The sequence below is a fragment of the Shewanella jiangmenensis genome, assembly GCF_018596335.1.
GTDB classification, from domain to species: Bacteria; Pseudomonadota; Gammaproteobacteria; order Enterobacterales; family Shewanellaceae; genus Shewanella; species Shewanella jiangmenensis.
Genome location: NZ_JAHEPS010000001.1, coordinates 633,234 through 748,576 on the forward strand (window position 1 = coordinate 633,234; position 115,343 = coordinate 748,576).

Below are 115,343 nucleotides of genomic sequence, written 5' to 3' on the forward strand. Positions count from 1 at the left end.
CAGTGCGGCGCCTGCGAGCATCAGGCTCATCACTTCATCGAGCAGCCTTGGCAAATCCACCGGCGCGTTTTGCGCCTTGAGTTCGCCCTTTTCGAGGCGGGAGAAATCGAGAATGTCAGATAGCAGGGTTTGCAGCAGCACGGCGCTGTAGCGGGATAATTCGAGCAACTGATGCTGGGATGGGTTGAGTTCTTTGTCTTTGCCAAGCAGCTCAAGTGTACCCAGTAAGCCATTGAGCGGCGTGCGAATTTCGTGGCTCATGGTGGCAAGGAAGCGACTCTTGGCCTGACTGGCATCTTCGGCAAGCTCACGGGCGCGGGCAAGCTCGGCGGTGCGTTCGGTCACTTTCACTTCAAGCGCGGCCTTGTGGGACGCAAGCTCCCGCGCACTGTCCCTAAGCTCCCGCGACAGCTCCTGATTGCGCATTTCTTTGGCTTTAAAAGCGTCAACGGCGCGGGCCATGGCGGTCAACTCATCATCACCGTGGGGGTCAAGGCTGATGTCAGTATCGCCAAGGGCGAGGCGATGCATGGCTTCAGAGGCTTCAACCAAACGGACCGCAATCCCTCTGTAAATCACACGGTAAGACACAATCAGAATAAGCAGCAGCATCAAAAGCCCTGTGCCCCAAAGGCCAAGTCCGGCCCAGGACAGCTGGCGCAGGTAATCTTTACGGGCATCCCGCGCCAGCGCGCCCTGCTCCTGCAGTGCCTTATCGAGCCGCTGACTTAAACTGAAGAGCTTGTCCTGCAAATGTTGCTGCAGCGAGTTGGCGCCCTGACTTGCCCCCATAAAGGCCTGCCTCAGGGTTAAAAGCTCGCCCACCTTAGACAGCAGCCGCGCCTCCTCAAGCAGATTGTCGCGCCGCACCGGGTCTCGTACCAGCGCAGGCAGGCGTTTAAGCGGCCAAATCGCCTCGGCCACATGCGCCTGCATTTGAACCTCGTCGGCGGTTTCAACTACGGCCGGTGACGCGCTGCCGCTATCAAGGCTGGTGTCACGTTCAAGCATCAAAAGCTGCGCGAGTGACAGCTCAGCACCGACCGCATCGTCCGACAGCTCCGCCACCAGCGCAATGCGGTTAACCAGCGCCAGCGCACGCTGCAGCTGGCTTTGAATATCCAGCTCAGTCTCAATCAGTGCATCGAGCAGCGCCGCACTTCGCCGCGCACCTGCCTCATTGGGATAGGCCTGACTGAGCTTGGCAAGAATGGCGGCATCCACCACTGCAAGTTCGGCCTGCAGCAGTTCGCGGGCGTTGGCGGCGGCCCGCGACAGGGTTGAAGCCTGCGTTGCCAGCCGGCTTTGCAGCTCCAGCTTGCGCCCGACCCTGTTACCCAGTTCAGCCAATGCCGATACGATTTCGCCCGAGTCTTTCCCCAGGGTATTGGGTTCATCCACCCCAAGGCTTCGCAGTTTTTCAGCTGCGCCAAGCAGGCTTGAGGTTTCAATCGCAAGCTTGCGCCCAAGCAGCTCACGCTGGTTTTCTTCACTGACCCGCGCCAGCAGCTGAGTGTTTTCAGTGAGCGCCGAGGCCGACTGCACCAACTGGCGCGCCGCATCCGACGCAGGCAAAGAACGCTCGTACAGCATATGATCCGCCCGCTTCACCCAATGCAGGCTCACCGAGCCTAAACTCACCAGCAACAACAGCAGCGCCGCCAATAAGGCAAAGGCGAGCATCAGTCGTCCCGACAGGCTGGTGAAGGACAAAGAAGGAGGGGTCACAGGTTATCCTATTGCTGTTACACTTCGGCTGTGACCATCTTACGGAACTCTTGCGTTGAACATAAGCCCCAAAATCGCTTTGCTGTTGATAGCCATCGGATTTTCAACTGCCCAGGCCGAAACCTGGCAGCTTGAGCAGCGCTCGCCATTCAACGCACTGGTGCAGGAAGTCGAGCCGTTAAGCCTCACGCCGCTGTCAAAAACCGAGCAAGCCTGGAAGCTGTGCGTATTGGTGCCGCACCTGAAAGATGCCTACTGGATTGGCATCAATTACGGCCTGTCGGTGCAGGCAAAGGCGCTTGGGGTGAGCTTTGATATGTTTGAAGCCGGTGGCTATGACCACAAGGCCCGCCAGCTTGCGCAGCTGGGGGAGTGTTTAAAGGAAGATTATGATGCGGTGCTGCTTGGCGCCGTGAGCCCGGATTTACTGCAAAGCCTGCCCCATGACTTTTCCAAGCCGGTGCTGGCACTGGTGAATAAGCTTGATGATCCCCGCGTCACCACTCACATTGGCGTTAACTGGTTTGAGATGGGCAGCCGTATCGCGGGAGCGATTAAGGCAAGGTTTGGCAGCAATGGCGCAAATGCCGGGCCTAGCGCAACGGTCGCACTGCTGGCTGGCCCCGAATCGGCCGGCGGCACAGAGCTTGTGGAGCAAGGCATCAAAGAGAGCCTGCAGGGCAGCAAACTCAGTATTGGCGCCATTCGCCACGCCGACAACAACCGCCATCTGCAGCGTGAGCAATTGTTGCAGGTGCTTGAATCGGCCATGCCGGATGCTATCATCGGCAGCGCAGTGGCGATTGAAGTCGCGGTGAATCAATTTGGCCAAACGCCACCGTCAAAGCCTGTTGTGCTCGGCTCGAGTTATTTTTCCCCCGCCATTGCCCGCGCCCTGCAGCGCGGCAAAATTGCCGCAGCCAGTGACGATAAGGTCGTGCTTCAGGGCAGACTTGCGGTGGATTTGGCGGTAAGAACCTTACAGGGCGATAAGGACTTTGGCGATATAGGCCCGGCAATCGTTATCCGCACCGCGAATAACAGTGCGGCATCCCAGCTTAATGAATCATTGCCGCCGGCGGAGTTTTACCCCGTGTACAGCCAAAGCTCGGCTGCAGAAAGCAAAAGCTCAGCCGCAGACGGAAAAAACCAGGCGGCTAAGCCTTAAAAAGCCTCTACGCTAATCTTTAACACTTGCGGCAAACAAATAGCCTTCGCCGTGAACTGTGACAAACAGCTCCGGCGCCAGCTTGCTGCGAAGGCGCCGGATAATCACATCTATGGTGCGATCGTTGGCATCTTCACTGCGATGGCTGGTCTGCTGCATCAGCCGCTCCCGCGACAGCACCTGCCGTGGGTGCAGCGCAAAGGCCACCAACAGCTCAAACTCAGCCTTGGTCAACTTGATTACCTCATCGCCGCGGCTGAGCTTACGACTGCCAAGCTCAAGCACATAGTCATCAAACAGGATTTGGTCGTCGGTTTCACTCATGGCGGCGAGGGTTTCGGCGCGGGCCTTGGCCACCAGCGAAATCCGCCACAGCAGGTTTTTTACCCGCACCAACAGTTCCCGCAGCTCAAACGGCTTGGTGACATAATCATCGGCGCCCATCTCGAGCCCCACTATCCGGTCGACGGTTTCATCGCGGCCGCTGACAAGGATAATCCCGACCTCGGAGCGGCTTCGAAGCTCACGCGTCAGCGACAGGCCATCGGTCCCCGGCAGATTGATGTCGAGCATAATCAGGTCAACGGGCTGCGCCGCCAGTTGCTGCCACATGTCATCGCCATTGGCCGCTTCCAGCACCCGATAACCTTCTTTGCTGAAATAGCCTTTCAGCCGGGTACGAATGACCGCTTCATCATCGACAACCAGCACTGTGTAGGCCATGGCATTCCTCCGGGAATTGAGATTGCATCAGTATATTCATAGTTTTTCATATTTCACCCTTTAACGTCAGAACTGAGATCGTTTCGGCAGGGTTTGGGGTGAAACGGCGGATAACATACGGAAAAATCTGTACTGACTTTTACAGCCGCAGCCCTTTGGCATATGCTTATGGGAGCAAAAACCCTGCAATCCACAAGGACGCACTATGGACGAGAGGCGTAAATTCTCGCGAATTCTGTTCGACACCCCGGCAAGCCTCAGTGACGGCGATCATCGCTGGCAAACCCGTATTCTGGATTTAAGCCTGAACGGTGCCCTGCTCGAAGCCCCGGCAGAGTTCAATGCCCCCGCCGAGCCGCTGTCGCTGTCGTTTGTGTTGCCGGAGTCGGATGTTGAAGTCACCCTTCAGGCCCGGGTCGCCCATCAAAAAGCCAATCAAATCGGGCTGCGCTGCGTCCATATTGACGTTGAGAGCATCAGCCACTTAAGGCGCATGGTAGAGCTCAATCTGGGCGACGCCTCGCTGCTTAACCGCGAGCTTGAGCACTTTATCGAATCACACGAAAAAGGGGACTGAGGTCCCCTTTTTGTTGCATCATACTGAATGTCTGTGTCTTTTATCAGCACAGCCGGCGCGCTTAACCGACTTAAAGGCTTAGCGATTTAAAGCCAAGCCAGTTAAAGCGCGGCCAGCGCTTCTGTCAGTTTACCCACCCCGATGATTTCCATGCCTTCGGGCGCCTTTTTCGGCATATTGGCCCGTGGCACTATGGCGCGGCGAAAACCATGTTTGGCGGCTTCCACCAAACGCTCCTGACCGTTGGGCACAGGGCGAATTTCACCGGATAAGCCCACCTCGCCAAACACCACCAAGTCCCGCGCCAGCACTTCGCCGCGAAAACTCGACACCATCGCAAGCAGCAAGGTCAGGTCGGCGCTGGTTTCCGACACTTTAACGCCGCCAACCACGTTCACAAATACGTCCTGATCCGACATCTGCAGCCCGCCATGGCGATGCATTACCGCAAGCAACATAGCAAGCCGGTTGCCATCCATCCCCACCGCGACCCGGCGAGGATTGGACAGCGCCGAGTTATCCACCAGCACCTGCAATTCAACCAGCAGTGGCCGGGTGCCTTCCCACACCACCATCACCAGCGAGCCGCTGGACGCCTCTTCACCGCGGGAGAGGAAAATCGCCGACGGGTTGGCCACTTCTTTGAGGCCGCGCTCGGTCATGGCAAACACGCCAAGCTCGTTGATGGCACCAAAACGGTTTTTGTGGGAGCGCAGCGTGCGATAGCGGCTGTCGGAGTCGCCTTCAAACATGACTGAGCAGTCGATGCAGTGCTCCAGCACCTTGGGGCCGGCGAGACTGCCATCTTTGGTGACATGGCCGACCATGATCACCGCAATGCCGTGCTGCTTGGCAAAACGGGTTAAATAGGAGGCCGATTCCCGCACCTGTGCCACGCTACCCGGCGAGGACTGCACATCGCTCATGTGCATCACCTGAATCGAGTCGACCACCATAATTTTGGGCTGCTCTTTGAGGGCAATCTCACACAGGGTTTCGACGCTGGTTTCTGAGAGCATCTTTAATTTAGAGGTCGGCAGCCCAAGCCGATGGGCCCGCATCGCCACCTGCTGCAGCGACTCTTCGCCTGTTACGTAAAGGGCGGGCATGGTTTCGGCCAGCTGACACAGGGTCTGCAGCAGCAGCGTACTTTTACCCGCGCCGGGATGACCGCCAATCAGGATGGCGCTGCCCGGTACTATGCCGCCGCCAAGCACCCGGTCAAACTCTTTAAAGGTGCTGGCGATACGCGGCAGCTCGTTTAAATCAATCTGATCTAAGGTTTTTACCTCGGCGGTGGTGCTGCCGGCATAACCACTGAATCGACCGGTACGGGCCGGCGTGGCCGCGCCCAGGCGCACCTCGGTAATGGTGTTCCACTCCATGCAGGCGCTGCATTGGCCTTGCCAGCGTGGAAAATCCTGACCACACTCATTACACACAAACGCGGTTTTATTTTTTGCCATAACTCTCTAAATTTCGTATAGAATCGGTTAAAGCAACGCCGGGCGCTGCAAAGACATAGACTAGCAATTCCTTTTCACATTGGCACGGCAAAAAGATACCAGCACATGAGTCTGACGGAACATTCAGCACTGATAGAACAGCTTAAGCCTCTGATGATGGAGCCTAATTTTTCTCAGGTGTTTGAGCAGCTTACCGAGGGGGAATCCAATTCCACCCGCTTTTTGCTGAAAATGGAATTAAGCCGCCTGTGCAGTGATTGCACCCGCCTGATTGACCTGCGTGATAAATCGGAATTGCCCTGCAGTGAGCTGCGCCTAGGCGCCCAGACCCACTTTCTTGACGAGCCGGCAAAGCAGGCGCTGACCCAGTCCATCGCCCTTTATCAGGGCAAGTACACCATGGGCGTGTATGAAGATGTGATGACAGCACACCGCCAGCGGCGACAAAAGGCCCGCGATGTTAACGCCCCAGCTGGCGATATAAGCGAATCCCAGCCATTCAGCGTACCGGGCGTGGTGCTTGGCAATTACTTCAGCCGCACCGAAGAGCGGATGAATTACGCCATGAAAATCATGGTGTCGCAGCCGGGACGAGAAGAAATCGCCGGCATTACCGCCGATTTGTCAGTGAGCGGCGCGCGTATTCGCCTACCGGCCCGCCACCCGTTTTCCCTCGACAAGCCACTGAAAATCAAACTCACGGAGCTGAGTCAGGAATTTTACTACGAAGATTTGCAGCACGGCGTCGACTATCAGATTGTCAACGCCGAAGGCAATGGCGAGTACACCTGGATGCGCCTTAAGCGCCTCGGCGGCTCGGATGGTCTTGCCGAGATGCTCACCAACCTTATTCGCGGCTACAAATTCCGCTACAAGGTCGATATCAACGACGTGCTGGTCACGGCCACCGGGCTTGGCTTTGAGCGTCAGTACCTCGCGCACCTGCCGCACCTGCCGCTTTATCTTGACAATGCCGGTGATAAACCACGCCTGACCCACATGCTGCTGAGCCCCGACAATCAGGACATACTGCATTACTTTCTGGATGAAAATGATGTAAGTCAGCTCGAGGGCATGCTGACGCCAGGCCGCATCGCCATGGCGCTCAAACAGCCGGATGACGCAAGCCACCGCCTGTTTTTCAGCTTCACCCACAATGCCAACGGCAAACTGCATTTCTATTCGGCCTCATTAGCCGAGCTTAAACACCGCAACGAGCGCGAGCTGTTTTTCGGCTTTGCCGCCAGCAAACCTGGATGGCGGGTGTTTCGCCTGACCCTTGATGCAATCGACCATGGCAAACGCTACAAGGCGGCGGTAGTGCCGGGCGACAGCGAAAACTACCCGTCGCTGACCGAGCAGCAGCTTGCCACTTTCAGCCACGTATTGCAGCTGCAGGACCTAACCTCGGAGCAGGGGCGCGCGCAGTACCGCAGCTGGTACGACAACAGCAACGCCAACGCGCTCAAGGTCTACGGTCAGAAAAAGCTGCCCCAAAGCGGCATCAAACCCGTGTCGATGGAGTTCAGCGAGCGGCGCCGCGAAGCCCGTTACGCCTTTAAAACCCTGGTACAACTGCAGCAGGGCGCCGTTAAAGTCGAGGGGCTCAGCCACGATATTTCCAGTCGTGGTCTGCAGCTGATCATCGATGCGCCGGCGGCACTTGAAGAAGGCAAACCTGTGATGCTGGCGCTGCCCAAACTGCAATCTATTGCGGGCAAAAGCCGCCTCGAAGCTCTGCCCTACCGACTGGTGCGCAGTCGCAAAGACGGTATGGTGCTGCACCTTGCCGCCGTGGTTGGTCATGAGGTTCACGCCGGGGTGGAGTTTTTGAATAAGCTCATCATCCATAACCGCGACAAACTGCAGCACTTAAGCGAGAACAACAGCGAAAGCAAAGATTTAGCCGATGGCATGAAAAACCTGCTGATGCGCAGGCTTTATGGAGTGCCATTTTTTATCGAAAAAACTGCGAAGGCGATAATCGTCAGTCACCTTGGCATCAGCGTGCAGGGCAACGACATCAGCGACATGTTTGCCGCCCTGAGTCTTGAGCCGCAGCAATACAATCTGGCGCCGCTGCTTAGCGGTGGCGGTCTTAAACGGGATATTATCGACCCTATCCGCGCCATGCGCCCCAATGACGAAATGGGCTTTACCGAACTCTTTGTACAGGTGGTGCGCCAGTCCCGCGGTGGCGTGCTGGTTAAGTGTGTCCCCATCAGTGCCGTGGGCGATAATCAGGCGCAACAGGCTTTTATTCATCAGAGCAATCAGCTTGGCAAGTTTATGGCGCTGCGGCTTTATCGCGGTATCGCGGGCAAACCGGACAACAGCGTGGTACGTAAAGAGCTTGAATATATTCAGGTTCATGCCCAGCACAAGGCCAAACAGCTTGAAGAGCAGTTAAGGCGCATTGTGGGCGTAGGTGAGCTTTTGGATATTACCGAAGAGATGCTGCTGCGCTTCCCCGCGTTATCACGCTGAGAGTCGCTGAGTCTCGCTGAGCCAAGCTGCTGTGTCATCATCAGCGACAGAGGTTGAGACTAACGCGTTTAATCGCCCAAGCCTTTCCTCATCCTTATCTAAGCCACGCGCAAGCCTTATCTGCCCCAGGCATTAGCCTTAGTCTTTCAGGCCCAGCATATCAAAGCCAAGCAGCCAGTCTGCAACTGCCGGAAAGTGATCCACCGGCGCGTCCATATGGGTCAGCATACCGGCGTGGTCATAGTCGTGTAAAAAGCCATTGGCGCGCGACAGCAAGGTAAAACGGGCGTTTACGGCATGGCACTCGGCCATCATGTCTTTCACATCACTTGGATTGCCAAGCACAGTGTCGCGCTCACCGGCGATAAACCAGGCCGCAGGTAAGCCATGTTTTGCCGCAGCCGCCGCGTAATCGAAACCATCGTCGTGATCAATCCAGTCGCCGCGGACCCAATCAATGCTTTCACTCAAGGAGGCGCGGCTTTCGTTATCCATGCCAAGGCGCAGCGCATCGGCTGGCAAGAAGCCTTTTCCTTTGGCGATGGCCGGCGCCAGCCGGTTCCAGAACAGATCCACCATGGCCCATTTTTTCACCGAGCTCACCTTGATAGTGCGTTTGCTGCCAAACGTCAGCAGCGACTGCACCTCGCGCTGCACATCATTAAAACGCACCAGGCAACTTGCCATCAGCACGCCGCCCCAGGAATGGGCGCACCAATTCAGCTTTTTGCCGGGGTGGCGGTTTGACACAAAGCGGTGCGCCAGCGGCAGCTGCTCGCGGATCACCAGCCCCTGCCCCGGATCAAACCCCTTGGCTAGTTTTGGGGTGCTGAGCCCCCGTCCGGCGCTGTCGAGCACGTACACATCAAAGCCCTGACGGGCCAAAAAGCAGCCAAGCCCACGACCGGACTCACTGTAAAACACCCGCCCATTGGACATGGCGCCATGGAGCATCAGCACGGGCGATAACCCGGAATGCGCCTTAACCGGGGCGATATGACGCAGATGCAGCGCGCCGTCGCCATAGGGGATAAACAGCGATTGCTGGATGATGTCGCCAGGCATACCTGCCTTTTTTGAGGCGGCCGGCTCATTCGGTGAGGCTATGGAAGCGGAAGCTAACTGCAAAGATGTCATAAAATAAGAGGTTCTGTGCCCGGGCCAATATTCAATCACCCTAAACCAGAGCACAGACAAAACTCAAGAGTAATTACTCAAGCTCGCGGCTATAAAAGTCGCAACTGTAAAAGGCTCGACTGCGAAAGCCGCGGGCAAAGGGATCAGGCCCTGAGTAAAAACGGCAATACCCGTAAATCCAGCGTGTTAATGCAGGCCTTGGCGGCCGCCGCCAGCTTGGGCTTGGCATGGAAGGCTATACCGAAATCGGCACGTTGCACCATGGGGATGTCGTTGGCGCCATCGCCAATAGCAAGACACTGCCCATCACCCATGCCATATTCAGCGCCAAGGCGGCTCACCACATCGGCCTTGTACTTCGCATCCACCACTGTGCCTGTCACCTCGCCTGTAAGCTTGCCATCAACTATTACCAGCTCATTGGCAAAGGCAGCGTCCAATCCAAGCTGCGCCTTAAGATGCCCGACAAATGGCGTGAAACCACCGGACGCCAATGCCAGGCGCCAGCCGTGTGATTTAAGCTCGGCAAGCATCTCGGTAAGGCCTTCCATTAGCGGCAGGCGGCTGCAAAGGTCATCGATTATTGCCGCATCGGCGCCGGCAAGTTTGGACACCCTAAGCCTTAAGCTTTGCTCAAAATCAAGCTCGCCCTGCATGGCGCGTTCAGTCACTTCGGCAACGGCCTCACCAACGCCAGCCATGGCGGCAAGCTCATCAATACACTCGATTTTAATGGCGGTGGAATCCATGTCCATGACAAGAAGCCCCGGCACCGACAGCCGCGCCAGCGCCGATGTGAGCACAAAGCACTCGAGCGCAGCTTCATTCGCGGCGGCTACCGCATTGCAAGCAGAAGCCACTGCGTTACCATCATCAGTAAGCACCTCAAGGCCAAACAGGGCATTGTGACGCTGAAGTACGGCCACCGAAACACTGAATTCGGCAAGTTTTGCCAGTACCACAGGGGTAAGCGTCGGCGCATCCCACACCAAACGCACACAAGTGCTTGCAACGACTTCTTGCTCGGTGTGCATCCGGATACGCTGTGGATGGGCGCTGGCAAGCTCTGACAGTGCGATTGCAAGGTGACTCGTGCGGGTGTTTTCCATGGGTTTAAATTCTCCTGCTATCCGCTTTGAGTCATATCCTTTATGATTAGCTCAAAGGGTCAAAATCAAGGGTCAAGGTGTTGTATCTTAAAGGACTAAAGAAAAGCCATAAAATCAGCCGACTGCTGCAGATTGCCATCGCGCTGGCCTTGCTCGCAGGGCTGGTCCAATTGTGGCAGTCAAGCCTACTACAAGGTCAGCAGCTTCTGAAGTCCCAAACCGAAAAGATGGCGCGGTTATTGGTACAGCAGACGGCTTATGGCGCAGCACCGGCGTTGCTGTTACAGAACGATGAACAGTTACAATGGCTGGCCATGGCTTTGGTGGAAGATCCCAAGGTGATGTCGGCGGCCATTTATGGCGAGCAAGGCACCAGGCTGTCGTTTGCCCAGCGGGTGTCGGACGACATGCTTGAGCCGGATTCAGACGAGCTGAAGGCACTGCTGGCGCCCTACCCGCCCTATGTGGAGCCTGTGGTTCAGGACAACAAGAACCTGGGCTATGTGGAAGTCAGGCTCGATCCCAAGTTGTTTTTGGCCGAAATTGAGCAGGCCCATCAGCTCAATATGGATCAGCAACAAATCATGCTACTGGTTGCCGGGCTGATTGGCATGTTGCTCTCCCGCGCCATGTCTTACAAACGGGCCCACTTCGACAGGCGTAAATACCGCGCCAAACGCATTAAGGCCGCGACAAAAGCTGCCGAAAAGGCGGCCGCCAAAGCCGCTGCAGCCGAAGCGAGTGCCGCAGTAAGCGATGCGACAGTTAGCGATGCCGACAGCAGTTGTGACCAAGGCAGCGCCGCTCAAGAAGCTTGCGCTAAGACAGAAACTTGCGCCAAGAAAGATGTCAAAAATGCCAAAGACGCTAAAGACGCCGAATCCGCGGACGACGCGGAAAAATCCGCAGCTAAGCAGGCCGATGAGACTACAAAATAAGGCGGCAATGCAATAACTGCAAACTCGCGCGCTGACATCGAGACGCGCTTACGAGTAGATGCAGTAAAACAAAACAGGCTCCCGAGGGAGCCTGTTTTTATTGGCAGGCAGTGCTGCCGGATGTCATCAAACCCTTATCGGTTGGATACCAGGTTGGATTACAGGTTGATAGCCGCGTCCAGAGTCATCACGATCATGTCGTTGAAGGTGGTCTGACGCTCATCAGAAGTGGTCTTTTCACCGGTACGGATGTGATCAGATACAGTCACCACACACAGGGCGCGGGCGCCAAACTCGTGGGCTACACCGTACAGACCGGCCGCTTCCATTTCTACGCCAAGAACGCCCATGCGCTCCATTACGTCGAACATTTCTGGCTCAGGGGTGTAGAACAGATCGGCAGAGAATACGTTACCTACGCGGGTCTTGATACCGTGTGACTTGGCAGACTCAACCACGGCGCTCAAAAGCTCGTAGTTGGCGATGGCAGCAAAGTCCTGGCCTTTGAAACGCAGGCGGTTAACCTGAGAATCGGTACAGGCGCCCATGCCGATGATCACGTCACGTACTTTAACGTCGGTGCTGATAGCGCCGCAGGTACCTACGCGGATAAGGTTCTTCACGCCGTAGTCTTTGATAAGCTCAGTTGCGTAAATAGAGCAGCTTGGGATACCCATGCCAGAGCCCATCACAGAGATGCGCTTGCCCTTGTAAGTGCCGGTGAAGCCCAGCATGTTACGTACGTCAGTTACCTGCACAACGTCTTCGAGGAAGGTTTCAGCAATGTACTTGGCGCGCAGTGGATCGCCTGGGAAAAGTACAGTTTCTGCAAATGCACCTTCAACGGCATTAATGTGTGGTGTAGCCATCTGTTTAACCCCTGTATTTTTGTTAAGACTTAAGTCTTTGATAATAGGCGACTCAAAGGGAGCCGCCAAAACGAAACATTTTCAGCGTGCGTTTACTTTGCCGCCGCGACAAAAGATTCGCCATACTCCATCGGACTTAATCCGAAGTAATGGGCAATCGACTGCCCTATGTCGGCAAAGGTGCTGCGCTTGCCAAGGGAACCCGCCTTGAGGCCGGCGCCGTATGCAAGTACCGGCACAAACTCACGGGTGTGATCCGTACCCTGCCAGGTCGGGTCGCAGCCATGGTCGGCAGTCAGCAGCAGCAAATCATCTTTCTCAAGCAGCGCCATCAGCTCAGGCAAGCGGGCATCGAAATATTCCAGCGCCTTGGCATAGCCTGACACGTCGCGGCGATGGCCGTAATGAGAGTCGAAATCCACAAAGTTGGTGAAGACTATAGTGTTGTCACCGGCTTGTTTGATTTGCTCAAGTGTGGCATCAAACAAGTCTTCAAGCCCGGAGGCCTTCACCTTTTTGGTGATGCCACAGTGGGCGTAAATATCGGAAATCTTACCTACGCTGACCACATCACCACCGGCTTCTTTAAGCTTGTCGAGCACGGTTTTTGATGGCGGCTCAACGGCATAGTCGCGACGGTTACCGGTACGGGCAAAGTCGCTTGGGCCGGTGCCAACAAATGGACGGGCAATTACGCGGCCGATGTTGTAAGGCTCAAGCTCTTCGCGGGCGATTTCACACAGGCGGTAGAGATTCTCAAGCCCAAAGCTTTCTTCGTGGCAGGCAATCTGGAACACGCTGTCGGCGGAGGTGTAGAAAATCGGCTTGCCGGTTGTCATGTGCTCCACGCCGAGCTCTTCGAGAATCGTGGTACCGGACGCGTGGCAGTTACCCAAAAAGTCAGTCAGACCAGCGCGCTCAAGAATTTTGTCGGTCAGTTCTTTCGGGAACGAATTGGTGTGGTCGCTGAAGTAGCCCCATTCGAACAGCACAGGAACACCGGCCATTTCCCAGTGACCACTGGGCGTGTCTTTACCTGAGCTGAGCTCCTGGCAATGACCGTAAGCGCCAATAATATCCACGTTATCGCCAAAACCCGCGGCAAAGCTGCCGGTGGCTTCTTTGCCCGCATGGCCAAGGCCCAGACGGCTTAAGTTTGGCAGTTTGAGCTCACCAGAGCGGCCCACGTCGGCCTTGCCCTCGGCGCACATTTTGGCGATATGACCAAAGGTGTTGGAACCGACATCGCCAAACTTGTCGGCGTCATCGGCAGCACCAATGCCAAAGGAGTCGAGCATCAGAATAATGGTACGTTTCATAACTTGTTCCCCTTACAGATCGCCGGCACGTACGTACTGGTAGATCTCAGGTGTTTTTTCAGGTTGTTTGTCGGCTATCTGGATAGCGCCGCGCACCGCACGGGCCGCTTCCTCAAAGGCTGCTTCAGATTGAGCATGGATAACCGCCAAGGGTGTGTCGCTATCGATTGCCTGGCCAAGGGCACAAACATTGGACAAACCGACACTGTAATCGAGCGCATCGCCGGGCTTGCGACGACCGCCGCCTAAAGTCACTACGGCCAGACCCAGTTCTCGGGTCACCATACTATAGGCAAAGCCTGAACGTTCTGCGTAAACCGGACGCACGATGGACGCCTTGGGCAGATACTTGTCGTAGCTTTCAACGAAGTCGGCTGGGCCACCGAGCCCTGCGACCATCTTGCCGAAAATCTCGGCGGCGCGGCCATTATCGAGCACGGCATTGAGCTTGCTGCGGGCGTCGGCCTCGCTTGAGGCGAGGCCTCCCAGCTGCAACATCTCGGCGCAAAGACCCATGGTCACTTCATAGAGGCGTGGATTGCGGTATTTGCCGGTCAAAAAGTCCACTGCTTCTTTGACTTCCAGCGCGTTACCGGCGCAGGAGGCAAGCACCTGATTCATGTCGGTGAGCAGCGCTGTGGTCTTGGTACCGGCACCGTTGGCAACAGCAGTGATGGAGCGGGCAAGTTCCAGTGACGCTTCGTAGGTCGGCATAAAGGCGCCGCTGCCCACTTTCACATCCATCGCCAGCGCATCGAGGCCTGCGGCGAGTTTCTTTGACAGAATCGAGGCAGTAATGAGCGAAATGGATTCAACGGTGGCGGTATTGTCACGAATCGAATAGAAGCGCTTGTCGGCAGGCACCAAATCACCTGTCTGACCGATAATCGCCACACCGGCTTCTTTCACGACCTTACGGAACAGCTCACTCGATGGCTCGGTCTGATAGCCGGGAATGGCATCAAACTTGTCCAGGGTGCCACCGGTGTGACCAAGGCCTCGGCCTGAAATCATCGGCACATAACCACCGCAGGCGGCGACCATGGGGCCAAGCATCAGCGAAATCACATCGCCAACACCGCCGGTACTGTGCTTGTCGATAACCGGGCCGTTCAGGCCCAGGCTGTCCCAATTGAGCACAGTGCCTGAGTCGCGCATGGCCGTGGTCAACGCAATGCGCTCATCCATGGTCATGTCATTGAAATACACCGCCATACCCAGCGCGGCAATCTGTCCTTCGGATACGCTGCCATCGGTAATGCCCTTAACGAAGAATTGAATTTCTTGGTTAGTGAGCGCATCACCGTTACGTTTTTTGCGAATAATCTCTTGTGCCAGAAACATACTGCTGTCTCCAAGAATGTCAGTGGCTTTCAGAATTCTACCAAAACCACCGACATTTCATCCTCTGGAACGCCAAAACTGTAAAAATATTACAAAGCCATATTAGCTAAAGATGAAGCTTACCGTTTCGACGCGGATCACAAATCCTGCCGTGGATCAGTAGCCCTGTGCACCTTTGGGTGCATCAGACAGCTCCAGGGTGTGCAGCAGGCTGCCAAGCAGGCTGGAGGCACCGAAACGGAAGGTACGCGGGGTTACCCAGTCTTCACCCAGAATACGGGCAGCAGTGCCAAGGAACTCAGCAGCAGCGGCAGCATCACGTACGCCACCGGCTGGCTTAAAGCCAACGGCACGGTTCTTTTCGGCAATCACGGTCAGCATGATTTCAGCCGCTTCCAGCGTGGCGTTTACAGGCACTTTACCGGTAGAGGTTTTGATAAAGTCAGCGCCGGCATCGATAGAGATTTCAGAGGCTTTACGGATGAGGGCTGGGTCTTTCAGCTCACCGGACTCGATGATGACTTTAAGGAGCACATCGTCACCGCACGCTTCTTTACAGGCCTTTACCAGCTCGAAACCAACGGTTTCATCGCCTTCCATCAGGGCGCGGTATGGGAATACCACGTCAACTTCATCGGCGCCGTAGGCAACGGCTGCGCGGGTTTCCAGCACGGCAATGGCGATATCATCGTTACCATGGGGGAAGTTGGTGACAGTGGCAATCTGGATATCTTCAGCATCCAATTCCATCAGGGTCTTGCGTGCGATAGGAATAAAACGGGGATAAATACAGATGGCGGCAGTGTGGCCGGCCGGGGTCACGGCTTTTTTACACAGTTCAATGACTTTCTCAGCGGTATCGTCATCATTCAGCGTTGTGAGGTCCATCAACTCAATGGCACGCTGGGCTGCTTTTTTAAGATCGCTCATAGTTGTTCTCCGAGACGTAATTCAATTGAAACAGAAATCGTGTCCAGGGCAACGCCTTGCGGTGGCAGGTTGTTCGAATAATTATGGCCGGGCCTTCAGGCGGTGCCTTATGCCTTTTCAGGGCATAGTTACAGGTATTCAGTGTCGATAATGTTTACCACGACTTGAATCCTTGAAGACCGGAAAGGGGAAACTGAGCGTTTCTGCTTTCCGCGAAAAATCCCTTTTAACGCGAGAGCTCACAAACCTTACTTAAACATGCTCTTGGGGATAAAACCATGCTTGAGTAAAGATTAAGACCTAAGCATTAAGTGTGGAGCCGTGCAGCGCACGGCTCCAACAGTACAATTAGAAGTTGTACTTGGCAGTGAAGATTGCTGCGTCGTGGTAAGCAGCAGTACCCAGCTTGTGATCAGCATAGCGATACTGCAGACCGAAGGTCAGCTGTTCAGTGGCAAGCCACCACAGAGACACGGCACCGTTCTGACCGGTAGACTTCAGAGTGTACTGAGTACCGTTGTTACGGAACTGGTCTTCACGAGCGAATTCAGTCTCGTGCCAGTTGGTAACCATGAACTTCTGGCTGCCCAGATCGAAGTTGTAGCCCAGTACCCAACCAGCCATGTAGCCGTTGAAACCTGAACCAGCGAAAGTTTGGTTTTCGTAGTGTACACCGAGGAATGGCTTGATCCAGAAACCTGAATCAGTGAACACGTCGTAGCTCACACCCACAACCAGGTTCTGGTCGAAGAAACCTTCAGCAGCCACAGTCAGGCTGTACAGGTGAGAGTATACGTTCCAGTTGCTGCTACCGATGTTGGCAGCGATAGAACCTTTGGCAGCGATACGGAAAGAGTCAGTAACTGGGTTACCGCTGAAATCGCGCTCGCTCTTGTTGATGTTTTCTGGGTTTTCCAGATCGATGAAGCCGTATACGTCACCCCAAGAGTAACCAGCGCCACCTTCCAGCTCCAGGTATACGAAGTCTTCTTTAGCGCCACCGTAACCGTTGTTAGAACGGTCTTCGGCTTTAGCAGTCCAGTCCAGGTAGTTAACGGACATGTTAGAGAAACCGTACAGCTGTTCAGCTTGTGCAGTACCAGCAGATACGGCGGCGAGAGTAGCGGCGGCAACAGCCATCATTTTAACGTTTTTCATCATCAACCCCATTTATTGGTGTTTGCTGCCTTTTGACAGCGTTTTTGTTTTGCCCGCGTATTTTACCTTGGCCGTGCTAAAGCACAATGGCTTTGGTGCTTATCGCGAACACAAAATTCTTATCTGTGAACAAAGTCGTAAACCGACCCCTAAACCCAGTTAACCAATTTTACAGTTGGCTTACACTGAGCCCCTCCGCAAGTGTAGAACACGGCGGTTAATGATTCAGGCTTTGTTCTATGGAAAATGGTTGAATTAACGAGGGCCCGGCCTGGCTGGCACGGGCCCCGTCAGGCACTTACAGTGCCAGGAACAGACCTGCGAGCGTCGCACTCATCAGGTTGGCCAGAGAACCGGCGATAACGGCACGGATACCCAGCTTGGCCAGATCGTGGCGACGGTTAGGCGCCATGGCACCCAGACCACCGAGCAGAATGGCGATAGAAGACAGGTTCGCGAATCCACACAAAGCGAAGGACACAATAGCCTTGGTACGGTCAGACATAGCAGCACCGGTTTCGGCCACTACCATACCGCCGTCAGCGATGTCTTTCAGGTATGGAGCAAAGTTCAGGTAGGCTACGAACTCGTTCACAACGATCTTCTGACCGATGAAAGAACCGGCAACCAGCGCTTCGTTCCAAGGAACACCGATGAGGAATGCCAGTGGCATGAAGATGTAACCGAGGATCAGTTCCAGAGTCAGACCTTCAACACCGAACCAGCCACCCACGCCACCGATGATGCCGTTGATCATGGCAATCAGACCTACGAAGGCGATCAGCATGGCGCCTACGTTCAGGGCCAGGTGCATACCAGAAGAAGCACCGGCAGCGGCTGCGTCCAGAACGTTGGCTGGCTTGTCAGGATCTTCTGGCAGCTCGTCCATTTCGTTCTTGGTCGAGTCGGTTTCTGGGTGCATCAGTTTAGCCATCAGCAGACCACCTGGAGCGGCCATGAATGACGCAGCAACCAGGTACTCAATTTTAACGCCCATAGAGGCGTAACCGGCCAGTACAGAACCCGCGATAGAAGCCAGACCACCCACCATGATGGCGAACAGTTCAGACTGGGTCATGGTTGGGATAAATGGACGTACAACCAGCGGAGCCTCGGTCTGACCTACGAAGATGTTCGCGGTAGCAGACATAGACTCGGTACGGCTGGTGCCCAGGGCTTTTTGCAGACCGCCACCGATGATACGGATAACCCACTGCATGATGCCCAGGTAGTACAGTACGGCAATCAGAGAAGAGAAGAAAATGATTACTGGCAATACGTTGATGGCGAAAATGAAGCCAACTTTGAACTGTGCCAGATCACCGAACAGGAAGTTGATACCGTTCTGACCGTAACCGATAACAGCAGACACACCGTCAGAAACTGACTTCAGGATGTCTTTGCCCCATGGTACATACAGAACGAAACCGCCGAAGGCAGCCTGGATCGCGAGTGCACCACCAACGGCGCGAACGCTGATTGCCTTTTTGTTATTGGAAAGGAGGAAACCTATTCCAAGTAGGACTGCTACGCCTACCAAGCTCATTAATATACTCATTAACCATCACCCTTTTGTTAACACTTTTTAGTTATGTTGTTAACCAACCTATTTCCGAGCAAAATTATACCTTAGCCTTTGCTGAAAATCGTCGTTTTGATCAAATTTTTGAACTTAAATTTCAACTGCTTAGCTACACAACGTATTGCGACATACACCTGTTTAAGTGAAAAAACCTACAGCTCAAACAGTTGCGTCACATTAGCCAACAGTCGTTCTGATATTAGAACATCGGATTTTTTTTGCAAATCCGCCACTTTGGTGATGATTTGAACAATTATCAGCGGAGAATTACGTCTTGAGTGGGAGGATTTTGGTGCCATGGCGGGCGAATCCGTTTCGCAAATGAAACTGTCTATCGGTAATTCAGCCACCACTTTATGCAGCTTACTTGCATCACCATTCAAAACCAGACCACCAATTCCCAGTTTAAAACCCAGCTCGATATAACGCCTGGCAATCTCCACACTGCCATAAAAGCCGTGGATAACTCCTTTACGCGGTAACTTATAACGGGAAAGCAACGACAGCAGTTCGTTGTGCGCCTTAACGCAGTGCAAAATGAGCGGCAGTTCAAGCTCAGCGGCAAGCTCAAGCTGCGCCTCCAACAGCGGCACTTGCCACTGCCAGTTATCAGCGCGGATTTTATCAAGCCCGCACTCCCCAATCGCGACCAGGCGCCGCTCGCCGCCAAGGCCGTAAAGCTGCGTTCTCAGCTGCGATACCTGCCCCGGCCAGTCTTCAGCAGCCCACCAGGGATGCACCCCCAGCGCAAATGGCCATTGGTAACTGTGTGCAATGTCAAGCTGGCGCGGCCAATGCTCGGGTGACACCCCGGGGATAATACAGGTATCGATATTGGCGCGTTTCATGTCGGCAACGAGCAGGTCCCGATCGGCATCAAACTCGGCAAAATCGAGATGAGCGTGGCTGTCGATAAGGCGGATCGTCGACATATCAGCGCACTTTTTTACAGGAAACAGCAGGCTCATCCGGCTCCAGATTAGCATTGCCGGTGAGAGCAGAATTGCCGGTGAGAGCAGAATTACCATTGCCGGTGAGCGCAGAATTATTCACATTTTCTGATGTTCGTCGCTCCAGCGGCGGGTCTTGCAGCCTCGGCGCGCAGCAGCGGCTATTTTCTGGGGTTAAGCCGAGGTTATCACACCAGTCGCAGTAAGCTTTCCAGCCCCTTTTTATCCAATCAAGCACCAGAGCCTCCTTTAATTGCTGCGCCCTATTCACGAATTTTAGCCAATAAAAAAGGCGGGAATTCCCGCCTTCATCAGCCCCGGATTAATGCTCCCGGGTCTTGGCAAACTGAACGTCCGGATAACGCTCGATGGACAGATTCAGGTTCACCATGGTCGGCGCGATGTAAGTCAGGTTATCACCGCCATCAAGTGCCAGGTTGACCGAGCACTTGCGCTTGAACTCATCCAGTTTACGCCCATCATCACAGTAAACCCAGCGCGCGGTGGCCACGTTAACCGCTTCGTAAATCGCTTCCACGTTGTACTCGGTCTTGAGGCGCGACACCACCACCTCAAACTGCAGCACGCCCACGGCTCCCACGATGAGGTCGTTAGTATCGAGCGGACGGAACACCTGCACCGCGCCCTCTTCCGACAGCTGCACCAGCCCTTTGAGGAGCTGCTTTTGCTTCAGTGGATCTTTAAGGCGAATACGGCGGAACATTTCCGGCGCAAAGTTGGGAATGCCGGTGAATTTCAAATCTTCACCCTGGGTGAAGGTGTCACCAATCTGAATGGTGCCGTGGTTGTGCAGACCGATGATATCGCCGGCAAAGGCTTCTTCGGCGCGCTCACGGTCACCGGCCATGAAAGTCACCGCATCGGAGATATTCACGGTTTTACCGATGCGAACGTGCTTCATCTTCATGCCCTGGGTGTATTTGCCCGACACAATGCGCATAAAGGCGATGCGGTCACGGTGCTTGGGATCCATGTTGGCCTGAATTTTAAACACGAAACCGGCAAACTTCTCTTCGCTGGCTTCGACGCTGCGCTCGCTGGTCTGACGCGGCATAGGCGCGGGGGCCCACTCGGTCAGGCCATCCAGCATATGGTCAACACCGAAGTTACCCAGTGCAGTACCAAAATAAACCGGAGTCAGTTCGCCGCTTAAAAACAGCTCTTTATCAAATTCGTTGGAGGCGCCGCGCACCAGCTCTAGCTCGTCACGCAGCTGCTCAGCAAAGTCACTGCCAACGGCGGTATCGAGCTCAGGGTTGTTCAACCCTTTGATAATACGCACATCCTGAATGGTGTGGCCGTGGCCGGTCTGATACAGAATGGTTTCATCGCGGTGCAGGTGATACACGCCCTTAAACAGCTTACCGCAGCCGATTGGCCAGGTGATGGGAGCACACATGATGTTAAGCTCGGTCTCGACTTCGTCAAGCAGCTCCATCGGATCGCGGATATCGCGGTCAAGCTTGTTCATAAAGGTCACGATCGGCGTGTCACGCAGACGGGTCACTTCCATCAGCTTGCGGGTTCGGTCTTCTACACCCTTGGCGGCGTCGATAACCATCAAACAGGAGTCCACCGCCGTCAGGGTGCGGTAAGTATCTTCCGAGAAGTCTTCGTGGCCAGGAGTATCAAGCAGGTTAACCAGACAGTCATTGTACGGGAACTGCATCACCGAGGTGGTCACCGAGATCCCACGCTCTTTTTCCATTTCCATCCAGTCGGATTTGGCATGCTGACCGCTGCCACGCCCCTTAACGGTACCGGCAGTTTGAATGGCGCGGCCGTGCAGCAGTACTTTTTCAGTAATGGTGGTTTTACCGGCGTCGGGGTGCGAAATGATGGCGAAGGTACGGCGTGAGGCCACTTCGGCAAGCAATGAGTTTGACATGTGCAGGTTTCTTTCAAGTAGCATCGCCGCCCGAAGGCGGCGATGGCGTGGATCTGATTGGCGGGTATTTTCGCCTATATTGGCGTCAAGTACAACGTTGAAGCCGCCTCAGGGGCGTGCAATCTCGGCGCCGGCCTCATTGGCCATACGGCCAAGCTCGACCCTGGCGTACCTGTGCTCGACAAAATCGTAGATGTTGGTGGCAAGCGCCAGACGAAAATAGCTGGCGGCTGACTCTTTACGCCCGGCAGCAACTTCCGCTTTGGCGATATAAAAATAGGCTTCACAAAGCCGCTCTGAATACTCTCTAGGATGATTCAGGCCCTGCTTGGCCTTTTCGAAAATCTGCGGCGCAGTTACTTTACCAAGATAGTAGTCGGCCATCACGGTGGCCCACTCGTCGTTATTGAGCGCCTGACGATGAGTCGCGAGGCGATTCAGCGCCGCTGGGCGGTCGGTTTCGGCGTCAATCAGGAAATACCACAGCGCCCGATAGCCATCTGCAGGATTACGGCGCAGGAACATATCCATGTCCGTCAGCGCAAGGTCGTTACGCTCGCCATAATAAAGCGCAATACCGCGGTTTAAGTAGGCATAGTCGTACTCGGGTTCAAGCTCGAGCACGGCATCAAAGGCCTCATAGGCATTGTCAAAGTCGCCTTCCTGGGTGTAGTAAATACCGAGGAAGTTATAGGCATCGGCGATATTGGGGCGAATTTTCAGCGCCTGGTGAAAGTCGAGCCGCGCCATCAGCCTAAGCCCAAGCGTGTCGTAAATCACGCCGCGCTCGTAGTACACCCGTGCCAATTGATCTTCGGTAAGTTCCATGGTGCCAAGCACTTCGTTAAGGCGTGCAAGGCTCACTTCGTGTTTGTAATCCGGCAGCAGCGGCGCGACCAGCAAGCGCCCGTCAGTACCACCGGCCGTCTTGTCCGCTGAGGTCGAAGCACAGCCCCCTGACAGCATTCCCAGGCCCAATACCACAGACACACACAACGCTTTGAGTTTACGCTCCATCCAACTCTCACCTTAACAACTTAAAACCCGAGCGGGCTGTAATGGCAACCATCATAGCAAGCCGCTCAGGTAGCCGCCATCGACCGTTGATATTTATTACAAAATGACCCATTCGGGCAATTTTGGGCAATAAAAAAGGAGATCCGAAGATCTCCTTTTTCAAATCAGACCAAATTACTCAGCGGCAGCTGGTGCTTTGGCTTCTTTGATAGACAGACGCACACGGCCCTGACGGTCAACTTCCATCACCTTCACGGTGACTTCCTGGTTCAGCTCCAGGTGATCAGACACGTTGGCAACGCGCTCATCACTGATCTGAGAGATGTGAACCAGACCATCTTTGCCAGGCAGGATGTTCACGAAGGCACCGAAATCAACGATACGGATAACCTTACCGGTGTAGATGCGGCCCACTTCCACGTCGGAAGTGATGGCTTCGATACGGCGGATTGCTTCACGGGTGGCTTCGCCACTGGTAGAAGCAATCTTCACGGTACCGTCATCTTCCAGCTCAATGGTAGTGCCGGTTTCTTCGGTCAGTGCACGGATAACCGCGCCGCCTTTACCAATCACTTCACGGATCTTCTCTGGGTTGATCTTGATGGTGGTGATACGTGGGGCGAAGTCAGAGATATCTGGACGGGCGCTGCCGATAGCCTGGTCCATCACGTTCAGGATGTGAACGCGGGCGCCGTAGGCTTGCTGCAGAGCAATTTCCATGATTTCTTTGGTGATACCTTCAATCTTGATGTCCATCTGCAGTGCAGTTACACCATCACGGGTACCGGCTACTTTGAAGTCCATGTCGCCCAGGTGGTCTTCGTCACCCAGGATGTCAGACAGAACTACGAAGTTGTCGCCTTCTTTTACCAGACCCATGGCGATACCGGCCACAGAAGTCTTGATAGGTACACCGGCATCCATCAGCGCCAGTGAAGTACCGCACACAGAGGCCATGGAAGAAGAACCGTTGGACTCGGTGATTTCAGATACCACGCGCACTGCGTATGGGAACTCTTCGGCAGATGGCATTACCGCGTTGATACCGCGCCATGCCAGTTTGCCGTGGCCGATTTCGCGGCGCTTAGGCGAGCCAACCATACCGGTTTCACCCACAGAGAAAGGTGGGAAGTTGTAGTGCAGCATGAAGCGGTTGGTGCGCTCGCCCATGATGGAGTCAATTTTCTGTGCATCACGCTCGGTACCCAGAGTCGCGGTAACCAGCGCCTGAGTTTCACCACGGGTGAACAGCGCAGAGCCGTGAGTACGTGGCAGTACGCCAGCCATCACAGACAGAGCACGGATCATGTCAGGCTCACGACCGTCGATACGTGGCATGCCGGCGATGATACGGCTGCGAACCACGTTCTTCTCGAGGCTACCCAGCAGATCGGCCGCTTCGCGTACGTTCACCTCAGGATTGGCTTCCTGCAGTTTGGCGATGGTGGCTTTTTTCACTTCACCAACGGCTTCGTAACGCTCTTGCTTGGCCATGATCTGGTAAGCGGCGGTCAGGCCTTCTTCGGCCAGCTCTTTGATTTGCGCAACCAGAGCTTCGTTCTTAACAGGTGCAGTCCAGTTCCAACGTGGCTTACCGGCTTCAGCGGCAAACTCTTTGATGGCGTTGATAACAACCTGCTGCTGATCGTGACCGTAAACCACGGCGCCCAGCATCACTTGCTCTGGCAGAGATTTGGCTTCAGATTCCACCATCAGTACAGCGCTCTGGGTACCGGCAACCACCAGATCCAGTTCGCTGCCAGCGAGCTCAGCGGCACCTGGGTTCAGCACGTACTCGCCATTCACATAACCCACGCGGGCAGCGCCCAGTGGACCGTTGAACGGAATACCAGAGATAGCCAGGGCAGCAGAAGTACCGATCATAGATACGATGTCCGGCTCAATCTGCGGGTCTACCGATACTACTGTGATGATGACCTGAACTTCGTTGGTAAAGTCATCAGGGAACAGAGGGCGGATTGGACGGTCGATGAGACGGGCAATCAGAGTTTCATCTTCAGATGGACGGCCTTCACGCTTGAAGAAACCACCGGGGATCTTACCAGCAGCGTAAGTCTTTTCCTGATAGTTCACGGTCAGCGGAAAGAAGTCACGGCCTGGGTCTGCTTCCTTTTTGCCCACAACGGTAACCAGTACTGTTGTGTCGCCCATGCTTGCCATTACGGCACCATCGGCTTGACGAGCGATTACACCTGTTTCCAGGGTGACTGTATGCTGACCATACTCAAAACTTTTTACGATAGGATTCACGTGACCCATTCCTTAATAAATGACCTTGAATTACGCGCGTAAGTATACTGCAATTCAAGCGGATAGTTAAAGAGCGTATTCTGGTGACAAGTCTGCAACTTTTCTCTAAAGTGGAAAGACGGACGAGGCTGGGTGCCTGCATAATAATTTCAGCTTACGCATTAATTTGCCCGGAAACTGATTGATGGCGACACGGTTCAAATCACTGACCTGGAAACAAACCAATCTCGTTGTTTTTACGGCGTTGTTCTTCGCTATTGCCATTTTTGTGGTCGAATTGGCCCTGATGGTTATCTCCACCCGCGATGGTCTCAGCGCCAATCAGCGGGAGCTGCTTGACTCAGTCGAGCAGCCGGCAGCCAACGCCGTATGGGCGCTCGATGATAACCTCGCCCGCCAGACCCTCGAAGGGGTGCTGAAAGTTGAGCATGTCGGCGCCTCGGTGATTGAGCTGGATGACGGCTCACTTTTTGTTTCGGTCAGCAATGACCAGCACAGCTACTCACCGTTTTTTAATGAGCTGAGCACCGAACTTTTCGGCGACTTGCGTGAAATATCCCGCCCGCTTTACCGGCCGCTTTATTTTGAAGGTTCGCGCCAGCAGCAGCTTATCGGTACTCTGACGATTTTTTATGATACCCAGGAGCTTGCCAACACCCTGTTTGGTCAGCTGAAGGTCAGCTTTTTCGCCACTCTGGCGCGGGCACTGCTGCTTACCCTGGTGTTATCCATCGTGTTCCACCGTTTTTTGACCCAGCCAATCGCCAGTATCAGCGAAGCCATTGACCGGATTGAGCCCGAATCGCCGGATGAAAACCTGCTGCCGGTGTCCGAGTCCCACAAAGACGATGAACTGGGTTTGGTGACCACCAAGCTTAATCAAATTTTGCTGCAGTTTGGCCAGACCCAGAGCAAGCTGAGAAAAATGGCAACCCGCGATCCGCTCTCCGGCCTGCCAAACAGAACTCTGCTGCTGGAAACCATTGCCGTGACCATTCAGCGCGCCCGGGTGCATCGCCGCTCCTTTGCACTGCTGTTTATCGACCTTGACCGCTTTAAAAACGTCAACGATTCCCTCGGCCACGCCATTGGCGATCAGTTTCTTGCCCGTATTGCGCGGCTGCTTGAGCGCATCGTTGGCGATAAAGGCACAGTCGCGCGCCTCGGGGGCGATGAGTTTGTGATCCTTGCCGATGAAATCAACAGCGCGGACATGGCGGCGGATTTTGTCGATAAGCTCCTTATCCAGCTAAACAACCCGATTCAACTTGGCGAGCACTCAATTCACCCGGCGGCGTCGGTGGGCATTTCCCTGTATCCGGAAGACGGCCACAGCGCCGAAGATCTTATCCGCCACGCCGATATCGCCATGTATGCCGCCAAGGCATCGGGCTCAAATCAATGGGCGTTTTTCAAACATCAGATGACCGAGCGCGCGGCCGTTCGCCTGCGCACCGAAGCATCACTACATGATGCGCTGAAAAACGATGAGTTTTTACTGCACTTTCAGCCCAAGCTCGATTTGAACACCGGCCGTTTGATGGGATGCGAGGCGCTAATTCGCTGGCAAAAAGATGGCCGCTTAATCAGCCCCATGTCCTTTATTCCGGTGGCGGAAGAGACCGGCATTATCGTGCCTATTGGCCGCTGGGTACTGGAGCAAAGCTGTAAGACCCTGCGCCACTGGCAAAAGCAGTACAACGTGGCGATTCCCATCGCCGTGAACGTGGCGTCACAGCAATTTGCCGACGCAAGCCTGGTGCCCGACATCAAACAGATGGCGCTGCGTTATCAGATTCAGCCTGAGCTTCTGGAAATTGAAATCACCGAAACATCGCTGATGGCCGACGTAGAGGCCGCCATCGTTAAGCTTGAGCAGCTCAAGAACGCCGGTTTCGGGATTGCGGTGGATGACTTTGGCACCGGCTATTCGTCGCTGTCGTACCTGCGCCACCTGCCAATTACCACCATGAAGATTGACCGCTGCTTTGTGTCAGATTTGCCCAACGACAGCGCCATTGCATCCACCATTCTGATGCTCGGTAAGCAACTTGATTTGAAGATTGTCGCCGAAGGCATCGAAAACGATTCGCAGCTTGAATGGCTCAAGAAATCAGGCTGTCCAATTGGTCAGGGCTTCTATTTCAGCCCGCCGCTGTCGCTGGAAGAGTTTGAGCAGAAGTATATTGCCGGTAACACGGCCGCTATCCACGATATTCGCGGTTAAGCAGATTTGGGTGTGAGCGAACCTGAAGATTAATGGCGTGGGCAGATGGCGCGGCATTGCCGTCAACCTCAACTACAGCCGGCAGATCAAACTCTCGCTCAGCTCAAAAAACCGTCAGATCAAACAAGCCTGAACGCTTAATAGCACACAAAAGAACGCGAAAAAAAGACATGAAAAAAGGAGGCAGTTGCCTCCTTTCTTCATTAGACCACGTAGCTGATTAGCGACGCAGACCCAGTTTCTGGATCAGAGCGTTGTAACGCACTGCATCAGAACGGTGCAGGTAAGACAGCAGCTTACGACGTGAGCTAACCATACGCAGCAGACCACGACGTGAGTGGTGATCGTGTACGTGGGCCTTGAAGTGATCCTGCAGGTGGTTGATCTGAGCAGTCAGCAGAGCTACCTGAACTTCGGTAGAGCCGGTGTCGTTTTCGCCACGGCCAAACTCAGCCAGGATTTTTGCTTTAGCTTCAGTACTTAGTGACATGAATATCTCCAAAATATCAGTAGATTGTCCCAGCCGATCACTAACTCAGCCGGGAGGACGCGATATTTTAGCCACATTCCCCCGACCAAGCAACCGATTTAAGCCTCGTCCAGTGTGAATACCACAAGCCGCTTTGGAGCAAGCAGTCCATCCTGATTCAGCTGGCCAATACCGGCAAAGAGTCTCGCCTCACCAAGGGTAATACGCACCAGAGTATCGGCCGGTACATCAGCCACCCGCACCGGGTTACCATTCATCAGATAACCACACATGGCGTCGGGGACATTCACCTCGGGCAAATCACCTACGGCGGTATCCATCGGCAGCAGCAACGGGTCAAGGTAGTGCTGTGGCTCCAGCCCTTCCTGCAACGCTTTGGCGGCCAGCGCCTCGAGCGCTTCGATGGTAATGATGCGCTCAAAAGGGTAGCCAGCAACGCCGGTACGACGCAGCATAATCACGTGGGCGCCACAGCCGAGCATCTCACCCAAATCATCGATGATGGTGCGGATGTAGGTGCCTTTGGAGCAGTGGATGTCCAGCGTGAGCTCATCACCTTCAAGGGAGATAAAGTTAAGTTCAAATACCGTGATAGGCCGCGCTTCGCGGGGCACTTCCTTGCCCTCACGGGCATACTTGTACAATGGCTGGCCCTGATATTTGAGCGCCGAGTACATGGAAGGCACCTGCAGCGTGTCGCCGCGAAAGTGATCAAGCGCTGCATCGAGCGCTTCGCGGGTAAAGTTAAGCGGCCGGGTACTTATCACCTCACCATCGGAATCGCTGGTGTCGGTGCGCTCGCCAAGCTTGGCAGTTACCAGATAACGTTTATCGGCATCCAAAAGATGCGATGAAAACTTGGTGGCCTCACCCAAGCACACTGGCAGCATGCCGGTAGCGAGTGGGTCAAGCGCGCCGGTATGCCCTGCCTTGGATGCGTTAAACAGCCGCTTAACCCGCTGCAGGGCATGGTTTGAACTCATGCCGGTGGGCTTATCGAGCAGCACTATGCCGTCGATATTGCGCCCTTTACTGCGCCGCGCCATCAGTCTTCACCGTGCTCGCCGTCGTCATCGCCGTGAGCCTTTTTGGCCTCATCGTCGCGAATAACCTTGCTGACGAGGTTTGACATACGCATACCTTCAATCAGGGAGGCGTCGTAGATAAAACGCAGTTCAGGCATAACGCGCAGCTTCATGCGGCCAGCCACCAAAGTGCGGGCGAAAGGCGCGGCGGCGTTAAGGGCTGCCAGCTTGTCTTCAATCGCCTTCGGGTCTTCTTCGAAGAAGGTGACGTAGACTTTGGCGTGGCTCAAATCGCGGGAAACATCCACATCGTTGACTGTCACCATGCCGATACGGGGATCTTTCATATCCCGCTGCAGCACAAAGGCCAGCTCCTGTTGCAGTTGCTGACCGATGCGACGGGTACGACTAAATTCTTTTGCCATAATTGCTTACCATAAAATCAACAAGGGCGGCCTAAGCCGCCCTTTCGTTGTTAGAGTGTCCGTGCGACTTCGATAGTTTCGAACACTTCGATTTGGTCGCCAACGCGAACATCGTTGTAGTTCTTAACGCCGATACCACACTCCATGCCGTTGCGGACTTCGTTAACGTCGTCCTTGAAGCGGCGCAGAGACTCAAGTTCACCTTCGTAGATCACCACGTTGTCACGCAGTACGCGGATTGGCGCGCTGCGTTTAACGATACCTTCGGTAACCATACAGCCGGCGATGGCGCCAAGCTTAGGCGACTTGAACACGTCACGCACTTCGGCCAGACCGATGATCTGCTGTTTGAACTCAGGCGACAGCATACCGCTCATGGCAGCGCGCACTTCGTCAATCAGGTCGTAGATCACGCTGTAGTAGCGCAGATCAACGGCTTCAGATTCGATGGTCTTACGGGCCTGAGCGTCGGCACGTACGTTAAAGCCTACCATGATGGCGTTCGAGGCGGCAGCCAGGGTCGCGTCGGTTTCGGTCAGTGCACCAACGCCAGAGGCGATGATGTTAACCTTAACTTCGTCGGTAGACAGCTTACGCAGCGAGTCGGTGATGGCTTCGAGCGAACCCTGCACGTCGGCCTTGAGCACGATGTTGAGTTCCTGCACTTCGCCTTCGGTCATGTTGGCAAACATGTTCTCGAGCTTGGACTTCTGCTGACGCGCCAGTTTCACGTCGCGGAACTTACCCTGACGGTACAGTGCCACTTCACGGGCTTTACGCTCGTCGCGAACTACGGTGGCTTCGTCACCGGCAGAAGGTACGCCAGACAGACCCAGGATCTCTACCGGAATAGATGGACCGGCTTCCTGGATAGAGTGACCGTTCTCATCCTTCATGGCACGAATCTTACCGTACTCAAGACCACACAGAACGATGTCACCGATACGCAGTGTACCTTCCTGAACCAGGATGGTCGCTACCGGACCGCGGCCCTTGTCGAGCTGAGATTCGATAACCACACCGGCGGCCATGCCATCACGTACGGCTTTGAGTTCCAGTACTTCGGCCTGCAGCAGGATAGATTCCAGCAGCTCGTCCACGCCCATACCTGTCTTGGCAGACACGTAACAGAACATGTTTTCACCGCCCCAATCTTCCGACATTACGCCGTGCTGAGACAGTTCACTCTTCACGCGGTCGATATCGGCTTCTGGCTTGTCCATCTTGTTCACAGCGACAATCAAAGGCACGTTACCGGCCTTGGCGTGCTGGATAGCTTCGATGGTCTGTGGCATTACGCCGTCGTCGGCGGCCACTACCAGAATTACGATGTCAGTTGCCTTGGCACCACGGGCACGCATGGCGGTAAACGCCGCGTGACCTGGGGTATCCAGGAAAGTGATCATGCCGTTTTCGGTTTCTACGTGGTAGGCACCGATGTGCTGGGTAATACCACCGGCTTCACCGGCCGCTACCTTGGTGCGGCGGATGTAGTCGAGCAGAGAGGTCTTACCGTGGTCAACGTGACCCATGATGGTCACAACCGGAGCACGGTCTTCTTTCTTGCTGTCTTCATCGCGGTCAGACAGTACCTGATGCTCCAGCTCGTTTTCACGCAGCAGAACAACCTTGTGGCCCATCTCCTCGGCAACCAGCTGAGCAGTTTCCTGATCCAGCACCTGGTTGATGGTTACCATAGAGCCCATCTTCATCATCGCTTTGATGATTTCAGTGGCTTTAACGGCCATCTTCTGGGCCAGCTCAGACACAGTCACAGTCTCGCCAATACGCACGTCACGGGCTACAGCAGCCACAGGCTTGTTAAAGCCGTGGGCCATAGATTCTGGCGTGCTCTTGTACTTCATGTGCTTTTCACGGCCTTCACGGGCGTCTTTGCCACCACGCTTGGACTTGGTCTGAGTCTTGTTGCGGTTACGACGACCACGCTTTTCATCATCCAGATCAGCACTGTCTTCGGCAGCGCGGGCTACCTTGGAAGTGGTGACGTGGTGATCGCTGTAGCGCTCAGCATCGAGACGACGACGCTCTTCTTCGGCCCAGCGGCTTTCGTTTTCTTCAGCCAGCTTACGCGCCTTTTCTTTGGCGGCAGCCGCTTCTTCGTCCGCCTTGCGCTTGGCAGTTTCTTCCTGCTGCGCTTTCAGACGGGCAGCTTCAGCGCGAGACTCTTCAGTCTCAACCACTTTGGCTGGGTCTTTGGCTACGGCCTTGGCGTCAGCTTCAGCTTTGGCCTTGGCTTTGGCCTTGGCTTCTGCATCGGCTTTGGCTTTCGCCTCAGCGTCGGCTTTCGCCTTGGCAGCGGCTTCTGCGTCGGCTTTGGCCTTGGCAGCCGCTTCGGCCTGCGCACGGGCTTCTTCTTCAGCCTTCAGGGCTGCTTCATTGCCATCACGCTTAACAAAAGTACGGGTCTTACGCACTTCAACCTTCACGTCCTTGGACTGGCCACCGCTGGATACACTCAAGGTGGACACAGTCTTGCGCTGCAGGGTCATTTTGGTTGGCTGGGCATCGCCACCGTGTTGCTTCTTGAGATAATCAAGCAGCTGTTGTTTTTCAGATTCAGTAACACTGTCTACCTTGGATTTTTTAATCCCGGCTTCGGCGAACTGTTCTATCAGTCGCTCAACAGTTTTGCCAACTTCGTTGGCCAATTTTTCTACCGTCATGTCCGTCATTGGATACCTCCCCTGTTGATCGACTTAAGACTCTTCGCCAAACCAACAGATGTTACGGGCGGCCATGATCAGCGCACCGGCTTTCTCTTCTGTCAATTCTTCTATTTCGATCAAATCATCAATGCCTTGTTCGGCTAAATCTTCCAGTGTTACCACACCACGGCTGGCAAGAACGAACGCCAGGTGACGCGACATACCATCCAGATTCAGCAGCTCTTCGCTCGGCTCAGCGCCGTCCAGGGCTTCTTCTGAGGCCAACGCACGGGTAGAGATAGCTGCTTTGGCGCGTTCGCGCAGAGCTTCAACGATATCCTCGTCAAAACCATCAATAGACAGCAACTCGGCTACGGGTACGTAAGCCACTTCTTCCAGTGAGGTGAAGCCTTCATCGGCCAGCACCTGAGCAAAATCATCATCGATGTCCAGCGCATTCATGAACAGTGCCTTCACCTTGGCGCTTTCGGCCTGGTGCTTGGCATTCATGTCAGCCACTGTCATCACATTCAACTCCCAACCGGTGAGCTGAGTCGCCAGACGTACGTTCTGGCCACTGCGGCCGATGGCCTGAGCCAGCGATTCCGCTTCCACGGCGATATCCATGGAATGGTTGTCTTCATCAACTATGATGGACGCCACATCGGCAGGTGCCATGGCGTTGATCACAAACTGAGCCGGGTTATCGTCCCACAGCACGATGTCCACACGCTCGCCACCGAGTTCGTTGGAAACGGCCTGCACACGGGCACCACGCATACCAACACAGGCACCGATTGGGTCGATGCGACGGTCGTTGGATTTCACCGCAATTTTAGCGCGGCTGCCTGGGTCACGGGCTGCGCCCATTACCTGGATCATCTCGTCGGCAATTTCCGGTACTTCAACACGGAACAGCTCAATCAGCATCTCAGGCTTGGTACGGGTAAGGTACAGCTGAGCACCACGGGCCTCTGGGCGTACTGCATACAGCAGCGCACGCACACGGTCACCCGGGCGGAATGATTCGCGGGAGATCAGGTCTTCTTTGTACAACACGCCGTCAGCGTTGTTACCAAGGTCAACCACCACGCTGTCGCGGTTGGTTTTCTTCACCACACCTGTGATGATCTCGCCTTCTTTGTCGAAGAACTGTTCAACCACCTGTGCACGTTCGGCTTCGCGCACTTTCTGCACGATAACCTGCTTGGCAGTTTGAGTGGTGATACGGTCAAATACCACTGACTCGATTTCATCTTCAATAAACTCGCCCACCTGAATTTCAGGATCTTCATAACGGGCGGCTTCGAGGGTGATTTCGCGGTATGGGTTTTCCAGCGCCTGGCCGTGGTCTTCAACCACCATCCAGCGACGGAAAGTTTCGTAGTCACCGGTCTTGCGATCGATGGACACACGAACGTCGATATCACCTTCGTACTTTTTCTTGGTAGCCGTGGCCAGTGCGGTTTCCAGCGCCTCAAAAATCTTTTCACGCGGAACGGCTTTCTCGTTGGAAACCGCCTCAGCGACCAGCAGAATCTCTTTATTCATCGTCTTGCCTCGTTCACCTTGAAACCATCAAAACTTCGCAATAATGTTGCCTTTGCGGATATTGTCCAGGGCAACGACCAACATTTTGCCATCGACTTTGATGGTCAACATCTGGCCTTCAACCTTGTCGATAACGCCTTTCAAATTGCGGCTGCCTTCCACCGGCATGGTCAGCTGCACTTTTACGTCTTCACCGACATAACGCGCATATTGCGCAGCGTTGAACAGCGGGCGATCAAGCCCGGGTGAAGACACCTCAAGGGTAAATTCGTGGGAGATAGGATCCTCTACATCGAGGATGGCGCTGATCTGCCGACTGGACTCAGCACAGTCGTCCACGGTAATGCCCTTTTCGCTGTCGATATAAACACGCAGGATAGAATGCTTACCGGCCTGCACATATTCGATGCCCCACACCTCGTAGCCCAGGGCTTCGACAGCGGGTGTCAGCATCTCTGCCAGTCTGGTTTCCAATGTCGCCAAGGTAACCCCCAAAAAAACAAAAAAGGGCTTAAAGCCCCAGTAACTGTGCTGCAAAAACAGCAGCGGATCTGAAAGTCCATATAACAAAAAACCCCGTAATCACGAGGTCATTGCTACTAAGAACCTGTTTTCAGTACCGAATTCTTCCGTAAATTCGAAACCGGGAGCTGGTTGCGGGGGCCGGATTTGAACCGACGACCTTCGGGTTATGAGCCCGACGAGCTACCAGGCTGCTCCACCCCGCGTCAACTGCTGCAAGTATATTGGCTAAGCCTTTCACTTGCAATGACTGATGTCTAAGTTGCGACTATCAATCTATCGAAATTGGTGCCGAGGGCGGGACTTGAACCCGCACGTCCTAAGGACACAGCCACCTCAAGGCTGCGCGTCTACCAATTTCACCACCTCGGCGAATCTTGCTAATCAGTCAGGGATTTTAGTCTCTGACTTTTCGGTTTGCTGAACTTCCTGAGCGGCAGGTTCAGAACCGATGTTGTTCCACTTATCTTCCTGTTTTACATGATGCGCACTCAGGTTGCCGATGATCAGGCTCAGAGTGAAAAACGCAACTGCCAGGATTGCTGTGGAACGGGTCAAAAAGTTACCAGAACCACTTGAACCAAACAGGGTAGCTGATGCACCGGCACCGAAAGATGCTCCCATGTCAGCCCCTTTACCTTGCTGGATGAGGATCAGACCAATCAGTCCGAGTGCCACCAACAAGTAAATAACTATCAGTACTTCGTACATATCATGCGCTCATTGCTATGGAACACAGGGTTAAAAACTCGGTCGAGTTTAAACTGGCTCCGCCAATCAGTCCACCATCAACATCAGGTTGGGCAAACAAATCTGCCGCGTTACTCGGCGTCACACTGCCACCGTAAAGAATCCTGATATTTTCCCCAATGAAGGGGGACACTTCAGAGAGCCTTCTGCGAATAAACGCATGAACTTCCTGGGCCTGCTCTGGTGTAGCGCTTTTACCTGTCCCTACTGCCCACAGGGGCTCGTAAGCGATAATTGCATTATCAAAAGCCATGGTGCCGTTCTTTTCGATCACCACATCCAACTCTTCAGCAATCACTTCAAAAGTGCGTCTTGCTTCTCTCGCTGGACCGGATTCACCCACACACAGTATCGGTGTCATTCCGTGCTTTTGAGCGGCGGCGAACTTTTCTGCGACTATGTCACTGGTTTCACCATACATCCTACGCCGCTCTGAATGTCCGACTATTACATATCGGCATCCGGAATCTTTTAGCATCTGCCCGGATATTTCACCGGTGTAGGCACCAAAGTCATGCTGACTGAGGTTTTGCGCCCCCATTCGAACCAGACAGCCATTTAAGGCTTCCTTGTTCGCTTCAAGCAGTTGCCTGACGCTTTCTAGGTATATCGTTGGCGGACACAGCACAACTTCCGCTGAATCGTTTTGGAGCTTTACGGCAAACTTGGTGAAGAGTTCCTGAGCCAGCTTCGCGCTGCCATTCATCTTCCAGTTACCTGCTACCATTGGACGTCTGAGTGCCATCACCATCTCCCCTGAAAGCGAGGCGAATAATAACGAACAGATTTATAAGTTACAACACCTATTTTCGCTTTTTTGCCAAAAACAGGCTCGAGTGATTACTTTTTATTCCAGCGAGCCTGTTTTTGTTCAAAATACGCGCTAAGTTACTAAAACTTATACATTAACGCTTTTACACTGCGGCTTTTACCGCATCGGCAATCGCGTTGGCAAGACGGGTCACCATGGCCTCATCCTCGCCTTCAACCATCACCCGCAGTAAAGGCTCGGTGCCGGACTTACGCAGCAGCACCCGGCCGCGCTCGCCAAGCTCTCGCTCAACTTCAGCAACCTTGGCCGTTACGCTGTCGGCTTCCAGCGGATTTTTATCCCCTTCAAAGCGCACATTTACCAGCACCTGGGGGAACATCTTCAGCTTTTCAATCATCTGCCCCAGATCTTTGCCAGAGCGGCACATGGCAGCGAGCACCAGAATGCCCGCGACTATGCCGTCGCCTGTGGTGCCATGGTCAAGATTAAGAATGTGGCCTGAGTTTTCACCGCCGATGCGCCAGCCATGCTCTTTGAGCAGCTCCAGCACATAACGGTCACCCACCTTGGAGCGGGCAAAAGGAATACCTTCGTCCTTAAGCGCCAGTTCAAGTCCGAGGTTTGCCATCAGGGTGCCAACCACACCGCCTTTAAGCACACCGCGCTCTTTGGCATCCAGCGCCAGGATATAGAGAATTTGGTCGCCATCGACGATTTGACCATCGCGGGTTACCATCATAATACGGTCGCCATCACCATCAAGGGCGATACCGAGGTCAGCCTTAACCTCAAGCACCTTGTCACGGATAGCCGCCATAGAGGTGGCGCCACACTTATCGTTGATGTTGACGCCATTGGGCTCAATACCAATGGCCACCACCTCAGCGCCGAGTTCACGGAACACCGCTGGCGCTATGTGGTAAGTGGCACCGTGGGCACAGTCGACCACGATTTTAAGGCCACTTAAGGTCAGCTCAGCCGGAAAGTTACCTTTGCAATACTCGATATAACGGCCACGGGCATCATCGATACGGGACACTTTACCCAGATGCTGCGACTCGGCGCACTCGAGCGGCTTTTCAAGCTCAGCCTCAATGGCAAGTTCAATGGCATCATCAAGCTTGCTGCCATCGGTGGAGAAGAACTTGATGCCATTGTCATAATAAGGATTGTGGGAAGCGCTGATGACCACCCCTGCCTCGGCGCGGAAAGTACGGGTAAGATAAGCCACCGCCGGCGTAGGCATAGGCCCCATCAAGAGCACATTAAGACCGGCAGCGGAAAAACCCGCTTCCAGCGCAGACTCAAACATATACCCTGAAATACGGGTATCTTTTCCTATGATCACCTTTTTGGTGCCTGTACGGGCAAGCACCCTGCCAGCGGCCCAACCGAGTTTCAGCGCAAGTTCAGGCGTCATTTGCCCTGAACCCACCTTGCCACGGATGCCGTCGGTTCCAAAAAATTTACGTTCTGACACTCTCTACCCCATTTCTTTACCGACCTCACGGCCGGTGAATCGACTGTGCCGTAACATCCTGTGTTACAGCTGCTTGTAGTTCCGGGTTGCCTCAAGCACCTTGAGGACGTCTGCCGTCTGTGCGACATCATGGACCCGAAGAATGTTGGCACCTGCCTGTGTGGCGAGCATCGCACCGGCAAGACTGCCGGCGAGGCGTGAGGTCGCATCCCGCCCAAGGAGATTGCCAAACATGCTCTTGCGGGATAATCCCGCAAGGAGCGGTAAATCAAAGCGTTCAAACTCGCCGAAACGGGCGAGCAACTCATAGTTATGTGCCAGGGTTTTACCAAAACCAAACCCCGGATCAAGAATAATCTGCGCCCGCGGGATCCCGGCGTCAACACAGGCCGCAATCCTCTGCTCAAAAAACGCGCACACATCCGCAATCAGCTCGCCGTAGCTTGGGTTGTGCTGCATAGTGCGCGGCTGTCCCTGCATATGCATAAGGCATACCGGCAAACCGGATGCGGCCGCAGCCGCAAGGGCGCCTTCTTCCTGCAGCGCACGAACATCATTAATAAGGTGAGCGCCGGATTTGACGGCCTCAGCCATGACCGCCGCTTTACTGGTATCCACCGACACCCACACATCATGGGTTTTGGTGACGTACTCGACCAAAGGGATAACCCGCGCGAGCTCTTCATCAAGCGACACCTCGGCCGCCCCCGGGCGGGTTGACTCGCCGCCAATATCAATGATGGCCGCGCCTTCGGCTATCAGCTTATCGGCATGATCGCAGGCCGCTTCGATGGCATTAAAGCGGCCACCGTCGGAAAAGGAATCCGGGGTCACGTTCAAAATCCCCATAATGACCGGACGACTCAGGTCCAGCACTTTATCCCGTGCGTTAAGGCTAAACACTTCCACTCCTTAAACAAGAAAACCCCGAGAAACGGGGTTTTCCTTTCAACTATAAAGACGCAATGCCATCAGTGTTTGGTCACAGGCTCGTCGTCGGCCTTGATATCGGCAACCGGCTCGGCGTCCGCTTCGACCACAGGCTCAGCATTGTTACCTTTGCCGCCCTTGTCGCCATTGTTGTCGTCGCGCTGCCAATCGGCAGGCAGACGTACTTCACGGCGCTCCATCAAATCTTCAATCTGACGAGAGTCAATGGTTTCGTACTTCATCAGCGCATCTTTCATGGCATGCAGAATGTCCATGTTATCAACCAGCAGCTGATGGGCACGGTCGTAGTTACGGTCGATGATGACTTTCACTTCGGCGTCAATCAGCGCAGCGGTATCGTCTGACATGTGCTTGGCTTTTGCCATGGAGCGACCAAGGAACACTTCACCTTCTTCTTCGGCATACAGAAGCGGGCCGAGTTTGTCGGAGAAGCCCCATTGGGTCACCATGTTACGGGCAATTGAAGTCGCGTACTTGATGTCCTGCGAGGCGCCGGTAGATACCTGATCAGTACCATAGATAAGCTCTTCGGCAAGACGGCCGCCATAGGCTACCGAAATTTTGCTTTCAAGCTTGCGACGGCTCTGGCTCACCGCGTCAGCTTCCGGCAGGAAGAAGGTCACGCCGAGGGCGCGGCCGCGCGGGATAATGGTCACCTTGTGCACCGGATCGTGCTCAGGCACCAGATAACCTACAATCGCATGGCCAGCTTCGTGATAGGCGGTCATTTCTTTTTCAGCTTCTGACATCACCATGGAGCGGCGCTCGGCGCCCATCATGATCTTGTCTTTAGCGCGCTCAAACTCTTCCATGCTCACTACACGGCGATTGCCACGGGCCGCAAACAATGCTGCTTCGTTCACCAGGTTGGCAAGGTCAGCACCGGAGAAGCCTGGAGTACCACGGGCGATAACGCTGGCTTTGACATCTTCTGCCAACGGCACTTTACGCATATGCACTTTCAGGATTTGCTCACGGCCACGCACATCCGGCAGACCGACCACAACCTGACGGTCAAAACGGCCGGGACGCAGCAGCGCCGCATCGAGCACGTCCGGACGGTTGGTCGCGGCAATCACGATAATGCCTTCGTTGCCTTCAAAGCCGTCCATCTCAACCAGCATCTGGTTCAGGGTCTGCTCACGCTCATCGTGACCACCACCGAGACCGGCGCCGCGCTGACGACCTACGGCATCGATTTCGTCGATGAAGATGATACAAGGGGCTGATTTTTTGGCCTGTTCGAACATGTCGCGTACGCGGGATGCACCCACACCGACGAACATTTCCACGAAGTCAGAACCGGAAATAGTGAAAAACGGCACCTTGGCTTCACCGGCAATCGCCTTGGCGAGCAGGGTTTTACCTGTACCCGGTGGGCCAACCATCAGCACGCCGGTAGGAATACGGCCACCCAGTTTCTGGAATTTGGTGGGGTCGCGCAGATAATCCACCATTTCCTTCACTTCTTCTTTGGCTTCATCACAGCCAGCCACATCGGCGAAGGTGGTCTTAATCTGGTCTTCGCTCATCAGCTTGGCTTTGCTCTTGCCAAAGGACATAGCGCCTTTGCCACCGCCGCCCTGCATCTGACGCATGAAGAAAATCCACACGGCAATCAGCAGCAACATCGGGCCAAAGTTAAAGAAAATGCTGAGCAGCGTGCTGGTTTCAGGCGTCTCTTCACCTTTCATGGTCACGCCTTTACGGTCCAGATCGTTAATCAGATCCTGATCGTACATTGGCATTACAGTAGTGAACTTTTCACCGGTACGCTTTTGACCATCGATGGTGCGTTGATCGTTTTTGATTTCGATCGAGGCAATTTGTCCGGCACGGACATCATCCAGGAAAGCGGAATAATCCAGCTTCTGCGACGAGGTAGAAGTGGGGGAGTAACCCTGGAAAACCGACATCAGCACAACGGCGATAACGACCCAGAGAATGAGGTTTTTTGCCATATCACTCAAATTAGTAGACCTCTTTAAAGTCTTTCAAAGCTAAGCGTCAGGTTACTACAACTTGTAACCTGTTGCCACCAGATAGACCTCACGGGAACGCGCCCGTGATGAGTCCGGTTTACGGGTTTTAACGACTTTGAAAGCCTCCCTGACCGCTTTCATATACTCATCAAAGCCCTCCCCCTGAAAGACTTTGACAGCAAAGCTGCCATTGGGCGCCAATACCTGATGACACATGTCGAGTGCCAGTTCCACCAGATACATTGCGCGTGGCTGATCAACGCCGTCCGAACCACTCATGTTCGGTGCCATATCAGACAGCACCACATCCACTTTTTCATCCCCTACCCGGTCAAGGAGGGCGTTAAGCACCGCCTCTTCCCGAAAATCCCCCTGCAGGAAGTCAACGCCTACAATGGGATCCATCGGCAGGATATCACAGGCAATCACCTTGCCCCTATCACCTACAAGTTTGACAGCGACCTGCGACCAGCCCCCAGGTGCGGCACCCAGGTCCACCACGGTCATGCCGGGCTTAATCAAATGATCCTTTTCCTGCAGTTCTTCCAACTTGAAAGCGGCACGGGAACGTAAGCCCCGTTTTTGAGCCAATTTCACATAATGATCATCGAAGTGCTCCTGCATCCAACGGGTGGAGCTGGCAGAACGTTTTTTAGCTGTCATTAAAAATCCGCGACAATGAGAGTTACACAAGGGCTATATAAGGGTAGAATACCCAACTTTCAACAGTAACTCAGCAAAAGTTGGTATAAATGAACCTGACGACCAAACAGAAACAGCATCTCAAAGGACTGGCGCACGATTTAAAGCCGGTGGTGCTGCTCGGGGCCAATGGCCTTACCGAGGGAGTGCTGGCTGAAATCGACGGAGCCCTGAATCACCACGAACTCATCAAGGTGAAAGTGGCTTCCAGCGATCGCGAAATGAAAAACGCCATCGTTGACGCCATTGTACGTGAAACCCAGGCAGCCAAAGTGCAGCTTATTGGGCACGTGCTGGTGCTGTATCGCCAGTCCGAAGAGCAAAAGATTGCCCTGCCAAAGGCGCGTTAATCTTTTGCCGGGTCGATGGTAAAGCCATCGACGCTTAGACAAAAAAGCCGCATCACTGCGGCTTTTTTGTTTTTAAACGGCTGACATTGAAACCAAAAATATCAAGCGCTTAAATATACTGCACTTCAACCACTTCATAAGCGGTTACACCGGCAGGGGTGGTGATATTGACTTCATCGCCCAGATTTTTGCCAACCAGACCACGGGCAATCGGTGAGTTTACCGAAATCAGGTTTTCTTTGATGTTGGCTTCATCGTCACCCACGATACGGTAGGTCACTTCAGCGTCGGTATCCAGATTCAGAATAGTCACGGTCGCGCCAAAAATGATGCGGCCGTTATTGGCCATTTTGGTCACGTCGATGATTTGGGCGTTGGACAACTTGCCTTCAATATCACGAATACGGGCTTCGCAAATCCCCTGCTCTTCACGGGCGGCGTGGTACTCGGCGTTTTCCTTCAGATCACCAAGTTCACGGGCGGCAGCAATGGCTTCGGTGATTTTAGGGCGGCGGTCGAACTTGAGCAGATCCAGTTCTCTGCGCAGCTGCTCAGCACCAACCACAGTCATAGGCACCTTATTCATAGTGTCTTTCGTCTCCTTTAAACAAAAGCAACCTATGCCGGCGAATGACCAGCACAGGAAAACGATGCGTGAAATTGGCGTTAGTTTACCCGAAAACACAGCGAAATTGCACCGAAAAACTCGGCCACAAAAAACGCCCCGAAGGGCGTTTGTCAGGATTGACGCTTACTTGCGGATCCCTTCGATTACCAGCTGCAGTTCAACATGGGTGGATGCCGGACCGAGATCGTAGTTAATGCCATAGTCTTTCAGCGCAAATTGAGTGCTGCCGGTAAAACCTGCACGGTAACCACCCCAAGGATCGCTCCCCTCGCCCACCATCACCGCATCGATTGTCAGCGGCTTGGTAACACCATTCAGGGTGAAATTGCCTTCAACCTTGAGCTTACCATCAGCTGCCGCTGAAATTTTGGTTGACTCAAACACCGCTTCCGGGAATTTGTCTGCATTAATAAAGTCAGCACTCTTTAAGTGTTTGTCACGCTCGGCATGGTTTGAGTCAAGGCTTCGGGTATCAACCAACACCTTTACCTTGGCCGCCTCGGGCGCCTTGGCATCAAAGGCAAACTCACCGGCAAACTCGTTAAAGCGGCCAACCACAAAGCTGTAGCCGAGGTGGTTTACCTTAAAGTGGATAGAAGCGTGGGCGCCTTTGTTATCGATAACGTAATCGGCGGCGAAGGCCGGTGCCCCAAGCAGCATAGAAGCTCCAAGGGCAGCAAGCAGAGTCTTTTTCATCGGGAAATTTCCTTATTGGGTTTGAGCATACGGTTAAGGGTGTCGTCTTTATCAAGCAAATGATGTTTGAGGGCGGCAAGCGCGTGCAGCGCCGCAATGCCAATCAGTCCCCAGGCAAGATAGCTGTGGATTTCACCCGAGATATCTTCCTGCCCCTCCAGAGTAAGGGTGGCTGGCAGCTGAAACAGCCCAAATACTTCAAGTGCGCGGCCATCGGCGGTGGAAATCAGGTAACCACTAAGCCCAAGAAGCAGCGGCAATAGATAAAGCAGCGCGTGAACAAAATGCACAAGCTTTGGCGAACCACCGGTATTCGGCGCAGGCATGCGGCCTGTAAGCTTAAGTACAATCCTCAGTGCCAGCAGCAACATCAGCAGCACGCCGACACTTTTATGCCAGTAGGGCGCGGTTTGATACCAGGCGCTGTAATAGTTAAGGTCAACCATCCACAAGCCCACCGCAAAAAGCCCCAGCAGCACCACCGCCATCAGCCAATGTATCGCTATACCAAGAGCGCTGTAGCCCTGTGTTTGCTTTGCCGCCATCGAAGCCTGTCCATTCGGTTATCGGGAATGGTTTTCATCTTATGACATAGGATTTAAATTAAAATCGCTAAATATCGCCAGTTTGATTCGATTTTTTAGAACGATAGTCGTAGTACGCACTCCTTTAGCCCCCAGGACGCGTGCTCAATAAGGCAATGAGTACCATCGGCCGACAAAACAGACACAGGGCGCATTCAGCAGTTATCCCTGAGCCACCTGCTCGTGGCAGATTGGTTAGCAGATTGATAGACGGGTTGATAGACGGGTTGATAACTCGATTCTTAACCGAGCGGATAGCCGGATCATGCATCGTCGCCCAATCGCCGCCCGTGTATCGCTGACATATATAGCTACCCGGGTCGGACAGGATCTGCTGCCTTCAGGCACAAAGTTAAAAGGGGATATTTGACCATTTAAGTTAAAAGGGCACCGAAGTGGGTCATTTTGCTGATAAAACCGGCGTCAAAGGCGTTAAAAAGCACAATCTGCCGATAAACTGCGCAGACAGTAAAAAGCCTTGGAAAAAGCACTTGCAGGATAAAAAACAGCGCTATATTATACGCGCACTCCAGACGAAACGGGCACAACAACCCGGTCTTGAGTAGACGACTAACACTCAGTTTAGTTGCCCGAATAGCTCAGTTGGTAGAGCAGCGGATTGAAAATCCGCGTGTCCCTGGTTCGATTCCGGGTTCGGGCACCACCTTTCAGGCCGGCATAGCTCAGTTGGTAGAGCAACTGACTTGTAATCAGTAGGTCCCGAGTTCGACTCTTGGTGTCGGCACCATAAATTAGCGAAAGCCACTCAACTGAGTGGCTTTTTCGTTTTAAGCTTTTGTTTTATTTCAGCATTGCTTCCGGCATCAGTACTGTTATAAAAAGCCATAGCTCATTCAAAGCATAGCTAAATAGCCGACTCACCCATACCAATCCCGAAACAGGACGAGCGACTGCCAAGCGCCTGACGTTTTCACCCCCAGTCTCCCGCGCAATGTCGCACGTCCAACGCCGCTTCAGATAAAGCCTTCTCCCCTCCTCTAACGGCTTTGAATCGAATTTAACTCAGGCACTGCTGAGCTCGCGCTTTAAGGTTTCCGCGCATAACAACTGAGAAGATACTGGAGCGCTGCACCGGCAAATACGCAATAAAAAAGGAGGCCTTAGCCTCCTTTTCGAATTCCTGTCAGCTTATTTCCAGCTGCGCATCTTATAGCCTTTCACGGCATAGAACAGGATGAAGAGATAACATGGCAGCATCACCATATAGCCACCTTGCTGGCCAAGTGATGTCGCCTGGCTGGTCAGGCCCCAGAACAGTGGGCCAAACGCGCCGCCGGCAATACCCATCACCAACAGCGCCGAGCCAGTGCTGGTCAGCTTACCCATGCCAGACAGTGCCAAAGGCCATACAGCAGGCCATACAATGGCGTTTGCCAAGCCAAGGAAGGCAATCATCAGCAGGGTGTCAGGCAGCATAGCGCCGCCAAACGGCACCAGCACTGCGTTGGCAATGGCATAAGAATTGTTATCGCCAAACAGGATCCCAAGCGTCAGCAGAATGCCAAGCACGGCAGAGATCATCAGTGCGGTCGGCTGAGAGATAAAGCGTGGGATGGTTAAGATACCCAGGGTATAACCCAGCACCATACACACCATGGTGTACGAGGTCATCACACCGTAATTTTCAACGCCGAGGGAGAGCGCGAAAGTACCGATGGTATCACCGGCAATCACCTCTACCGCCACGTAGAAAAACAGCGCAACCACACCCAGCGCCAGGTTCGGGTGAGACAGAGCCTCACGGATCTGGCCTTTATTGTGCTCTTCGTCCTGCTCTTCGCTTTCAAGCTCTGGTAGCGGTGACTTTTTCACCAAAATCGCGAGGAAACCGATAAACAGCGCCATGCCGAGGTAAGGGATAACCAGACCATTTGCCATTTCATCGATTTGCGCGGCAGTAAGCTCAGTGCCTACGCGGTCTTTAAAAGAATCCAGAATAAGGGCAGTAAACACTAAGGGAGCAATAACACCGGCGCCCTTGTTGAGGATCCCCATCACGCTCACACGCGCCGCCGCCGACTCTTCAGGGCCAATACGCACTACATAAGGGTTTACCGCGGTTTGCAGCAAGGTCTGGCCTGCGCCCATCACCAGCTGAGCAAACAAAAACAAACCGAAAATCTGAGTCTTGGCTGCTGGGATAAACAGCAGACCGGCGATCATCATGATCCCCATGCCCATCGCCATACCGGTTTTGTAACCCACTTTACGGATCACCCACGCCGAAGGCAGCGCGGTAAAGGTCACGGCAATGTAGAAGGAGAACAGGATGAGCGAAGCCTGAAACGGAGTAAGTTGCAGGATTTGCTTCAGGTACGGCATCAATGAGCCGTTCAACCAGGTTGCAAACCCGAGAATGAAAAAGAGTCCAGCGACAATCGCCATCGGGATCGCGCTGCTACGTTTATTTTCACTGTTTAGAGTCATTTCCATAAGCCTGCTTTCTTATAGTAGTAATTAAGGTTCTGACATCAGGCTCGCTGACATCCGCCAACCACTGGGTTATCCCGCTCTAACTAATAGGGTAAGAAGCAAAGATAAACCGATCTTTTCCATCAATGTTTAACTGATGTTAAAACACTAAACCCAAAAAGACAACGCTGTCATTTTAATTAACCGGCACAAATAATCGCCAACATTGCAGCCACCAAAGTCCAGCGCCAGCATAACATGCTCCGATTAAGTCCTACTGAATCAAATGCGGATAAAAATCCCTTTACGATACATCCAGTAAAGCAATCCCCACTGCACCAAGAGAAACGCCACTGCCGCTGCCAGCGCCTGAGCCGCCGGTGGCAAAATAGTGATAACGCCGCCAAACAGGCTCTTGCTGAGGTAGTCCCAGTTCATCACCGCAGACCCCAGATAGATGATGATGGAGTTAACCCCAATCACAATAAAGGGGAACGCGAAACGTTTGGCGCCAAGGATATCCACCAGCGCGAAAAACAGCGCCAGAAACAACAAACTCCAGCCGCTGGTCACCAGCACAAAGCTTGAGGTCCACAGGTCTTTGTTAACCGGCAGCACGGTATCAAGGCTCCAGCCGAGTGCCAGTGATGCCACGCCTGCAGCGGCAAGCACCCCGGCTTTGCCCCAATCGCCCCACACATGGGGTTTAACGATAAAGCGGCCGACAAACACGCCCACCAGTGCGTTGACTATCGCAGGCAGGGTCGAGAGCACGCCTTCCGGATCGTAGGGGCGATGCTGATAGGTGATGCCCGGCAGGAAATGGGTATCCACCCAGGCATTGATGGAGCCTTCAGGGGTCAGCACGCCGGCTGCGCCGCCCGGTACCGGCAGCCACAATTGAATGGCCGCATAACCAAACAAAATGCCAATCGCCACCACTATCTGGGTGCGAAGGCTTGTGTGCCACACCAACAGTGCCGCAAAAAACCAGGCAAAGGCAATACGCCCAAGTACGCTCGCATAACGTACTTCATCGGGATGCAGCGGAATACCTGTGCCCCAGCCGTGGTTGTAAAGCACACCGAGGGCGAGCAGTAAAAACAGGCGCTTAACCGCATGGCGGTAGATAGGATTGCGCTCGGCGGGCGGCAGCTTATCAAGCCGTTTGGGCGACAGGCCAAGGGCGACACCGGAAAGGAAAATAAACAGCGGGAAAATCAAATCGTAAAAGGTAAAGCCATGCCACTGGCTGTGGTGCATTTCAGCATCGGCCAGTTGCCAGAACGACCAGCCGGTCAGGGCAAACAGGGCAATAAACAGCTTTTCACCACCCAAAATCCAGAACATGTCAAAGCCACGCAGGGCATCAAGGGAAGCCAGCCTTGGCTTACTCGCCTTGGTTTCAGTTGCTTGCATTGGTTATCCTTTATTTTTCTTATGTTTTTGTTTGGTCTGATTTTTATAACAAGAGGCCCCGAAGATAACGCTTCGAGGCCCATTTGTTTACAACATTTGCCTTTACTGGCCGAACACCTGCTTGCCATGTATCCAGGTGCTGCGGCACTTACCTGCCTCATCCAGCAACACCAGATCGGCATTTAGACCGGGCTTGATGGTGCCCACCCGATTGGCAATGCCGAGGAACTCGGCCGGATACAGGCCAGCCATTCTGAGCGCTTCGGCCTGGGGCAGCCCCAGCATATCGACTGTGTTTTGCACCGCTCCGGCCATATCAAGAACGCAACCTGCAAGCTCGCCCGTCAGCGCATTCAAACGATCGCCACGGCGAACCACCTGCACGCCAAAGAGTTCGAAACTCGCATCTTCATCCATGCCCACCGGCGGCATGGCGTCGGTCACCAACATCACCTTGCCACGGGGCTTGGCTTTGATGGCGACACGGGCCGCGACTGAATGAACATGGTGGCCATCAACAATCAGGCCGCACCAGGCGTCGTCACAATCAATCGCCGCACCAACCATACCCGGCTCACGGGAGGTCAGCGCCGACATGGCATTGTACAGGTGGGTAAAACCTGTGGCACCGGCATCCAGCGCCGCCTTCACGGTAACATAGTCAGCATTGGAGTGGCCAAGGCAAACTTTAACACCGGCATTAACCAGCGCTCGGATAACCTCAGGCGATACGTTTTCCGGCGCCAGAGTTACAACCTTGATACCCAAATCCTGACGGGAAAAAATCTCCAGTTCCCGATCGCCAATGCGGCGGATATGGGGCTCCGGATGCACGCCTTTTTTCGGCACCGACAAATGCGGGCCTTCGAAATGCACGCCAAGCACCCCGGTTGAACCTTTGGCAATGGCCTCGGCGGCAGCATCGGCAGCGCGGGCCATGACCTCTACGCCATCTGTAATGAGCGTCGGCAAATAACCTGTGGTACCGAAACGGGCATGGGCTGCGCCTATGGCTTCAATAGCAGCCACAGTGGGCGTGCTGTTAAACAACACGCCGCCACCGCCATTTACCTGCACATCAATAAAGCCCGGCACCAGAGTACCAGCAAGACGCACTTCACGGGCGCCGGCACAGGTATCAAGCGCGGCAATCACGCCATCTTCGAGGGTGACAGGCACGTTACTGTGATAGTGCTCGCCGTCAAACAGACGTTCAGCGATGAGAGTTGTCTTCATACTTGCTCCAGCATTTATTGTTTGTGGCAGGCAATGAGCCGACCATTACAGCGTTTGAGTGACCTTTTTCAGGCCAGCCGGTGCATCTGGGTCGATACCACGGGCAACGGCAACTGCAGCCACGTCGATATAGAAGCGCTGCAGCAGTGCCAGCGGCGCAACACGTGGGTGAATGTCGGTTGAGGTTTGGTTCAGATGAACCAAATCGGCGCCGCGGCTGCTCACGTTTTCAATCTGCTCTATGTGGCTGGCGTAAGACTCATCGCCCACACACACATCAACGATGGTGAGTTTTTTCTCAACCAGAGTAACCGGACCGTGGAGGAACTCGGCGCTGGAGAAAGCTTCGGCGTGGATTGAACACACTTCTTTAAGCTTAAGAGCAATCTCTTTGCTCACGGCATAGCCAAGACCACGGCCAAGCACCACCAGGTTACGCACATCACCCAGACCTTCTGCGGTCAGCTGTGGATCGGCGGCAACGGCGGCTTCCAGCGCAGCTGGCATGGTTTCAACAGCCTTGGCCAGAGATTCGCTCTGGGTCCAGGCAGCGGCCAGCTGGATAAGCGCCGACAGGGTACAGAGGTAGCTCTTGGTAGCAGCAACGGCTTTTTCTTCACCGGCGCGCAGTGGCAGCACCACGTCAACTATGTCTTTGATTGGTGCGGTTTCATCGTTTACCAACGCCACACAGAAGGCACCGGCGTTTTTCGCCATACGGGCCTGAGCCAGAATATCAGGGCTGCGGCCAGACTGGGAAATCACAATCACCAGCGCGCCATCGAGCTTGAGAGACTTGCCGTATACGCTGGCAACCGAAGGGGCGGCGGCGAATGTTGGCACACCGGTTTCGATTTCAAACAGATACTTACCGAACACACCGGCGTGATCAGATGAGCCACGGCCCACGATCATCACGAAACGCGGATTGAATTCACGCAGTTTCTGACCGAGTTCGGCGGTCAGGCCGGCGTTGGCGGCGAGCTGGGCTGCAATCTTGGCAGGGGCGGTACGGGCTTCCTGCTCCATGATGGTATTGGTCATCTGTGTCACCTTAGTGTGGAATATGGTTCGGGTTCAAAAGGGTTTAAGCAGGCCGCTTCAGGCAGCCGACTGTTTGGCATGTTGTTGAATAGCAAAGAGTACAGCGCCCATTTCAGGGGCAGCCAGGGTCGGCTCAAGCCGTGCCACCACATCGGCGTCGAGCCATTTCACCAAAGGCTCAGCCAGGCCGCCAATCATGGAGAAACGGCTTGGGTTGAGGGTGAAGAGCTTACGCGCCATGGCAGAAATGTACTGCCCACCTTCGCGAAGAATCGCCACGGCAACCTTATCGCCTTCATCGGCGGCGGCCAGCACTTCACGGGCAAGCTTGGCATAGGCACTGGAGGAGTGACCGGCGAGATTCTCGACGATACCGAGGGCATCGGTCACGCCAAGCTGCTTCAGCAGACGCTCGGTGAGCAAGGTTGGCTCGGCAAAACCATCAAGGTGCAACAGTGCATGCTCGGCCGCCTTCAAACCAATCCAGGCACCGCTGCCCTTGTCACCCAGCGCAAAGCCATGGCCGCCAAGGCACAGGCTCTCATCACCCACGTGCACGTAGCCACAGGAGCCGGTGCCGGTGATGATAACTGCGCCATCGGCGCCGCGATGGGCACCGATACAGGCGGTGTGCAAATCGGATGTCACATACATGGCTTTAAACGGATGCTGCCAGGCTTCAACGTCGGCAAGCAGCCTGGGCACGTTCACACCGGCAAGCCCCATCCCTACCACCAGCGACTTGCAATCGGCCAGCGTCAGTCCGGCCTGACCCAGCGCAAGCTCGGTGGAGGCCATGATGGATTCAAAGGTTTGCTCCAGCCCAAATAAGGGATTGGCGCGACCGGCAACACCTGTGCCGAGCACTTCGAGTTTATGGTTATACAGGGTGGCACGACATTTACTGCCGCCGCCATCAACACCCAGATACAACTGCCCTTCCAGGGTCTGGTCAAAAGCCATGACTATCCTCTTTGCACATTCGGATTTGGCGTGGAGGCATTGTCCACTGCCTATGCATTAATCAAGTTAATCTCATGTTACAGCAAAAATGACAGCGTTGTCATTTCTTTTTTGAACAGTGCAAAAATTCACTGTTCGTCGGCGCGAAAGCCCGCCCTGACGGCAAAAAAGAGGTCTGATTTTCAAGATAAAAATCAGACCTCGGATGTTGCTTACAGGTTATTTCACTTCCAGAGTCCGGCCTTTGCGCTTGCCATCGGCAGCGATTGCACGCACTTCCACCGGCAGCTTGCTCACGGCAACCGGCGCCTGATACGCCTGCCACTGTCCGCCCGCTTCACGATACTCAATACCAAGGCCCGGGAAGGCGATATTGGCTTCAAGCTTGCCATCGGCAATACGGGCGCCTACGGTCGGTACGCGGTAATGAATACCGGCCAAATCGAGCTTGGCGAGCTCCTTCTGCCCCAGGGTATTGGCCATCAGCTGCCAGTCGGCGGCCTGGGCCGCGCGCAGCTCAGCAGTGAAGGTGCCACTGGTCTGGTTATAGACCATGCCTTCATGGCGATAAGCCACTTCCCACGACGGCTTGTGCCAGGCGCGCTCGGCGAGCATCAAAAGGCGCGGGAAAATCATGTATTCGGCCTGCTCATCGCTGCGAATCGTTTCGCTCCACAGCTGCCCCTGGATCCCAACAAATGCCTTACCTTCTTTCAAAGGCTCGCTGGTGACATTGCCCTTGTCGTCTTTCAGCACCCGGTCGTCGGCTTCAAACGGGTTGTTTTCAATATCCAGCCACTGCTCGGCGTTGGCCGGCAGGTTACCCGGCATAAAGCCGAAGACCTTTTCGCTGTTGGTGCCGCGGCTTGCCCAGTAATAGCCGTGCTCCTTGGGGTCGGCCTCATAGGGGAAGTCGAAATACAGCACTTCAGGGTTTGACAGCACCACTTCCCAGCCAAGATTTGCCTGGTTGTGGGCGCGGTGATGGCCCTTATGCGCCACCAGATCCCAGATATTGCTCTGGTTCATCGCAGGCATACGCTCGGGGCGAGTGTGGCTCATGCCATCACTCCAACCGGCAGGCTCGATGCCGCGCGCAGTCAGCATGTTGGCAACCCGCTCGATGAAGTAAGGACCAAGCTCACTCTTGTCTTTCACGCCTTTGTCGTTACTGGCAAGGAATTCGGCGCACTTGGGCGATTCAAGCCAGGCACCGGCTGTTTCGTCAGCGCCAATGTGGTAACGGGTCAGCGGCACACCGGCCGACTCATGCAGCCTGGCAATTTCGGTAATGACCTTGTCAACAAAGTGATAGGTCGACTCCATACACACGTTCAGGGTGTTGTCGTCGTAATACTGAATTGAGCTATAGATGGTTTTATCGTTAGGGTCGATAAGGCGGTATTCCTCGGCGGCTTTCATATCGCCGGCGGCCGCAAAGGTGCGGTAACGCGCTTCCATGGCTTTTACAGCGGCGCGGCTGTGGCCCGGCATGTCCATGGAGGGAATGACCTGAATATGACGCGCGGCGGCATATTTCAAAATCTCGATGTAATCAGCCTTGCTGTAAAAACCATTCACTGTGGCATCAGCGTCAGGGCCGCTGCCAAGCTGTGGCAGCAGGCAAGTGTTTTCATCAAGGTCGTGGCAACGCTTGCTGCCGATGTCGGTAAGCTCAGGCAGGCCGTCAATCTCAAGACGCCAGCCCTCATCGTCGCCCATATGCAGATGCAACTTGTTGAGCTTATAGGCGGCCATCTGATCTATTACATCAAGAATAAAGGCCTTGGAGTGGAAGTTGCGCGACACATCCACGTGCATGCCACGAAAATCGTAGCGGGGCTTGTCGCTGATGCTCTGGGCGGTCACCACCGGGCTGCCTACCTGCACCAGTGCGGCCAGTGTGGAGAGCGCATGTGATGCACCACTGGCGCCGCCGGCAGTGACGCTGATGACCTCAGGGCGGATCTGCAGCTGATATTCATCGGCTGCAAGTGACTTATCACTGACCAGCGAAAGCTTGATGCCATCAGCGCTTTGCTTCACGCCAAGGCGCTCAAGGCGCGAAAGCGCGGCGCTCACATCCACATCACCTGCTGCGAGTGCAAGACCACGGCTTAAATCAACAGAACCCAGCTCAGGCTCAAGACGCTGCGACAGCGGCGCTGGAATAATCCGGTTTGCTACCAGCGCAGGCTCAGCAAACCCGGCTTTATTGTTGCCAAACAGCACAGAGCTTGTTGCCCACGGCAGCTTGTCGGTGTCGGTGCGCTTGTACTGCTTGTCGGCATCGACAAAGGCTTCAACATAGGGACGCAGCTCAAGGCCGGTTTCAGGCTCGATGGCAAGCTTGGTCGACGCAATCACCACAGGCGCAAGCTTGCCGGAAGTGATGTAGTAATTGGGCATGGCATCGGTTTCGGCAAGCTGCCACAGCTCACCACGGAACTTGATGGTCCGGGTTTCACCGGCTTTAAAGCCTGCAAAGGCACTGCCGGGCTTGATGCGGTGCAGGTCGCCTTTCACGTGTTCGATGACAAACTCGTTGCCTTCAACCGCCTGAACCGGACGCATCTGACTGAAGTAAATGGCAAAATCTGAGCTTTGGAAATCAGCGCCGGCGGTTAAATCGATTTCAGCCTGAAAACAGCGGCCTTCGCCCTTGTCTTTAATGCACTGAGCGTCCGGACGGTTACTGACCACGCGGTAACGCACCTGCAGGCCATCGGCAAATTGCTGCAGCTGGGTTTGGGTTACGGCCTCGGCCACAACCGCGCCGGTTTTTACAGCCTGCTCAGATGGTGAGCAAGCACCTACACCGAGGGCTAGGGTGATGGAAATGGCGGCTAAGGAGAGCTTCATTATTATCCTCTTTGGGTCCCTGACTTTCAGTATTACAACCTGAAAGAGTTAACTAAGGCCTGCAATCTTTCCCCCTGTTGGAACAGGCGCTCGCCCGACTGCGCCAGTGAGGCGCTGTCTGCCGAGGCCGAACCTGAGATGCCGGCAAGGTCGTTTAAACTTCTGGAAATGTCTTCTGTCACGCAGGTTTGCTCGCGGGCAGCCTGCGCGACTTCGGTATTCATCATGTTGATATTGGAAACCAGCGCGGTGACGCTGGCAAGCATGGACTTGATTTCTTCGGCGCGTACCAGGGTCTTGTCCGACAGGCTTTGACTGGCATTCATCACCGACACAGTCTCACCCACCCGGCTTTGCACCTTCTGGATCATCTGCTGAATTTCACCTGTGGCCTGCTGGGTGCGACTTGCTAGCGTGCGCACTTCATCCGCCACCACGGCAAAGCCCCTGCCCTGCTCACCGGCGCGGGCCGCTTCGATGGCAGCGTTCAGTGCAAGCAGGTTGGTTTGCTCGGCAATGGAGCGGATAACCACCACCACTTCATCAATGCGGGCGGTTTCCTGCTGCAGCTGCGCCACCGAGCCCGAGGAGCGCTTGAGTTCATCCACCAACTGCTGCGTCAGTTTCAGGCTCTCATCGAACTGACGCTGGCTGTTTTCAACCTGCTCGTCGGCGCTCGCGGCCGCATCGGCGGTGCGATGGGCGCTGCTTGCCACTTCCGAGGCGCTGGCCGAAAGCTCTGTCACGGCGGCAACCGACGATTCGGTCTGTTTAAGCTGCTCAAGTACCCGCACATTGTTGGCACCGCTTAAACTGCCAAGGGTCTTGGCATCGTCAAGCAGCTGCCCTGCCGTCTCACGCACCCGGCTTACAGTGCCATGAATTTGGCCAATAAAGGCGTTAAAGGCGCGGGCAAGGCGACCAATTTCATCATCGCTTTCCACCGGCAGACGGCGGGTAAGGTCGCCATCGCCGCTTGCCACCTCTTCCATCGCCTCGGCGACATGGGTAAGCGGATTAATCACCAGTTTTTTAAGAATGAGGACGATAGCCACCATGGAGAGCAGCAAAATCAGCGCCGCCTGCGCCAGCAGGCCAAGCAGCAAAGTATCAAGATTCTGCTCTATCACCTGGCGGGTGAAACTGATTTCAAGCTTACCGGTGGGCTTGCCATCGTCACTGAATTCAACGCTCGCGGTCTCGGCGCTGCGGTCACCGTCAGGATTACCGGCCTTGGCCATCTCTTTGCCGCGATGGTCGAGCACCCGGATGCCACCAATCTGATCCTGCTCCAGCGTCGCCGACAGGATGGCATTAAGCTGCTCGTAGTCGTAAGTAAACACCGGCTGCGCCAACGTTACCTGCAGGCTTGCCAAGGTGTCTTTTTCATATTCACTGAAGCGCTGCTCAAGTTTTTGCTTTTCAATCATGTAGGAGACGCCAAACAGCACGCTCACCAGGGCAAACAGCGCCGCCGCAAGCCCAACCTGAACCTTGAGGGCCAAACTATTCATTGTTTCACTCCTTCCATGCTGAACAGGTCAAGCCACAGCTCGGGCCGGTTGATTGGGGTTTGCGGGCTTAAATCCGGCGTCTCAAGGCGGATAATCACCCGGTTTTCAAAGTTGGCTTTACGGTACAGCGCATCAATTTGCAGCGCCTCATTAAACATCCGGTCAAAGCTGCCATCGGCAATCATGGCCTCAAGCCCGCGCAGAATATCGTCCGCCACCTGCTTGCGCTTGGGCGATACAAAGAAATAGGCCGGGCTTCGGTACTGCAGCAGGATGTGACTGTCGACCGTGAGCGCCGGATCCGGATGCTTGCCAAGTTCGTCCCAGATTTCCTGCGCGCCAAGCGCCAGATAATCGAAGCGACCGCCTTCCAGCATGGGGTAAAGATTGACGTATTTGTAACTGGTCACCAGCGGCAGGCCGTTGTACTCAATAATGCCGGCATCGGGCCAGTAACGATTCTGCCCGGCTTTGAGCACGGCAAAATCGGCTTTGTTTCGCACTGCGGCAAAACGCGCCTGTTGATCTTTACGGATAATCAGCAAACGGTTACCAAGTAGCCCCTTAAACAGCGGAATACGAATGGGCACCACGGTTTTTTCAAGCTCGGCCGAGGTCATGCTCCAGAACACATCGATATTGCCCGCCAGCGCCTCTTCTACCTGGCGCTTTTGGTTCATGTCGGTGGTCATCTGGTTGATTTGATAGTCGGCGCCGGAGCGTTTGAGCGCTTCATTGAGCAGGGTAAATTGCCAACTGTCGGGAATGGTGGTGGTAAGGGTTTCTTTGGCGAGCAAGGAGGATGACTGCACCAAAAGCGCAGCGCAAAGCAAAGCGGATAACCAAGATCTGTGTGTCATTTGCAGCCCTCTCGTTTGGCTTGTGCCAGCGGGGTTGTATTGATGTAAGAACCGGTTTGCCGGGCAGGCCTGTGCCATAAAATGGCCAACAACAGATAAAAAAAAGCTGGGCACTGCGTACAGCACCCAGCCAACATATAGTTTCTGGGGAGAGACTATTAATGTTTGAAAATACAAGCGCACGGCCGCCCGACAGTCATGCGCTTGTCAATAAATACATGAAACGGAGACCTCATCCTTTTCATGCAGACCTTACAAGACAACATAGCCACACAAGCAAATGACAACGCTGTCATCGGTTACATTACACAAAGCGGCACAGGATTTCTACAATTTTTTGACATTTTTTGAGTTAAATTGATGCTTAAATTTTATAAGCATATTTTTCAATGGCTTAATGATTTAAATTCGATTCCAAACAAAGGCTTCAACCCACACCATGGAGCCGGGGTTAGTAAGTCATGTCGACCAGCCTGCATCTGCACGCCTTTCTATGCTGTAGATTGAGTCAATAGACATTCCTGAGAATGTACATACACTGATTTGTTTGCCTTCACGCGCTCGGTTTAGTCGCTACCTCGCCTTTGACCTCACCTCGGACCTCGTATCTGAATATGGCTGCGGCTCGCCTCAGGCTGGTCTAAGCCGAAATGCCATTCAGGCTCCGAGCAGCCACAAACGCCCCGCGACGCCGGTTTACGGCTTGCTGTAGAGCCACACTGCTTTTGCAGCCTGCTGGTTTGGCGCATCATTCTTGCCAGGAAATGCTCAATACCAAATTTGCCCTTAACCACATGGTGACATGTTCAAAAACGATTGATAACATCGAAACCTCGCTCTCCGGCACCAGCTGTAGTTTTGCACGCTGGCAGCTCCTGAATTGGGGTTTTGAAGACGGATGCATGACTCTAAATAGACAAGGATAATAAGAATGACTGCGCAGTACGTTCCTCTCAACAACACTGTTCACAAAAATATCAAAGTTAAACAAGCTCTTGAGCTTAAAGAATTCGAAAAACACCACATGCTGCCGTTGGTCGTACAAGAGTTTATGCCAGCCGCAACCAGCTTCCCCATCATCTTCGCCAAAAACACCGAAAGCGGAGAGTTCCAGCCAGTTGCCATCACCTCGCTGAAGCCAGAAAGCAACCAATTTATCAAAGACGGTAAATGGACCCAGCGTTATGTGCCTATGCAGCTGCGTGTAGCGCCTTTTATCGCCGGCCCAGACGAAACCAACGAAAAGCTGATGATTGGTATCAATCAGAACAGCGAACTGCTGAGCGAGCAAGAAGGTGTAGCCCTGTTTGACGAGCAAGGCGAGCAGACAGAGTTTTTGAAAGATCGCGTGAAGTTCATCGGCCAGCTGTTTGACTTCCGTGAACTGACCAAACAATTCGTTAAGACCCTTGCCGCACACGACCTGCTGCAACCAAAAACACTGACCGTAAACGGTAAAGACGGTGCCAAAGCCAACTATGACGGCATCTATATGGTTGATGAGCAAAAGCTGCACCAGCTGAGTGACGAAGCCAAGCTGGAGCTGTTCAACAAGGGCGCCCTGTCAGCCATCTATGCTCACCTGGCCTCACTGAACCAGATTGATCTGGTTGTAGCTAACTGAGCGAGCAATGGTAAAGAAGCCGGGACTTAGCCCGGCTTTTTTATTTTGGCGGGAAGCCCACCTCTATGATGATACAGCGTCTGGGCAAATCACTTTCGTGAATAGTGGTTGCATGAAGCTGTTTTGCATCGTGACAAATCAAACGGCCTCGCCTGGACTGCAATCTGTACTGCTGCGATAACGAAAATGAGGTTAAACTGCCAAGCCGCATTTCATCACCATCCTCATCCAGAAACACCAAGTCGGCGCCGTTCGCCGGCACGTCTACGTAAAAAATTGCAACCATATGGGGTATGACCCAGTCACGTGAGGCATGGCGATGGGCGACCGCCTCACATCCCTTTGACATCTCATTGGCCCAAACCCGATGAAATTTAAACTTCCGGATGTCTCTGGTCTTATCAAAACCCAATGCTTTTGCCGCATCATACAACTGATACAGCAGCCAATGTCCGAGTCGCGTTTCACGAACCTTAAGAAGCTTCAACAGATCCATTTGACCTGCCAGATGCACCGACGACAAGGCTCTGCCGCCCGCTGCATCAGGTACATTCATGGTGTCCAATACTTTAGGGTGCTGCAGAAGCTGCTCCAGGACGTTACTCCAAAGGCACAACTCATCATTGTGTTCTGCTTCGTTAACATCAGCCAGCCAAACACCACTCGTAAAAACCGGTGTGTACATATAGTTACCGTTAGTCCACTCGAGCCATCGCAGCCTTTAAACCATCCAGCCAGTCTTTATGGCCAAGCAAATGCTTCGGCGCAGCTTCAACCATCCTATTATTCAAATCAAATAGTTTTCGGCTCTGCTCCATCTCAACTGAAGTAATGGCTTTTACCTTTGTTTGAAATTTCATGCCATATAAGACATAGAGGAAATTTTTGTCATCGAATAAATCGAATCGGGTAAAAAAGTCAGACTGCTGAGGCGGACGCAGAGCGAATTTCGCCAACCGTTCTTTCAGTTCATCGGACCAGGTCGAATTATCCCTGTTTTCATCCCAAAAGCCGGTATCCTGCCTGTCAGATAAGCAGTAATGCAACTTGATAAAGTCGATGACCCGCTCCCATGCATAGGTCAGGACTTTATTGTAATAAGGCCTGACTGTATCCATGTCTTCCGAATCTCTGGGAAAATTCTTGGCGAGCAGTTCGGCAGAAAAATCCGTGACTAAAATAGAGGTTGCCTCTAATGGCTCCACAAAGCCCTGAGCTAGTCCGAGAGTGGCGCAGTTTTTGGCCCAAAACTCCTGTCTGTAGCCTATCTGCATCGGAATCATACGCGGGTTGATACTGGCCTTATCAACCCCAAGATACTGGGCAAAAAGCGTGTGAGCCTCGTCATCACTCATGTATTTGGAGCAATAAACAAATCCGGTACCACGGCGGGATGTAAGAGGAATGTCCCATATCCAACCGGCTTGATGCGCGGTGGCTGTGGTGTAAGGTGGCAACGCTTCACCTTCTTTCAATGGCACCTGCTGTACCATTACCGAGTCGGTGAGCAGTTGGTTACTCTTATCGACGAAGGGTACATTCAGCACCTTGTCCAGCAAAACCGAATGAAAGCCACTGCAGTCAACGTAAAAGTCAAATGCGAGCTCTAGGCCGTTTTCGGTAACAAGGGCTTTAATCGCGCCGTCGTCATCCAAAACACCGCCGGTCACAGTCTCGTACTGATGTTTAACCTTGAAGCGAGTCTTGGCGTTTTCAGCCAATAAATTGGCAAATTTTTGCGCATTGAAGTGATAGGCGTAGGAAAGCTCACCGGCGTAGTCACCCGAACTTTTCTTTTTCGGCGCCAATCCCAATTCACAAACCCGGCCTTGAATACTGACTTCATCGAAGGGCTGTTTAGCGTCCTGAGTCAACCAATAGGGCGTTACGTCATATCCACTCGGGTAAGGTGCTTCAAACGGGTGGTAATAGTGATTATCGCCATGAAGCTTAGGATCCAACCAATTGACAAACTTAATGCCCTGCTTAAAGGTCGTTTCGCAGTTCACCAGAAACTCGGCTTCGGATATTCCGAAGCGTTTTAACGATTTCATGATGTAGGGAACCGTGCCCTCACCGACCCCAATGGTTGGGATATCCGGAGATTCAATCAGGGTTATCTCGATGTCAGTGTCGCCAGCAAGTTCAGCGCCAAGATGATTGGCGGCCAACCAGCCCGCAGTCCCGCCACCTAATATTGCAATCGTCCTTACTTTCATTTCTACTTTCCGCTCAAAATAAAAAACCCAGCCTAGACTGGGTTTTTATCACACATACTGATTAGAAGTTAAAGCTGGCACCCAGTTTATAGGTGGTCTCACCTTTAAACGACCAAGTTGGGTAACCGTCCTGCAGAGCAGGCTTAACAGCAGTACCTACACCGGCAGCGCCGTACTGAACGTCATCTTCAGCGGTCAGGTTAACCATTTCGAGACGCAGAGCAACGTTTTCGGTGATGTTCCAACCCAGAGTTAGGTCAAGAGTACCGAAGGCGTCGTGCATACGGTTGCCGTAGTACTTGCCGTACTCACGCACCATGTACTCGCTGCGCCAGTTGTATGCGGCACGGGCAGAGAACATGTCGTTTTCCCAGTAACCAACCAGGTTGGTGGTGTGCTTGGAAGCTTCGGTGAACATGCCGATGTTATCCGTGTACACTTCAGCTGGAGCTGTACCATCAGTGAAGGTGTAGTTGGCGTTGATACCAAAGCCGTAATCCAGCGCGTGGTTCAATTGCAGCTCGATACCATCGATAGAGCCGCCACCAGCGTTCATGTAGCTGTCAACAATCCAGCTGTCCGCAGGCACTTCCAAATCTTGGTTGATCACACCAATAGCTTTGGTTTCTGGCGCGGTGGCAACGATGAAGTTGCTGATGTCTTTGATGAAGTAAGTAGCCGCAAACAGGTTGCCGTCGCCATAGTAGTACTCAACGCTGATATCAGCCTGAGATGACTTCATTGGCTCCAGACCTGGGTTACCATAGGTGATCTGCTCATTACCCTTACGATCGTCCGGATAGCCTGAAGAGCTAGACAGGAACAGGTTATCATAGTTTGGACGAGTAATGGCCTGACCGGCAGCAAGACGCAGGATAACGTCATCAGCCAGATCGAAGGCTACGTTCACACTTGGCAGTACATCGCTGTAGCCATCGCTTACGCTATGGATCTCTTCACTCCAGCCGGCATTGATACCCAGCTTATCTGCTGGAGAGTTATCAATTACGTGACCGCTGGAAGTAACGTTGGTTTCGATATAGCGCAGACCGAAGTTACCGCGGAAACCCTCACCTGCAAAGGAGAACATACCGTATGCAGAGAAGTTATCTTCGTCAATCTGACCAAAGGCAGAGCGGTTGTACACGAACTCGTCAACCAGAGACACGGTTGAGTTGATCATGGCATCCAAATTGGCTTTTGGAATAGTCCACTCGTTGTAGCCCAGCTTCATGGTGCCGCTGTAAAGATCAGCACTGTTGAAAGAGTTGGCTTTAGACGCATCATAAACGGCCTTCAGCTCAGCCTTTTCAAAGGTATGCTCGGTATAACGAATACCAGTTTCAAACTTGTTGATCACGCCAAAATCGACGTCAAAATCAAGGTCAAGTTGGACATAAGCTTCTTCGTCAGTGTTCGGACCTTTAACGCCGGTCCACTGAGAAGTGCCTACTGTGGTGTCCAAATCTTCCAGACCGAAGCTCATGTCACGGCCGTTGATGTCAATTTGTTTGCCGGTAGCATCTACTACACCAGCCCACTTAACATCTTTGAACTTATCGCCCCACCAGCCATAACCAAAGTTAGCACTCATCTGAGTACCACCTTCGGCTTTGGTTTTACCGGCTACAGCAGCAATGGCGTAACCGTCGCCCTGATATTCCATGTTCAGATCGAAGGTATCAGAGGTCATTTCACCCTGACGAGCCCAGTTCTGGAAGAACACGTCTGTTGGAGCATTTTCAGGAGTTACGCTGTAAGTACAAACACCGGCATCGTTGAAAGTCTTACAGTTAGAGGCACCAGCACCCCAGTTGGTGTCGGTGTTGATGTACATGTTAGCACCGATGCTGTCTGCACCCAGTGTCATAGACAGTACGTGAGCACGGAATTCCAGCTTGTCGGTAGGACGATATTGGATAGTCGCATCAACGGCGCTGCGCTCCTGGCTTTGCAGGAAGCTTGAAGGCTGAATTGAAGAACGGCCGCCCCAATCCAGATCCGCTTCGGTACCTACACGCAGGTACTCACGGTCGGTGTATGCGCCAGACACCAGAACACCGAAGGTTTCATCTTCGTTTTTCCAGCTGTACAGGCCTGAAGCTTCTGGGGAAACTTCTTCGTTAACTGAGCCGTACTCACCCTTAACAGAACCGAAAATGGAGTTTGCATCCATATCCAGCGGCTTACGGGTTTTAACGATTACAGTACCACCGATACCACCTTCAACCAGGTTGGCTTGAGTGGTTTTGTAAACTTCCATACCGCCAATCAGTTCTGCTGGCAGCATAGAGTAGTTGAAAGAGCGGTCGATGTTCATCTGGTCATACCAACCAGTAGAAGCAACGTTTTGACCGTTCAGAGTAGTCAGGGTCATGCGTGGATCAGAACCACGGATAGATACTGAGCTACCTTGACCGAAAGCACGGCCAACAGTCACACCTGGTACACGGCCCAGAGCCTGACCTACGTCAGAATCTGGCAGCTTACCAATGTCTTCGGCAGTAACTGCATCAACAACAGCATCGGAGAAACGCTTTTCGTTGATGTTGGCTTTGTTTGAAGCGCGGATACCGCGTACTTCGATTTTTTCAATGTTCGCAGTTTCTTGAGCAGCTTCAGCTGCCACTGCACCTACTGATACCGCACCACCGAGGAGGATTGCGATATTGGTAGCGAGGACACTCTTTTTAAAGGTAGATGGTCGCATCTCGTTTCCCTTCCATTTACTTGTTATCGTTTTTTTGCATCCATAACCATTCCCGAGGGAATGACAACGCTGTCATGTCTAGCGCAAACATTACACAATAATTAACAGCGTTACCACAACAAAATAACCCGAGAATGAAAAAATTTGTGTACGCAACAGGCGTGACACTTATCACACTGAAAAACAAATGATTGTGAACGTGATGTTGCCACAAAATGATGAATAGAGGCTTAAGTTAAACCGCCAAAGCAAGGGCTTAGCGGATAAAAACGCGATTGCCAAGGCCTCGAAAAGCCAGCACTATACGTGAAAACTTCTCAACCAATGCGAATGCAATATCCGTTATACAGGCTGTCACTGTCGCCAGCCATTGCAGTTAACCGCATATGAAAATTGAATAATTGAGCTTGCAGATGAAAGTTACCATCAACGATGTAGCCAAGTACGCCGGAGTGTCGATCAAAACGGTGTCGCGGGTAACCAATAATGAACCCTCGGTCAAACAGGCCACCATAGATAAGGTCAACGAGGCCATCAGAGCACTCAATTACCAACCAAACCTGGCAGCACGCAACCTTGCCGGGACCACCTCTTATGTTATCGGCTTTATTTACGACAACCCCAACGCTTACTACATCATCGATATGCAAAACGGCATCTTGTCGGCCTGCCGTGATAAAGGTTATGAGCTGCTGATCCATCCATGCGATGCGACATCGGCCACCATTTGTGATGAGCTGATTGCCATGGTCAAGCACTCTCGCCTCGCTGGCCTGGTGTTGACCCCGCCGCTGTCGGAAGACCCGACACTGCTTGCCGCCCTCGATGACATTGATGCCCACTACGTGCGGATTATTGCCGGAGATGAAAGCAAACAGAGCTGTGGGCTGACTGTGCTGGTAAACGACCGCCACGGCGCAGTCTCCATCACCCGCCACTTAATCGACCTTGGCCATCAGCGCATCGGCTTTATCAGCGGTGACGAGCAGCACGAATCCACCAAAGAACGCTTTGCCGGTTTTTGTGATGCACTCAAACACGCCAACATCAAGCTTAAGCCCGAGTATGTGGTTGACGGCCGCTATTCGTTTGAATCGGGCGTTGAAGGCGCAAAACGGCTGCTGGCTCAAACGCCAAGACCGACCGCAATTGTTGCCTGTAACGACGAAATTGCGGCGGGTGCTTTATTTGCCGCGCGTTTGGCTGGGGTGGATATTCCCGGTGATATTTCGATTGTCGGCTTCGAAGACAGCCCGTTTTCGCGTCAAACCTGGCCGAAACTGACCACGGTTCATCAGCCAAACCAGAAGATTGCCCAGATTGCGACTGAGCTCCTGATTGCCAACCGCAAAGAACTTCGCCAGCAAAATGCCAAGGTATTTACCCCGGAGCCTGTGGTGCGGGATTCAAGCCAGGCGCCAAAACACGCCTGCGATTGACGGCCTGAGCTTTTGTCTGAGCTTTATCAAAAAACACGCGGCCTGATGCCGCGTATTTTCTTGTGTTTTCTTGTGTCGTCCTGATCCGGCTTAAGCAGAGCCGTTTTAGGACAAGGGCCATTAACGCTCAGTGCAATTTGAGCTTAGGTCGTTGCCAGCGCAGCAGTTTTTGCGCGAAGCGGTACACCAGCGCCGAAAACCAGCCAAACAAACTGGCAAGATGACGATGATACAGCGACAGGTACATGAATCTCGCCAGATGGCCTTCAACAAAGAAATCTCCCTGGCGCAAATTTCCCATCAAATTCCCCACCGCCGAGAACCGGCTCAGCGACACCAAAGAGCCATAATCACGGTACTCAAATGCCGCTTCATCGCGGCCCTTTAACCGATTCAATATGTTTTTATAAAGAGTGTCAGCCATTTGCGAAGCTGCCTGTGCCCGTGGCGGAACCGGCTTGCCACTGCCGAGGATTAGCTGGGCGCAGTCGCCGAGCGCATAGATATCGCTGTGGCCTTTTACCCGCATACAGGCATCGACCTCAACCTGATTACGCGCCGTAATGGGTAACTTGGTTAAATCGGCAAATACGTCCGGCCCTTTCACCCCCGCGGCCCAGACCTTGATATCGGCGGGAATGAGTGTGCCGTCCTGGGTTAAAAAGCCTTCTTTGGTGACTTCTTTTACCTGCACGCCAAGGTGCAAGTGCACCCCGATTTTATCGAGCACCGCCTGAGCACGGCCGCTGACGCGGTCCGGAAGCTGGGGCAAAATCTTTGGTGCAGCTTCTACCAGATGAATATCCAAGTGGTGTTTGGCAATGTTCTGATAACCAAATTCCCTCACCGACTCAATCACATGGTGCAGCTCTGCCGCCAACTCAACACCGGTGGCACCTGCGCCAACTATCCCTATGCTGAGGCGCTGCTGGGTTTCATTCAGCAGCATCAAGCCATCGAGCAACTGGGTATGAAACTTCTCGGCGCTTGCCAGGCTATCCAAAAAAATACATTGGGACTCGGCGCCCGGGGTTTTAAAACTGTTGGAAACACCACCAAGCGCAAGTACCAGATAATCGTACTCGACGGTACGCTGGCCCATCAGAAGTTCGTTGCTGTCGTTATAAAGCGGCGACAATTGAATGGTTTTAGCGTCGGGGTCCACCGCTTCCAGAGAGCCGCGTAAATAGCGGTACCCATTTTTAAGGCCGTGATCGCGATACAGCAGGCCTTCTATCGACTGATCTATCACCCCAACTGCCACTTCGTGCAATTTGGGCTTCCAGATATGAATGGGGCTTCGGTCAATCAGCAGCACATCGGCCTTGGCTGACAGCCCCAGTTTACGGCCAAGTTTGGACGCTAACGCGAGCCCGCCGGCGCCGCCCCCCACAATCACGATCTTTTTGGTGCCCACTCAGAATCTCCCCCTGACTGCAATCGCGTGACCATAGCACACAGCATCAAAAACCAACATGCGAACTCGTTCATCCCGCTGGATATTAACAAAATTTCATTTCGAGGTTGTGTATCAGAACCCACAGGAACGAACCCAAAAGCGCAAGGTGATATCAAGTAGCTTAGCCGCTCTAAAAAAGTCACATTTACCACGGCGACGGTGAATTCAAACGCGGATCATCAGCCACCGGCGCCGTCACCGCCTTGAGCAAATTTCTGAATAGGTCTTGGCTAATGGGCTTAGTTCCTGTCGGTGCTGCTTGTGGGTGCTGCTTGGAATCACAAGACAAACCCTCGGGTATTCATTCGGCACGAAGTGGCATTGGGTTCCGGGGTTAAACGGCGTTAAAACCTTAAGCGCCAAAAACAACAAAGGGACGCAAGGTCCCCTTTAGGAAGGTTCGAATAAGTCCCGTGCATGCTCTGCGTGTGCTTACAGTGGATAGATGCAAGGCACAGTTTGCAGCGAATGGCCTTATCCCTTCGCAAGGACTGTAACGCAGCAGATACCGCTGTAAGCCACGCCCTGCGGGGCTTTGAAGCAACACCATTTCGGCGTTATTCAACTTCAGCAGGCGGCTGCATGCCTTCAGTTGAATGCGTTGAACTGTCGTCGCTATCAAAGCCAGAGCTGTGCGACGACTTGCTCGCATCTTCCTTTACACCGCTTCTTCGTTCTCTTCGCCGGTACGGATGCGGATTACCCGCTCCACTTCGGTGACGAAAATCTTGCCGTCACCAATTTTACCGGTGCGCGCGGTATCAACAATCACATCCAGCGCCTGATCCAGCAGCTCATCCTGGATCACCAATTCAATTTTTACCTTGGGCAAAAAGTCGACCATGTACTCGGCACCGCGATACAGCTCGGTATGGCCTTTTTGACGACCAAAGCCTTTCACCTCAGACACTGTCATGCCGGTAATGCCGATTTCGGCCAGCGCTTCGCGCACATCATCCAATTTAAAGGGCTTGATTATGGCTTCAACCTTTTTCATCCACCCGCTCCTGTAGGGAAGTTGTTGTTAATTTCCTAAGCTTAACATGTAAATCAAGCCCCCATGAAGGGCGCATTCGCGAATTCTATTGGCGCAGCTATACTCAATTTCGTCCACACTTTTTCCAGGATGAAAAAGATGAAATCCAGCAAAGGAATGACGCTGGTAGAGCTGATGGTCACCTTGGCCGTTATGGCTATCCTGAGTGCCATCGCTCTGCCCTCTTTTCAAACTATTCAAAGCGCTTCGCGCGCCAACGCCAGGATAAGCGAAATCGCCTCGGCCATTCAGCTTGCCCGCAATTATGCCGTGAGTTACGGCGTACGGGTTTCGGTGTGCCCGTTAACCAACAACTGCTGCAGCAATGACTGGCGCGCCGGGTTTTCGGTATTTACCGACACCGGCAGCACAGCTTGTCTCGATGGCGATGATGAACTTATTACCGAGTTTCCGGCAATTACCGGCACTGACACCCTGAAGTTCAGCCGCTCATCACTGCGTTTTCTGCCTGACGGGCTTGCAAGCGGTTACAACGGCACCTTTCGCTACTGCCCGGAAACGGCAGACAATCCCAACTCCAAAGCGCTTGTAATCAGTAACGCCGGACGCATTCGGCTCAGCAAAGATGCCACCAACTGTAAATAGGCTCCATGGCGAATAGTCAGGCTGGCGGTATGGCGGATAGAAAGGAAAGCTGAAATGAACTGATTTAGTGTCAAAATATCCTTTTGCGACAATATATTGTCTCAGCAATACGTTAAGAAATTGCTGAATTATCCGTATGGCTGGCGTATACTCAAAGAACAGGTTTCTTGGAGGAATGAGTCATGCACGCCCCCTCAAAAGGATTTACGCTGGTTGAGGTAATGGTAACGGTAGTAGTCGCTGGAATTATCGCCGCCATTGCCCTCCCCTCTCTATCATCCTGGTATGATCGTGCACGAGCAGACAGTGAAATCCGCAAAATTCAGGATGTACTTAAATTCGCAAGAAATCAGGCGTTTTCCTATGGTGCTATAGTCGAAGTTTGTCCCAATAACAACAGCGACTGCGGAACTGACTGGTCAAAGGGAATTCTTGTTCGATTCCAGAATAGCAAGGAAATATTAAAAGTCATTGATAGCTTTAATAAAAATGATGCATTGAAGGTGGGTAGTAACAACATTGCCTTCCGCTCCGATGGCTTAGCTGACGCTGCGACCACATTTGTCTACTGTCCTAATAATAAAAGCTCAGGCTCAAAAAGCTTAAGCCTGTCTTCAACAGGCTTAATAAAAACAGCGGACGATGATTTAAGCTGTCAATAAGCCGCTACCTCAGAGTTTGCTTTTCAAGTTGATTAGCTACTTTACTTGAAAATGGCATATAAACAGGCATGCACTCGTTGACTTGCTTTATGTAATTTTGATTACCTTTTAAGTCTGGCAGTCGTTTTCCAACCAGCTTAGACTTGTTATTTTCAATCTTCTCTTTATTCCAGCTATAAAATAGAACTTGTTCACCCTGGCTGGTTCTAACATGGCACTTAATACTTTCACTCTCTGCACTCACTGCTGAACAACACCCCATGGCCATGGGGATCAGCATCATTTTCCAGAACCTGTTCATTACCAGCACTCCTGAGGTGTTTTCACTCCACTGTGAGTCATTATTAGCTCTTTACAGTCTGCATCCCTTGTTGCCTGAGCCCCCTGCGCAGTGGCCGTGACGGTAAAGCTTGTTCCCGTTGTATCACCCGTTGCAGGCACAGCATCAACAGCGTAGTGACCATTTTCAGTAACGAATGGGTCAGCGCCCAACCCCAACGTCGTCATGTCTGTCGCGTAAGTCCTATGGTCTAAATAATACTGCTCTTGCAGGTTCGCCACTCTCATAACCGCCGCTTGACCTTCGGCGCGATTGCCCTTAGCCACATACTTTACATAAGAGGGATAAGCTATCGATGCCAATATCGCAACGATAGCCACCGTGATCATCACTTCGATCAGCGTAAATCCGGTAACACGCTTATTCATCACTTCTACTCGTCTACATGATAGTAAATTTTATTAACATCCAGACCCGCACCAATATTGATGGTCCCCTTATAACTGCCATCAGGGTTTTGCTCACCTTTACCAACGCCTATGATGTATGCCTGTGGCAGATCTCCCGGTTTTTCCGGTGGAGGCAGTACAATTTGAGGTGTGTCCGGTACCCGTTCACCCAGCTCATAGTAGAGTTTGCTATATGTTCTGGTACCTTTGTGTAAATCCAAAACATACAACCGCCCTTGGCCCTCTATCGCGCAGACTCCCGCCTCAAGCTCACCAGTCGCAGCAGTTCCGGGTGGAATAAATGACGTAAAGTAGACTTTTCCGTCAAAAATCAGTGCAGCAGACAGCGTTTTCTCCCCCGCGACGGAGTAATCAAAGTACCAACCTTTTTTCTCACCAAAAGCAATATTGTCTTCCTCGGTGGCTGGCGCCGCTGAAGTCACGTTATACAACTGATCTAAGGTTATTGTAGGTGGCGCACTGTCGGTAAATAGCTTTGTGACTATATTTCTGTCCTGCAGTACAAAAAACATGTCCTCCGTACTTGTATCAAGCGGATTAGGACGCCTACCGGTACCGATTGCAACCGCATCATAAGGAATATTTTGATAGGAGATCTGAGAATTATCCCCATCGGTTACAGTCGAAATATTTGTAAACGCCGTTTGGGCAACTACAGGCTCAGCGAAGAAACGCCTGTCGGCATCGCCGCTGCCACCTAAAGAAGCAAACTTAAACACTGACGCCCCATCAGCAGATTCTGGCCTGTCTATCCGCCAAACATTGCCTTTAACATCCGAAGCGTAAATCCTATCTGTAAAACCGTCATTGTTAGAGTCAAGTACGGCAACCTTGTTTGGGATGCTCGCCATACCTGTTGCTGTATATTTTTCCACGAACGCACCAGTGGTAGCATTGACCATGTAGACAGCATTCCCGCCGGTAAATCCTTCATCATAACCACCGCCGATTACCAGCACAGGAAAATCTTTTCCTTTTACCTTGGTAACCACAGGTTCTGACCAGGTCATGGCTAACTCCGAAAAACTGCCCTCTGCCTTGAGATTCCACAAAAGCTTAGGCGCTCCCGGGGTGGTAATATCAAGCGCATAATAGGAGGTGCCGCCACGCCTCATCCCCAAGTAAACATAGGCTTTTTCTACTGTCCCATCGTTATTAAGCTCGGTGTAAGAAACTGGCGATAAGTCCATACCATACGCCTTGCCTGAATAGGGTTTATTGTCACGCAGGCGCTTAATGTTGGATAACAATTCCATCGGTATAAATGCCCAAGTTTCACTCACACTACCCGAAGTAAAATCCTTTGAGTCGGTCTCACTATCTTGGAACATGTGCACCAGCCCTTGGTTTGTTCCAATAACAATTCGTACATCATTATGTTCTACTTTTATCACATCTCCTGCGCTATTCTTCCCTTCTGTCGGCGCTGAACCAAAGTTGAGAGCTAGCGGTTTAGAGTGTAACGGGTCACCCATAATATCATCGCGCGCATCATCACGCTGGTTATTGCTGTTATCGTCATCAACATCTATGCCGTACAGCCAATACAGAGCCTTTTGAGCTTCAACTGTATCCACAGTCCCGTCGGGATTTCCATAGCCCATATTTGAGCCCAGCGTTGAGATATCAATCGACGATAGCGGTACCAAATCGCTACCTGAGTTGGTGTAGATAATGCGCTCACCTTTAACGGCTTTCGCTCTTAACGAGGGTAAAACACCACCACTCAAAACTTTGTTACCATCTGCTGCGTTGGCGGCACATTCATTCCAGAAGGTACAAACATCACTATTAATGCTGCCGTTGGCGCTAATCACCCCAGTTTCTCCACCCGGTCCAACAAGTTCACCGGTAGAAGTGACTTTCAGTTTCTTAAGGTTTCCGCTCCAGCGTGGTCCGGCATTGGGTAAAAACATCGCGTAATACGCAGCATTGAAGGTTTGGGTTTTGTCAAAGTTATTGCTCGCAATACTCGGAGAGGTAAAACTACTGTTTACCGCGAGCACCGTCTTTAAGGCACCTGTCAGAGCTTCAACCAAAGCCTCAGGCGTCTCGGCATAATAGAATCCTTCATCCTTTTCGTTACCGCCGCGCAGTGCGGCTTCCTTGAGCAAAGGTATCGCAGCCTCTGCCCCCTTTGAAAATCCAATTGTGATAAGTCGGGTACTTTGCTGGTTATCATTACCGGTACCATCCTTAACCCCTTTCACCAGGTCATTGTTATACATATATGCAGCGAGGGGCGGCAGATAGCTGTTGTTGTTACTTCCATCAATCAGCTTCATCGGGTAAGGCTTGTAAATCGCGTTTGATGCATCACCGGTAGCATTGATGAGCTGTTGGATTTTTGTATTTGCGGCCTGATCAACGGTAGGAACACCGTCTGTGATATAAATAACAAAGCCCATTTGCGGACAAGTCTTAAACGGGGAAATATACTTCCCTGCATTCTCGGCGGTGAGATCGCGAGGCGGCTTATTTGGCTCGTAGGATTTAGGCTCCTCATTTCCCTGCATTTTTGCATCATTATCGCCAAAATCTACTGCCTGGCCAGCAAAATAAAGATAAGCCTCATAAAGGGTTTCACATAGTGGAGTATTTGTCTTTGCCGGTAATGCAGACACAAGACTAACCAAAGATTCACGATAGCTGGAAGTCAACGGCTGAATTTTGGAAATAATTCTGCCGCCGTCACGCTCAAACTCATCATCATGGTTGATATTGAAAATCGCCATGCCAACATCGATATCACCTTCAAGGTCGGCAAGCGCTTCCTTCACTGCATTTTTTGCCAGATCAAGTCTTGTGGGGAAAACAGTATCTGGATCAGGCTCGGTTACGTTGTCTGGATCAGTAGCCCATTGATACCACTTAAGATAGTGCTCCGAATAGAGGGTTACTGGCAGGCCACCCAATTTTGCAGCTTGACTGACATCGCCAGTGTATTTTTCTTTGGAGTTAAGAGGGTAAGCCTTATCGGTATAAGCAACAGGATTGGCGACTGAGGCTGTCCAAGTTCCAGATTTCACCGCATCTGTGTCTTCCTGACACTCAACCAGCATATCATTGGTATTTAAGCCGTTGTTCTCAGCGAGCGAAAGCCAACTGCCTGTACCACCTTGTTTACGATACTCAGCCAGATAGCCAGTAAAACGGCCTTTTGTGGCCAGAGCTAAGGCAGCTGTTTTACAGTTATTGTTTGTCAGTTCAAATCGGCGCCACTCGTTTGGATCGTCCGGTACAGGCATAGTGCTACCGCTGTCGATTCCCCCTACACTCCAGTAGATAGCCTTATCGTTAATTGGGCCCGTATAGTCTGCATCTGACCAGCTTGGATCATACGGGTCTTTAGCTCCCGGCACCTCGTCGTTCATACTACCCGAGTTATCAAAGATGATAAGGACCTGAGGCGCGATGGCTCCAGTCAACCCAGACTTAACATCAATAACATAGAGCTCGGTATCATCGCCCTGGACGCCGGAAGCAAATGTTGACGCTGCGATTGTAAGCGCCACTACCAATTTGTTGATGTTCATGACCCACTCCCACTGAGTACTTCCTGCTCTATTCCAGAGACGACTATTACCTGCCCTAAACCCTTACGACCAAATGTTGCTGTAGTGGTAACTTCAGCTCTTTTACAACTGATGAGATTAGCTCCAGATGCTCTGGGTGTACGTTGACAATTCACGTCACCTAAGGTCAAAGGAGCAATTTTTGACTGACTACTCAATGCAGTATTGTCTTCTGTAATTTCTGCAGATAGATTCGCAAGCGTCGCCCCGCGATTCACGTCAATAGCTTTATCCTGCGCACCTTGTGCCCAAGACATGGCCTCAATGCGCTCGGCACCGGCGCCAGCCATCCGAAGTGATTGACCGGAGTTGACGGCCAACGCCACACCAATCACTGTCATAATGATCAATACAATCAGTGCGAAAAACAGCACCATGCCTCGTTGTTTTTTCATATCAATTCCTTATCAGCACTGGGTTTTCGAGCACTATCGTTGTCGAAACCACCTTGCGACGGTAATGATCATTGAATTTCGGTAGCACCTTATCGCCTAAGGTGTAAACAACATCGTTCGTGTAACCTTTATCTTGTTCAATCGAACGGACTAATAAGTACACCTGCAAAGATACCAAACGCTGGAACAATTCATTATCCCACATCAAGTTTGTAACGTTGTTCACTGGAACATAGGTGTCGGCAGTATCATCACCGTTACTGTCAAATCCATAGAGAATGCGCATATTCTCTATGCCTTCAACCAACTGTTCATCGTTGCTCATTCCTGTCGCAGCCAACGTTTTACGTCTGAGTTCTGGAACGCCACTATCGTTATTAACAATAAAATAGACGTGATGTTGATACTCCCAGAAGCGAGCATTCTCAAGCGCTGGCAATGCACCACCGCCAACAAAAAAAATCGCCTGATTCGATGTCGTTGCAAGATAAAAACGCCCTACTGGCGCAGCTGTCACGTTAGGACCAATAACACGTTTCAGTTGAATAACATCGGTGTTAACCTTCACGTTCGCCAGACAAGACAAAGGGTTCGTGGGGTTAGAGCCTTCAACCTGCTCATAGCCCCAAAGCTTACGAAAATGAGCTGGCGGCGTAGTAGCTTTAGGGAAGGTTGCATTATTAGCACCGGCACCATCACAATCGACGCCAGAGGCGGGGATCGTTGTAGTTGTGGTATTACTGCCAACGATAAAGTCCGTGCCGGTAATATCCCCCATAAACCCGAGTTGGCTTAAGTCCCGCTCAAGAATTGCCAGTGCTATGCGACCATTCTCCTGAAGCTGTCCATATTGACTGGTTGTTGTAACGTTGGTCGCGGACATGGAGAACATGGCAAAAATACCGGCGCTGAGAAACAGGCCAATAACTAAGGCGACCATCAGTTCAACCAACGATAAGCCTTGTTGCTTCCTTAACTTAGAGAACATCAGCACACCTTAAATAATGATAGTGTTAATCAAAAACACTCGGCGGTTATTGCCGGTTTTACTGAACTCACAGAAAGCGTTAATTGCACCGCTCTTAGTCGCATCGGAAGTTTCCCTAATCCCACGCCAGGTCATCACTACCTGTACGTCACTGCCGTTGACATAAATACAAGCTTCAGGCGTATCAAGCCCACCCACATTTGTGGTGCCACTTTTCTCTGCGCCGCCACTGAACATCAATCGCCACTGGTATAAATCCCATGCAACGGTTTCTGTATGGGTACACTGCGCAGCAGCCCCGACACAGGCTTTCGTTGGGGCTGCGGTGCCGCCGTTAAAAATGCCGCGATAACTTATAAGAACACCTTTATTAAGCCGCATGCGGCTTACGATATCGTTAATGTAATACGCCGCCTGCGTTTGCTGAAACGATTCAAAGCTGCTCTGCTTGGCGACGGTGTGAAGATTAAAAATGCCAATAAGGCCGACCACCAGTATGACCAGTGCGACCATGACTTCTATTAAGGAAAATCCTTTCCCGTACTTTTTCATCGGTGTCAAATCTCCGCAATTCGACATTTTCTTGACGGAACAAACCAAGAAATTACTCTTTAAAATCTTAACCTTAAGTCTATTTTTGATTCTACAGGTTAATCATAGTTTAGTCGATTGTTTGCTGCCAGTAACAATAGGCTCTAAGAAACGGATCCATTATGCCTAGAACTTTTCGCCAATAAAAAAAGAGGCCGAAGCCTCTTTTTAACATTATCTTAGCAAACAATCACCTAAGTTCGACCGGAACGGCAAAGACAACGTCTTCCTTTCGACCTTCCACTTCAGTGACCACGCTGGGTGCCAATTCGGTGATGGCATCGATAACTTGTTTAACCAGCACTTCGGGCGCAGATGCGCCGGCGGTAACGGCCACTTTGGCGATGCCGCTGAACCAGTCGGGGTTTACATCGGCGGCGCTGTCGACCAGATACGCCTGAGTGCCCGACTTCTCAGCCAGCTCCCGCAATCGGTTTGAATTGGAGCTGTTTTTGGAGCCAACCACGATAAAGAGGTCAGCCTGGGCTGCAAGGTTTCGCACTGCATCCTGACGATTTTGGGTGGCATAGCAAATATCGTCTTTGCGCGGCCCTTCAATCGAGGGGAACTTCACCTGCAGCGCGGCGATGATATCGAGGGTATCGTCAACAGACAGCGTGGTTTGGGTGACAAAACACAGGTTATCCGGATCGCGCACCTTCAGGGCATGCACATCCTCAACCGACTCAATCAGATAAACGCCGCCTTCGGGATTATCGTACTGGCCCATGGTGCCTTCGACCTCTGGGTGTCCGGCGTGACCAATGAGAATACACTCAATCCCTTTGCGACTGGCGCGGGTAACCTGCAGGTGCACCTTGGTGACCAGAGGACAGGTGGCATCGAACACTTTAAGGCCGCGACGTTTGGCTTCGGCTCTTACTGCCTGGCTTACGCCGTGGGCAGAGAAGATAACTATGCTGTTATCCGGCACCTGATGCAGCTCTTCCACAAAAATCGCGCCGCGATCTTTAAGGTTCTGCACCACATAACGGTTATGCACCACTTCGTGACGTACATATATAGGTGGCGAAAACAGCTCAAGCGCCCGCTCAACAATGCTGATGGCCCGGTCGACCCCGGCACAAAAGCCGCGGGGATTGGCCAAAAGAATGTTCATCTGTCCTGACATTACAGCTCCTCCAGCACGTCCAGCTCGAAGGTTACCGCCTGCCCGGCAAGCGGATGGTTTAAATCGACCGTTACCGAATCGCCGGCAACTTCACGCACTATACCGGGGATTTCCACGCCGCCAGGGCCGGCGAAGCTGACAATCACGCCGGCTTCCAGGGTCATGTCGGCCGGAAAACGGCTTTTATCCAGATAATGAATGGCATCGGGATTAACCGGCCCAAAGGCATCTTCAGGTGCCAGGGTAAACTTGTGGTTATCACCAGCACTCAGATTGGCAAGCTCAGCCTCAAAGGCCGGGCTTAAGCTGCCATCACCGATATTGAGGCGCGCCGGTTTACCGGAGGCCTTGGTGCTGTCGGCGGTCGAGCCATCTGACAGCAAAATATTCATATGGCAAAGCAGTGATTTCTGGCTCACAGGTTACTCCTTCACGGCCTTGTCGTTAGGCTTTTGCTCGCGAAAGCTGTCGATGATGATAAGCACAGCACCGACAAAAATCGCCGCATCGGCAATGTTGAACGCCGGGTAATGCGAGGTGTTCCAGAAGAAGTCCAGAAAATCCACCACATAGCCGTGCATCAAGCGATCGATAAGGTTACCGAGTGCGCCGCCAATCACCAGGGTGTAGGCCAGGTTCAGGCGGGTCAGCGACCAGTGCTGCTTACGCAGCCAAATGGTCAGAATGACGCTGAAGCCCACCGCCACCACGGTAAACAGCCAGCGCTGCCAGCCTCCTGCATCATGCAGGAAGCTGAACGCGGCGCCGTAGTTACGCACATAGGTAAAATTGAAGAAGGGTAAAATATTTACCGATTCATACAAATCAAAGTTAGCCAGCACCCATTGCTTGGACAGTTGGTCGGCCAAAAACACCACTACCACAACCCAATACCAGCGAAGACCACTTTCTTTCCAGGTAAGTTGCATGATTGTCCTTAGGCAAACGCGCGGGCTTCGCCGTCGCCTTCAATGTTGGTAACACAGCGGCCACAAAGCGTTGGGTGGGCTTCGATGCTGCCCACTTCTTCACGGTGATGCCAGCAGCGCTCGCACTTGGCGGCATCTGTTTTGGCAACCAGCAGCTTAAGGCCCTTCACTTCGGTCGCAACCGCATTGGCCGGCGCGGCATCGGCGGCCAGCACCTTGGCATCGGAAGTCAGCAGCACAAAGCGCAGCTCGTCACCGAGCACCAGCAGTTTGGCGGCAAGTTCGGCATCGGCGTACAGGGTCACAGCGGCTTCGAGTGAACCACCGAGCACCTTGTCGCGGCGCGCCTGCTCGATTTCTTTGTTCACTTCGTTACGCACACTGAGCAGCAGTTCCCAGTGTTCATCGGCCAGATCGCTCTCGAGGGTGACTGACTCCAGGCCCTGATACCATTCCTGAGTAAACACATAGGCTTCGCGCTTACCCGGCAGCAATTGCCAGATTTCATCGGCGGTAAAGCTCAACACAGGCGCAATCCAGCGCACCATGGCTTCAACGATGTGGAACAGCGCCGACTGACAGCTGCGACGGGCGTGGCTTTCACGCTTGGCGGTGTACTGGCGGTCTTTGATGATATCGAGATAGAAGCTGCCAAGCTCCACTGAGCAGAACTGCATCAGTTTCTGGGTCACGATGTGGAAGTTGTACTGCTCGTATGCGGCGATGATTTCGCTCTGCACCTTGGCGGCGCGGCGCACCATCCACCGGTCCAGCGCCACCATGTCAGACACGGCCACCATGTCGGTTTCAGGGTTGAAACCATTGATGTTGGCCAGCAGGAAACGCCCTGTGTTACGGATGCGGCGATAGGCATCGGCGCTGCGGTTAAGGATTTCGTCAGAAACGCTCATCTCACCGCTGTAATCAGTGGCAGCTACCCACAGGCGCAGGATGTCGGCGCCAAGCTTATTGGTCACTTCCTGCGGCGCAATGACGTTACCGATGGACTTGGACATCTTGCGGCCCTTGCCATCCACGGTAAAGCCGTGGGTCAGCACCTGCTTGTACGGCGCCTTGGCATGCATGGCGGTAGACAGCATAAGCGACGACATAAACCAGCCGCGGTGCTGATCCGAGCCTTCCAGATACAAATCAACGCCGTGGCCGTTAAATTCAGGACGGGCAGCCACAACGGTTTCGAAGGTTGAGCCCGAGTCGTACCACACGTCCAGCGTGTCGGTCACTTTACGGTACTGGTCCGCTTCATCGCCCAGCAGTTCAGCGGCATCCAAATCCCACCATGCCTGAATGCCTTGCTGCTCGATACGGTTGGCAACACGCTCCATCAAAGACACTGAGTCTGGGTGCAGCTCGTCGGTATCCTTGTGGACAAACAGCGCAATAGGCACGCCCCAGGTACGCTGACGGGAGATACACCAGTCTGGACGGTTAGCCACCATGGTCTCGATGCGGCTCTGGCCCCAGTCTGGGATCCATTGGGTGTTGGCGATTTCAGTCAACGCAGTGCTGCGCAGGCCCTGATTATCCATGGAGATAAACCACTGCGGGGTGGCACGGAAGATAATCGGGGTTTTGTGGCGCCAGCAGTGTGGATAGCTGTGACGATAAGCAACGTGATTAAGCAGCGCGCCTTTCTCTTTCAAAAGCGCCACTACGTTGTCGTTGGCTTTAAATACATGCTGACCGGCAAAGAAAGGCGTATCTGCCTTATAAACACCGTTGTCACCTACGGGGTTGGCAACTTCGAGGCCATATTTCTGACCTACCACAAAGTCGTCCTGACCGTGACCTGGCGCTGTGTGCACCACACCGGTACCGGCGTCAGTGGTCACGTGGTCGCCCAAAATCACCGGCACGTCGAACTCAAGGAACGGGTGAGCAAAACGTGTCAGCTCAAGCTCGCTGCCTTTTACGCGGCCAAGCACTTCAAACGACTCGGCGCCATAACGCTTCACGCAGTCTTCATGCAGCACTTCAGCAACCACGATGGCGCGGGTCGCATCTTCTTTGGTGAAAGACACCAGCACGTAATCAAGGTCGGCAGCAATGGCGAGCGCACGGTTGGCAGGCAAGGTCCATGGGGTGGTGGTCCAGATCACCATGGCGATGTCATGGCTGTAGCCTGCAACGCCAAACTTGGCGAGCAGCGAGGCCTTATCAACCACAGTGAAACCCACATCAATGGCAGGCGAAGTCTTGTCTTCGTACTCTACTTCCGCTTCAGCGAGCGCCGAGCCACAGTCGGTACACCAGTGCACCGGCTTCACGCCTTTTTGCAGGTGGCCGTTACCAATCACCTTGGCGAGCGAACGTACAATGTTGGCCTCGGTGCCGTAATCCATGGTCAGGTAAGGATTGTGCCAGTCACCCAGCACGCCCAAGCGGATAAAGTCTTCGCGCTGGCCATCAACCTGAGCTGCGGCGTACTTGCGGCACTCTTCACGGAACTCGGCGGCAGAGATTTTCTGGCCAGGCTTACCCACCTTTTGCTCTACTTTCAGCTCAATCGGCAGACCGTGACAGTCCCAACCCGGCACATAAGGGGCATCGAAGCCCGCCATGGTTTTGGACTTGATAATGATGTCTTTCAGGATCTTGTTAACTGAGTGACCAATGTGAATGCTGCCGTTGGCGTATGGAGGGCCATCGTGCAGGATAAATGGCTTGCGACCGATGCGGCTGTCACGGATCAGCTGATACAGCTTGTCCTTGTTCCAGCGCTCCAGCATTTCGGGCTCGCGATTGGCCAGATTCCCACGCATCGGAAACTCGGTTTCCGGCAAATTCAAAGTAGATTTATAGTCGCTCATCGATCCTATACCGTTTATTGCCTAAGGCTTATGCAAAACATGGAGACTGCGCCCAGCGGCGCTGTCGTTAACCTGCGTCGTCACCAAGCAGGGCGCGGGCCCTGTCGGCGTCGTTCCAAATCTGTCGTTTCAGGGCATCGAGGGATTCAAACGGCTGCTCGTCGCGAATTTTCGCCACCAGCTCCACTTCCACGCGCTGCCCATAAAGATCGCCTTCAAAATCAAACAGGTGCACCTCAAGCTGGCACACCTGACCATTGACCGTAGGCCTGAAGCCCACATTAGCAACCCCTTCATATATATCGCTGCCATCCCACCAGAGTTTTACCGCAAACACACCGCGAACCGGCACCACTTTACGCTTAAGCGCAATATTGGCGGTGGGAAAACCTATTGTGCGGCCGATTTTCTGGCCGTGTGCGACCCGCCCGCTCAGGGTAAAGGGGTGACCAAGCAAACGTCTTGCCTGCTCAAGATTGCCCTTGGCAAGCTGCTCGCGTACAGCGGTAGAACTCACCCGCAAATCGCCCACAGTGAACGAATGGGTGTTCACCACGGCAAAGCCAAAGCGCTCGCCGGCTTTTTTCAGCATATCAAAGTTACCGGCGCGGCTTTTGCCAAAACAAAAGTCATCGCCGACCACCAGGTATTTTACGCCAAGCCTGCGCACCAGCAGATCTTCGATAAAAAACTCAGGATCCATGGAGGCAAAATGGCGGTTGAAGTTGACGCACAGCAAGCGGTCGATGCCAAGCTCACCCAGCAGGGCAATTTTATCGCGCAGTAAACTGAGCCTGGCTGGCGCATCGTCACCGCGAAACAATTCCTGCGGCTGGGGCTCAAAGGTCATCAGAGTCGCCGGCAATCCAAAATGCGTCGCCCGCTCAACCAGACTGGCAATGACTTTAGCGTGCCCACGATGGACACCATCAAAGTTGCCAATCGTCAGCACGCATCCCCGATGCGCGGGCAATATATTGTGAATTCCGCGGATTAATTCCATCTGTAATGACAACTGCCGTACGTAAATTGGCGGATTATATCTCAGGCGGTGCTGATAATCAGCCCTTGCGGGCAGGTTTCATCTTCCAGGGTTTAATCCCAAGTAGCACCAAAGTCATCCCATAGGCCAATGCAGCCGCCCCGATAAGCAGCGTAAGACTTGTCGCTCTGTTGGTAATGCCCCACTCAAGCCACTGCGCCTCAGACGGCAACAGATACCACAGAAGCGCGGTCATAGCGAGGGTAGACAATGCCACCTTGGCGAAAAACACCAGGGTTGCCGCGCTCACGCGATAGACACCGGCCCGGTGCAAACCACGATACAGCAGCGCCGCATTAAGGAGCGCCGACAGCGAGGTCGCCGCCGCCAGGCCCACATAGCCAAACGGAATGGCAAATATCAGGTTAAACACCATGTTGCTCACCATAGCGACTATGCCGTAGCGCACCGGCGTGCGGGTATCCTGACGTGCGTAGTATCCAGGCGCCAATACCTTGATAAGCATAAAGTTAAGTAATCCGGCGCCATAAGCCATCAAACTATACGAGGCCATCTGCACATCAGTGATATCAAATGCGCCGCGCATAAACAGCACCATTAACATAGGTTTGGCGAGCACTATCAGCCCAAGCATGGCTGGCATGCCAAGCAGCACTATTGCGCGCACGCCCCAATCCATGGTCGAGGCAAAGCCATCACCTTCGGCATTCACATGCTTTTTCGACAGCGCCGGCAACACCACAGTCGCGATGGCAATACCAAAGAGGCCGAGGGGAAACTCCAGCAAGCGGTCGGAGTAATAGAGCCAACTGATGGAGCCGGAAACCAGAAAACTGGCAACCAGGGTGTCAAACAGCAAATTGATTTGTGACACCGACACCCCAAAAAGCGCTGGGATCATCAGAGTACGAATTTTGGTTACGCCGGGGTGATTCCAGCCCCATGAAGGGCGCACCAACGCCTTCTCCCTGATAAGGAACGGAATTTGGAACAAAAACTGAATAAGACCGCCGGCAAACACGCCCCAGGCAAGACCAAGTTCAGGCCGTTCCATCTGCGGTGACACCCACAGTGCAAACCCAATCATGGCGACGTTTAAAAACACCGGCGTAAAGGCCGACACCGCAAAGCGACCACGGGTATTAAGGATGGAACCGGCAAGCGCAGTAAAGGTGATAAACCATAAATAAGGAAAGGTAATCTTCAGCATCAGGCTGGACTGTTCAAACTTGTCAGCGTTTTCGCCGCCATTAAGCCAGTCCAGAAACCAGCCGCCACCAAACAGCGCGGCAAGAATCGGTGAGCCAATCACCCCAAACAGGGTCACTATGGTGACAAGTCCACCCAGGGTACCAGCCACCTTTGAGAGCAACTCGCGGGTTTCTTCCGGCGTGCGCTTTTCCTGATATTCGGTCAACACAGGCACAAAAGCCTGGGCAAACGCCCCTTCGGCAAACAGTCGTCTTAAAAAATTGGGAATTTTGTTGGCGAAGAAAAACACATCGGCACTGGCACCGGCGCCCATGAGATTGGCCACTACCATATCGCGCACCAACCCCAACACACGGGAAATCAGAGTCATGGCACTGACTATCATCCCTGACTTCAGTAATTTTTTACTCAAATGTCCCCCCGGGAACGACTGAAAAATTGCGGGTAAACTCCAGGAAAAATCGCTTTCGGCACTGTCACACGGCAGTAATTGCTGGTAGAATTGCGCCACATTTTACACGAGTTGGGTTGAAGATAGCCAAGTCGGGTTGGATTATTTTGCTTTAATGGCGGATATTCAACCATTGCCATTGACAAGATGGCAAATTACGGGCATATTCCTCGACCTTTGAAAGTATCAATCCCAAGTTTTTAGGAGTTGCACCTTGGCTAACAGCAAGACTGCAAAGAAACGCGCTATTCAATCTGAAAAGCGTCGTCAGCACAACGCCAGCCGTCGCTCAATGCTGCGTACCTACGTGAAGAAAGTTATCGCTGCCATCAAAACCGGCGATCACAAAGCTGCTACTGAAGCCTTCAACGTAGCCCAGCCTATCGTTGACCGCATGGCGACCAAAGGCCTGATCCACAAGAACAAGGCCGCCCGTCAAAAGGCTCGTCTGAACGCCCGTATCAAGGCTCTGGCTGCTTAATCGCTGCCAGCAAGACGTAAAAAAACCGGCTAACGCCGGTTTTTTTATTTCTGCTCAGTGGCAATAAATGTTGTTCAGCAACTTGATGATTTCTTTCACCTCGTCACTTTTCAGTGAATAAAACACCGTTTGAGCTTCCTTGCGGGTCGCCACCAGATTGTCTTTACGAAGCCACGCCAAATGTTGAGACAGTGCCGACTGGCTCAGCCCCAGCTTTTTGTTCATCTCACCGACACACATCTCGCCTTCGTTCAGCAGATGGCACAAGATAAACAATCGGCGTTCATTCGCCAGCGCTTTTAACAGCACCACCGCGTGATCAGCTCGCTCCTGCATCAATTCTATATTCATTACGAGCATATTCTCCTAATACAAACCCCGCGCCTAATATAGCGTTGGCTTACAAACTGCGCCCTGACACAGCCCACACTTTTTGTTAGATTGTTTTCAAAAATGGGATGTACGTTATAAAAATCGAGGATATGCATGAAAACCCTACCCTTGGCCCTGCTGTCGCTGGGGCTGCTTGTGGCTGCCAACAGCCAGGCAAACCAAACAACAACCGATAAAAATCATAAAGTTGCCATTAGCCTTGCCAATACTGCAGCGCAGTCCAGCCTTGCCTACGAACTGGTGGAGTCTCTAACGGTGGAAGTTGGACCGCGTCTTGCCGGCAGCGACCAGGATAAAGTGGCGGTAGACTGGGCCATGGCGAAGCTGAAAAGCCTTGGCTTTGAGCGGGTGTACAAAGAGCCGGTCACAGTGCCTGTGTGGCACCGGGGTATCGCCAAAGCGAATATCGTCAGCCCCTACCCGCAGCCCATGGTTATCACCGCCCTTGGCGGCAGCATAGCCACACCCAAAGGCGGCATCACCGCCGAAGTCGCCCGTTTTGACAGCCTCGACGCCCTGAAAGCCGCCCCCGAAGGCTCGCTTAAAGGCAAAATTGCCTTTATCGATGCCAAAACCGAGCGTCACCGCGACGGCGCGGGTTACGGCAAAACCTCCTCAGGCCGCAGCAAAGGCGCGGTTGCCGCCGCTGAAAAAGGAGCGGTTGCCATCATCATCCGCTCCATCGGCACCGACACCGACCGCATGGCCCACACCGGCATGATGCGCTATCAGGACGGCGTTGAGCCCATTCCTGCCGCCGCTGTCTCGAATCCCGATGCAGACATGATAAACGCCATGTTAAAGCGTACCGACAAGGTCAGCCTGCATCTGGAGCTTGGTTCTGAGCGGCGCGGAGAAGCGACCTCCTACAATGTGATTGCCGAAGTCAGCGGCAGCAGCAAGGCTGACGAAATTGTACTGATTGGTGCCCATCTGGATTCCTGGGATGAAGGCACGGGCGCCATAGATGACGGTGCCGGCGTTGCCATTGTCACCGCCGCCGCCAAACACATTCTGGATTTGCCGGCCAAGCCGCAGCGCACGGTGCGGGTAGTGCTCTATGCCGCCGAAGAAGTCGGGCTTATTGGCGGCAAAACCTACGCCAAGGCCCACGAAGCTGAACTTGCAAAACACTATATTGCGGCCGAGTCCGACTTTGGTGCCGGCCGTATCTATCAGATTGACTGGAATGTAGCGCCCAGAGCGCACGCCGATGCGGTAAAGCTGATGCACGCGGCAGAGCAACTTGGTGTAAGCAGCGGTAACAATCAGGCGTCAGGCGGACCGGATGTCTCCATGCTGCCAGCCCTTGGCGTACCGGTCGCATCCCTTCGCCAAGATGGCAGTGATTACTTTGATTATCACCACACGCCCAACGACACTCTGGATAAAATTGACCCCGCCGCTCTGGCACAAAACGTCGCCGTTTACGCCCAGTTTGCCTGGATGATGGCAAACAGTGAACTGGAGCTCAGACCGCTTGCTCCAAAACCGCAGGCACAGTAAGAAAAACCGGCAGTGTAAAAAACTGGCGGTGTAGAAATACCTGAGCACATTTACACTGACCACGCAGGGAGCCAATTAACCGCTCAGCAAACCCACTGCCAGCTCAGGAAAACCCACTGCCAGCTCAGGAAAACCCATTAATTGTCCCGCATAAAAAAGCCGTGCCCATCAGCACGGCTTTTTCAGCACCAAAGGTTAGTAACTCTTTCAAGTGACTGTATTAGCGAGATTGTTTCAACACGCTTACGCCCATGAGACACCTGCTGCTCTCATCTGAAGCTGAGCTCAAGCGGTGCAGCCGTACAGGCATTATTAATCTGCAGTCTCAAGCTCGGTGTCGGTTGCGGGCACATGGGACAGATGGTCGCAGTTGTGGTTGTCTGCATCGCAGCGCTGGCCAACGTCTGTGGTGGCGCCGTAGCGAACCAGCAAATGCCAGAGCCACTTAAGCTCGCTTTGCACTTCGCTTTGATGACCGCGGCTGCGCCAGCGGGTCGGGAAGCGGCTCACTTCGCGGGCGGCGGCGCCGATGGCATAGGCGCTGATTTGACCATCAATGGCAACCCGCTCGGCAAGGGACGGCATGCCCGGGCCACGGAAGTCGCTGACCACCTCATCAAGGGGCAGAGATAAGCCGCCATGCCAGTGCAGCGCGATATCGTAACGGTCGCAGAGTTTTTCCAGCAGGCTGCCAACTTCGGTGCCGCGATAGCTTGGGTCGGCAACCAAATCCTGAATGTCTTCTTCTAGGCTAAGCTGGCCGTGGATTTGCGCTTCGATGTAATGATCAAGGTTGCCAGACAGTGGCCTGCCAAAACGCACTTCGGCAGGCTCGCCAAGGCAGGCCAGCATACGCTCCACCAGCTTCGCCGGCGCAAGTCCATACTCACCAAGGGCATAACGGCGCTCAAAGCTCTCACTCAAAAGCGCGGCAATCACCATCTCAAACGCATCGGCCGTGCCCTTGTCTTTGGGATTGCGGTACGAATCATGGAAACAAAAACTGGCGCGGGCCATCACTTCCGGTTTGGTCAGAAAATAGCAGCTGCCAAAGCGCGGCGCAGGGCCATTGGGGGCATGCAGTAAATCCAGCGCGCCGTATTTGGGGCGCATCGTCGCCTCAAGCTCCAAATCGCCAAAAAATTCCCGCTCCCACATATCGCGCTGACCGCCGATATCCGGCGACAAAAGACCGCTGGAAATGTGGGTTTCAAACTGGTTGCGATAGCGGCCATCCTGCAACAAACCTTCGGCCACGGTGATGCCGCGCGAATCAAAACGGTCGGGATGAAAATGCAAAGCTATCCTGCCATGACGGGCCACCGCCTGCATGGCGCTGTTAAAACGATTGGCAGGAATATCCGACATTTGCAGTATGTTGCGGATGATGCCAAGGGCTGGCTCACGGTGCGAGCGGGCATAACGACTCAGGCTGTCAATGGCAGGAATGCGGCTGCCGGGCGCTGCTGACATGAAGATTCTCTCGGGCCAAAAATTGATGGATGAAAACCCTGCCAAGATAACAGAGGAACGCACAGGGCTCCACGACTATTGTGCCAAGCCGAGGCTCCCCCTCGAAGGATCCCGGCACTTAGCCAATATCACAGGGGCGAATAGATCTCACCCGGCACAAACCCAAGCAGTCGACGGGCAAATAGACGGGGCCGAGGGTTGCGGGAATGAAGGTTAAATCGCTGACAGGCCAAACGCCTGTCAGCTTAATGCCGGGGTTTAATTAGCCGCAGGAGCAGCCGGTGCTTTACAGCTGCTGATAAGCGACTGGAAGTGCTGACCCAGATCCTGAGAAGCCAGGGCTTCGGTCTGGCTCGCCATAGCAGCGAGGGTTTTGCTTGCCCCTTCAAGCCCTTGCTCGGCAATCAATGTCTTGGCATAGGCCGCCACATCGGCGCCTTTTTGCAGCAGTGCGGCGGCGTTTTCAAGGCTTAAATCCTGCGCCAGTGCCGACTCAATACTGGCGAGCAGCTCGGCCACTTTGGCCGATTCCGTCAGCGCGCCTTCAACAGTCGCCAAATCACCGAGGGGATCTTTGGCAAGTTTATCGGCGATACAGGCGGCAACCGAGCCTGCGGCCGCGCTCTTGCTTACCGCATCCAGCCCCTGGGAGCGAATTTGCTCAATGGCAGACTGAATTTCAGTGTCTTTGGCAAGCCAGGCCTGCTCCAGTGCCGCCTTTTCGTTGTCGCCAAACCAACCACAGCCAGACAGGGCCAGGGTTCCCACTGCAACAGCCACTAACGAATACTTCATCTGATTTCCTTATTAAGGTGATAGCGATTTGCCACAGTGTTTCAAACTCCCATTAAACAAGGATGAATCGCAAAACTGCGGCTAAAATCGGGATAAATAGGTGCTTGCGATGGCCACAGGAGGCCACCTTTGGTAAGCTTGCGCCCCCGCTTGGCTACCCGTTTGTCGTCAAGCCTTCCTGCCAGCAAGAGAGATTGCATGAGTTTTGCCTCACTGGGCCTGTCGGCGCCCATTCTTAAAGCCCTCGAACAAAAGGGCTATCAAACGCCATCGCCCATTCAGGCCGAAGCCATTCCGGTAGTGTTGCAAGGTCGCGATCTGCTGGCCGCAGCGCAAACCGGCACCGGCAAGACCGCAGGCTTTACTTTGCCAATCCTTGAGCTGTTGTCCAGTCGCCAAAAGGCTGGCCCGAAGCAGGTTCGTGCACTCATTCTCACCCCCACTCGCGAGCTTGCGGCGCAAATTGGTGAAAACATTGCCCAGTACGGCAAGCACCTGCCTCTGAAAAGCACTGTGGTATTCGGTGGCGTTGGCATTTCACCGCAAATCAGCCAGCTTAAGCGCGGCGTCGACATTCTGGTGGCAACCCCGGGCCGCCTGCTGGATTTGCACGGCCAGAAGGAAGTGAGTTTTCAGGGGCTCGAAATCCTGGTGCTGGACGAAGCCGACCGCATGCTCGACATGGGCTTTATCCACGATATCCGCCGTATTCTCAAGCTGTTACCGGCCAAGCGCCAGAACCTGCTGTTCTCGGCCACTTTCTCAGAAGAAATCCGCACCCTCGCCCATGGCATTTTGCACAACCCGGCAGAAGTGTCAGTGACGCCAAAAAACAGCACCGCCGAGCGGGTTGAACAGTGGATTGTGCCCACCGACAAAAACAAAAAGCCAGCGCTGCTTGCCGAGCTGACCCGTCGCCACGACTGGCAGCAGGTGCTGGTATTTTGCCGCACCAAACACGGCGCCAACCGTCTGGTCCGGCAGATGGAAGATGAAGGCCTCAAGGCCGCTGCCATCCACGGCAACAAGAGCCAGAATGCCCGCACCCAGGCGCTGGCCGACTTTAAAGCCGGTGCCATCCGCATGTTGATTGCCACCGACATTGCCGCCCGTGGTATCGACATCAATGAGCTGCCCAACGTGGTTAACTTTGAGCTGCCCCATGTCCCCGAGGACTATGTGCACCGCATCGGCCGCACCGGCCGCGCCGGCGCCAGCGGCGAAGCCGTGTCTTTGGTGTGCAGTGAAGAAGTAAAACAGCTGCGTGATATCGAGCGCCTGATAAGACAAACCCTGAGCCGGGTTGAGATTGAAGGCTTTGAAGCGGTCAATGCCTTGCCGCTGACCGTTGGCAGCGCCAAACAGGGCAAAGCCAATCCAGGCAAACCTGCCCAGACGAAATCCGGCAAAGGCAACACCAGCGCCAATGGTGAGCGCCGCCCAAGCCGCCAGGGCACCGAAAAAGCCCGCAGCGACAAGCCCGCGTCTGACAAAACGCGTTCGGATAAGCCGCGTTCTGACAAACCGGCTTCTGACAAGCAGCGTTCAGACAAGCCACGTTCAGATAAGCCACGCTCCGACAGACCGGCTTCTGACAAGCCGCGTTCAGACAAGCCACGTTCAGATAAGCCACGCTCCGACAGACCGGCTTCTGACAAACCGCGCTCGGACAAGCCACGTTCTGACAGACCGGCTTCTGACAAACCGCGCTCTGACAGACCTGCTTCTGACAAACCGCGCTCGGACAAGCCACGTTCTGACAAGCCACGTTCAGATAAGCCTCGCTCTGACAGACCAGCTTCTGACAAGCCGCGTTCAGACAAGCCACGTTCAGATAAGCCTCGCTCTGACAGACCAGCTTCTGACAAGCCGCGTTCTCAGCATCAGGGTTCCAGAAATCCGGGCCGCGCTAAGGACTGACATAGCCCAGATCTCTCCCGATAAAAAAACCGGCCGATTGGCCGGTTTTTTATCATCAGGCACTTATCATCAAGTGCTTACCATCAAGTGCTTACCATCAAGTGCTTATCATCACTGGCGCTATGTCTAAACCATGTATGTTCTCAACAAGATTGTTGCGCCAGCGCTGAAAATTAGCCACTGCGCGCGCCAATTACGGCAGCCAGGGGTACAATGAACTGCCTCACTTATCCCTATTCGGAGCCGAAGCACAGCATGCACCCAACCAAAATCACTTTTTTTGAGCGCTTCGAGCCGATAATACTGAGCGGCGACAAGACGATTACCATCCGCGATGAAGCCGAGCGCCATTATGTCCCGGGCACCCGGGTAGCAGTGCACACCTTAGAAACCGACCGCTGGTTTTGCGATATCGACATCATCTCGGTGACGCCGGTGCGCTTCGATGAGCTGACCGATGAGCATGCCCAGCAGGAGTTTATGACGTTGGATGAGCTAAAGCCGCTTATCCGCACGATTTACCCCGGCATCGAATCACTGTACGTGATTGAATACCGCCTCGCCTAAGCGGCATCGCTGTTAATCACGGCAACTGAGCAGCAATGAAAAAGGCAAGGTAAACCCTTGCCTTGTTTAAGCGGGTAAAAACCATTGAAGCTCAGCGGAACGACTCCCGCTCGGGCGAGGCGCTGATTTTGTGAATAGCGAGATCGGCGCCAAGGTACTCCTGCTCCTCATCAAGGCGCAGGCCACTGATTTTTTTAATAACGCCGTACACCCCAAGCCCCCCGACGAAGGCAATCACCACACCAAGCACTGTGCCAAACAGCTGCGAAGCGAGTGACACACCGCCCGCGCCGCCAAAGGCTTCAAGCCCAAAAATCCCGGCGGCAATGCCCCCCCAGGCGCCGCACAGGCCATGCAAAGGCCACACCCCGAGCACATCATCGATTTTCCAGCGGTTTTGGGTCGCGGTAAACAGCCACACAAACAGCACGCCGGCCACAGCGCCAACGAACAAACTGCCAAGCGGGTGCATGATATCGGAGCCGGCGCACACCGCCACCAGCCCGGCGAGCGGGCCGTTATGGATAAAGCCCGGGTCATTGCGACCAAACAGCATGGCAGTGAGGGTGCCGCCAACCATGGCCATCAACGAGTTAAGCGCCACCAAGCCGGAAATGCCCTCCACCTTTTGTGCGCTCATCACGTTAAAACCAAACCAGCCGACAATCAAAATCCACGCGCCCAACGCGAGAAACGGAATGCTCGACGGCGGGAAGGCGGTCATCATGCCGTCTTTGTGATAGCGACCCTTGCGGGCACCGAGCATCAGCACAGCCGCAAGCCCAATCCAGCCGCCCACCGCATGCACCACCACTGAGCCGGCAAAGTCATGAAACGGCGCGCCAAACCAGGCGGCGATTTTATCCTGCACCCCAAAGTTGTTATTCCAAATCATGCCTTCAAACAGCGGATACACCAGCCCCACCAGCAAAAAGGTGGCTGCGAGCTGCGGCTTGAAGCGGGCGCGCTCGGCAATGCCGCCGGACACAATCGCCGGAATGGCGGCGGCAAAGGTCAGCAAAAAGAAAAACTTCACCATGTCGTAGCCGTTGCTGGCCGAAAGCTCACTCACCGGCGCGTAAAAGTTCACGCCGTAGGCGATGCCGTAACCAATAAAGAAGTAGGCAATGGCCGATACGCAAAAGTCGGTCAGGATTTTGACCAGCGCATTAACCTGATTTTTGCGCCGCACAGTGCCAAGCTCAAGAAACGCAAAACCTGCATGCATGGCGAGGATCATGATGGCCCCCAGCAAAATAAACAGCACATCTGTGCCCGACTTCAATGACTCCACCTATTGCTCCCCCGAACAAGGCACCAAATTGATGCATAAATGTTAAAAATCAGTGCGTCGCAAAATTCAGGCCAGCGAGTAAAAGTCGAATCAAAAACTCTGGCTGCGGCCTTTCTCGTCAATCCCCCTATCGAAGAACACCCGCTAAAACTATTAAAATCAGCTTATTAATTAAAATTCGCCTGCACCATATCAGAACCTCCAACGCTGCGGCCGAAATGATCTGCGCCCTCAAATGGTGCCGCTGCACCAGAAAGATGCACCAAGCAAGTGCAGCCATTGCCATCAATCCTGCACACTAAAGCTGAAATGGTGTCGGAGTGCTTGACCTTATTGGCTGAATTTGCAACAAACAGCTAACACACACTGAAGGATGGATCTGGATGAAAGCGGAAATGTATCAGGTAGATGCTTACGTAAATCGCGGGGTTAACGGCAAGGTTGCAGCGGTTTGTCTGCATCATGCAATGCTAAGTGAATCAATGGACTATGCCCTGCAGCAACCCAAGTCGGCTTGCACCGCACGCCGCCCCGAGCCTGCGCGTTTCAACCATCATTCCCAGCGGAATTCCTATCAGCCGAAAAGCCTATTTGCGCAGCCAAGTCGTATGTTGTGGATGCTGCTTTTACTGAACCTGTGCTGGTTTGCGAGCAATGCGCGGGCACAGGACCTTGTAACCATAGAAACAAACTTGGGCGCCATGACCTTTGAGCTTTATGCCGAGGATGCCCCTAAAACAGTCGCCAACTTTCAGCGCCTTGCCGGCAAAGGTTGGTATGATGGCAAACGCTTTTACCGGGTGGTAAAAGGCCATGTTATTCAGGCAGGGAGCCTCGATAACAACGATGAGCCAACCTTGGTGGCCGAATTCAACAGCCGTCCACATATCAAGGGCACCCTGGGCCTTGCCCGGGATGAAGACCCCAACTCCGGCTCGACCGAGTTTTACATCTGCGATGCAGCCAGACCGCATCTTGATGGCCGCTACACAGTATTTGGCCAGCTGATTGAAGGCGAGGCGGTGCTCGATGCCATCGCCAATGTGGACGTGATTGAAAAGTATTACGATGATGCGAAGAAAATCGCCTTTCACGAGCCGAAAACGGCGGTGGTCATCACCGCCATCCGGCTGCACTGAATCCAAAGCGCTTAGTAAGAAGTTCAGAGTATAAAGTTCTGAGTCCAATGCTCTAAATCCAAAGCGCTGCTTAATCTCAGCCCGGTGCACGCTTGCCAAAGGCCGCCGACCGGCACACCTGTACCCGGTAGCTGTAGCCAAGGGGCTGGGATTTATCCGGCGTTATCTCAAGGATTTCATAGTCGTTCAGTTCCACCACCTTGCTGCCTTCGGCGTGCTCACAGCGCGAGCGGCCATCAGCTTCATAGGTGAAGATAAAGTCGGCCAGCATGGATTGTTGCAGCGCGTGATAACGCTCGGCGCGCTGTTTCATCTCACTGCCGGACATCGACATAAAAGTGCTGGTCTCTCCACCGCGAGTCACATTAATGCCAATATTTGGCTCGTCAGTGCTTTTCACCGCCACTTTTACGCCCCTATCAACACTCTGCTTCGATTCATCCAACGTTTGCGGGGCATCCGGGGCGTCTTCTTCGTCAAGCTCATGCTGTAAGCCCTGGTACACGCCAGCCGTAAAGGCGCTGGAATCAGAGCCAACGCCTGTTAGCGCACCTGCGTACACCAAAATCGCAACCATCACAGCGCTCCAGATAAACCGTACCAGCGCGGTAGTAAACACAAAGCGATAATGGGGCGGATGCCAAAGCCCATGAATGCCAAAGAGTTTAAGAAAAAGCAGCAGCACCAGATACAGCGGCATCGCGGTGTTGGCAATCAGCAGTGCAAGCAGTGAGGTAACAAAAAACCAGCCGGGCAAGCTCAGCAAAATGGCAAAGTTATGACTGTAAGGCAGCTTGGATGCCGCAGCGCCGGTTATTTCGTTGACCATGCCAGCCGCATTCCCGAGGGCGAAGTTGGCCACGACCGCATAAAACAGCAAAATCAGCGCCTTGCCGGGCAAGCTGTGCCACAACGCCAGAAAGCGTGGCCAAACATCGAATACCAGCCCAAGCACCACCAGAATGGATGCCATCGTCAGTATGGTGCGGGGCGAGTCAGTAAACAGCAGTAACACCGCCAGCAGCGTGGCGGTGAGGTAACAGCGCTGGGCAACATTGAGGCTGTGCCAAAACTGGCGCAATCTCACCAACAGACGCACCAGTCTGCCGCGCTGCTTAAGCTGGGCATGAGCCTTGATGCGCTGAACGGTATTCTGTAAAAAAGCCGGCAATTCCATTGTGTTAGAGAACCTATTCCATCAGTTATCCAAGCTCGCCAAGATACGACAATGACGCACTGGACTCCAGCACTGATTACGCCAACGCTAAAGCACTGATTGCGCCGATGAGCAGGAGTTCAGGCACGGCGCAGACGCTGTGCTCATAAGCGCTGTACATCAGCGACTGAGTTCAGCAATTGGCGCAAAAGCAAAGGCCGCCAAACGGCGGCCTTTGAAAGGCGATGTTTCGGGCAGCTTAACTGGCTCGGTTATAAATCCATTTCAAAGCCAAGCTCAACGCTGCGCTCGGCGCCCATCCAGCAATTGTTTTCACCGCTGCACGCGCCGACGTAGCGCTTGTCGGCAAGGTTACTCACAGTCACGCCGAGGCGGTAGCTGTCGCTGATGTTCCAGGATGCCGCCATATCAAGGAGGGTGTAACCCGGCACCACGGCTGTGTTTTCATCATCCAGCATGCTGTCGCCCACATGGCGAACCCCGGCGCTTAAGTCAATCGCATCGCTGACAAACCAGGTGGCCCACAGGGATGCCTGGCGCTTCGCAACCCACTCGGGAGTTTTACCAACGAGCGCAGGATTCAGCGCATTTTCAGTGACTTCCACATCCTGCTGGCTGTAGCTGCCACTAAGTGAAAGCAGCTCCCACAGCCGGGTGTTGAACGCAAACTCAAAGCCACGGGAGTTAAGCTCGCCGGTTTGGGTCTTTTGCAGCCAATCGGCGGTATTCACTACCCGATTTTGCTCGGTAATATCAAACAGGGCCGCGGTGATTTGAGTATTTCCGCCTGAGGAGCTGAACTTAACCCCGGTTTCCCACTGGCTGGCGGTGGTTGGTTTAAAGGCTTCGCCGCTCAGACTGTCCACACCGGCTGTGGGCTCGTAGGATTCGGCATAGCTAACGTAGGGCGCCAGACCAAAATCGAATTGGTAAATGGCCGCCAGACGGCCGGTCAGCTCGTTCTGGTCGATGTCGGTCTCATCATAGCCGCCCTCACCCAGATACAATTTGGTGGCCGCATCTGTGCTGTCGTAACTGTCCTGACGCAGGTTGGCAAGCACTGTGAGTCTGTCCCAGCGGATTTCGTCCTGCAGGTAAAACCCGAGCTGATGCTGGGTGATATCGTGGCGCTCGGTGTAGGTACCAAGGGGCAACTTTGACGGCACGATAAGGGCATAATTGGGTTTACCAAGATCGATTGCCGGTGTGTCGGCGCCCAGGGTGTCGCCATAGTCGATATCGGAATCAAGATACTGATAGTCAATACCAAACAGCAGTTTATGCTCAATAGCAGCGGTTGCAACTGTCCAGGCAAGCTGGTTATCGAGCGCAACGCCTTCGATGGCTTCGTCGGTAAAGTAAGCATTGCGCGACAGCAGCCTATCTCCGTCGGTCAGGCCATTGTTGTAGGTGTTTTTCTGCAGCCCGTCGCCACGGGTATAACGCAGATTTTGCAGAAAACTCAGGTTGTCGGTGAATTCATGGTTGAGTTTGTAACCAAGCAGCAGCATGTCCCGGTTCATGTTGCCCCAGTTTTCATCACCGGCGTAGGCATCGGCGCCAAGCAGACCATAGCTGGCTGCGCTAAGCGAACCCTTGGCCGGCAGAGGCGTTGAGGGGATCATCTTTGGGTCTTCCTGATAATACAGGTTCAGACTCACACTGGTGCGATCAGCCAGCTGCCAGGTGAGCGATGGCGCCACAAACCAGCGCTGCTCTTCTGTCGTCTGCATCTGCCCATCGCGCTGACGGCCAAGGGCCACCAAACGATACTTGAGGTCGTCAGACGCAACGCCGTTGTGGTCAATCCCCACTTCAGCCAGCGCCGACGTGCCGGCGCGCAGATGCAGCAGGGTTTGCTCTGTGTCCAGCGGCTGTTTGGCCACCTGATTGACCATACCGCCCGGAGGGGCTGAGCCGTACAACACCGAGGTTGGCCCCTTCAGCACTTCGATGCTGTCGGTGGCGAAGGCATCCACCTGGGGCACCAGATTCCACAGGCCATTGTATTGCAGCGGTAATCCGTCGTAATAGTTGCGATAGCTCTGGAAACCACGGATGGTGTATTGATCAAAAATGGTGGTAGTCGGGCGACTTTCAGGGGTCACACCGGCGACATAACGCAGCGCCTCGTTAACGCTGTCGGCCTGACGCAGTTTTAAAAGCTCGGCGTCGTAAACCTCGTAGCTCATCGGTGCATCTATCGGACTTAAACGTGACTTGGTACCCGTGGTGCGATAGCCCTGCGAGTAAATGGTCAGGCGCTCTATGTCGCTGCTTTCATCCTTTGCATCAGCTGACTGCTGGCTTTTTGACTGCTGGCTTTTTGATTGTGCTGCAGCTGGCTCCTGTGCGGCAACGCCTGGGGCAACCGAGCACAAACCAAGTGCCATCGCCGACCAAAGCAGACTGTGTTTTCCTTTCATCTCGACTCCATGTGGCAGGCCCCCATTGACAGGAGCGCTGAAAATGAGTCGGATATTAAATGATAACGACTATCATTCACAGGTTTTGAATTGTAAAGATTGACGAGAAAATGTCAGCAGCAAAGGCCAAATCTGAACAGCAATCAGCGCAGATGCAACAACCTCTCAGGTTTGCCTAACTCAGCCAGCGGCTAAATGAATCAGTCATCTATTGGATAGCCCCATCGCCTTACCTGCGCCGGCCAAGCAAACGGTAGATTTCGCCCTTAAGCACTTCGCTGCGGGCGCGCTGCAGCGTACCATCCTGCTGCCAGTCGTTGAGGATGGCACTCACCTTTGGCGCCGACTCAGCCGCGCTCATGCCGCTTTCAAGCCTGTCATCGTAAAGTAGCCGCAGCAAGAGCCAGTCAAGTGGGGTCAGTAGCTCCTCCGGGGAGCGGTCGTTAAACACCGAGGGAAATACCGCATCACTGTCGTTGGGCAGCCCCATGACTTGGGTAAGCTCTTCCACCACGCAGGACACCAGCTTGCCCTGCATCCTGGCCTGATCGATAGGGATAAACACCTGAGCACGCTCAATTTTGCCCGCCGGAGCATTGAAACTCGCAAGACAGACGGCCCCCTGCACTGTAGCGGCTGCCTTTTCCCCGACCACCGAGCCGATAAGCTTGCGCCAGGCCGACGCCCGGGTGAGGTAAATATCGAGCGCAGCGCCATCTTCCACCTTTACAAAACGCCTGCCGCTGATGTCCGCAAGCTGGGCAAGGTGCATCTCAATCAGTGCCAGTGCCTGAGGATCGCTGACCTGCTGATGCACCCGGTAGCGAATATCTCCCGGCCAGCGAGACAGTACAAAACTGCCCTGCTCGTACTCTCGGCCATGGACCACGGCCGTAAACGCCTTGGCTACATAGGCTGGGTCTGAGTAAGGCTGTGGTGACAGCGGCTGCTCGCCGAGGGCTAATGCGCTGCAGCAAACCAGCGATAACAGGGAAAAGGACGCAATGCGCATCAGCAAACCTTATTCAGAACGCAGCAGTGTGCGGAAAAAGTCATTATAAAACCAACAAATCAATACCTTAAAGGCGCAATCAGCACCAGAAAAAGCCTTCATGGCAAGTAAGCAGACTGACGATATCGTCGGAGCACTGCTCCATCAAGATCAAGTGCTCCCTCAAGGCCAAGTGCTATCTCAAGATCAAGTGCTACCTCAAGGCCAAGTGCTACCTCAAGATTAAGCGTTTCAGGCCGGTGCAGACCACTGAACGCAACACCCCAAAGGCCCCAAAGGCAAAGCGCTGAGCACTGAGCACTGAGCGCAATACCCTAAAGGCAGAGCACTGAGCGCCGGGACCTATACACGGAGCGCACGCAAACGCTATGCGACGCTTACGGTCGCTACTCAGCCCCGTTCCTGATTATCAATAAAAAAGCCCGCTGGCATTATGCTTGCGGGCTTCGTGGGCTTTTTCTATAGGCTGGGCTTATTTACCATCAGCCGCGGCGGCGGCTGCGACGGCGCATCCTGCCGGCAACATCTTCGGGGGATGACTTGGGCTTTCGGCTTTGCTCGTCACTGTCAGCCGCTGTGTCAGCGGTTTCCAGGTAGAGTTCATCAAGCTCGGCGTCCAGTGTTTCGGAATTCAGCGCTTCGGAATTCAGTGCTTCGGAATTCAGGCTGCCAGTTTGTGCAGCAGACTCAGCCGCATCTTCGTCTTTCTTGTCGCCCTTAAATACCGATTTAAAGATGCTGGTCACGGCCTGCAATTTCACCGCCTGACCCAGTTTAAGATCGAGCAGCGACTTGCCGTCTTCTTTGCCGCTGTCACCCTTTGCACTTTGATCTTTGGCGCTTTGATCTTTGGCGCTTTCAGCTTTCGTGCTTTGAGCTTTAGAAGCTGCTGCCGAAACCTCAGCATCCGCACCTGAGCCACTCAAAAGGGCATCGTCAGTGGGCGGCTCAAGGAAAGGTTTTGGCGGCGGGGGCGACAGTTTGGCAAAAAAAGCTTCGGGATCAATGCCAAAGAGGCTCTTATCCACGCCTGCCGGTGGCCTGCTGGCGACCGGGTCAACCGAGGCGCGGGCCTGAGACTGGGCAAAGATATCGGACGCGGCTTTAGTGGCAACCGGGTCAGGTGATAAAGGCTCGTCGCCCACCGCAGTCTTAGCAGCGATGGCTTTTGCCTGCTCGGCTTTCTCGGAAGATGCTTTTTCAAGTGCAGCCTTTTCCTGTAAAGACCTTTCCTGTAAAGCCTTTTCCTGCAAAGCCTTGGCCTGGGCGACTCTTTCAGCGAGTTTCAGCTCAAGCGCGGCCTGATCCAAGGCGGCCTTTGCGGCAACCTTATCCAGGGCTGCGCCAGACGACTGGCGGGCTAGGGCTGCTTTCAGTGCTTCATCGGCGCCGGGCACAGGTTTTACCGTGCTTGGCTTGGATTCAGACTTCAATGCCGCGGCGCTTGTTGCTGCAAGCGCTGACACGCCAGCAGACGCTGCTGCAGCGGCTTTCTCGGTAGCAGGAGCCGAAGCTGCGGCCTTGGTGAGGGATTTTGGCTGCGGGTCTTGCCCCGGCTCAAGCAAAATCAGCTCGTAATCAAGCTCAGGCACTTCTTCAGGCAGAGGGGGCGCTTTACGGCCACGGATAGCCGCAGCAAGCTCAGCCTCAAGGTCGATAACGCCATCATCTTGGCCGAAATCGGCGCCAGAGCTTTCGCTGTCGATATAGACGTTTATATCAGTATCCATCTCCAGAAGCGCCAATTCCGCTTCAGGCAGGCTGTCAGCAAGCTCGGCCAGCGGTTCGCTGAGCTCCAGCAGCTCGCGCTCTGGCTCAGAAACAGGATCGGTCTTAAAAACAGGCTCTAATGCAGCGACAGTCAAAGCATCCGAATCGGCATCTATTATCTCGTCAGCGGCAGGCTCTGCAACCACCTCAAATTCAAGCGCGTCTGATAGCGAAGAAGTAGCGATTGCATCAACTGAGTGTTCAGGCGCGGCATCCTGCGCTATTGCATCCAGTGCTATTGTATCGAGCGCTATTGCATCAAGCTCAGCGCTGTCCGGCTCAGTGCCGTCAGGCGCTGTGGCATCAAACGCACTCAATCCGGCGTCCTGGGTTTGTTTAGCGCCGGCAAGTCCATCGAGGTTAAAGACATCGGCACCAAGGCTCGACAGGCTGTCAAAGGTGAGTTTGCGACCGCCCGGCGGGTTTAACGTTTGCAGCACCGCAAGCGCCGGTTCATCTTCCGCGTCAGCCGCAGTAAGTGATGGCTGTATCGAGGCCGACACTGCCCTGGCGGCAGCAGACAGCGGCATAGAAGCCGTCGCTGTCACGGGGGCAAGCTCATGGGTTTCATCACCAAGCTGGTTTTGCTCAAGGCGCTTATCAAAATCGTCGGCGACTTCAGTCAGCTCCACTTTGGCCATGCTGAGGGAGTAACTTAAATCCTCCAGCACCTTTTGATAGCCGCGATAGCTGCCTTCAATACCGCCAATGCCCTGCTTTACCTCATCGCTGAGTTTGTGAGTCAGGCGTTTGTAGATATTGATTTCCTGTTCCAGCTCATAAAGATACGTCTTGCTGAAGGTAACGGACTGGCTGATGGCCGCAATGCGCTCGGTCAGGGCATCGCGGCGCGCCTGAAATGCAGCAATCAACTCATCCGGCACCCTTGAAAGTGGTGTTGGCGCAGGGATTTTTCCGGCAAACGCCGCCACACTGGACGCGGGTTGCCACTGACTGAAGGACGGATGCCAGGCGTAGCTGTCAGGTTGCTCCTGTAAAAACGCGATGGCCTCGGTTTCGGTTAATGGCGCTGTCATGGCGCCATTGTGTGAAAGAATCCATTTTTTCATAGTCGTTATTCTTATTTGCTGTTTTACAGTTGCACTCAGGTATTGTCGCGGGGGCTTTGCTTACCCGCCAAACCGGCCACGCGTTTTTGCAGCGCTTCATACTGTTCGTTGATGCTGCGCAGAGTCGCGTTTACTTCCTGATTCAGGCTTTGAGTATCAGCTTTGCTGTTATTGATGTCCTGATCGAGCGCGGCAATTGCCGCCTCCAGCGTGGTCAGGCTGTCGTCCAGCTTGCCGAGGGACTGATACAGCTCCTGCTCTTTTTCACTGAACTGCGCCAGCAGCTTAGCTGGAATCGCGCCCGGCGGTGGCGGCGGTGACATGGGATGCTCAAACTCATCGATTTGGCTCACAGGCACCCATTGGGCAAAGCCGGGATGCCATGCATAAGTATCGGGATTTTCGGCGATAAACTGATTGGACTCAGCCAGAGCCAACGGCCCGGTGACTTCGCCCTTATGTGAAAAATACCACTGTGTCATAGCGCAACTCTCACCTTTGGTTGTGTTGACTTAACGTCATTTTTTACAGGCGTTTGGTTGGATGCGGGGATTGGGCAGTAACGCTTCCATGCATCTGTGCACCGGCAGGCTCAGGGGTAAAGCCGGCGCAACAAAAAGCTACAATAACCGATAGCTTTTAACAAAACCACAGGGCGGCGCACCGAGCGTTAGAAAAAAGCGGAACAAAATATAAACAGCGACGTTAAAGTGATAATCAACCGATAAACCCAGTCGCCGCTTTCCAATACAGGCCAGAGAAAGTGCCTTCAGGGGATGCTGTAACGCTGAGAGTGGCCAAATATCAACCCCAAATAAAAAACGAGTGCCGAAGCACTCGTTCTTTATTGTCTGACCGAGCCAAGGCACAGCCAGACCAAAATTGCGTTGCCGACGCCGCTCATGCAAGGCAAATCGATGGTTCCAGCGCGCAGTTTACTCATGTAAAGAGCCATGAAAACAGTGGGATGACGCCTACACCCACCAAAACAAAAACGAGTGCCGAAGCACTCGTTTTTTATTGTCAGACCGAACCAAGGCACAGCCAGACCAAAATTGCGTTGCCGACGCCGCTCATGCAAGGCAAATCGATGGTTACAGCGCGCAGTTTACTTTTGTAAATGAGCACTGGAACCGAGATTTAACGCAGCAGGAGCAAGTCCAGGCAGCAATTTTTACTCGTAATCGCTCATCGGTACGCAAGCACAGAACAGGTTACGATCGCCATACACATCATCGATACGGTTCACCGTTGGCCAGAACTTGTGGGCGCGCACGAACTCTGTCGGGAACACCGCCAGCTCACGGCTGTATGGACGGGTATCGAACGCTGGGTCCATGATGTCGTCCATGGTGTGCGGGGCGTTGCACAGTGGGTTGTTGTCCACTGGCCACTCGCCGCTTTCCACGCGGGCGATTTCGCCGCGAATGGCAACCATGGCCTCGATGAAACGGTCGATTTCGACTTTGGATTCAGACTCAGTCGGCTCGATCATCAGGGTACCGGCAACCGGGAAGCTCATGGTTGGCGCGTGGAAACCGTAGTCGTTCAGACGCTTGGCCACGTCCATCTCGGTCACACCAGAGGCTTCTTTCAGTGGACGCATATCGATGATGCACTCGTGAGCGATACGATCGTTACGGCCGCGGAACAGCACTGGGTAGTGCTCAGACAGCTTCTTGGTCAGGTAGTTGGCGTTAAGCATAGCGGTCTGGGTAGATTGCTTCAGACCCTTGCTGCCGAGCAGCTTGATGTACATCCAGCTGATTGGCAGGATGCCGGCGCTGCCGAATGGCGCGGCAGACACGGCGCCATTGTTGTCGCTTTCGATGCCCTGCTTAACCACAGCGTGACCGGCCACAAATGGTGCCAGATGCTTCTTCACGCCGATTGGGCCCATGCCGGGGCCACCGCCGCCGTGAGGAATGGCGAAGGTTTTGTGCAGGTTCAGGTGCGATACGTCGGCGCCGATAAAGCCAGGGGCGGTGAGGCCCACCTGAGCGTTCATGTTGGCACCGTCGAGGTACACCTGGCCGCCGTGCTGGTGAATGATGTCACAGATTTCACGCACGGTTTCTTCGTATACACCGTGGGTAGAAGGATAAGTGATCATGATGCACGACAGGTTCTCGGCCACTTCGGCGGCCTTGGCGCGCAGGTCATCCAGATCGACGTTACCTTCTTTGTCACAGGCAGTCACCACCACTTTCATGCCAGCGAGCTGGGCAGAAGCCGGGTTGGTACCGTGGGCAGACTGAGGGATCAAACACACGTCGCGATGGCCTTCGCCGCGAGACTCGTGGTACTTGCGGATTGCCAGGAGACCTGCGTATTCGCCCTGTGCACCTGAGTTAGGCTGCATACATACGGCATCGTAACCTGTGATGTCCACCAGCCAATCAGACAGCTCGCCAATCAGCTGAGTGTAACCCTGGGCCTGCTCGGATGGGCAGAAGGGGTGCATGTTGGCAAATTCTGGCCAGCTCACCGGGATCATCTCAACGGCGGCGTTGAGCTTCATGGTGCAGGAACCCAGCGAAATCATCGAGTAGTTCAGCGCCAGATCTTTGCTTTCGAGGCGCTTGATGTAGCGCATCATCTCGGTTTCGCTGTGGTAGCGGTTAAAGGTCGGGTGAGTCAGGTAGGCTTCTTCACGCACCAGCGCTGCAGGGATAGAGTTTGAACCCTTGGCAACGATTTGCGCGTCGATAGCGGCTACGTCCAACGCATGACCAACACCGAAGATGATGTCAAACAGCTCAGCCACGTCCTTGCGGGTCGTGGTTTCAGCAAGGCTCACGCCAACTACGCCATCGGCGTCAAAGCGCAGGTTTACACCGGCAGCCAGAGCGCGGGCGCGCACGGCGTCCACATCGGCCTTGAAGCTGATAGTGTCAAACCATTGGTTGTTCAGCAGGGTGATGCCCTTGGCAGTCAGACCAGCGGCCAGGATATCGGTCAGGCGGTGGATGCGCTCGGCAATCACCTTCAGGCCCTTTGGACCGTGGAACACGGCGTAGAAGGACGCCATGTTGGCCAGCAGCACCTGTGCGGTACAGATGTTGGAGTTGGCCTTTTCGCGGCGGATGTGCTGCTCGCGGGTTTGCATGGCCATACGCAGGGCGGTTTTGCCACGGGCGTCTTTGGACACACCGATGATACGGCCAGGCATAGAGCGCTTGTGCTCGTCTTTTGACACAAAGAAAGCCGCGTGTGGACCACCAAAGCCCATCGGCACGCCAAAGCGCTGGGCTGAGCCGAATACCACGTCGGCACCCATGGCGCCAGGGCTCTTCAGGAGCACCAGCGACATGATGTCGGCGCCCACGGTCACGATAACGTTCTTTTCGTTGAGCTTGGCAAACAGCTCAGTGAAGTCAGTCAGCTGACCCAGACGGTTGGTGTACTGGAACATGGCACCGAACAGGTTGTCATGGTTCAGTACGTCGGCGGCAGGGCCGGTGATGATGTCAAAACCAAAACACTCGGCACGGGTTTTTACCACGTCCATGGTCTGGGGGAATACGTCATCGGCGATAAAGAAAGCGTTGGCTTTCTTGGCCTTGGATACACGCTTGGCCAGCGCCATGGCTTCGGCAGCGGCAGTGGCTTCGTCCAGCAAAGAGGCTGAGGCCAGGTCCAGACCGGTCAGGTCGATGGACAGCTGCTGGAAGTTCAGAATGGCTTCGAGACGGCCCTGGGCGATCTCTGGCTGGTATGGGGTGTAGGCGGTGTACCAGCCCGGGTTTTCCAGCACATTGCGCAGGATAACGTTCGGCACTTCAACGCCGTAGTAGCCCATACCTATGTAGCTCTTGAATACCTGGTTTTTGTCAGCCAGAGCGCGGATATAAGCCAGACCTTCGGCTTCGCCGTTGGAGGCACCGACGTTCAGCTCGCGGCCAAGACGGATGGACTCAGGTACGATTTGCTCGGTCAAGTCTTCGAGCGACTCAGCACCGACGTAATTCAGCATGGCTTGCTGCTGCTCTGCATCGGGACCGATGTGACGGGTCAGAAACAGCTCGTGCTGTTCCAGCTCTGTGAGGGTTTGCTTGGTCATGATAAACCTTTCAAATTACGCCGGCCTCAACGGGGCCGATCTGCTTTATGTTGGATAAAACAAACGAAGCCCCGGGGGGCTTCGTTTTTCCAGCCGAGGATTATTCCTCGTCGATAACTGCTTGATAACCTTCGGCGTCCAGCAGGCTGTCCAGCTCGGACTCATCGGAAGGCTTGATACGGAAGAACCAGCCGTCACCGTAGGCATCGCTGTTCACCAGCTCTGGAGAATCTTCCAGAGACTCGTTCACGGCAATCACTTCACCGGAGATAGGGGCGTAGATGTCAGATGCGGCCTTAACAGACTCGGCAACGGCACAATCTTCACCGGCAGAAACGGTATCGCCCACTTCAGGCAGCTCAACGAACACCATGTCACCCAGCAGCTCCTGAGCGTGCTCGGTGATACCTACGGTGTAGGTGCCGTCATCTTCCTTGCGGATCCATTCGTGGGAAGAAGCATACTTGAGTTCGGACGGGATATTGCTCATTGTTCTTGTTCCTTAATCTGTTCTTTTAAAATGCTTGTTTTCCGTTGCGTACGAAGCTTGGGGCGATAACACGCACACCAACACGCTTCTTGCGCATTTCCACTTCGGCGCTGTCGCCGATGGCGCTGGGTACGCGTGCCATCGCGATAGAATAGCCCAAAGTGGGTGAGAAAGTACCACTGGTGATCACGCCCTGATGTTCTTTGCCATCAGCGTCGGTGAAAAACACTGGCATATCATGGCGCAGAACGCCTTTTTCTTCCATCACCAAACCGACCAATTTGTCGCTGCCATTGGCCTTAATGGCTTCCAGCGCTTCGCGGCCGATAAAGTCGCGATCAGTAGGTTCCCAGGCGATGGTCCAGCCCATGTTGGCGGCCAGTGGGTTAATGCTTTCATCCATGTCCTGACCGTAGAGGTTCATACCGGCTTCCAGACGCAGGGTGTCACGGGCACCCAGGCCACATGGCTGCACGCCGGCATCCAGCAGAGCCTGCCACAGGGCTTCGGCTTCAGACTCAGGAACAATGATTTCGTAACCGGCTTCACCGGTGTAACCCGTGGTGGCGATAAAGAGGCTACCGGCCTGCTTGCCAAAGAAGGGCTTCATGCCCGCAACGGCAGCGTTTTGCTCAGCACTGAACACGCTGGCAGCTTTGGCCTTGGCGTTCGGGCCCTGCACAGCAATCATCGCCAGCTCAGGGCGCTCGGTGATGCTGACATCAAAGCCTTTTGACTGCAGATTCATCCACGCGAGGTCTTTTTCGCGGGTCGCGGAGTTAACCACCACGCGGTATTCGGTTTCGGACAGGTAATAGGTGATGAGGTCGTCGATGACGCCGCCATCGTGATTCAGCATACCGCCGTAGAGGGCTTTGCCGGGAACGGTCAGCTTGGCAATATCGTTGGCCAGCAGCTTGCGCAGGAAAGCGCGGGCATCGGCACCTTCAACGTCAACTACGGTCATGTGGGACACATCGAACATACCGGCGTCGCGGCGCACGGCGTGGTGTTCTTCGATTTGGGAGCCGTAGTTCAGCGGCATGTCCCAACCGTGGAAATCCACCATCTTGGCATTGGATTCCAGGTGCTTGTTAAAGAGTACAGTTTTATTAGCCATTGTTATCCCTTCTATTCGGGGCTTGGGTGCCAAAAACAGCAACGGCACCTGGTTAAAATGCGGCGAAATTATACCTTGCGTCGCAAATTTGTATACAAGAGAATTTTCTAATCCGAACAGTTAACTCATTAGTTTTTCTCATCCTTATCATTCAAAAAACTAACGATTAATTTCAAAGCCTGCCAAAAAATGCGCCAATTGTTTGATATTTGCTGCAAAAACCATCAGCACAGCCGGGGCGGCAACCCCAGCAACCCCCGGCCTGTGACGGGCTTGTTTGCTCAGCGGCCCATGGCCTGTTTGATGAACACTGTTTTCAGCAGCGGCAACCTGTCCACCAGGTTAAGCCCCAGGTCACGCACCGCCCGCTTAAGCGGATTGCCGCCTTCAAAGAGACGCTTGAAGCCTTCCATACCGGCAATCATTTCCTGGGCGGCAGCTTTGCGCTCACGCTCCAGTGGCCGAAGCAGACGGTAATCGCCTATGTCTTTCCCGTCATTTTTCAGCCGGCCTATGGTGTCGATAATCGCGGCCGCATCCTGAAAACCAAGGTTCACGCCCTGCCCTGCCAGCGGGTGTATGGTGTGGGCCGCATCCCCAGCCAGCAGCAAACGGTGGCGGGCAAAATGACGGGCGTAACGCATCCGTAAATTAAAGCCAAGTCGCTCACTCCTGACTTTGCAAAGGCCAAGACGGCCATCAAACGCCGCCGTCAGCGACTTTGAAAAGTTTTCATCATCCTGATTAAGCAGCGCCTGCGCCTTGGGCTCAGTCACAGACCAAACGATAGAACAGAGATTTGACTGATAAAGGGGCAAAAACGCCAGCGGGCCGTCCGGCAAAAACACCTGCCGGGCGCAGCCATCGTGGGGCTCAGCGGTTTCAATGGTGGCGACAATGGCGGTATGGCCATAATCCCAGAAGGTGAGCGGAATATTGCACTGGCTTCGCACCGCGCTGTTTGCGCCATCACAGGCAATCACCAGCGCCGCCGACAGCATGTCGCCACTCTCAAGGGTGAGCCAGGCTTCACGCTCACCAAAGGCGAGGCGCTGTAAGCCACTGTGGGTGCGATAGTCGAGGTTGTCGAAATCACCGGCACGCTTAGCCAGCGCAAAGGCGACGTTGTCGTTTTCGATAATGGTGCCAAGGCTTGCTTCGCCAAGTTCGGCGGCATCAAAGCCGATGCGGCCAAGGCCGTCTTTGTCCCACACCTGCATGCGGCTGTAGGGCGCCATGCGTGCGGTGTCGAGCAAATGCCAGGCACCTAAGGATTTGAGCAAATCTTCGCTGGCGCGGTTAATGGCACTGACCCTGAGATGCGGCTCGCCAGAGGCCTCTGCCTGGGCGCCTGCATCCAGCACAGTGACCTTAAGCCCGGCCTCGGCAAGGCCAATGGCCGTTGCCAGACCTACCATGCCACCACCAACGATGGCCACATCACAGCTTTGGGTTGTTATCATCTGTCAAATCCTGTGCTTATTCATTGCCTTGGCGGTGCGATCGGCCCGGTGATTTGGAAAGAGCATTAAGCCGCGCTCCACGGCGCCAACCCATGGCCCGGCTTGCCAGCGGCGCCTTGAGCGGCGGACACCAGGACAGCAGCCGCAGGGCGAGATTGCGCCCGGCCACCAGCGGCCAGTGCTGATTGGAAAAACCGCGCACCAGCGACTCGATACTGAGCAAGGTGTCGCGCCGGTCGGCGTCACGAAGATTGAGGTAGCGGTGCAGCAGCCCAATATCGCCAACATCACCGCCCTGCTCGATGGCATCCTCAAGCACAGTCAGCAAATCCACTATGTCGCGAAGCCCGAGGTTAAAGCCCTGCCCCGCTATCGGATGCAGGGTCTGGGCGGCATTGCCGACAAACACGCAGCGGTGATGAATGGGGCGTGGCATCCAGCTCAGTTTAAGTTCATAGCTGTAGCGGTTTCCGGCAGCCAGCAGCTTGCCGGCGCGAAAACCGAAGGCGCGCTGCAGCGCATCGATAAAGGTTTGCTCGCTGCAATCGCGCATGGCCTGCGCTTCGTCCGGCGGCAAGGCCCAGACCAGCGACAGGCGCTCTTTTGAAAAGCGGGCGTGGTGGTTTTCTGACATGCCTGCCGAAAGTGGAGCCATCGGCAGCAGGGCGAGCGGGCCTGTGTCGGTAAAGCGCTCCCATGCCCAGTTGTCATGGGCTTTATCGACCGCCACGTTGGCAATCACGGCGCTTTGGCCAAAATCCACCTGCTCAAGCGGCAGCCTGAAATGCTGGCGCACTGCAGAGCCAAGCCCATCGGCCGCCACCACCAGTTTGGCTTTAATCTGTTGGCCGTTATCAAGCACCAGCAGGTGTTCATCCTGCCCCGCCTCAAGGGAGGCAAGACTTGCCGGGCAAAAGAGACTAACCGAGGTTTTTTCAAGGGCTGCAAACAGTGCCTGGCCTACGGCTTCAAGCTCGACCACCTGCCCAAGGAAGGGCAGCGCAAAGGCGTCGGCATTAAGTTCGGTCATACCGAAGTGGCCGCGATCAGACACATGGATATCGCGAATGGGAGTGCCAAGGTGCGCCAGATGACGCCACACCCCGAGGCGACTTAGCTCACGCACCGAGCCCTCGGCCACCGCGATGGCGCGGGCATCGAAACCCGGATGCTCAAGCTCGGCGGGATTTTTTGCTTCAATCAGCGCAATACGAAGCGGTTTGGCGGGCCTGAAATGCGCTTTGTCATGCGCTTTGCCGCCGACACCTTTATCGCGCTCGGCGTTAACAAAGCTGGAGTTAAGGCCATCGAGCGCCAGCGCCAGCGTACAGCCCGCCATGGCGCCGCCAACAATCACCACATCAAATTGGGTCACCTCATTGCCGCTGCTTTGAGATGCCGGCGCAGTTTGGGTTGGATGAGCACACTCGTTGGCTTGCGAGGCCTCGGTTTGTGAGGTTTCGATTGACGAGGCCTTGCTCGGTGAGGCCGTGGTTGGTGAGGCCTTGATAGGCGCGGTGTGTATCTCAGCCACAACTTTATCGCCTTCGCCGTTAAGCTGGCGAATACCGGCGTCTGGCGCGGCGCGCAATGGAGAAGGGGCTGCTATGTCGTCCATGGGCGGCTCCAATTGCTCATTCATGGGCTTGCTTATTCATCGACTCATCCGGCGCTGTGACTGTCAGTGCAGGTTGGTGGCGGCCTCTGCGGGCACTGCACCGTCCTGGGGACCAAATTCCTGGTAGCAATGCACCGCCGCCATACGCACAAACTCAAGCAGCTCAGCGTAGGCAACTTCAGATTCTTCATCTTCAGCGACATCGATTTCCACCTGAGCGATGGCTCCCAGATCGTTAATCAGCTCCTGCACATCGGCAGAGGCTCGGTTAAGGCCGGGCTGAATAATGGCAAGGCCAGTCAAAAAGCTTTGCACCCACAGCGACAGGGCTTCAACCCGGTCTGACAGCGGCTCTTCTTCTTCAGGCAGCAGCGGCATAAAGCCAAAATCCTGCTCGGCGAGGCGCGCCTGGGTATCGGCAAACAATTCTTCGACCAGCGGCTGCAAGGAGGACGGCAACGCCATGCCATCGTTCATCAGCTCCAGCAGCGGCGCCATCCAGGCTCCCCGCCCCTGCTCCACACCGCCGGCAATCAAGCCCACCATGGCGCCATGCACCTCAACCGGATGCTGGCCAATTTCAGCGGCTTCAAGTGCGTCGAGCAGTTTTTCAATTTTGAGTGAAGGTGGGGTAGCCATGAGCTTTTTCCTTGGCGACATTGCAGTAAAAACCAATCCTGTCATGCTAACAGACGGCGCCAGACTGACCAAGTTTGGCGGCGGCAAAACTGGCAAATTTGCGTGACATTGTCTGAATATTCGCGCCTTTGCTCACACAAGCAGCAAACTCAAAGCCAAGGGGTGCGGATATGTACCGCTGCCCTTGCACTTTTCAGACCTGGCTTATATAGTCCGCCTCATAAAGACCACCACAGGGATAGCCCATGAGCAGCAGCGCCATAGACATCATCCTTCTTGGACGCACCTATTCGGTAGCCTGTCCGGCAGGGCAGGAAGCAGCGCTCAGGTCGGTGGCACATAAGCTCGAGCAGCAACTGGTTTCGCTTAAAAATCGCGCCTCCCATTTAAGCCGGGAAGATCTGGTGATGATGGCTGCGCTCAACATTGGCCATGAGCTCAGTGAAGAAAAGCAAAAAAACCAGGAATATATGCAGCAGATGGATCAGCGGATCCGCTTGATGCAACGCACGCTTGAGCAGGCTTTGGTTGAGCGAAGCCGCAAGGACGTTTAAACTGACTTTATCGGTTTGAAGGCGAGTAACACGCTGGTGCGAAGGCCATCAAACCACCAAATTTGCTCCCTGGGGTGTGCGCCAGCTGGTAATGTCCCTGTGCCGATATTTTTGACTTTAGGGCAGGTGTTTTACCGACATTGAGCAGGCTCGGCTCGTACCGAGAAGCCTTAGGAAGTAATCGCAGGCCCGCCTTGAACCTACGGTTCAAGGGCTACACCGGCAGCGGCATTCTGGGGAGCATCCTAATGACGGGTTCCGTCACATCCAGCGCACTGACTGAGACAAGCCGTGTGACTGACAGCAAAGCGGCTTGTGCAACAGCTGGCAACAGCAGTTGTCGTAAAGCAATTCGCAAACAAGTCCGAAGCCTCAGGCGCGCCCTTAGCCCTGAAGCACAACAGCAGGCGGCAACGCAGGCCGCGGCAAAACTTCTTACCCAGCTTAAGGATGCAAAGCGCGTCGCCCTCTATCTTGAAAACGATGGTGAAATCAGCACCCGCCCGTTAATCGAGGCGCTGTGGCAACAGGGCACCGAAGTCTATTTACCTCTGCTGCATCCCTTTGCCGAGGGGCATCTGCTGTTTATCCGCTATGACGCCGACACTAAAATGCAGGCCAACATCTACGGCATTCCCGAACCTGTCCTTGCCTGCCACAGGCTTTGTCCGGCGTATCGGCTCGATGCCATTATCACCCCACTGGTCGCCTTTGATGACAGCGGCAATCGCCTCGGCATGGGCGGCGGCTTTTATGACCGCACCCTCGCCCAGTTGCCAGCCGCCATCAAGGTTATCGGCCTTGCCCATGACTGTCAGCGCGTCCCTGCCCTGCCTGTCGAAGCCTGGGATGTGCCGCTGCCCGCTATCGTCACGCCTTCAGCGATAATTGTGCAGCGAAGATAGTGCAGCGAAGATAGTGCAGCGATGAATGTGCAGCGCAGCTGACAGCGACCTGAGTCGCTAAGCATGCAGCCCATACCGTCGAAGAAGACCGTCTGAATCAGCCCGCATGAATCAGCCCGGCTAAAACAGGCGCAAATCCGCTTACCCTTCTCACCGCAAGGCTCAAAGCCGCAATCTCTGTTATTTTCATCGCGGATTTGATTAAACTAGCCAAGACCCGCAGCAGAATGTGAACCCCATGCCACCCAGACACAGTAGCGCCGCCAAGGCGAACAGCGTAAGCCGCGCCAACGCCAAGCGGCAACTGCTTGAAAATACCTATCAGCAACTGAAATCGCGCCAGTCGCTGTATAAAACGGCGCTTGGCAGTCTCCTTGGCGCCGTTGCCGCGCTCATCCTTTTTGCCCTGCTGGCTCAAGCCGATTCGGGCATGTTGCTGCTGTATCTGCTGCCGCCACTCGCCATAGGTTTTGGTGCACGCTTGCTTGGGCGCTGTTTTGAATGGCCGCTGCTGCTGATCCCGGCCGCACTTGCAGCCATGGTGTATGGCATCAGTTTTGGCTGGCTGCTGCCCTTTGACAGCCGTGATTTGATAGTGATCCCGATTGGAATTGGCCTGTGTTTTTACGCTGCAAAACAGCCACTTAATGAGCTGCAAAAACAGGCAATCTGGCAATCAAAAATTCAGCGCGCCGCCGGGGATTAAGCCAACGCAGCGCCTGCCATATAACCAGACTCAAGCTCCAGAGTAAGCATCGCGCGGGGCTGCATAACAATCAGGCGCAGGCACCGGAATAAGCATAAGACAGGCCAAAAATTTAACCCCTTGCGACATTTGCCAACAAAGTTTGCGCCAGCGCAAACTTTGTTTCCCTAGCAAACCCACCCTACCTAAAAATTGATACGGATCAACATACCGACAATCGGCGCAAGCATACTGAGGCCATCGCTAATTGATTGGCCTTAAAAAGGAATTCGGTTATGAAATCAGAAATCGTTGTACTGCTGCTTGCGACTCTGGGTCTGGTTCTGGCGCTGGTTGGACATATCGCCATCGGCTTTATGCTGAACGTGAGCGCACTGGGAATGCTGGCGGCGCCGATGCCGTTTGTGCTGATGGTGGTCGCAGTGGTTGCCGTGAAATACGCCGCCGCCCACGACAAGCCAGCGCATCACTGATTTCACAGCGGATTTTGCCTGATTCAGTACCGGTTTCGGGACTTATTTCAGCGCTCATTTCTGCACTCTTGTCAGCACTGTTTTTTCGGCACTTCTTATTCAGCGCTGGGCCACTTTAAACCCAGCTGCATAAGCTAAAAAGCCGCGCCGGTTTCACTCAGCAACCGGCGCGGCTTTTATGATTCCGGCACTTGTTCGGCCAATCAAATCACTCTCTACGTCAGGTATTTACTACTCAAGATGGTGGATCTCGCTTTGCGGCGCCAGATACTCAAGCTTTGGCGCGGCAAACAAATAGCCCTGCAGGTAGCGGATCCCAAGCGCTGTCACGCAGTCGCGCTCGGCCTCGGTTTCTATGCCTTCAGCCAGCATCTGGGTGCCCTGCAGCTCGCACTCGGCTTTAATCTCAATCAGTTGCCGCTGCAGCTGTGGATGCTTATCGATATCGCGGATAAGCGACATATCCAGTTTCAGCAGGTTGGGCCTAAGCTCTGCAAGCCAGCTGATGTTGGTAAAGCCCGCGCCATAATCATCAATGGCGGTCAAAAAACCGTAATCGGCGTAACTTCGGAAGATATTTCGCACGTGCGCCTTGTCGACTATGTCCTCGCCCTCCGTCACTTCGAAGATAAGCCGTTTCAGGTCAAAGCCATACATGTGCGCCGCTTCTATGGTCGCCTTGATACAGGTCTCCGGCCGGTACACGGCATTGGGTAAAAAGTTGATATTAAGGAAGGTGCTGCAACCAAGCTCGGCGGCAGTTTTGATGGCGGTGACCCGGCAGGCCTGGTCGAAGTAATAACGATTGCTGTCGTTAACCTGTTCAAACACCCAGGCCGCCCCCTCGCCGCCGGGGCCTCGGACCAGGGCTTCGTAGGCAAATACACTGCGGCTATGCCAGTCAATAATCGGCTGAAACGCCATCCGGATGCCGAACCCCAGCGAGACACCACTTAAGCAGTCGGCGCAGCTTTGTTGTTTTATGCGAGACGGGAAGTCCACTTTTGCTGTTCCTTGACCAAAAACCCTGATTAATGTCCGACAGGACACTAATTTACTGTAGTAGCGCCACTGACACTTGAGCAAGGTACAGCAGAGGAGTTTTAGCTGCGGCAGCGCCGCTAATCAAAAGCAGCACCCTAAACAAAAGCAACCCCCTAAACAAAAAAGCAGTGCTCTCAATCAAAAAGCACTGCTTCATCCAATACAAAGCATTTGAGATCAGTGAGCTGACTTGCCCATCAGCTTTGCTGCTGCGCTCATCACCATCAGCGCCAGCGCGCCGGCTATCACACCAAACACCAGATTAAGCAGGCTTGGGGTTAACAGCGCAAGTAGCGGCCCGACCATGGTCACAGCGCCGGCCTTAACCGCAGCCGCCTCAATGGCGTGGTGCGCCGCCGCAATACCGTGGGTCAGAATGCCGCCGCCCACCATAAACATGGCCGCGGTACCGACAATAGACAGAAGCTTCATTAACTTGGGCGCCGCCGCCAGCAAAAAGCTGCCAAAGGCGCGGGCCACTGACGAGGCCTTTTTCGACAGCCAAAGCCCCACGTCATCAAGCTTTACGATACCCGCCACCAAGCCATACACGCCTATGGTCATCACCACGGCGATAATTGACAGTGTCACGACCTGGGTCATAAAGGGATGCTCAGCCACGACGCCGAGGGTAATGGCGATGATTTCGGCCGAGAGCACAAAATCGGTGCGAATAGCGCCCTTTACCTTTTGTTTTTCATACTCTTTCGGATCCATTCCCGCAGGCACCAGCGCCTCATGGGCATCCTTGGGGGCATCGTCGCCACTGGCGTGCTTTTTTGCCTTGCTGTGCCAGAGCTTTTCAAACCCTTCGAAACACAAGAACAGGCCACCGAACATCAGAAGCGGCGTGACCAGCCAGGGAGCAAAGGCACTGATAAGCAGCGCCGCCGGCACCAAAATAAGTTTATTGAGAAATGAGCCCTTGGCCACCGCCCACACGACCGGCAGCTCGCGGTCGGCATTGACGCCGGTCACCTGCTGGGCATTGAGCGCCAAATCATCCCCCAAAACCCCGGCGGTTTTCTTGGCCGCGACCTTACTCATCACGGCAACGTCATCGAGAATAGTGGCTATATCGTCAAGCAAAGTCAGCAAACTGGCGCCAGCCATAACAACTCCTTGTGAAAATTCCAAAATTGCGCAGCACTTATCCTAATCCAATGGCCGCTAAAAACGCATCCCCATTGCCGTATTTGTGCGCAGCAGCCCGCAATCTTTGCTGACCAAAAGCAGGAATTTGTTAAGCCCAAACCACTTTTACAACAAGTTGCAGGTATAATGAGGGCAATTTTTCGCATTAACGTCTTACACAGGACCTCACCATGACTCAAGACGAAATGAAAAAGGCCGCCGCCTGGGCCGCACTCAAGTACGTAGAGAAGGACAGTATTGTCGGCGTGGGCACCGGCTCGACCGTGAACCACTTTATCGATGCCCTGGCCACCATCAAGGCCGATATCGACGGCGCCGTGTCATCTTCCGAAGCCTCCACCGCCAAAATGAAGGCGCTCGGTATTCCGGTGTACGACCTGAACAGCGTTGACCGCCTGTCGGTGTACGTGGATGGCGCCGATGAAATCAACGGCCAGATGGACATGATTAAAGGTGGCGGCGCCGCCCTGACCCGCGAAAAAATTGTGGCAGCCGTGGCCGACAAGTTTATCTGTATCGTCGACAACACCAAGGAAGTGGCTATTCTCGGCAACTTCCCGCTGCCGGTAGAAGTTATTCCGATGGCGCGCTCTTATGTGGGCCGTGAGCTTGTGAAACTCGGCGGCGACCCTGTGTACCGCGAAGGGGTTGTGACTGATAACGGCAACATCATCCTCGATGTGCACAACATGCAGATCATGGAGCCTAAGAAGCTTGAAACCCAGATCAATGCCATCGTCGGCGTTGTCACCAACGGTCTCTTTGCCCATCGCGGCGCCGACGTGCTGCTGGTCGGCACCCCGGATGGCGTGAAAACCATCACCAAGTAACACCGCTTTACGCACCAAAAAAAGCCACCCCGCATCAAATCGGGGTGGCTTTTTGTTACATCGATTCTGGCTGGGCGGCTTTTTGTTAAGCGGCTTTTTGTTTAGCGACTTTACGCCCCGAAGTATGTTCAGCGTGGCTCGATGTGCTCCACCAGCAGCTGCAGGCTTTGATTGCCCCTAAACTCATTCACATCCAGACGATAAGCAAGCTGAACATGGCGGATGGATGCATCCGGCCATACGCTCAAATCCACGTTAAAGGCGATGGCATCCAGCATCAGGCGGCCGCACTCGGTCTCGACCATCATCTTAAGGTGTTTCTCGCCCACAAGACGTTGCTGCAGCAAACGGAAATGCCCATCAAACAGCGGCTCTTCAAAGCCCTGCCCCCAAGGGCCGCTGGCGCGAAGCAGCATGGCGGTATCGAGGGTCATAAACTCAAGCGCGAGCTCGCCATCGGAGAGGATTTCGCCTGTAAGCAGCTCGGGTGACAAGAGCTCCCGCACCGTCTGGTCAAAAATGCTGGCAAACCGGCCGAAGTCGGCCTTGCCAAGGCTTAAGCCCGCTGCCATGGCGTGACCACCAAACTTAAGGATAAGCCCGGGATGACGGCTTGAAATAAGCTCCAGCAGGTCGCGCATATGCAGCCCCTTGATGGAGCGCGCCGAGCCCTTGATTTCGGTCTCAGACGCTTCGGCAAAGGCGATAACCGGCCTGTGGTATCTGTCTTTGATGCGGGACGCCAGAATGCCAATCACCCCCTGATGCCAGTCGTCCTGATACAGCGCTATCCCCCAGGGCAAATCCTCTTCCCGCAGGCTAAGCCGCTCCAGGCTTTTCAATGCCTCGGCCTGCATGCCGGTTTCAAGCTCTCGCCGCTCAAGGTTAAGGCCATCAAGCTCAGCCGCCATACGGCGGGCGTACATGATGTCGTCGCACATCAGGGTTTCCACCCCAAGCGACATCTCATCGAGTCGCCCGGCGGCATTGAGCCTCGGCCCCACCGCAAAGCCAAAATCGGCCGCCACCGCCCGCTCGGGGCTGCGTTTGGCGACTTCAAGCAGCGCCGTGATGCCGGGGCGACAGCGGCCCGAGCGCACCCGCTTAAGGCCGGCATCCACCAGAATGCGGTTATTGGCATCAAGGCTGACCACATCCGCCACTGTGCCAAGGGCGACAATGTCTACCAGAGTGGCAAGGTTTGGCTCAGCAATACCGAGGCGGGCAAACCAGCCGCGGCTGCGAAGCTCGGCCCGAAGCGCCAGCATCAAATAAAAGGCAACCCCAACTCCGGCAATGGATTTGCTGGCAAAACCGCAGCCATGCTGATTGGGATTGACGATGGCATCGGCCTTGGGCAGCTCTTTACCGGGCAGGTGGTGGTCAGTGATAACCACAGTCATGCCGGCAAGCTTAGCTGCGGCCACGCCGTCTATGCTGCTGATGCCGTTATCGACCGTGATAAGCACCTCGGCGCCCTTTTGCGCCGCAAGCGCAACCAGCGGCACACTGAGGCCGTAGCCATAATCGAAGCGATTGGGAATGAGGAAATCGGCGCCTGTTACGCCCATCATGGCAAGCGCGAGCAAACACACAGACGTCGAAGTCGCGCCATCGGCATCAAAGTCCCCCACCACCAGCATACGTTTGCCCGCCTCGGCGGCATCGGCAAGAATGCGCGCCGCCTGCGGCAAACCAAGCATGGTGTCGGGGCGCAGCAACTTGGCAAGCTCTGGCTCGCACTCGTTGGCGGCCACGCCACGGCGTGCCAGCAATTGCCTTATCAGCGGATGCAGGTGTGATGGCAGGTGCGAGTCATCCACGGTCGGCCGTCGGCTGAGTTTGTACTTCACGGGCAAATCCTTTGGAAAATCTATGTGTTGCAGATAAAAAGCAAAAAGGTGAGCCGTGGCTCACCCTTCACGACCCAGCTAAAAAGCTGCCGGGTTATTGAGACTATCAGTGTTTGCCGCGACGCTCCAGCACCTCAAACAGCTCGTTGGCTGGCTGGTAGCCCGGAATGAGCGAGCCGTCTTCCAGAATAATGGCCGGCGTGCCGTTAATCCCGAAGGAGCCACCGAGGTTGTACTGACCGGCGATATCGGCGTCACACTTTGCAGCGGTAATAGCTTTGCCGGCTTTGGCATCGTCCATCGCCTTGCGTGGGTCTTTGGCACACCACACGGCTTCCATTTCATCGGCGTTGGGTGAAGGCACGCCCTGACGCGGGAAGGCAAGGTAGCGCACTGTGATGCCGAGTTTGTTGTAATCGGCCATCTCACGGTGCAGCTTGCGGCAGTAACCGCAGGTGATGTCGGTAAATACAGTCACCACGTGCTTTTCATCTTTTGCCTTGTACACCAGCATCTTGTCTTCAAAGCCTTTGAGCATTTCCAAGCGCGGACCGGCCAGCGCCAGCTCGGTGAGGTTGTTCATGGCATCGTTCAGATCGTAGATATTGCCGTGCACCAGTTTGCTGCCGTCCGGCGTTACATAGAGTACGCCACGGTTGGTGATCACCTGAAACAGCCCGTCGATGGGCGCAGCCGTGATGCTGCTCACTTCAAGCCCGAGAGTATCCTGGATTTTTTGCTTAAGCATATCGTTTGGCGTCGGGGAAGAAGCAAAAACCACGGGCGAGAGCATCAACGTAGCCCACAGCGTAAGAGAACGGGACAATTTCATTGTAATTCCTTGATAGACACGGCGGGTGATGGCTTATGTAGAGTAAGACCCGCGAATGAGCGGAAAAGTTACCGACTTACACGGATAAAAGCAAATCAGCGGCCGCCGATTTTGTATCAGTTAATGTTTTCAAGGCCATGCAGCGGCCA

At 54.0% G+C, this 115,343-nt stretch carries 96 protein-coding genes, 4 tRNA genes and 1 other RNA gene (1 of these 101 only partly in view); 24 read left to right on the plus strand and 77 right to left on the minus strand.

What is annotated here, in order from left to right; all coding sequences use genetic code 11:
* On the minus strand, positions 1-1,728 hold the 5' portion of the coding sequence (gene torS / locus KJI95_RS02820; RefSeq protein ID WP_214505642.1) for a TMAO reductase system sensor histidine kinase/response regulator TorS. The gene continues 1,494 nt to the left of window position 1, outside the view; the window shows 1,728 of its 3,222 coding nt (coding positions 1-1,728); its start codon is at positions 1,726-1,728; its stop codon lies beyond the left edge, outside the window.
* A gap of 55 nt (positions 1,729-1,783) precedes the next feature.
* Between torS and torT the strand changes: the two genes are divergently transcribed.
* Positions 1,784-2,896 carry a TMAO reductase system periplasmic protein TorT gene (torT, locus tag KJI95_RS02825; protein WP_214505643.1) on the plus strand — a complete coding sequence of 371 codons (1,113 nt, stop codon included), beginning with the start codon at positions 1,784-1,786 and terminating at the stop codon, positions 2,894-2,896.
* Positions 2,897-2,908: 12 nt separating this feature from the next.
* Here torT and torR read toward each other — a convergent pair whose 3' ends face one another.
* Positions 2,909-3,619 (minus strand): two-component system response regulator TorR, encoded by a 711-nt coding sequence (gene torR / locus KJI95_RS02830; RefSeq protein WP_214505644.1) that lies wholly within the window; start codon positions 3,617-3,619, stop codon positions 2,909-2,911.
* A 205-nt stretch (positions 3,620-3,824) separates the two neighbouring features.
* Here torR and KJI95_RS02835 point away from each other — a divergent pair, with 205 nt between their 5' ends.
* On the plus strand, positions 3,825-4,196 hold the full coding sequence (locus KJI95_RS02835; protein WP_214505645.1) for a PilZ domain-containing protein: 372 nt from the start codon (positions 3,825-3,827) through the stop codon (positions 4,194-4,196).
* A gap of 101 nt (positions 4,197-4,297) precedes the next feature.
* On the opposite strand, the gene radA is transcribed toward KJI95_RS02835, so the two are convergent.
* Positions 4,298-5,662 carry a DNA repair protein RadA gene (gene radA, locus KJI95_RS02840; RefSeq protein WP_214505646.1) on the minus strand — a complete coding sequence of 455 codons (1,365 nt, stop codon included), beginning with the start codon at positions 5,660-5,662 and terminating at the stop codon, positions 4,298-4,300.
* A gap of 105 nt (positions 5,663-5,767) precedes the next feature.
* Here radA and KJI95_RS02845 point away from each other — a divergent pair, with 105 nt between their 5' ends.
* Complete coding sequence (locus KJI95_RS02845; RefSeq protein ID WP_214505647.1) at positions 5,768-8,149, plus strand: PilZ domain-containing protein; 2,382 nt, start codon at positions 5,768-5,770, stop codon at positions 8,147-8,149.
* Positions 8,150-8,287: 138 nt separating this feature from the next.
* Here KJI95_RS02845 and KJI95_RS02850 read toward each other — a convergent pair whose 3' ends face one another.
* Positions 8,288-9,214 (minus strand): alpha/beta fold hydrolase, encoded by a 927-nt coding sequence (locus KJI95_RS02850; RefSeq protein ID WP_214505648.1) that lies wholly within the window; start codon positions 9,212-9,214, stop codon positions 8,288-8,290.
* A 215-nt stretch (positions 9,215-9,429) separates the two neighbouring features.
* Complete coding sequence (gene serB / locus KJI95_RS02855; protein ID WP_214505649.1) at positions 9,430-10,395, minus strand: phosphoserine phosphatase SerB; 966 nt, start codon at positions 10,393-10,395, stop codon at positions 9,430-9,432.
* Between the two features lie 77 nt (positions 10,396-10,472).
* On the opposite strand from serB, the gene KJI95_RS02860 reads away from it, so the two are divergent.
* The gene (locus KJI95_RS02860) at positions 10,473-11,333 is read left to right on the plus strand and encodes an AhpA/YtjB family protein (protein WP_214505650.1); all 861 of its coding nucleotides are present in this window, start codon (positions 10,473-10,475) and stop codon (positions 11,331-11,333) included.
* Between the two features lie 158 nt (positions 11,334-11,491).
* On the opposite strand, the gene deoD is transcribed toward KJI95_RS02860, so the two are convergent.
* The 5 genes from deoD to KJI95_RS02885 form a co-directional block, all read right to left on the minus strand.
* Positions 11,492-12,202 (minus strand): purine-nucleoside phosphorylase, encoded by a 711-nt coding sequence (deoD, locus tag KJI95_RS02865; RefSeq protein ID WP_214505651.1) that lies wholly within the window; start codon positions 12,200-12,202, stop codon positions 11,492-11,494.
* Between the two features lie 92 nt (positions 12,203-12,294).
* Positions 12,295-13,521 carry a phosphopentomutase gene (locus KJI95_RS02870; RefSeq protein WP_214505652.1) on the minus strand — a complete coding sequence of 409 codons (1,227 nt, stop codon included), beginning with the start codon at positions 13,519-13,521 and terminating at the stop codon, positions 12,295-12,297.
* Positions 13,522-13,533: 12 nt separating this feature from the next.
* Complete coding sequence (gene deoA, locus KJI95_RS02875; RefSeq protein WP_214505653.1) at positions 13,534-14,865, minus strand: thymidine phosphorylase; 1,332 nt, start codon at positions 14,863-14,865, stop codon at positions 13,534-13,536.
* Between the two features lie 156 nt (positions 14,866-15,021).
* Complete coding sequence (gene deoC / locus KJI95_RS02880) at positions 15,022-15,795, minus strand: deoxyribose-phosphate aldolase (RefSeq protein ID WP_214505654.1); 774 nt, start codon at positions 15,793-15,795, stop codon at positions 15,022-15,024.
* A 348-nt stretch (positions 15,796-16,143) separates the two neighbouring features.
* Positions 16,144-16,965 carry an outer membrane protein OmpK gene (locus KJI95_RS02885; protein ID WP_349356696.1) on the minus strand — a complete coding sequence of 274 codons (822 nt, stop codon included), beginning with the start codon at positions 16,963-16,965 and terminating at the stop codon, positions 16,144-16,146.
* Here KJI95_RS02885 and KJI95_RS02890 point away from each other — a divergent pair.
* Positions 16,856-17,116, plus strand: coding sequence for a hypothetical protein (locus tag KJI95_RS02890; RefSeq protein WP_214506209.1), 261 nt, complete (start codon positions 16,856-16,858; stop codon positions 17,114-17,116). The two genes, KJI95_RS02885 and KJI95_RS02890, sit on opposite strands and share 110 nt — an antisense overlap.
* A 135-nt stretch (positions 17,117-17,251) precedes the next feature.
* Here KJI95_RS02890 and KJI95_RS02895 read toward each other — a convergent pair whose 3' ends face one another.
* From KJI95_RS02895 to pnp, 6 genes are all read right to left on the minus strand, one after another.
* The gene (locus tag KJI95_RS02895; protein WP_214505656.1) at positions 17,252-18,511 is read right to left on the minus strand and encodes a NupC/NupG family nucleoside CNT transporter; all 1,260 of its coding nucleotides are present in this window, start codon (positions 18,509-18,511) and stop codon (positions 17,252-17,254) included.
* A gap of 176 nt (positions 18,512-18,687) precedes the next feature.
* Positions 18,688-19,467: a TatD family hydrolase gene (locus KJI95_RS02900; protein WP_214505657.1), complete on the minus strand. Its 780-nt coding sequence runs from the start codon at positions 19,465-19,467 to the stop codon at positions 18,688-18,690.
* A 1-nt stretch (position 19,468) separates the two neighbouring features.
* Positions 19,469-19,723: a DUF5363 domain-containing protein gene (locus tag KJI95_RS02905; RefSeq protein ID WP_214505658.1), complete on the minus strand. Its 255-nt coding sequence runs from the start codon at positions 19,721-19,723 to the stop codon at positions 19,469-19,471.
* A gap of 84 nt (positions 19,724-19,807) precedes the next feature.
* Positions 19,808-21,394: a peptide chain release factor 3 gene (gene prfC / locus KJI95_RS02910; RefSeq protein WP_214505659.1), complete on the minus strand. Its 1,587-nt coding sequence runs from the start codon at positions 21,392-21,394 to the stop codon at positions 19,808-19,810.
* Between the two features lie 108 nt (positions 21,395-21,502).
* The gene (gene nlpI, locus KJI95_RS02915) at positions 21,503-22,411 is read right to left on the minus strand and encodes a lipoprotein NlpI (RefSeq protein ID WP_214505660.1); all 909 of its coding nucleotides are present in this window, start codon (positions 22,409-22,411) and stop codon (positions 21,503-21,505) included.
* A gap of 174 nt (positions 22,412-22,585) precedes the next feature.
* A complete protein-coding gene (gene pnp / locus KJI95_RS02920) occupies positions 22,586-24,682 on the minus strand; it encodes a polyribonucleotide nucleotidyltransferase (protein ID WP_214505661.1) in 2,097 nt (698 codons plus the stop codon).
* Positions 24,683-24,866: 184 nt separating this feature from the next.
* Here pnp and KJI95_RS02925 point away from each other — a divergent pair, with 184 nt between their 5' ends.
* A complete protein-coding gene (locus KJI95_RS02925) occupies positions 24,867-26,909 on the plus strand; it encodes a putative bifunctional diguanylate cyclase/phosphodiesterase (protein WP_214505662.1) in 2,043 nt (680 codons plus the stop codon).
* Between the two features lie 220 nt (positions 26,910-27,129).
* Here KJI95_RS02925 and rpsO read toward each other — a convergent pair whose 3' ends face one another.
* The 14 genes from rpsO to rlmE all read right to left on the minus strand — a co-directional run bounded on the left by rpsO (position 27,130) and on the right by rlmE (position 40,186).
* Complete coding sequence (gene rpsO / locus KJI95_RS02930; RefSeq protein WP_214505663.1) at positions 27,130-27,399, minus strand: 30S ribosomal protein S15; 270 nt, start codon at positions 27,397-27,399, stop codon at positions 27,130-27,132.
* A gap of 98 nt (positions 27,400-27,497) precedes the next feature.
* On the minus strand, positions 27,498-28,445 hold the full coding sequence (gene truB / locus KJI95_RS02935; RefSeq protein WP_214505664.1) for a tRNA pseudouridine(55) synthase TruB: 948 nt from the start codon (positions 28,443-28,445) through the stop codon (positions 27,498-27,500).
* Complete coding sequence (rbfA, locus tag KJI95_RS02940) at positions 28,445-28,849, minus strand: 30S ribosome-binding factor RbfA (RefSeq protein ID WP_214505665.1); 405 nt, start codon at positions 28,847-28,849, stop codon at positions 28,445-28,447. The genes truB and rbfA overlap by 1 nt, the downstream gene beginning before the upstream one ends.
* Before the next feature lie 50 nt (positions 28,850-28,899).
* A complete protein-coding gene (infB, locus tag KJI95_RS02945) occupies positions 28,900-31,542 on the minus strand; it encodes a translation initiation factor IF-2 (RefSeq protein WP_214505666.1) in 2,643 nt (880 codons plus the stop codon).
* Positions 31,543-31,566: 24 nt separating this feature from the next.
* Positions 31,567-33,066 (minus strand): transcription termination factor NusA, encoded by a 1,500-nt coding sequence (gene nusA, locus KJI95_RS02950; protein WP_214505667.1) that lies wholly within the window; start codon positions 33,064-33,066, stop codon positions 31,567-31,569.
* Positions 33,067-33,093: 27 nt separating this feature from the next.
* Positions 33,094-33,549, minus strand: a complete 456-nt coding sequence (rimP, locus tag KJI95_RS02955) for a ribosome maturation factor RimP (RefSeq protein ID WP_214505668.1) — start codon at positions 33,547-33,549, stop codon at positions 33,094-33,096.
* A 168-nt stretch (positions 33,550-33,717) separates the two neighbouring features.
* Positions 33,718-33,794: transfer RNA gene (locus tag KJI95_RS02960), tRNA-Met, on the minus strand.
* 80 nt (positions 33,795-33,874) lie between these two features.
* Positions 33,875-33,960, minus strand: a tRNA-Leu gene (locus KJI95_RS02965).
* A 12-nt stretch (positions 33,961-33,972) separates the two neighbouring features.
* Positions 33,973-34,299, minus strand: coding sequence for a preprotein translocase subunit SecG (gene secG / locus KJI95_RS02970; protein ID WP_214505669.1), 327 nt, complete (start codon positions 34,297-34,299; stop codon positions 33,973-33,975).
* Between the two features lies 1 nt (position 34,300).
* Positions 34,301-35,083, minus strand: coding sequence for a triose-phosphate isomerase (gene tpiA, locus KJI95_RS02975; RefSeq protein WP_214505670.1), 783 nt, complete (start codon positions 35,081-35,083; stop codon positions 34,301-34,303).
* A 169-nt stretch (positions 35,084-35,252) separates the two neighbouring features.
* The gene (gene glmM, locus KJI95_RS02980; RefSeq protein WP_214505671.1) at positions 35,253-36,590 is read right to left on the minus strand and encodes a phosphoglucosamine mutase; all 1,338 of its coding nucleotides are present in this window, start codon (positions 36,588-36,590) and stop codon (positions 35,253-35,255) included.
* Positions 36,591-36,653: 63 nt separating this feature from the next.
* Positions 36,654-37,493, minus strand: a complete 840-nt coding sequence (folP, locus tag KJI95_RS02985; protein ID WP_214505672.1) for a dihydropteroate synthase — start codon at positions 37,491-37,493, stop codon at positions 36,654-36,656.
* Between the two features lie 68 nt (positions 37,494-37,561).
* A complete protein-coding gene (gene ftsH, locus KJI95_RS02990) occupies positions 37,562-39,511 on the minus strand; it encodes an ATP-dependent zinc metalloprotease FtsH (protein WP_284730668.1) in 1,950 nt (649 codons plus the stop codon).
* 45 nt (positions 39,512-39,556) lie between these two features.
* Entirely contained in the window at positions 39,557-40,186 is a 630-nt protein-coding gene (gene rlmE, locus KJI95_RS02995; RefSeq protein WP_203326289.1) for a 23S rRNA (uridine(2552)-2'-O)-methyltransferase RlmE, read from the minus strand.
* Positions 40,187-40,275: 89 nt separating this feature from the next.
* On the opposite strand from rlmE, the gene yhbY reads away from it, so the two are divergent.
* The gene (gene yhbY, locus KJI95_RS03000; RefSeq protein ID WP_214505674.1) at positions 40,276-40,575 is read left to right on the plus strand and encodes a ribosome assembly RNA-binding protein YhbY; all 300 of its coding nucleotides are present in this window, start codon (positions 40,276-40,278) and stop codon (positions 40,573-40,575) included.
* Positions 40,576-40,684: 109 nt separating this feature from the next.
* Here the strand turns inward: yhbY and greA are convergent, their stop codons facing one another.
* The 3 genes from greA to KJI95_RS03015 form a co-directional block, all read right to left on the minus strand.
* Entirely contained in the window at positions 40,685-41,161 is a 477-nt protein-coding gene (greA, locus tag KJI95_RS03005) for a transcription elongation factor GreA (RefSeq protein ID WP_214505675.1), read from the minus strand.
* A gap of 165 nt (positions 41,162-41,326) precedes the next feature.
* A complete protein-coding gene (locus KJI95_RS03010) occupies positions 41,327-41,899 on the minus strand; it encodes a YceI family protein (RefSeq protein ID WP_214505676.1) in 573 nt (190 codons plus the stop codon).
* A complete protein-coding gene (locus tag KJI95_RS03015; RefSeq protein WP_214505677.1) occupies positions 41,896-42,444 on the minus strand; it encodes a cytochrome b in 549 nt (182 codons plus the stop codon). The genes KJI95_RS03010 and KJI95_RS03015 overlap by 4 nt, the downstream gene beginning before the upstream one ends.
* A gap of 627 nt (positions 42,445-43,071) precedes the next feature.
* Here KJI95_RS03015 and KJI95_RS03020 point away from each other — a divergent pair.
* Both KJI95_RS03020 and KJI95_RS03025 read left to right on the plus strand, forming a co-directional pair.
* Positions 43,072-43,147, plus strand: a tRNA-Phe gene (locus KJI95_RS03020).
* A gap of 8 nt (positions 43,148-43,155) precedes the next feature.
* A tRNA-Thr gene (locus KJI95_RS03025) sits at positions 43,156-43,231 on the plus strand.
* A gap of 401 nt (positions 43,232-43,632) precedes the next feature.
* Here KJI95_RS03025 and nagP read toward each other — a convergent pair.
* The 8 genes from nagP to KJI95_RS03065 all read right to left on the minus strand — a co-directional run bounded on the left by nagP (position 43,633) and on the right by KJI95_RS03065 (position 54,814).
* Positions 43,633-44,937 carry an N-acetylglucosamine MFS transporter NagP gene (nagP, locus tag KJI95_RS03030; protein ID WP_432653770.1) on the minus strand — a complete coding sequence of 435 codons (1,305 nt, stop codon included), beginning with the start codon at positions 44,935-44,937 and terminating at the stop codon, positions 43,633-43,635.
* A 261-nt stretch (positions 44,938-45,198) separates the two neighbouring features.
* A complete protein-coding gene (gene nagX, locus KJI95_RS03035) occupies positions 45,199-46,335 on the minus strand; it encodes a transmembrane glucosamine N-acetyltransferase NagX (protein ID WP_214505678.1) in 1,137 nt (378 codons plus the stop codon).
* Between the two features lie 102 nt (positions 46,336-46,437).
* The gene (gene nagA, locus KJI95_RS03040) at positions 46,438-47,571 is read right to left on the minus strand and encodes an N-acetylglucosamine-6-phosphate deacetylase (RefSeq protein WP_214505679.1); all 1,134 of its coding nucleotides are present in this window, start codon (positions 47,569-47,571) and stop codon (positions 46,438-46,440) included.
* 45 nt (positions 47,572-47,616) lie between these two features.
* A complete protein-coding gene (gene nagB-II / locus KJI95_RS03045) occupies positions 47,617-48,615 on the minus strand; it encodes a glucosamine-6-phosphate deaminase NagB-II (protein ID WP_214505680.1) in 999 nt (332 codons plus the stop codon).
* Between the two features lie 57 nt (positions 48,616-48,672).
* Entirely contained in the window at positions 48,673-49,578 is a 906-nt protein-coding gene (gene nagK, locus KJI95_RS03050) for an N-acetylglucosamine kinase (protein WP_214505681.1), read from the minus strand.
* A 219-nt stretch (positions 49,579-49,797) separates the two neighbouring features.
* Entirely contained in the window at positions 49,798-52,440 is a 2,643-nt protein-coding gene (locus tag KJI95_RS03055; RefSeq protein WP_214505682.1) for a beta-N-acetylhexosaminidase, read from the minus strand.
* A 32-nt stretch (positions 52,441-52,472) separates the two neighbouring features.
* Positions 52,473-53,954: a methyl-accepting chemotaxis protein gene (locus tag KJI95_RS03060; protein ID WP_214505683.1), complete on the minus strand. Its 1,482-nt coding sequence runs from the start codon at positions 53,952-53,954 to the stop codon at positions 52,473-52,475.
* Positions 53,951-54,814 (minus strand): pilus assembly protein PilM, encoded by an 864-nt coding sequence (locus KJI95_RS03065; RefSeq protein ID WP_214505684.1) that lies wholly within the window; start codon positions 54,812-54,814, stop codon positions 53,951-53,953. The genes KJI95_RS03060 and KJI95_RS03065 overlap by 4 nt, the downstream gene beginning before the upstream one ends.
* Positions 54,815-55,745: 931 nt before the next feature.
* Here KJI95_RS03065 and KJI95_RS03070 point away from each other — a divergent pair.
* The gene (locus KJI95_RS03070; RefSeq protein WP_214505685.1) at positions 55,746-56,438 is read left to right on the plus strand and encodes a SapC family protein; all 693 of its coding nucleotides are present in this window, start codon (positions 55,746-55,748) and stop codon (positions 56,436-56,438) included.
* Between the two features lie 40 nt (positions 56,439-56,478).
* On the opposite strand, the gene KJI95_RS03075 is transcribed toward KJI95_RS03070, so the two are convergent.
* The 3 genes from KJI95_RS03075 to KJI95_RS03085 form a co-directional block, all read right to left on the minus strand.
* Positions 56,479-57,123 (minus strand): putative 2OG-Fe(II) oxygenase, encoded by a 645-nt coding sequence (locus tag KJI95_RS03075; protein ID WP_214505686.1) that lies wholly within the window; start codon positions 57,121-57,123, stop codon positions 56,479-56,481.
* A 10-nt stretch (positions 57,124-57,133) separates the two neighbouring features.
* A complete protein-coding gene (locus tag KJI95_RS03080; protein ID WP_214505687.1) occupies positions 57,134-58,657 on the minus strand; it encodes a tryptophan halogenase family protein in 1,524 nt (507 codons plus the stop codon).
* A gap of 61 nt (positions 58,658-58,718) precedes the next feature.
* On the minus strand, positions 58,719-61,367 hold the full coding sequence (locus KJI95_RS03085) for a TonB-dependent receptor (RefSeq protein ID WP_214505688.1): 2,649 nt from the start codon (positions 61,365-61,367) through the stop codon (positions 58,719-58,721).
* A 413-nt stretch (positions 61,368-61,780) separates the two neighbouring features.
* On the opposite strand from KJI95_RS03085, the gene KJI95_RS03090 reads away from it, so the two are divergent.
* Positions 61,781-62,806: a LacI family DNA-binding transcriptional regulator gene (locus KJI95_RS03090; RefSeq protein WP_214505689.1), complete on the plus strand. Its 1,026-nt coding sequence runs from the start codon at positions 61,781-61,783 to the stop codon at positions 62,804-62,806.
* A gap of 127 nt (positions 62,807-62,933) precedes the next feature.
* Here KJI95_RS03090 and KJI95_RS03095 read toward each other — a convergent pair whose 3' ends face one another.
* On the minus strand, positions 62,934-64,223 hold the full coding sequence (locus KJI95_RS03095) for an NAD(P)/FAD-dependent oxidoreductase (protein WP_214505690.1): 1,290 nt from the start codon (positions 64,221-64,223) through the stop codon (positions 62,934-62,936).
* Positions 64,224-64,923: 700 nt separating this feature from the next.
* The gene (gene glnB / locus KJI95_RS03100) at positions 64,924-65,262 is read right to left on the minus strand and encodes a nitrogen regulatory protein P-II (RefSeq protein WP_214505691.1); all 339 of its coding nucleotides are present in this window, start codon (positions 65,260-65,262) and stop codon (positions 64,924-64,926) included.
* 138 nt (positions 65,263-65,400) lie between these two features.
* Between glnB and KJI95_RS03105 the strand changes: the two genes are divergently transcribed.
* Both KJI95_RS03105 and KJI95_RS03110 read left to right on the plus strand, forming a co-directional pair.
* Positions 65,401-65,907 carry a GspH/FimT family pseudopilin gene (locus KJI95_RS03105; protein ID WP_214505692.1) on the plus strand — a complete coding sequence of 169 codons (507 nt, stop codon included), beginning with the start codon at positions 65,401-65,403 and terminating at the stop codon, positions 65,905-65,907.
* 182 nt (positions 65,908-66,089) lie between these two features.
* Positions 66,090-66,569 (plus strand): GspH/FimT family pseudopilin, encoded by a 480-nt coding sequence (locus KJI95_RS03110; RefSeq protein ID WP_214505693.1) that lies wholly within the window; start codon positions 66,090-66,092, stop codon positions 66,567-66,569.
* Positions 66,570-66,573: 4 nt separating this feature from the next.
* On the opposite strand, the gene KJI95_RS03115 is transcribed toward KJI95_RS03110, so the two are convergent.
* From KJI95_RS03115 to murJ, 12 genes are all read right to left on the minus strand, one after another.
* Entirely contained in the window at positions 66,574-66,870 is a 297-nt protein-coding gene (locus KJI95_RS03115) for a TapY2 family type IVa secretion system protein (protein WP_214505694.1), read from the minus strand.
* Positions 66,870-67,277, minus strand: a complete 408-nt coding sequence (locus KJI95_RS03120) for a type IV pilin protein (RefSeq protein WP_214505695.1) — start codon at positions 67,275-67,277, stop codon at positions 66,870-66,872. Before KJI95_RS03120 ends, KJI95_RS03115 begins: the two co-directional genes overlap by 1 nt.
* 5 nt (positions 67,278-67,282) lie before the next feature.
* The gene (locus KJI95_RS03125; RefSeq protein WP_214505696.1) at positions 67,283-70,855 is read right to left on the minus strand and encodes a PilC/PilY family type IV pilus protein; all 3,573 of its coding nucleotides are present in this window, start codon (positions 70,853-70,855) and stop codon (positions 67,283-67,285) included.
* Entirely contained in the window at positions 70,852-71,289 is a 438-nt protein-coding gene (locus KJI95_RS03130) for a pilus assembly PilX family protein (protein ID WP_214505697.1), read from the minus strand. The genes KJI95_RS03125 and KJI95_RS03130 overlap by 4 nt, the downstream gene beginning before the upstream one ends.
* Position 71,290: 1 nt before the next feature.
* Positions 71,291-72,277 carry a PilW family protein gene (locus KJI95_RS03135; RefSeq protein ID WP_214505698.1) on the minus strand — a complete coding sequence of 329 codons (987 nt, stop codon included), beginning with the start codon at positions 72,275-72,277 and terminating at the stop codon, positions 71,291-71,293.
* 9 nt (positions 72,278-72,286) lie between these two features.
* On the minus strand, positions 72,287-72,829 hold the full coding sequence (gene pilV, locus KJI95_RS03140; protein ID WP_214505699.1) for a type IV pilus modification protein PilV: 543 nt from the start codon (positions 72,827-72,829) through the stop codon (positions 72,287-72,289).
* A gap of 229 nt (positions 72,830-73,058) precedes the next feature.
* Entirely contained in the window at positions 73,059-73,988 is a 930-nt protein-coding gene (ispH, locus tag KJI95_RS03145) for a 4-hydroxy-3-methylbut-2-enyl diphosphate reductase (RefSeq protein WP_214506173.1), read from the minus strand.
* Positions 73,989-73,999: 11 nt separating this feature from the next.
* Positions 74,000-74,419, minus strand: a complete 420-nt coding sequence (gene fkpB / locus KJI95_RS03150) for an FKBP-type peptidyl-prolyl cis-trans isomerase (protein ID WP_214505700.1) — start codon at positions 74,417-74,419, stop codon at positions 74,000-74,002.
* 3 nt (positions 74,420-74,422) lie between these two features.
* Positions 74,423-74,929 (minus strand): signal peptidase II, encoded by a 507-nt coding sequence (gene lspA, locus KJI95_RS03155; protein ID WP_214505701.1) that lies wholly within the window; start codon positions 74,927-74,929, stop codon positions 74,423-74,425.
* 8 nt (positions 74,930-74,937) lie between these two features.
* The gene (gene ileS / locus KJI95_RS03160; RefSeq protein WP_214505702.1) at positions 74,938-77,760 is read right to left on the minus strand and encodes an isoleucine--tRNA ligase; all 2,823 of its coding nucleotides are present in this window, start codon (positions 77,758-77,760) and stop codon (positions 74,938-74,940) included.
* Between the two features lie 67 nt (positions 77,761-77,827).
* Positions 77,828-78,763, minus strand: coding sequence for a bifunctional riboflavin kinase/FAD synthetase (gene ribF, locus KJI95_RS03165; protein WP_214505703.1), 936 nt, complete (start codon positions 78,761-78,763; stop codon positions 77,828-77,830).
* Between the two features lie 58 nt (positions 78,764-78,821).
* Positions 78,822-80,387: a murein biosynthesis integral membrane protein MurJ gene (gene murJ, locus KJI95_RS03170; protein ID WP_214505704.1), complete on the minus strand. Its 1,566-nt coding sequence runs from the start codon at positions 80,385-80,387 to the stop codon at positions 78,822-78,824.
* Between the two features lie 253 nt (positions 80,388-80,640).
* Here murJ and rpsT point away from each other — a divergent pair, with 253 nt between their 5' ends.
* A complete protein-coding gene (gene rpsT, locus KJI95_RS03175; protein WP_214505705.1) occupies positions 80,641-80,907 on the plus strand; it encodes a 30S ribosomal protein S20 in 267 nt (88 codons plus the stop codon).
* 54 nt (positions 80,908-80,961) lie between these two features.
* On the opposite strand, the gene KJI95_RS03180 is transcribed toward rpsT, so the two are convergent.
* Positions 80,962-81,258, minus strand: coding sequence for an ArsR/SmtB family transcription factor (locus tag KJI95_RS03180; protein WP_214505706.1), 297 nt, complete (start codon positions 81,256-81,258; stop codon positions 80,962-80,964).
* Positions 81,259-81,393: 135 nt separating this feature from the next.
* Between KJI95_RS03180 and KJI95_RS03185 the strand changes: the two genes are divergently transcribed.
* Positions 81,394-82,806: a M20/M25/M40 family metallo-hydrolase gene (locus KJI95_RS03185; RefSeq protein WP_214505707.1), complete on the plus strand. Its 1,413-nt coding sequence runs from the start codon at positions 81,394-81,396 to the stop codon at positions 82,804-82,806.
* A 312-nt stretch (positions 82,807-83,118) separates the two neighbouring features.
* Here KJI95_RS03185 and KJI95_RS03190 read toward each other — a convergent pair whose 3' ends face one another.
* Together KJI95_RS03190 and KJI95_RS03195 are read right to left on the minus strand one after the other, a co-directional pair.
* A complete protein-coding gene (locus KJI95_RS03190; protein WP_432653782.1) occupies positions 83,119-84,255 on the minus strand; it encodes a DUF3626 domain-containing protein in 1,137 nt (378 codons plus the stop codon).
* Positions 84,256-84,537: 282 nt separating this feature from the next.
* Positions 84,538-85,074 (minus strand): hypothetical protein, encoded by a 537-nt coding sequence (locus KJI95_RS03195; RefSeq protein ID WP_214505709.1) that lies wholly within the window; start codon positions 85,072-85,074, stop codon positions 84,538-84,540.
* A 198-nt stretch (positions 85,075-85,272) separates the two neighbouring features.
* Between KJI95_RS03195 and KJI95_RS03200 the strand changes: the two genes are divergently transcribed.
* On the plus strand, positions 85,273-86,994 hold the full coding sequence (locus tag KJI95_RS03200; protein WP_214505710.1) for a DEAD/DEAH box helicase: 1,722 nt from the start codon (positions 85,273-85,275) through the stop codon (positions 86,992-86,994).
* 255 nt (positions 86,995-87,249) lie between these two features.
* Entirely contained in the window at positions 87,250-87,561 is a 312-nt protein-coding gene (yqfB, locus tag KJI95_RS03205; protein ID WP_214506174.1) for a N(4)-acetylcytidine aminohydrolase, read from the plus strand.
* Between the two features lie 91 nt (positions 87,562-87,652).
* On the opposite strand, the gene KJI95_RS03210 is transcribed toward yqfB, so the two are convergent.
* Positions 87,653-88,855 (minus strand): ammonium transporter, encoded by a 1,203-nt coding sequence (locus tag KJI95_RS03210; protein WP_214505711.1) that lies wholly within the window; start codon positions 88,853-88,855, stop codon positions 87,653-87,655.
* Positions 88,856-89,238: 383 nt separating this feature from the next.
* Here KJI95_RS03210 and KJI95_RS03215 point away from each other — a divergent pair, with 383 nt between their 5' ends.
* Positions 89,239-89,994, plus strand: coding sequence for a peptidylprolyl isomerase (locus KJI95_RS03215; protein ID WP_214505712.1), 756 nt, complete (start codon positions 89,239-89,241; stop codon positions 89,992-89,994).
* A 76-nt stretch (positions 89,995-90,070) separates the two neighbouring features.
* Here KJI95_RS03215 and KJI95_RS03220 read toward each other — a convergent pair whose 3' ends face one another.
* The 11 genes from KJI95_RS03220 to KJI95_RS03270 all read right to left on the minus strand — a co-directional run bounded on the left by KJI95_RS03220 (position 90,071) and on the right by KJI95_RS03270 (position 106,842).
* The gene (locus KJI95_RS03220; RefSeq protein ID WP_214505713.1) at positions 90,071-91,171 is read right to left on the minus strand and encodes a hypothetical protein; all 1,101 of its coding nucleotides are present in this window, start codon (positions 91,169-91,171) and stop codon (positions 90,071-90,073) included.
* 251 nt (positions 91,172-91,422) lie between these two features.
* Entirely contained in the window at positions 91,423-93,597 is a 2,175-nt protein-coding gene (locus tag KJI95_RS03225; protein ID WP_250885550.1) for a TonB-dependent siderophore receptor, read from the minus strand.
* A 229-nt stretch (positions 93,598-93,826) separates the two neighbouring features.
* Positions 93,827-94,609, minus strand: a complete 783-nt coding sequence (locus KJI95_RS03230) for a DUF2927 domain-containing protein (RefSeq protein WP_214505714.1) — start codon at positions 94,607-94,609, stop codon at positions 93,827-93,829.
* 482 nt (positions 94,610-95,091) lie between these two features.
* Positions 95,092-97,449 carry a DUF4339 domain-containing protein gene (locus tag KJI95_RS03235; RefSeq protein ID WP_214505715.1) on the minus strand — a complete coding sequence of 786 codons (2,358 nt, stop codon included), beginning with the start codon at positions 97,447-97,449 and terminating at the stop codon, positions 95,092-95,094.
* A gap of 35 nt (positions 97,450-97,484) precedes the next feature.
* Positions 97,485-97,931, minus strand: a complete 447-nt coding sequence (locus KJI95_RS03240) for a DUF4339 domain-containing protein (protein WP_214505716.1) — start codon at positions 97,929-97,931, stop codon at positions 97,485-97,487.
* Between the two features lie 692 nt (positions 97,932-98,623).
* Entirely contained in the window at positions 98,624-101,512 is a 2,889-nt protein-coding gene (gene gcvP / locus KJI95_RS03245; RefSeq protein WP_214505717.1) for an aminomethyl-transferring glycine dehydrogenase, read from the minus strand.
* A 100-nt stretch (positions 101,513-101,612) separates the two neighbouring features.
* The gene (gene gcvH, locus KJI95_RS03250) at positions 101,613-102,002 is read right to left on the minus strand and encodes a glycine cleavage system protein GcvH (RefSeq protein WP_011760828.1); all 390 of its coding nucleotides are present in this window, start codon (positions 102,000-102,002) and stop codon (positions 101,613-101,615) included.
* A 25-nt stretch (positions 102,003-102,027) separates the two neighbouring features.
* Positions 102,028-103,122 (minus strand): glycine cleavage system aminomethyltransferase GcvT, encoded by a 1,095-nt coding sequence (gene gcvT / locus KJI95_RS03255; protein WP_214505718.1) that lies wholly within the window; start codon positions 103,120-103,122, stop codon positions 102,028-102,030.
* 281 nt (positions 103,123-103,403) lie between these two features.
* Positions 103,404-104,585 (minus strand): FAD-dependent oxidoreductase, encoded by a 1,182-nt coding sequence (locus tag KJI95_RS03260; protein ID WP_214505719.1) that lies wholly within the window; start codon positions 104,583-104,585, stop codon positions 103,404-103,406.
* Positions 104,586-104,601: 16 nt separating this feature from the next.
* On the minus strand, positions 104,602-106,227 hold the full coding sequence (gene ubiH / locus KJI95_RS03265) for a 2-octaprenyl-6-methoxyphenyl hydroxylase (protein ID WP_284730669.1): 1,626 nt from the start codon (positions 106,225-106,227) through the stop codon (positions 104,602-104,604).
* A 39-nt stretch (positions 106,228-106,266) separates the two neighbouring features.
* On the minus strand, positions 106,267-106,842 hold the full coding sequence (locus tag KJI95_RS03270) for a UPF0149 family protein (protein ID WP_214505720.1): 576 nt from the start codon (positions 106,840-106,842) through the stop codon (positions 106,267-106,269).
* Between the two features lie 245 nt (positions 106,843-107,087).
* Here KJI95_RS03270 and zapA point away from each other — a divergent pair, with 245 nt between their 5' ends.
* The 5 genes from zapA to KJI95_RS03295 all read left to right on the plus strand — a co-directional run bounded on the left by zapA (position 107,088) and on the right by KJI95_RS03295 (position 109,480).
* Positions 107,088-107,396, plus strand: a complete 309-nt coding sequence (zapA, locus tag KJI95_RS03275; protein ID WP_214505721.1) for a cell division protein ZapA — start codon at positions 107,088-107,090, stop codon at positions 107,394-107,396.
* 63 nt (positions 107,397-107,459) lie between these two features.
* Positions 107,460-107,640, plus strand: a non-coding RNA gene (gene ssrS, locus KJI95_RS03280) — 6S RNA.
* Between the two features lie 4 nt (positions 107,641-107,644).
* A complete protein-coding gene (locus tag KJI95_RS03285) occupies positions 107,645-108,301 on the plus strand; it encodes a 5-formyltetrahydrofolate cyclo-ligase (protein ID WP_214505722.1) in 657 nt (218 codons plus the stop codon).
* 238 nt (positions 108,302-108,539) lie between these two features.
* Complete coding sequence (locus KJI95_RS03290) at positions 108,540-109,007, plus strand: hypothetical protein (protein ID WP_214505723.1); 468 nt, start codon at positions 108,540-108,542, stop codon at positions 109,005-109,007.
* Positions 109,008-109,282: 275 nt separating this feature from the next.
* Complete coding sequence (locus KJI95_RS03295) at positions 109,283-109,480, plus strand: hypothetical protein (RefSeq protein ID WP_214505724.1); 198 nt, start codon at positions 109,283-109,285, stop codon at positions 109,478-109,480.
* A 231-nt stretch (positions 109,481-109,711) separates the two neighbouring features.
* Here KJI95_RS03295 and KJI95_RS03300 read toward each other — a convergent pair whose 3' ends face one another.
* The gene (locus KJI95_RS03300) at positions 109,712-110,482 is read right to left on the minus strand and encodes an EAL domain-containing protein (RefSeq protein WP_214505725.1); all 771 of its coding nucleotides are present in this window, start codon (positions 110,480-110,482) and stop codon (positions 109,712-109,714) included.
* 219 nt (positions 110,483-110,701) lie between these two features.
* Positions 110,702-111,637 carry a DUF808 domain-containing protein gene (locus KJI95_RS03305; protein WP_214505726.1) on the minus strand — a complete coding sequence of 312 codons (936 nt, stop codon included), beginning with the start codon at positions 111,635-111,637 and terminating at the stop codon, positions 110,702-110,704.
* A 212-nt stretch (positions 111,638-111,849) separates the two neighbouring features.
* On the opposite strand from KJI95_RS03305, the gene rpiA reads away from it, so the two are divergent.
* A complete protein-coding gene (gene rpiA / locus KJI95_RS03310) occupies positions 111,850-112,509 on the plus strand; it encodes a ribose-5-phosphate isomerase RpiA (RefSeq protein ID WP_214505727.1) in 660 nt (219 codons plus the stop codon).
* Positions 112,510-112,637: 128 nt separating this feature from the next.
* Here rpiA and recJ read toward each other — a convergent pair whose 3' ends face one another.
* The gene (gene recJ, locus KJI95_RS03315; RefSeq protein ID WP_214505728.1) at positions 112,638-114,362 is read right to left on the minus strand and encodes a single-stranded-DNA-specific exonuclease RecJ; all 1,725 of its coding nucleotides are present in this window, start codon (positions 114,360-114,362) and stop codon (positions 112,638-112,640) included.
* A 106-nt stretch (positions 114,363-114,468) separates the two neighbouring features.
* Positions 114,469-115,194 carry a bifunctional protein-disulfide isomerase/oxidoreductase DsbC gene (gene dsbC / locus KJI95_RS03320; RefSeq protein WP_214505729.1) on the minus strand — a complete coding sequence of 242 codons (726 nt, stop codon included), beginning with the start codon at positions 115,192-115,194 and terminating at the stop codon, positions 114,469-114,471.
* Positions 115,195-115,343 lie beyond the last annotated feature (149 nt).

Excerpts from the sequence above, each read along its gene's own strand:
- rpsO (WP_214505663.1), bottom strand. The coding sequence starts at position 27,399 with ATGTCACTAAGTACTGAAGCTAAAGCAAAAATCCTGGCTGAGTTTGGC.
- KJI95_RS03055 (WP_214505682.1), bottom strand. The coding sequence starts at position 52,440 with ATGAAGCTCTCCTTAGCCGCCATTTCCATCACCCTAGCCCTCGGTGTA.
- KJI95_RS03260 (WP_214505719.1), bottom strand. The coding sequence starts at position 104,585 with ATGATAACAACCCAAAGCTGTGATGTGGCCATCGTTGGTGGTGGCATG.
- KJI95_RS03185 (WP_214505707.1), top strand. The coding sequence starts at position 81,394 with ATGAAAACCCTACCCTTGGCCCTGCTGTCGCTGGGGCTGCTTGTGGCT.
- KJI95_RS03305 (WP_214505726.1), bottom strand. The coding sequence starts at position 111,637 with ATGGCTGGCGCCAGTTTGCTGACTTTGCTTGACGATATAGCCACTATT.
- KJI95_RS03240 (WP_214505716.1), bottom strand. The coding sequence starts at position 97,931 with ATGACACAGTGGTATTTTTCACATAAGGGCGAAGTCACCGGGCCGTTG.
- deoA (WP_214505653.1), bottom strand. The coding sequence starts at position 14,865 with ATGTTTCTGGCACAAGAGATTATTCGCAAAAAACGTAACGGTGATGCG.
- rlmE (WP_203326289.1), bottom strand. The coding sequence starts at position 40,186 with ATGACAGCTAAAAAACGTTCTGCCAGCTCCACCCGTTGGATGCAGGAG.
- KJI95_RS03085 (WP_214505688.1), bottom strand. The coding sequence starts at position 61,367 with ATGCGACCATCTACCTTTAAAAAGAGTGTCCTCGCTACCAATATCGCA.
- deoC (WP_214505654.1), bottom strand. The coding sequence starts at position 15,795 with ATGAGCGATCTTAAAAAAGCAGCCCAGCGTGCCATTGAGTTGATGGAC.
- KJI95_RS03105 (WP_214505692.1), top strand. The coding sequence starts at position 65,401 with ATGAAATCCAGCAAAGGAATGACGCTGGTAGAGCTGATGGTCACCTTG.
- nagK (WP_214505681.1), bottom strand. The coding sequence starts at position 49,578 with ATGGCTTTTGACCAGACCCTGGAAGGGCAGTTGTATCTGGGTGTTGAT.
- yhbY (WP_214505674.1), top strand. The coding sequence starts at position 40,276 with ATGAACCTGACGACCAAACAGAAACAGCATCTCAAAGGACTGGCGCAC.
- KJI95_RS03075 (WP_214505686.1), bottom strand. The coding sequence starts at position 57,123 with ATGTACACACCGGTTTTTACGAGTGGTGTTTGGCTGGCTGATGTTAAC.
- rpiA (WP_214505727.1), top strand. The coding sequence starts at position 111,850 with ATGACTCAAGACGAAATGAAAAAGGCCGCCGCCTGGGCCGCACTCAAG.
- KJI95_RS02890 (WP_214506209.1), top strand. The coding sequence starts at position 16,856 with ATGTTAGAGAAACCGTACAGCTGTTCAGCTTGTGCAGTACCAGCAGAT.
- KJI95_RS02925 (WP_214505662.1), top strand. The coding sequence starts at position 24,867 with ATGGCGACACGGTTCAAATCACTGACCTGGAAACAAACCAATCTCGTT.
- KJI95_RS03110 (WP_214505693.1), top strand. The coding sequence starts at position 66,090 with ATGCACGCCCCCTCAAAAGGATTTACGCTGGTTGAGGTAATGGTAACG.
- KJI95_RS03135 (WP_214505698.1), bottom strand. The coding sequence starts at position 72,277 with ATGTTCTCTAAGTTAAGGAAGCAACAAGGCTTATCGTTGGTTGAACTG.
- KJI95_RS02885 (WP_349356696.1), bottom strand. The coding sequence starts at position 16,965 with ATGGGGTTGATGATGAAAAACGTTAAAATGATGGCTGTTGCCGCCGCT.
- gcvP (WP_214505717.1), bottom strand. The coding sequence starts at position 101,512 with ATGACCAAGCAAACCCTCACAGAGCTGGAACAGCACGAGCTGTTTCTG.
- dsbC (WP_214505729.1), bottom strand. The coding sequence starts at position 115,194 with ATGAAATTGTCCCGTTCTCTTACGCTGTGGGCTACGTTGATGCTCTCG.
- KJI95_RS02895 (WP_214505656.1), bottom strand. The coding sequence starts at position 18,511 with ATGAGTATATTAATGAGCTTGGTAGGCGTAGCAGTCCTACTTGGAATA.
- KJI95_RS02845 (WP_214505647.1), top strand. The coding sequence starts at position 5,768 with ATGAGTCTGACGGAACATTCAGCACTGATAGAACAGCTTAAGCCTCTG.
- KJI95_RS03180 (WP_214505706.1), bottom strand. The coding sequence starts at position 81,258 with ATGAATATAGAATTGATGCAGGAGCGAGCTGATCACGCGGTGGTGCTG.
- nagA (WP_214505679.1), bottom strand. The coding sequence starts at position 47,571 with ATGAAGACAACTCTCATCGCTGAACGTCTGTTTGACGGCGAGCACTAT.
- KJI95_RS03200 (WP_214505710.1), top strand. The coding sequence starts at position 85,273 with ATGAGTTTTGCCTCACTGGGCCTGTCGGCGCCCATTCTTAAAGCCCTC.
- KJI95_RS03015 (WP_214505677.1), bottom strand. The coding sequence starts at position 42,444 with ATGGCGGCAAAGCAAACACAGGGCTACAGCGCTCTTGGTATAGCGATA.
- KJI95_RS03290 (WP_214505723.1), top strand. The coding sequence starts at position 108,540 with ATGCCACCCAGACACAGTAGCGCCGCCAAGGCGAACAGCGTAAGCCGC.
- greA (WP_214505675.1), bottom strand. The coding sequence starts at position 41,161 with ATGAATAAGGTGCCTATGACTGTGGTTGGTGCTGAGCAGCTGCGCAGA.
- nagX (WP_214505678.1), bottom strand. The coding sequence starts at position 46,335 with ATGCAAGCAACTGAAACCAAGGCGAGTAAGCCAAGGCTGGCTTCCCTT.
- KJI95_RS03090 (WP_214505689.1), top strand. The coding sequence starts at position 61,781 with ATGAAAGTTACCATCAACGATGTAGCCAAGTACGCCGGAGTGTCGATC.
- KJI95_RS03125 (WP_214505696.1), bottom strand. The coding sequence starts at position 70,855 with ATGAACATCAACAAATTGGTAGTGGCGCTTACAATCGCAGCGTCAACA.
- KJI95_RS03215 (WP_214505712.1), top strand. The coding sequence starts at position 89,239 with ATGAAAGCGGAAATGTATCAGGTAGATGCTTACGTAAATCGCGGGGTT.
- KJI95_RS02900 (WP_214505657.1), bottom strand. The coding sequence starts at position 19,467 with ATGTCGACGATCCGCCTTATCGACAGCCACGCTCATCTCGATTTTGCC.
- gcvH (WP_011760828.1), bottom strand. The coding sequence starts at position 102,002 with ATGAGCAATATCCCGTCCGAACTCAAGTATGCTTCTTCCCACGAATGG.
- KJI95_RS03130 (WP_214505697.1), bottom strand. The coding sequence starts at position 71,289 with ATGAAAAAACAACGAGGCATGGTGCTGTTTTTCGCACTGATTGTATTG.
- ileS (WP_214505702.1), bottom strand. The coding sequence starts at position 77,760 with ATGAGCGACTATAAATCTACTTTGAATTTGCCGGAAACCGAGTTTCCG.
- KJI95_RS02850 (WP_214505648.1), bottom strand. The coding sequence starts at position 9,214 with ATGCCTGGCGACATCATCCAGCAATCGCTGTTTATCCCCTATGGCGAC.
- KJI95_RS03235 (WP_214505715.1), bottom strand. The coding sequence starts at position 97,449 with ATGAAAAAATGGATTCTTTCACACAATGGCGCCATGACAGCGCCATTA.
- rbfA (WP_214505665.1), bottom strand. The coding sequence starts at position 28,849 with ATGGCAAAAGAATTTAGTCGTACCCGTCGCATCGGTCAGCAACTGCAA.
- serB (WP_214505649.1), bottom strand. The coding sequence starts at position 10,395 with ATGGAAAACACCCGCACGAGTCACCTTGCAATCGCACTGTCAGAGCTT.
- yqfB (WP_214506174.1), top strand. The coding sequence starts at position 87,250 with ATGCACCCAACCAAAATCACTTTTTTTGAGCGCTTCGAGCCGATAATA.
- KJI95_RS03270 (WP_214505720.1), bottom strand. The coding sequence starts at position 106,842 with ATGGCTACCCCACCTTCACTCAAAATTGAAAAACTGCTCGACGCACTT.
- secG (WP_214505669.1), bottom strand. The coding sequence starts at position 34,299 with ATGTACGAAGTACTGATAGTTATTTACTTGTTGGTGGCACTCGGACTG.
- prfC (WP_214505659.1), bottom strand. The coding sequence starts at position 21,394 with ATGTCAAACTCATTGCTTGCCGAAGTGGCCTCACGCCGTACCTTCGCC.
- glnB (WP_214505691.1), bottom strand. The coding sequence starts at position 65,262 with ATGAAAAAGGTTGAAGCCATAATCAAGCCCTTTAAATTGGATGATGTG.
- nusA (WP_214505667.1), bottom strand. The coding sequence starts at position 33,066 with ATGAATAAAGAGATTCTGCTGGTCGCTGAGGCGGTTTCCAACGAGAAA.
- nagP (WP_432653770.1), bottom strand. The coding sequence starts at position 44,937 with ATGGAAATGACTCTAAACAGTGAAAATAAACGTAGCAGCGCGATCCCG.
- nlpI (WP_214505660.1), bottom strand. The coding sequence starts at position 22,411 with ATGGAGCGTAAACTCAAAGCGTTGTGTGTGTCTGTGGTATTGGGCCTG.
- lspA (WP_214505701.1), bottom strand. The coding sequence starts at position 74,929 with ATGCAACTTACCTGGAAAGAAAGTGGTCTTCGCTGGTATTGGGTTGTG.
- nagB-II (WP_214505680.1), bottom strand. The coding sequence starts at position 48,615 with ATGACCAATACCATCATGGAGCAGGAAGCCCGTACCGCCCCTGCCAAG.
- KJI95_RS02870 (WP_214505652.1), bottom strand. The coding sequence starts at position 13,521 with ATGAAACGTACCATTATTCTGATGCTCGACTCCTTTGGCATTGGTGCT.
- torR (WP_214505644.1), bottom strand. The coding sequence starts at position 3,619 with ATGGCCTACACAGTGCTGGTTGTCGATGATGAAGCGGTCATTCGTACC.
- KJI95_RS03230 (WP_214505714.1), bottom strand. The coding sequence starts at position 94,609 with ATGCGCATTGCGTCCTTTTCCCTGTTATCGCTGGTTTGCTGCAGCGCA.
- KJI95_RS03295 (WP_214505724.1), top strand. The coding sequence starts at position 109,283 with ATGAAATCAGAAATCGTTGTACTGCTGCTTGCGACTCTGGGTCTGGTT.
- KJI95_RS03070 (WP_214505685.1), top strand. The coding sequence starts at position 55,746 with ATGACTGCGCAGTACGTTCCTCTCAACAACACTGTTCACAAAAATATC.
- ribF (WP_214505703.1), bottom strand. The coding sequence starts at position 78,763 with ATGGAATTAATCCGCGGAATTCACAATATATTGCCCGCGCATCGGGGA.
- KJI95_RS03010 (WP_214505676.1), bottom strand. The coding sequence starts at position 41,899 with ATGAAAAAGACTCTGCTTGCTGCCCTTGGAGCTTCTATGCTGCTTGGG.
- KJI95_RS03065 (WP_214505684.1), bottom strand. The coding sequence starts at position 54,814 with ATGACACACAGATCTTGGTTATCCGCTTTGCTTTGCGCTGCGCTTTTG.
- deoD (WP_214505651.1), bottom strand. The coding sequence starts at position 12,202 with ATGGCTACACCACACATTAATGCCGTTGAAGGTGCATTTGCAGAAACT.
- tpiA (WP_214505670.1), bottom strand. The coding sequence starts at position 35,083 with ATGGCACTCAGACGTCCAATGGTAGCAGGTAACTGGAAGATGAATGGC.
- KJI95_RS03120 (WP_214505695.1), bottom strand. The coding sequence starts at position 67,277 with ATGAATAAGCGTGTTACCGGATTTACGCTGATCGAAGTGATGATCACG.
- ispH (WP_214506173.1), bottom strand. The coding sequence starts at position 73,988 with ATGAACATTCTTTTGGCCAATCCCCGCGGCTTTTGTGCCGGGGTCGAC.
- KJI95_RS03220 (WP_214505713.1), bottom strand. The coding sequence starts at position 91,171 with ATGGAATTGCCGGCTTTTTTACAGAATACCGTTCAGCGCATCAAGGCT.
- gcvT (WP_214505718.1), bottom strand. The coding sequence starts at position 103,122 with ATGGCTAATAAAACTGTACTCTTTAACAAGCACCTGGAATCCAATGCC.
- KJI95_RS03285 (WP_214505722.1), top strand. The coding sequence starts at position 107,645 with ATGACGGGTTCCGTCACATCCAGCGCACTGACTGAGACAAGCCGTGTG.
- KJI95_RS03195 (WP_214505709.1), bottom strand. The coding sequence starts at position 85,074 with ATGAAGTATTCGTTAGTGGCTGTTGCAGTGGGAACCCTGGCCCTGTCT.
- KJI95_RS03060 (WP_214505683.1), bottom strand. The coding sequence starts at position 53,954 with ATGAATAGTTTGGCCCTCAAGGTTCAGGTTGGGCTTGCGGCGGCGCTG.
- radA (WP_214505646.1), bottom strand. The coding sequence starts at position 5,662 with ATGGCAAAAAATAAAACCGCGTTTGTGTGTAATGAGTGTGGTCAGGAT.
- KJI95_RS03225 (WP_250885550.1), bottom strand. The coding sequence starts at position 93,597 with ATGAAAGGAAAACACAGTCTGCTTTGGTCGGCGATGGCACTTGGTTTG.
- zapA (WP_214505721.1), top strand. The coding sequence starts at position 107,088 with ATGAGCAGCAGCGCCATAGACATCATCCTTCTTGGACGCACCTATTCG.
- ubiH (WP_284730669.1), bottom strand. The coding sequence starts at position 106,227 with ATGAATGAGCAATTGGAGCCGCCCATGGACGACATAGCAGCCCCTTCT.
- KJI95_RS03115 (WP_214505694.1), bottom strand. The coding sequence starts at position 66,870 with ATGAACAGGTTCTGGAAAATGATGCTGATCCCCATGGCCATGGGGTGT.
- KJI95_RS02835 (WP_214505645.1), top strand. The coding sequence starts at position 3,825 with ATGGACGAGAGGCGTAAATTCTCGCGAATTCTGTTCGACACCCCGGCA.
- truB (WP_214505664.1), bottom strand. The coding sequence starts at position 28,445 with ATGGCGCGGCGCAGTAAAGGGCGCAATATCGACGGCATAGTGCTGCTC.
- infB (WP_214505666.1), bottom strand. The coding sequence starts at position 31,542 with ATGACGGACATGACGGTAGAAAAATTGGCCAACGAAGTTGGCAAAACT.
- KJI95_RS03080 (WP_214505687.1), bottom strand. The coding sequence starts at position 58,657 with ATGAAAGTAAGGACGATTGCAATATTAGGTGGCGGGACTGCGGGCTGG.
- pilV (WP_214505699.1), bottom strand. The coding sequence starts at position 72,829 with ATGAAAAAGTACGGGAAAGGATTTTCCTTAATAGAAGTCATGGTCGCA.